Raw genomic sequence first — 113,369 nt, 5'->3', positions numbered from 1 at the left:
GATGCGGACGGCGGAGTCGGTGGTGTTGACGCCCTGGCCGCCCGGCCCCGACGAGCGGTAGACGTCGACGCGGATCTCGTCCTCGATGATGTCGATGTGGTCGGTCGTCTCGACGACCGGCACCACGTCCACCCCGGCGAAGGAGGTCTGGCGGCGGCCCTGGTTGTCGAACGGGCTGATCCGGACCAGCCGGTGCGTGCCGTGCTCGCCGCGCAGCGTGCCGTAGGCATAGGGGGACTTGACGGCGAAGGTGGCCGACTTGATGCCGGCCTCCTCGGCGTAGGAGGTCTCGTAGACCTCGGTGGGGTAGTTCTTCCGCTCGGCCCAGCGCAGGTACATGCGCAGCAGCATCTCCGCCCAGTCGGCCGCGTCGACGCCGCCGGCCTGGGAGTTGATGGTGACCAGGGCCTCGCGCGCGTCGTACTCGCCCGACAGCAGGGTGCGGACCTCAAGGGCGCCGATGTCGGACTTGAGGGAGCTCAGCTCCTTGTCGGCCTCGGCCTTGGTGTCCTCGTCCGCCTCCTCGGAGGCCAGCTGGAAGAGCACCGAGAGGTCGTCGAGGCGGCGGACCAGCCCGTCCACGCGGTTGAGCTCGCCCTGGATGTGGGAGAGCTTGCTGGTGACCTTCTGCGCCTTGTCGGTGTCGTCCCACAGATCGGGGGCGGCCACCTGCTCCTCCAGCTCCTCGATCTGCTTGCGCATCGCGTCGAGGTCGAGCACGTCCTGGATGCTGCGCAGCGTGCCCGCGAGCTCGTTGATCTCTTCTGCCGGATCGATGACTGCCACGTCTCCCTAGCGTACGCGACCCTCGCGGGCACGAATAACATGGCGAGGTGCGTGTACACGGTCGGCGGAAGGCGCTGGCGCTCGCCGTCGCCCTGCTGACGGTGGCGGCCGGGGCGGGCGCCTGTTCGAGCCCCGGCGATCCGGCGCCCACCCCGGCCGCCGCCACCCGCGGCGCGTCCGGGTCCGCCACCCCCTCCTCGACCGTCCCCGCCACCGCCGTCACGCCGGAGGAGGCGGCCGAGGTGTTCGCCACCTTCACCGCCACCGACAACGTCCTGCGCGACGGCGGCGACCTGCGGATGGCCATGGAGTACGTCCGCGACGCCGAGGCCCAGCTCACCACCGTCGCGTTCCTGTCCACCAAGGGCGAGCCGCCCCGCCGCACGTGGGGATCCCCCACCCTGTACGTGCCGCGCTTCCCGGTGAGTGAGCGGGCCCCCTGGTTCAGCGTGCTGGCCACCCGCGACGGCCACCTGACGATGCTGACCTTCGCCAAAACCGGCGACTGGCGGCTCGGCGCGGCCGCCCGCCTGCTGACCGGACAGCGGCCGCCCGCCGTCCAGCTCGACGCCGACGGCTACGCCACCGCCATCGCCCCCGCCGACAAGAGCGTCACCATCAGCCCCCAGTACATGGGCCCGCTGCACGCCACGGTCGCCGAGGCCGGCGCCGACGGCGTCGCCGCCGGCCTCATCGCCTCCGGCCCCCACACCACCGACGTCGCGGCGGAGATCACCTCCGCCCGTGAGCGGGCGAAGAAGAACGGCTTCAGCTACGACTCGATCTTCTCCGCCAACGACCATCCCGTGTACGGCCTGCGTACCGAGGACGGTGGCGCGGTGATCCAATACTCACTGTCGCGGACCACCACCACGACCACGAAGACGGCCGAGGACGACTACATCCCGGTGCCGGTGACCGCCCGCTGGGCCATCTCCGCCCCGGTGGTCCGCCGCAACCTGCGGATCACCGAGGTCCACCAGTACGTCACGGCCGTCCCGCCGTCGAAGACGCCGGCGGCGGCCGAGGTGATTGCCCACGACGGCGCCCTGACCCGCGCCTCCGGCCAGTGACCCGGACCTGCCGTCGGTTTCCGAGCAGGCCCCGCCAGGTGTCCTGACGGGGCCGCTGCGGCCCTTGGGGTCAGGCCTCCTTGTAGGGCAGGCTGGTGGCGGAGACCAGGGTGCGGATGGCTCTCAGGGCCACCGAGAGGGTGGCCAGGTCGAAGTTGTCGCTCTCCCAGATCTCCGACAGCGTCTGCTTGGAGCGGCGGACGGCGGCCGAGTTGGCCTCGGTCCACCGGGCCAGGCGTTGCTCCGGTGAGAGGCCGGGGGTGCTGTGCACCAGGACGTCGCGGGTGAGCGCGGAGTGGGCGGCGTACAGGTCGTCGCGGAGGGCGGCGCGGGCCATCGCGTTCCAGCGGTTGTCCCTGGGCAGGGCGATGACGCGCTCCCTGAGGCGGGCGAGCTGGAGGCGGTCCGCCAGGTCGAAGTAGACCTCGGCCACCTCGTTGACGGGCCGGCCCGTCACTGAGGAGACCTCCACCAGGTCGAAGGTGGAGTAGGCGGGCACCATGGCGGCGACCCGCTCGGCGAGGTCGGCGGGGACGCCGCGGGCGATGAAGGAGTCGCGGCGGTCCTCGAAGGCGGCCAGGTCGGGGCCGGTCAGGAGTTTGGGCAGGTGGGACAGCAGGCCGTTGACGCCCTTGACGAAGAAGCCGACGGCCACCGCCAGGTCCAGCGGAGGGCGGCGGTTGGTCAGGAGCCAGCGGGTGCCGCGTTCGGCGAGCTTGCGCGCCTCCAGCAGCATGGCGAGCTGGGTGGCGGTGTCGACCTGGTTGTTCAGCGAGTCGACCTGGCGGTAGAAGCTGGCGAAGTCGAAGACCTCGCGGGCGACCAGGTAGGCGCGGACGATGTCGGGGGTGGAGGCCCCGGTCTCCTCGCCGACGCGGAACATGAACGTGGTGCCCATGGAGTTGACCAGCTCGTTCACCACGCCGGTGGTGATGATCTCGCGGCGCAGCGGGTGGGCGTCCATGTACGTCCTGAAGCGGTCGCGCAGCGCCGAGGGGAAGTACGACACCAGCCAGGAGGCGAGGTAGGGCTCGTCCGGCAGGTCGGTGCCGAGCAGTTCGGCGTCGGCCACGAGCTTGGTGTAGGCGAGCAGGACGGAGAACTCCGGGGCGGTCAGGCCGAGCCTGGCCTGGCGGCGTTCGGCGAGCGTCTTGTCCGACGGCAGGAACTCCAGCTCCCGGTTGACCAGGCCGTCGCGTTCGAGGCGGCGCAGGTAGCGGGCGTGGATGTGGAGCATGTCGACGGCCTGGGCGCGGGCGGCGGCCAGCACGACGTTCTGGGCATGGTTGTCGCGCAGGACCAGCTCTGCCACCTCGTCGGTCATGGAGGTGAAGACCTGGTTGCGCTGCTTGTCGGTCAGCTCGCCGTCGCGGACGACCTGGTCCAGCAGGATCTTGATGTTGACTTCGTGGTCGGAGGTGTCGACTCCGGCGGAGTTGTCGATGAAGTCGGTGTTGACCAGCCCGCCGTTCAGCGCGAACTCGATGCGGGCGAGCTGGGTGAAGCCGAGGTTGCCGCCCTCGCCGATGACCTTGCAGCGCAGGTCGGCGGCGTTGACCCGGAGCGAGTCGTTGGCCTTGTCGCCCACGTCGGAGTGGGATTCGGCGCCGGCCTTGACGTAGGTGCCGATGCCGCCGTTCCAGAGCAGGTCGACGGGGGCGCGCAGGATGGCGCTGATGAGGTCGTTGGGCGCCAGCGAGGTGACGTCCGGGGCGAGCCCGAGCGCGTCGCGCATCTGCGGGGTGATCGGGATGGACTTGGCGGTGCGGGCGAAGACGCCGCCGCCGGCCGAGATCAGCGAGGCGTCGTAGTCGGCCCAGGAGCTGCGCGGCAGGTCGTACAGGCGCTGCCGTTCGGCGAAGGAGCGGGCGGCCTCGGGGTCGGGGTCGACGAAGATGTGGCGGTGGTCGAAGGCGGCCACGAGCCGGATGTGCTGGGACAGCAGCATGCCGTTGCCGAAGACGTCGCCGGACATGTCGCCGACGCCGGCCACGGTGAAGTCGGTGCTCTGCACGTCGACGTTCATGGTGCGGAAGTGGTACTTGACCGACTCCCAGGCGCCGCGGGCGGTGATGCCCATGCCCTTGTGGTCGTAGCCGATGGATCCGCCGGAGGCGAAGGCGTCGCCGAGCCAGAAGCCGTACTCCTTGGCGATGCCGTTGGCGATGTCGGAGAACTTGGCGGTGCCCTTGTCGGCGGCCACGACGAGGTAGGTGTCGTCGCCGTCGTGCCTGACCACGTCGGCAGGGGGCACGACCTTGCCGTCCACCAGGTTGTCGGTGACGTCGAGCAGGCCGGAGATGAACATCCGGTAGCACGCCACGCCCTCGGCGAGCAGCTCCTCCCGCGAACCAGACGCGGGCGGACGCTTCACGACAAAGCCACCCTTAGACCCAGTAGGCACGATGACGGTATTTTTCACCATCTGTGCCTTGACCAGCCCCAGGATCTCGGTCCGGAAGTCCTCCATCCGGTCCGACCACCGCAGCCCGCCCCTGGCGACCTTCCCGAAGCGCAGGTGCACGCCCTCCACCCGCGGCGAGTACACGAAGATCTCGTACTTCGGCCGCGGCAGCGGCAGCACGCTGATCGCCTGCGGGTCGAACTTCAGGGAGATGTACGACTTGCGCCGTCCATCGACGGTCTGGAAGTAGTTGGTACGCAGCGTCGCCTGGATCATCTCCAGGTACGCCCGCAGGATGCGGTCCTCGTCCAGCGAGGCGACCTCGTCCAGCGCGCCCAGGATCTCCTCGGTGACCGCGTCGGCCAGGTCGGCGCGGACGTCGTCCGGGCGCCGCGGGTCCAGCCTGGCCTCGAACAGCCGGACCAGCAGGCGGGCCAGCCGCACGTTGCCCAGCAGCACGCGCTCCATGTACCGCTGGGAGAAGGTGCTGCCGGCCTGGTGCAGATACTTGGCGTAGACGCGCAGGATCTCGACCTGTTCCCAGGTCAGCCCGGCCTTCAGGATGAGGGAGTTGAAGCTGTCGGCCTGGATCTGGCCCGTCCACAGGGCGATGAGCCCGTCCTGGAAGAGCCGCTTGAAGTCGTCCCTGTCGACCTCGTCCGACGGCGTGTAGCGCAGCCCGAAGTCGTAGATCCAGGCGTTCTTGGTGGCGGGGTCGTTGTCCCTGTCGATCTCGTACGGGCGCTCGTCCACGACCTCCACGCCGAGCCGCTGGATCAGCGGCAGCACGTGGGAGAGCGAGATGGGCGAGCCGATCTTGTAGATCTTCAGCCGCCGCTCGCCCTCGGCGGCGTCGTACGGCTCGTAGAGGTTGATCCTGATCTCGTTGTCGTCCGCGCCGACGAGCTGCTCCATGCGGCGCAGGTCCACCACGGCCATCTGGGGTGGGAAGTCGGCTTTGTACCCCTCGGGGAAGGCGGACTGGTAGCGGCGCAGGAGCTTGGGCGCCTCCTCCTCGGAGGTGGTCTCCCCCAGGGCGGCGGCCAGGTCGTCCTCCCACGAGCGGGTGATCGCGGCCAGCCGCGCCTCCAGCTCCTCCACGTCGACGCTCGGCTGCGGGAGCTGTTTGCCCCGCTCGCCGCGCACCACCACGTGCAGCCGGGCCAGCGCCGACTCGCCGATCATCGCGCTGTAGTCGAGCGTCTTACCGCCCAGCGCCTTGATCAGCACCTCCTGCATCTGCAGCCGGACCTTGGTGGTGTAGCGGTCGCGCGGCAGGTAGATCAGGCAGGAGATGTAGCGGCCGTAGTCGTCGCGGCGCAGGAACAGCTTGACCTGCTTGCGCTCGCGCAGCCGCAACACCCCGAGCGCGATCGGCAGCAGCTGGTCGAGCGAGGTCTGGAAGAGCTCGTCGCGCGGGAACGTCTCCAGGATCTCGATCAGGTCCTTGCCGTCGTGGCTCTCCGGGGTCAGCCCGGCCCTGCTGAGCACGTCGGCGAGCTTGCGCCTGAGCACCGGGATCCGGGAGATGGACTCGTTGTAGGCCACGTGCGTGAACAGGCCGAGGAAGCGGCGCTCCCCGATCACCTCGCCCTCGGCCGAGAACAGCTTGACGCCGATGTAGTCGAGGTAGGCGGCACGGTGGACGGTGGCCTTGGAGTTGGCCTTGGTGATGATCAGCAGCTGCTTCTCCCGCGCCTTGGCCCGCACCTCGGGGGGCAGCGCGGAGAAGCTGTCGGAGCCGACCTTGTCGTCGCGCAGGATGCCGAGCGCCGCGCCGGGCAGCGCTCGCAATCTGTCGCCCTCCGGGCCGCCTTCCAGCCGGTACTCGCGGTAGCCGAGGAAGGTGAAGTGCCCGTCGGCCAGCCAGCGCAGCAGGTCGAGGCTGTCCTCGACCTCCGCGGGCTCCAGGGGCGGCGGGTTCAGCGTGAGGTCCTCGGCGGTCCGCATGGCCAGGTCCCGCATCTTCGCGAAGTCCTCGACCGCGTGCCGCACGTCCGACAGCACCCGCAGGAGGTCGGCCTCCAGCTTCTTGAGCACCTCCGGGTCGGACTGCCTGTCGACCTCGATGTGCATCCACGACTCGACCAGCATCTGGCCGGTGACGTCCTCCTGGCCCCGGCCGAGCATCCGGCCGGTCAGGTCGCGGCGGATCCGCATCTGCGGGTGCACGACCAGGTGGACGCCGATGTCGTGCCGGTTGAGCTCCATCGTCACCGAGTCGACCAGGAACGGCATGTCGTCGGTGACCACCTCCACCACGGAGTGGCCGGGATCCCAGCCGTTCTCCTCCAGCGTGGGAGTGTAGGCGCGGATCGCGGCCCTGCCCTGCGGGCGGAGCTCGGCCAGCTGCCGCTGCGACATCGCGGGACCGTACACGTCGACGGGACTGCGCTGGAGCAGGTCTTCTGGGGCGACGTGCCGGTAGTAGATCCGCAGGAAGGACAGTGCTTCTTCGGGGCTCACATGGTCACTGCCCACCGCGCACCGTTGCGCGGCCCTTTGGAGCAGCTCATCCTTGGCCTCGTCGAGCGGCATTTCGCTCTCACTCCTTTGTGAGGTTCGCCATGGCCTTTCACAGCCTGGCCCTTAGTTCCCACAGCAGCGGGAAGTAGTGCATGCGGGCACGCCCGCGTAAGTAGGGGGCGCCCGTCGAGCCGCCGGTGCCCGATTTCGTGCCGATCTGCCGTTCGACCATCTGGACGTGCCGCATCCGCCACTGTGCGGTGGTCTCGTCATGCGTCAGAAGGTCCTCGGCGAGTTGCCACAGATCATCGTGCGATCGGCGGTCTCTCGCCACGGTCAGCAGCGCGGCCATGATCTCGTCATCGTCGGAGACCGGCAGGCCGCGTCGGGAGAGGGCGGTCACATAAGCATCCCACAGCGTCGGCTCGTCCAGCCGGCGCCGTAGCCTGGCCCGCTCGGTGTCATCGGCGTCCCTGAGCCGGTCGAGGTAGCGGGCGTCCTTGGCGCCCGACAGGAACTCCAGCTCGCGGAACTGCACCGACTGGAAACCGCTGGCCGGCGCGAGGTCGGCGCGGAACTCCAGGAAGTCCTGAGGCGTCATCGTCTCCAGGACCTCGACCTGCTCGATGAGCACCCGCTCCACCGCGTGCACCCGCTTGAACAGGTGCCTGGCCTGCCAGAGCTCGCCGCCGAACATGGCGGCCCTGGCCACTTCGAGCTCGTGCAGCAGCAGCTTGAACCAGAGCTCGTAGACCTGGTGGATGGTGATGAACAGCAGTTCGTCCGGGGCCTGCGACTGGGGTCGCTGCTGCGCGAGAAGCTCGGGCAGGCGAAGGTAGCCGCCGTAGGACATCCGGCCGCCCTCTTCGCCGAACCGCCGATCGTGAGGGACGGTCGCATCATCGTCGACGCTCACCGGCTCACCTCCCCCACCGCACCCGGCTCTGAACACCGGGCGCACGCCTCGCCGTACCGATACCACCCGAAAAGGGCAAATACGTCAACGTGACATCGACATCGGCGGGTCGTCTTCGGAGGCGGAGGGGTCCTGCTTGAGCTCGTCGAGCCGCTCGGGGACCTCGGCCAGCTCCACGAGCTCGGCCTGACACCGCTCACACACATCGAGGTGCCGCTCGAACGCCTCGTGCTCGTCATCGTCGAGCACACCGAGGACATAGGCGGCGACCTCGTCATGCATCAGCCGGCTACCCCCTTGTCCCGCAGCAGTTCGCGCAGCGCCCGGATGCCGTAGTAGAGCCGGGACTTCACTGTGCCGGGCGGAATCCCCAGTATCTCCGCCGCTTCACTTATCGTACGGTCCCGGAGGTAGGTCTGCTCAATGACTTCGCGGTGTTCTTCGGACAGACTGCGGAGGGCGTCGGCGACGACCATCGCCGACAGAGCGCGCTCCGAGCCGTCCGGCACCGCCATCATGTCGCCATCAGGCGGTTCGACCTCGTGAGGCCGAACGCTCTTCCGGCGACGTCCATCGATTACGATTCGGCGCGCTACCGTGAGTAGCCAAGCCCAAATAAGGCCCGGCTCCCATTGCAGCCTTGCCGAGTTACGCCAAGCACGGACGATCGTCTCCTGTACGACATCCTCGGCCCATTGCAGATCGTTACCGGTGGACTTGCGTACGTGGCGCAGTAGAGGGCCGCCGAACTCCTGGTAAAGCTCCGCGATGCGGTGCTCCGCCTCGGCTTCAGCACTCTCGAACCTGCCGTCGAGGTGACCTAGCACGGGGCACATCTTTACACCTTCGTTATGAGTCCGGTAGCCACTCCGATAACTCCAGTCATTTCTGACTATCTCCACGCATAGGTGAACCGGGCTCGTAATGCCCGCGTACCTCCGACCATGCACAGGCTTTTGCGCGGCGAAGTGGTGATGTTCAGTGGGTTCGCTCTCGCGGCTGCGATCACGATCCTGCTGATCATGCCGCAGGCGAACACCGCCGTGCTGACCGAGGTCACTCAGACCGCATCGGGCCCGCTCGGGCCGGCGGACCGTGACTTCCTGGTCAAAGTACGGCAGGCGGGCCTCTGGGAGATCCCCGTTGGACAGTGGGCCCAGGTACGGGCCGACTCCCAGCGGGTCAAGGACGTCGGCGCACATCTTGTGGAGGACCACAAGAAGCTCGACGCCTCGGTCCGCCAGATAGCGGCACGGCTCGCCGTACCGCTGCCCGACCGTCCCAGCCCGGACCAGCAACGGTGGATGGCGCAACTCGCCACCGAGACCGGCCCGGCCTTCGACAGGGACTTCGCCATGCTGCTCAGAGCCGCGCACGGCAAGGTCTTCACCCTTGTCGCGACCGTGAGGGCGGGCACCCGCAACACGGAGATCAGGAAGTTCTCCGGGACAGCCATGACGGTGGTCATGCGGCACATGACGCTGCTGGAATCCACCGGGCTGGTCAACTACGACGAACTGCCGGCGCCCCCGACACCCTCACCCGCAGCACCCGCCCCCGCGGCGGTCGACCCGAGGAGACAACCATGAGATCCAGACGCATGGCCGCGGCCATGTCCGCCTTGGCCATGGTGGCCGGCGGGCTGGTGTCCGCGGCCGTCATCGGCAGCGCCACACCAGCCCTGGCGGACCACTGCGAAGTCGCCGAACAGGCTCCTCCGCAGAACCAGCAGCAGGATCAGGACCAACCTCAGGACCAGAACCAGGACCAGCAGGACCAAGGCCAGAACAACGACCAGCAGGACCAGAACCAGCAGCCTGACCAGAACCAGCGGCAACCCGAGCAGAACCAGGACCAGGACCAGGACCAGGACCAGCAGCAGGACCAGAACGACCAGCAGAACGACAACCAGAACCAGGATCAGAACCAGAACGACGCGAACCAGAACCAGCAGGACCAGAACCAGCAGGACCAGAACGGCCAGAACCAGCAGCAGGACACCGACGGCCAGACCAGCCCGTCCGGTGGCGGTGTCGCCGCCGACCCGATCCAGCAGCCGGAGGACCAGGAGAACGACGTCCAGAGCCAGGACCGTCAGCGGGACGGCGCCCAGGACCCCGACGGGAACGACGTCCAGGACCAGAACCGCCGCGGCGACTTCCGGGACCGCGACGAGAACGGCTCCCAGGACCGTCGCGGGAACCGCCCCAGGCCCACCCAGCGGCCGACGCAGCAGCCGACGGGCACGCCCTCACCCAGCGCCTCCCCCAGCCCCTCTCCCTCCCCCACCGGGGGCGAGGAGAACGAGTGCGCCGATCTCGGCCCGTTCGTGACCGACTTCGTGAACATCAGGCAGATCCCGCCGAACCAGAACGGCGCGCGCATCGGCAGGAGCGGCTCCAGGGGCTCGTTCGTGTCCGCCTGCGGGACGAACGGCAACGGCCACAACAACCCCGACAACTTCATCGTCGCTCCCGGCGTCCGTAACGGGGCGCACCACCTGCACGACTACGTGGGCAACCTGTCGGCCGACGCCTTCTCGACCGACGAGAGCCTGGCGGCCGCGGGCACCACCTGCCGCCGGGGCGACAAGTCGACGTACTACTGGCCCGTGCTGCGCAACCGCCAGGTCGACGCCAACACCGAGGACCCGGACGGCAACGTCGGCCAGGTCCTGCGGCCCCGCTCCGTGACGCTGCAGTTCCGTGGCAACGCGACCTCCCGGGTCGTGGCGATGCCGCGGTTCATGCGGATCATCATGGGTGACGCCAAGGCCGCCACGAACGGCACGGCCAACGCCCGCGCCGGCTGGAGCTGCACCGGCTTCACCAACCGGGTGAGTCCCGACAAATATCCGCTTTGCCCGCGCGGTAGCCAGGTAGCCCGTATTCTGGACTTCCCGAGCTGCTGGGACGGCCAGAACACCGACAGCGCCAACCACCGCTCGCACATCGTCTTCCCCGATCAGAACGGCGCCTGTCCGCAAGGAACCAGGGCCGTGCCACAGCTCCACATGGTGCTGACGTACTCGGTGCCCCCGGGACCCTCGTTCGCCGTGGACGCGTTCCCCGAACAGCTCCACAATCCGGTCACCGATCACGCGGACTTCGTCAACGTGATGCCGGAGAGCCTGATGAACTTCGCGGTCAACTGCATCAACCGAGGCCGCCGCTGCTGACCTGACATCCGTCTCGCGACGGTGGCCCCATGTCAGGCCCTCCCGAGTCGCACCCTCATCCGACCATGGAGGGAATCGATGCTCCACAGACGTCAACCCCGGCACGCCCCGAGCCAGTTGGACAGCAAGAAGGTCCGGCTCGGGGCGAGCGCCTCGATCGCCGCGATCCTTCTGTCAGTGTTCGCACTGACGCTCACGGATCGCGGCATGCAGCTGCTCGGCCGCGGGGTGAGCTTCCTCGAATACTACGGAGGCGTGCTCGCCCTGGTCAGCCTGACCGCCACGGTCGCGCTCGGGCTGCTCACCACGGAGCGCGTCTTCCTGTCTCCGGCGAACCGGGTCCGGGCGCAGTTCGCGCACCGGGCCGCCGCGTTCGCCGGGATGGCCTTCCTGCTCACGCACATCACGCTCATGATCTCGCTCAACCACGTCCCGCTGGCCGCCGCCGTGATCCCCGTAGCCGGGGTCTACGTGGGGTTCGGGACGGTGGCGTTCGACATGATGGTCGTGGTCGTGGTGACGGGCATGGTCCGGGGACGGTTCGCGGTGACAGGCAGGCCGTGGCTGTGGCGGTTGATGCACGCCTCGGCCTACCTGTCCTGGCCGATCTCCATCCTGCACGGGCTGACCGCGGGCCGGTTCGCGGCGAGCTGGGTGTCCTGGTCGTACATGGCCTGCCTGGCCGCCGTCGGCTCGGCCCTGCTCGTGCGGGTGCTGGCCACGCTCCTCCGGCCGGCGGCAGTGCCTGAGTGGGTGGACGCACCCGAGGTCAGCGACATGCCTGTCGCAGTGCCAGAAGGGATCAACGCGCCGGTCAGCCTCGCTGAGGCCCGGCGGAAGTACCGGGAGGCGGGATGACCCCGCCCGAGAATCGCTAGGAGAACGCCGTGATCCCGCATTCAGTGCCACGCGTGCTGCGGATGGGACCGGCCCGGCTCACGGCCGGACTCGACCACACCAGGCGGCTGGACCTGCCCGCGCACCGCACGTTGCACGGTGACCAGGTGCCACGCACCCTCGACGACATCATCGCCCTGGTGGAGGAGGTGGACATGCGCGGGCGGGGCGGCGCGGCGTTCCCCTTCGCGCGCAAGCTGCGGGCGGTGGCCGACGCCGCCCGCGGCGGCGAGTGCGTGGTGCTGGTCAACGGCGCCGAGGGCGAGCCGGCCAGCTCCAAGGACGCCATGCTGCTGGTGCGCAACCCGCATCTGGTGCTCGACGGCGCGGTTCTCGCCGCCGAGGCGCTGAACGCCCGCGAGGTGGTCCTCGCCACCGTCGAGGGCGAGGTCGCGAAGTCCTCGATCGAGGCGGCCGTGGCCGAGAGGCGGGCCGCCAACGTGGCGGGCGCGGCCGAGAGCCGCATCAACATCAGGGTCGTCGGCCTGCAGGAGAAGTTCATCTCCGGCGAGGGCGGCGCCCTGGTGCGCGCGGTCAACGGCCTGGAGGCGGTGCCGCCGGGCAGGAAGCGGCGGGCGAGCACGAGCGGCGTCGACGGACTGCCCACGCTGCTGTCGAACACCGAGACGTTCACCCAGCTCGCCGTGCTCGCCGAGCTCGGCGCGGAGGAGTACGCGAGGGTCGGCACCAGCAGGGAGCCGGGCACCACATTGCTCAGCGTGAGCGGTGGAGCGGCGAACGCCGCCGTCGTGGAGGTCCCGACCGGCACTCCGCTGATCAACGTCCTCGAGATGTGCGAGGCGGAGATCGGCGACGGAGTGCTGATCGGCGGCTACCACGGCGCGTGGCTGGACGCTGAGACGGCCATCTCCGCCATCATCTCGCGCGAGGGCATGAAGATGGCCGGCGGCAGCCTCGGCGCCGGCATCATCGTGCCGCTCGGGGAGTCGACCTGCTCGCTCGGCGAGGCCGCCAGGGTCGCCGCGTACCTGGCGGCCCAGTCGTCCGGGCAGTGCGGCCCCTGCCGCCTCGGCCTGCCCGACGTGGCCAGGGCGCTCAGCGCGCTGGTCGACGGCTCGGGCTCGACCGACTCCATCCGGCGCTCGGTGCGCGCGGTCGAGCGCAGAGGCGCCTGCTTCCATCCCGACGGCACCGCCAAGTTCGTGCTGTCGACGCTGGACGCGTTCGAATCCGACATCGCGCTCCACCAGGAGCACGGCTCGTGCGGCCGTCCGGTGCGCGGCATCTTGCCACTGCCCGAGCGGGAGGACGAGCCGGAGTACCGCCTGGAGGTGGACTGGACCCGTTGCCAGGGCCACGGCCTGTGCGCGCACCTGCTGCCGGAGTTCGTGAGCCTGGACGACTACGGCTTCCCGTCGTTCAAGACGGTGCCCGGCTGGATGGTGAAGGAGGCCGGCCGCGCGGTGGACATGTGCCCCGCGCTGGCCCTGCGCCTGGCGCAGGCGCACTAGCAGGACTCGCGGCGGTATCTTCCCGGCGACAGGCCGTGCTCGCGCTTGAAGGCGTTGGCGAAGGCGAACTCGGAGCCGTAGCCGACGCGGGTCGCCACCTCGCTCAGCCGAGCGTCGGTGGTGCGCAGCAGCCGACCGGCCAGACCCATCCGCCACCAGGTCAGATAGGCGAGCGGGGGCTGCCCCACCAGCGTCGAGAAGCGGCGGGAGAAGGCGGCCCTCGACAGCCCCGCGCAGCCGGCGAGTGACTGCACCGTCCACGGGTGGGCGGGGTCGCGGTGGACGGCGTCCAGCGCCGCGCTGATGCCGGGGTCCGCCAGGGCGGCCGCCCAGCCGCTGACCTGGCAGCGCTCCGGCCGGGCGTCGATGTGGGCGCGCAGGATGAAGAGCAGGAGCATGTCCAGCAGGGACGCCACGACGGTGTCGGCGCCCGGTCGCGGGTTGCCGATCTCGGTGGCGAGCAGGTCGATCGCGGCGCGGAGCTCCGGGTGATGGCCCAGGCGGGCAGGCAGGTGGATCAGGTCGGGCAGGTTCCGCAGGATCGGGTGGGAGCGGCCGTCGTCGAGCCGGTAGCCGCCGCAGAGGGTGACCGTCGCCGCTCCGGGGCCCGCGATCGAGGCGGAGGCGAAGAGCGCGGTCTCCTCCCCGGGATCGCAGTCGTGCTCGGGGACGGGCGTGGACGGCGAGTCGGCCAGGACGCACCCGTGGCCGTGCGGGAAGAACACCACATCGCCGACGCTCAGCGGGATCGGCTCGCCGCCCTCGGGGATGAGCCAGCAGGAGCCCTGGAGGATCACCTGGAACCCGGCGGAGCCGGGCAGGGAAGGAAATCGCTGCGCCCAGGGGGCGTGCCAGGTGATGTGGCTGGAGCTGGGCAGCCCGACCCGCATGGCGACGATCACGTCACTGAGCACATCCACCGGGGAAGTCTAACCAGGAAGACGATCGCGTAGAAAATCTGGACATTGACGCATTGGATGTCGCGGCACGCTCTCCTACGGTTGCAGACGACGGAAGGAGAGCCTCGTGCCCACGAGTGCCACCATGAGGGCCGCGCGCATCCACGAGTACGGCGACGCGAGCGTGATCCGCTTTGACGACATCCCCAGGCCGTCGCCAGGGCCGGGCGAGGTGCTCGTCCGGGTGACCGCGACCTCGTTCAATCCCTCCGAGGTCGGACTGCGTGCCGGATACCTGCAAGGCCTGCTGGACGTGACGCTGCCGCACACCCTGGGCTGGGACCTGTCGGGCACGGTCGCCGGGCTGGGCGCGGGGGTTACCGGCCTCGCCGTGGGAGACCGCGTCATCGGCCTGGTGAGCGGCAGCGCCGCCGAGTACGTGGTCGCACCGGCGACCGAGCTGGCCCACGCGCCGGCGAGCATCCCACCGGCCCATGCCGCCGCCATCCCCGTCGCCGGGCTCACGGCCTGGCAGGCGGTCTTCGACCACGCCCGGATCGGCGCCGGGCAGCGGGTGCTGATCAACGGGGCGGGCGGCGGCATCGGCCTGTTCGCCGTACAGCTCGCCAAGCACGCGGGCGCGACGGTGATCGCCACGGCAAGCCCGCGCAGCACCGAGGCGGTCCGCCGACTCGGCGCCGACGAGATCGTCGACTACACGGCCACCGCGCTGCCCGGAGGCATGGACGTGGTGCTCAACCTCGCCGCCGTCTCCGCGCGGGAGGCGGCGGCGCTGGCCCCGCTCGGCCGGGTGGTCGTCACCGTGGCCACGCCCATCGAGGCGCCGAACGCGCACCACTTCGTCGGCACCAGCGAGCCGGCCCAGCTCACCGCGATGGCCGAGCTGATCGACAAGGGCGAGCTCATGGTCGAGATCTCCGAGACCCATCCCCTGACCCACCTGACGGAGATCCACCGCAGGGCCGAGGCCGGCCAGACCCGCGGCAAGATCATCATCGTCCCCGAGGAGACCTCGTGATCACCAGGTGCTCGGCCGGCTCAAGGTCGCGGACGTGCCCGAGTCATCTTCGACCAGCTCGTCTCCTGGGCCACGGCGCTGCGGCCGCTCAGGGTCTGAAGTGGGTCAGCACCTCGGGGTTGACCATGGCGTCGGGGTTGGCCGCCTGCTCCACCGGGGTGCCCAGCAGAATCCTGCGGATCGGCACCTCCAGCTTCTTGCCCGACAGCGTGCGGGGAATGCCGGGAACGGTGCGGATCTCGTTCGGCACGTGCCGGGGTGACAGCTCGTCGCGCAGGGCCGAGCAGATCGCCCGCTCCAGCCGGTCGTCCAGCGTGACCCCCTCGGCGAGGGTCACGAAGAGCAGCAGCCGCCCCTCCTGACCCAGCCGGCCGGTGTCGATCACCAGGCTGTCGGTGACCTCCTCGAAACGCTCGACCACCCGGTAGAACTCGCTGGTGCCCATCCGGACGCCGCCCCGATTGAGCGTCGAGTCGGAGCGGCCGTAGATGACGCAGCTGCCGTCGTCGTTCAGCTTGATCCAGTCACCGTGCCGCCAGACGCCGGGGTAGACGTCGAAGTAGCTCTCCCGGTAGCGCTCGCCGTCGGGGTCGTTCCAGAACCGCACCGGCATCGACGGCATCGGCTGGGTCAGCACCAGCTCCCCGACCTCGCCGACGACCGGCTTGCCGGTCGGGTCGAACGACTCCACCTTGGCCCCCAGCGACCGGCACGGGATGATCCCGGCCCTGATCGGGTGCAGCACGGTGGCGCCGACGAACCCGGTGCAGACGTCGGTGCCACCGGAGAACGACCCGAGCGGGATCCCGGGCAGCCGCTCGGCCGCCCACGCGAACCCCTCCGGCGGCAGCGGCGAGCCGGTCGAGCCGATCCCCCGCAGCCTGTCCAGCCCTTCCGGGACGACCCCCGCCTTCATCGACGCCATGATGTACGGCGCGCCGACGCCGAAGTAGGTGACCCCCTCCGACGCCGCGATCCGCCACAGGGCGGCGGCCGAGGGATGTGTGGCCGAGCCGTCGTACAGCACCGGCGTGGCCCCCACCAGCAGGGCGCCGATGAGGTAGTTCCACATCATCCAGCCCGTGGTGGTGTACCAGAAGAACACGTCCCCCTCCCCCAGGTCCTGGTGGAAGGAGAGCGACTTGAGGTGTTCGAGGACCACGCCGCCGTGGCCGTGCACGATGGGCTTGGGCAGCCCGGTCGTGCCGCTGGAGTAGAGGATCCACAGCGGGTGGTCGAACGGCACCCGGTCGAACTCCAGCGGCGCGCTCTCCGCGCGCAGCCCCTCCCAGCCGATCACCTCACCGTGCGGCAGCTCCCGCGTGTCGGCGGGGGTGGGCTCGGCCCGCTGCGGCGGCCGACCCTCCTCCACCGCGCTCAGGTACGGGATCCACACGGTGGCGCGCAAGGTGGGCAGCCCGGCGGCGATCTCGTTGACGGCGGCCGAGCGGTCGTAGCTCTTGCCGTTGTAGTGGTAGCCGTCGACCGCGATCAGCACCTTGGGCTCGATCTGCTTGAACCGGTCGATGATGCTCGGCACGCCGAAGTCGGGCGAGCCCGCCGACCAGATGGCGCCCAGGGAGGCGGTGGCGAGGAAGGCGATCAGCGCCTGCGGGATGTTCGGCAGGTAGCCGGCCACCCGGTCGCCGCGCTGGACGCCGAGCCGCACCAGGCCGGCCCGGACGCGGGCGACGTCGTCGCGGAGCGCGGCCCAGGTCAGCTCCTGGCGGGCGCCGTCCTCGGAGACGAAGACCGCCGCGACGCCCTCGGTGCGGCGCAGCGCGTTCTCGGCGTAGTTGACGGTGCTGCCGGCGAACCACTCGGCCCCCGGCATCGCCCCCGTGACGACGGGCCCGTCAGCCCGGTCCCCGAGCACGTCGAAGTACTCCCAGATCGTCGTCCAGAACTCCGCCGGACGGTCCACGGACCACTGCCACACCTCCTCGTAACCCGCCCCGGCGCGCCCGAGCGAGTCCATGTACCGAGTCAGCTTGGCGCGAGCGACGATCTCATCGGTGGGTTCCCAGAGAAGTGCACCTTCAGCAACCATGTGCCCCATCCTGTCGGCCTGGTAGGAGGAAGTCATACCCGTCTACCCACACAACTCGCTACCTGCGTAGGTGGTCCACCGCCATACGCGCGGCCGTGCCGATCACCGCGTCGGCGCGCGGCTGGTTGAGCGCGCTGCTGAACGAACGGGTCGAGACCGCCACGGCGTAGCGGCCCCCATCGGGATACTCCACCACTCCCGCCTCGCTGCGAAGGGTCGGCAGTGTCCCGGTCTTGCCGCTGACCCCGACGTCGTCGTACGGGAAGCCGGACGCGAGCCGGTGCGGCCAGACCTGCAGGTTGAGCACGCCGCGCATCCACGCGCAGGATTCGGCCGAGGCGGCCTCGTCGCGCCAGATCATGCCGAGCAGTCCGGCCAGCTCGCGAGGGGTGCTGCGGTTGGTGCGCGCCGGGTCGAGCACCCGCAGTCGCGCCAGGTCCTCGGAGTCGAGGAACGGCCAGCCGTGCCCGGCGTCCTCGGCCATGCTCGTGTTGGTCTCCCGGCAGCTGTGCACCACCCGGGTGCCCACCAGCCCGAAGCCGTCCAGCATGGTGTTGATCGCGTCGCGGCCGATCCTGGCGAGCAGGATGTCGGCCGAGGTGTTGTCGCTCACCGCGATCATCAGGTAGGCCAGGTCGCGCAGCGAGATCGTCACGTCGTCGAGCATCGAGGAGATCCCCGTCGGCCCGCCGACCCGCTCGGCCGCGGTCACCGTCACCCGGCTCCGCGGATCCAGCAGCCCGGCGTCGGCCTGCCTGCAGAACTCCACCAGCAGCGGCACCTTGAACATCGACGCCGTCGGCATCGGCTCGTCGGCGCCGTGCGCCAGCTCCCGGCCGGTGTCGATGTCGACGGCGAACAGCCGGCCACGCACCCCGGCCGCACGGAACACCGCCTCCAGGTCAGGAGCCTCCGGGCGCACGGCCGCCAGGCCCGGGATCTTCGGATCCAGGCCGCTCATGCCAGCATCCCCGGCCTCCGGCTCACCCGCCGCACCGGGGCGGCTCCCTCGTCCGTCATCCCGGCGCGCTCCTTCAGAGTCCGTACGGCCACCGCGGAGAAGCCGGTCACCGCCGTCGTGGCCGCCCGCCAGGCGGTGGAGACCCGGCAGACGAGCGGCGAGCCTAGCAGCGGCCGCCAGGCCAGCCCCGGCTGCTCCACCTTGGGCCCGAACGCCACCGCGACCCCCGCCAGCACCAGCCCGAGCCCGGCGCCCTGGTGCACCTGGGCGGGCACGTAGCCGTGCCGGCGGCACTCGGCCAGGACCTCCGCGTGCATGCCCGGCTCCCCCTCCCGGGGCGGCATCAGCAGCTCCCGCCCCGCCAGGTCGGCCAAGTGCACCTCGCCTCTGCCGGCCAGCGGGTCACCGGAGGCCAGCAGCACCCCCTGCGGCTGCACCAGCATCGGGCCGAAGCGCAGGCCGGGAGCGCTGACCGGATGGCGTACCACACCGACGTCGATCGCGCCCTCGGCCAGCGCGCTCACCTGGTCGGCCGTCCAGATCTCCGCCGGCGCGAGCCGTACCTCCGGGTGGCTCGCGCGGAACCCCTCGACCAGCCCGGCGATCACCACGGCGGCCAGGTCGGGCGGGACCCCGATCTTCAGGACGGCCCCCTCGCCGTGGCGGACCAGCTCGTGCAGGCGGTCCACTCTGGTCACGATCTCCCTGGCCTCACCGAGCAGGAGTCTGCCCGCCTCGGTCAGCCTGACCTGGCGGGACGAGCGGTCGAACAGCCGCACGCCGAGCTCCTCCTCCAACCGCTTGATGCGCTGGCTGAGCGGCGGCTGGGCCATGCCGAGCCGGATCGCGGCGTTGCCGAAGTGCAGTTCTTCCGCGACCACCGTGAAGTAGCGCAAATGCCGGACCAGGTCCACAACCAGCGACTATAGCCAGATTTATATGGATGTGTGCCTTATATCAGTATTGGACATCTTCGGTCCAGCTCTGCTGTCCTCTGACGCATGTCATCACAAACGGGGGCAATGTACGCACAGCTACGGCCGGAGCGGCCTCACCGGCGAAAACGGCGCCGGTGGCCCCTGGTCTGCGCCGCACTGCTGGTGCCGACGGTCGTCGCGGCCGGCGTCATCTGGCTGCTGCGGACGAACGGCTCGCCCGAGAAGGTCGCCGACGCCTACCTGCGGGCGTGGGCCGCCCAGGACTACGACGCGATGCGTGAGCTGGTGGCCGAGCCGTCCGCCGACTTCGAGCGCACCCACCGGCTCTTCCTCAAGAATCTCAAGGTCGAACGAGCCTCCTTCGAACGGCACGTGCCCAGCGGCGTCTTCGCCTCCAGCGCGGAGGACACCGTCTCCTTCAAGGCCGTGCTCAGCGGGGTGATCGACTGGACCTACGGCGGGCGGCTCAAGTTCGTCGAGCGGGACCGTACTTGGAAGATCGACTGGACCCCGGCGGCCATCCACCCCGAGCTCACCAAGGGCAGGACGATCCGGCTGGTCCAGGACAAGGCCGCGGTGACCCAGGTGCTGGCCGCCGACGGCAGCCGGATCGACACCCCGGACGCCCCCGGCTCGGTGCAGCAGCTCATCGAGGGGATCAAGCAGACCTACCCGGACCGGTTCGGCGCGTACGCCCGGTCCAGGATCGACCTGTTCGAGGGCGACGACACCGTCAAGACCCTGCTCAAGACGCCCGGCAAGGAGCCGCTGCGCACCACCATCGACCTCAAGGTGCACCAGGCCGGGGCCACCGCGATCACGGCCGCGGCCAAGCCCGCCTCGCTGGTCGCCGTCCGGCCCTCGACCGGCGAGATCCTGGCCGTGGTGAACAAGCCGGGCGGGTTCAACCGCGCCCTGCTCGGCAAGTATCCGCCCGGCTCGACGTTCAAGGTCGTCACCGCCTCCGCGCTGGTCGCCGAGGGGCTGGAGCCGGGCGAACGGGTTGCCTGCCCCGCCGAGCAGAACATCGGCGGCTTCCCCTTCCACAACGCCGGCTTCAAGGACTACGGCACGCTGCCGTTCCGGGACGCCTTCGCGCACTCGTGCAACACCACCTTCGGCGCGATGGGCGTGTCCGATCTGGGCAAGGAGCGGCTGGCGAAGGTGGCCGAGAGCTTCGGCTTCGGCGCCGTGATCGCGCCGGGGGTGCCCGCCGTACGGGCCGAGTTCCCCGCCCCCAAGGACGACACCGACCTCGCCTCGGCCGCCATCGGGCAGGGCCGGGTGCTCGCGAGCCCGCTGAACATGGCCTCGGTCGCGGCCGCCATCGCCGACGGCGCCTGGCGCCCACCCCGGATCGTCCCCGAAGAGATCGTGCCCGACCGCACGCTGCGACCGCGCCCGTTGGAGAAGGAGGTGGTGAACGCGCTGCGCGAGCTCATGCCCGCCGTCGTCACCGACGGCACCGCCCACGCCGTACGCTTCCCCGACGGCACGGCGGGCAAGACCGGCACGGCGGAGTACGGGTCCGGCAAGGAGCCGCCCGCGCACTCATGGTTCATCGGCTACCGGGACGACGTGGCGTTCGCGGTGGTCGTGGAGGGCGGCGGCGCGGGCTCCGCGGTCGCGGCCCCGATCGCCGCCCGCTTCCTCGCCGAACTCCCCTGACCGCCGCTCAATCGGCCGTGACGACAGCCCGGACGACCTGCTCGTCCTGGACGTCGCCTGTCAGGACCGGGATCGTTCACGGGTTGGCGCCGTTGTGCGCGAGTGCCGCCTCGCGTTCGAGTGAGATGTCCCGTAGCAGCGCGGTGTCCTGGTAGAAGGAACGCTTTTTGGTGATCTTGCCGTTCACCACGTCGACCAGTTCGAGAACGGTCATCCTCCACGGGTTGCGGTGGATATCCGTGCCACTGTTCGTGGCCACCACCAGCACGCGCGTGGGACCGTCGGCAATGAGCTCGTCGATGCTGATGGCTGAGATGTCCAACCCGGTCAGCTCGTGCATCCGATGCCGCGCCGGCCCGATGGCGGCTCCCCTGTGGACGCCGCTGTCGGGGTGGCCCCAGTTGAGCTCGATCTCCTGCTCGTCGGTCAGCTCTTTGATCGTTGCGAAGTCCGGGCCGCCGGGTACTCGGAGAACGGCTTCGTAGAAGCGGCGGACCACTTCCTTGTTCAGCTCGGGCTGGGTCGGGGTTTCACTCAGCATGGTGTTTCCCTTCTTCGGAATCGGGGTGGATGGGTGTCGGGGCGCCGAACCAGTGGGTCGCGGCGTGCCGGAACGCCGCGTGGTCGGGGTCATGGTCGTCGGTCCAGGCGACGATGCCGTCGGGCCGGATCAGCAGGGCGCCGAATCCGAGGTCGTTGCGCACCGGCCCGGCCCCATAGCGGATCCGGCCCTTCCAGCTCATCGCCGCGTCGTGCAGGCGCTGGCCGGTGGTGAAGTCGAGGGCGACGCCGTGTCCTTCTCGCAGCAGGTCGCCGAGGCGGGTGCCGTCGGCGAGACGGAAGTCCGGGGCGGTCCGGCCGACGAGTGGCCGGTCGCTGCCCAGGTCGTAGCGGTGGGACAGTCCTGAGGTGCTGCGGAACACGTGGGTGGTCCCGTCGCGGGTGTCGAGCAGGTCGTGGACCAGCCGTCGCAGGGCCGGGGCGTTGGGGCCGGGGTTCATGGTCGCGACCTGGGCGCGTGACCAGTCGAGGATCGCCGCGCCGACGGGGTGGCGTTCGGCGGTGTAGGTGTCGAGCAGGCCCTCTGGTGCGGTGCCGTGGACGGTGGCGGCGAGTTTCCAGCCGAGGTTCATGGCGTCGCCGATGCCGAGGTTGAGGCCCTGGCCGCCGAGCGGGGAGTGGATGTGGGCGGCGTCGCCGGCGAGCAGGATGCGGCCGTTCCGGTAGGTCGTGGTCTGCATCGCGCGGTCGGTGAAGCTGGAGGCGAGATGGACCTCGGTGAGTGTCGCGTCGGTGCCGGAGACCCGGCGCAGGACCGTCTGGAGGTGCTCGCGCGACAGCGACTGCGAGCGGTCGAAGGCGCCACCGTCGAAGTCCATCATGCCCAGGTGTCCCTCGAAGGGCGTCCGCAGGTACATGCCGGTCGGCGTCAGGTTGAAGCCCAGGTCCAGCTTCTCCGGATCGGCGAAAGTGACGCGGGCGGCGTAGCCGGTGAACAGCGGTTCGGTGCCGGCGAAGTCGAAACCCGCCAGTTCACGCACCGTGCTGCGTCCGCCGTCGCATCCCACGAGCCAGCGCGCCTGGTGGTCGCGCCCGCCGGCCCGGGTGACGACGGTGTCGCCGTCCTGGGTCACGGCCTCGGCGGGAACGCCCCGCAGGATCCGCACGCCGAGCCTGGTCGCCCGCTCGGCCAGCACCGTCCCGACCGCGTCGAGGCTGGTCATCATGCCCTCCATCGCCGGGCCGGGCAGCCGGAACGGGAGGGCGGTGGTGTCGATGCCGGCCGGGTCGAGCCGCATGCCCGCGAAGTGGCTCACGTCACGAGGAGGCGGCGGCTCGTACGCGTCGGGGTCCGCGCCGATCCGTTCCCCGTCGGCGCCCGAGGCTTTCAGCAGCTCTTCCAGCATCCCGCGGCGGTAGAACGTCTCTACGGAGCCGGCGTTCAGGCCCCGCATCCCCAGCGGGAGCGCCTTCCACGGAGAGGTCGGCTCCTGGTCCCGCTCCAGCACCAGGACCGAGCAGTCCGCCAGCGCGAGCTCACCGGCAAGGAACAGGCCCACCGGGCCGGCACCCACGATCACCACGTCGTACACGTTGATCCTCCTCCATTGTGGAGCGCTGCTCCAATGATGGAACATTACTCCATGTTGGATCGGTGCTCCAGATCATGCCAGAATGTCAGGCATGGACGTACGGACACGTCAATCGCAGCGACGCAGGCAGGTGCTCACCCGGGAGCGCATCGTCGAGACCGCTGTCGAGCTGCTGGACGCGGCGGGCGAGGGCGCCCTGACGGTCCGGGCGCTGACCGGCCGGCTGGCCACCGGGCCCGGCGCGATCTACTGGCACATCGGCAACATGGACGAGCTGCTGGAGGCCGCGGCCGACGCCGTCGTCGCCGCCGCCCTGGCCACCCAGCCCGCCGGACGCGCGGAAGCCACCGAAGCCGGTGCGTCCCAGGAGGAGATCCGCGCCGTCGCACTCGGCCTGTTCGACGCGGTCACCGAGCACCCCTGGCTCGCCACCCAGCTAGCGGTGCAGCTCACCCGCAATCCCTGGGGGCCGGTCACATTGCGGATCTTCGAAAGCATCGGCCGGCCGGTCCGCGCGCTGGGCGTGCCGCGAGGCGACTGGTTCGCCACGACCTCGACGCTGGTCCACTACATCCTCGGCGCCACCGCCCAGACGTCCCAGAGCTCCGGCGTCCCCGCCTCCGAAGCGGACCGCGCCGAGTTCCTCACCACCGCATCCAGGGCATGGCAGGACCTCGACCCTGACGACTACCCGTTCATCCGGGCCATCGCCGACCAGATGCGCGAGCACGACGACCGCGAACAATTCCGCACCGGCATCGACCTCGTCCTCACCGGCATCACCACCCTCCACCCACCCACCGCGTCACGGCCCCCCGCTCCCGAGTAGATCTTCGACGGTCATCCGGCCTCGGACTCACCGCGGATCTTCCCGCCCAGGACCGCCCGGCGGCTACGGGCGCTCGGCCAAACCCAGTGACCTGACCAGGTCGAGCATCTCGGCGCGGTGCAGTGCGGCCGGGTTGCCCGCGACGGGATGGATATGGCCGTCGATCTCCAGGGCCACCAGGCCGTGCATGCGGCCCCAGACGCGCAGCGCGAGCGCCGCCGCGGCGGGTGGCACGTCCGGGAGGTCCGCCTGGATCTTCGCGACGTAGTCCGGGTGAAGGTCGGACCAGGAGGTGTCATCAGGCTGGTGGCGCCGGGCGTGGGGCCATGCGACGGCCACCAGGCGGGTGAGGTCGCGGCACACCCGGCGTGCCGTCCGGTCCACCGGCCCGTCCTCGGGGGGCTGGTAGCCGGGGATGGGATGGCCGTAGAAGAGGCGGAAGCTCTCCGGGTGAGCCAGCGCCCATTCCCTCAGGGCTTGCCCCCAGGCCATCAGCCTGCCGCCGGGATCGGTGTCGGGCACGCCGTTGCTGGCGGTCTCCACCGCCTCCGCGAGCGAGACGGCGATCCCGCTGATGAGCGCCGTGATCAGGTCGTCCCGGGTGGGGAAATAGCTGTAGATCGCGCGTGCGGTCATCCCCATCTCGCGGGCGATGCCGCGCAGCGAGATCGCCCCCGGTCCTCCGTCGGCCAGCTGCCGCAGGGCGATGGCCTTGATCTCCCGGCTCGTCTCCGCCCGCAGGCGCTCCCGGCGGCTCATCACCGCGTCCTTGCTCACGTCGGCAGGTTACAGGAGTACATTAATCCTCGGCGTGACAAAAGTACACGCCGTGTCCAAAGGAGAGCTCATGTCCGCTTACGTCATCGTCGGAGTCGACGTGCTCGACCAGGAGGCCGCCCTGGCCTACGCCGCCGTGGCCCAGCCGTCCATCCTCAGCCACGGCGGGCGTTACCTCGTGGCAGGCCCTACGCCCGAGCCGGTCGAGGGCGCCTGGGACTTCTCCCGGCTCCTGATCATCGAGTTCCCCGACATGGACCGGATCCGGGAGTGGTACGACTCTCCCGAGTACCGGCGGGCCCGGGAGATACGAAAGGGTGCGGCCCGGGTGCGGATGCTGTTCGCCGAGGGCTCGCCGCCCGAGGGCTTCTCCCTCCCGGCCTCGCCGGCGCGGTGACCAGAAAGAATCGCCGCCTCAGCCCGCCTTGCGGTCCACGGGTGTGGTGAGGCGGGACACCGCGGCGACCACCTCGGAGGCGTTCGACAGGTCCGGCAGCACGAGGTCGGCGCCGGCCGCGTGCAGTTCGGCCGTGGTCGAGCGGCCCGAGGCCACCGCGATCATCTGGGCCCCGCCGATCCTGGCGGTCTGTACGTCGCGGGCGGAGTCACCGATCAGCACGGTGTTGGCGAGGGTGAACGGGGTCCCGAGGCGCTGTTTGGCCCGGCCCTGGGCGACCTGCAGCAGCGTCGCCTTGGGGTAGACCTCCTCGCCGTAGCCGCCGAGGTCGAAGTCGATGTAGCGGTCCAGGCCGAACGCGCGCAGCTTGTGCACGGCGTTGCTCTTGATCGTGCCGGTGAGCACCGTCTGGGTGACGCCGTCGAGCTTGGCCACGGCCTTGAGCGCCTCCTTGGCCCCGGCCATCGCCCGCCCCTGCTGCGCCAGCCGCTTACGCCTGTCGGCGAACGCCATGGCCAGCGCGGCGAGGAACCTGGGCAGGTGGTCGTCCTCGGCGACGATCCCGTTGACGGCGAGCGTCTCGAAGACGATCTCGGAGTCGGGGCGGCCCATCGGCGGGACCAGCTTGACCAGTGGGCGCCCGGTCACGACGCGGAACGCCTCGGCGTAGGCCTCCCTGGTCACGATCGCGACATCGACCAGCGTCAGGTCGATGTTCCAGAGAACTAAACGGTTGATGGCAGCCTCCTGACAGACAACTCTGCCAGAGTAGGGCCATCACCCCGCCTGGGGCTCCTGCCCTGCCGATTCAGGCATGTTCGAGCGCCTCGGCGAGCGTGTCGACCACCGGGAAGCCGGTCGACTCCAGCTCGGCCCTGGTGGACATACCGCCGGTGTAGAGGACGGCCCGCGCGCCGACGTGGCTCGCCGCCACTGCGTCGTCGACGCTGTCGCCGATCACCAGCACGTCGCGGGGCCGGACCGCGATGGACTCGATGTGCGCCGCCATGTGTACGGCCTTCTCGCCGCCGGTCACCCCGATCAGCCCGTCGATCCGGGTGAAGTGCCGGGTGATGCCGAAGGCGTCGACCTTGGGGACCAAGTGGGAGTGCGGGGCCATCGAGCAGAGCGACTGGGTGCCCGCCCACGTCGTCAGCGCGTGCTCGGCGTCGGCCGCGAGCGCGCACTCGGCGGCCAGCCGGAAGTAGGCGTCGTGGAAGCCGGTGTCGAGCAGCTCCCACTCCCCTTCGGCCAGCGGGCGGCCGAGCATCCGCTCATAGGCCACCCAGATGGGCCGGGTGTAGACGGCGCGGAAGCCGTCCGCTGTCATGGGCGCCAGCTCGTACGCCTTGAAGACCTCGTTGGTGGCTCCGACCACGGCGTCGATGTCGTGGAAGAGGGTGCCGTTCCAATCCCACACGATGTGCTTCGTCATTGGTCCGAGTTTACGGTGCCGCGCGGCACCTCAGGAGTCCAGGATGTCGGGGATCTCCTGTGTCGCGTACCACAAGAGGTCATGCGCCTCGGCGCCGTCGACGGTGAAGCTGGCGTCGTCGTCCCCCTTGTCGGCGTCGGGCAGCGCGGCGACCGCCGCCTTGACGTCGCCCGTCGCGCGGAGGTCGTCGACGTGCACCGCGGCCACCTTGGTCATCGGGATCGGCTCGGCCAGCCGTACGCGTGCCTTCTCCCGCAGGTCCGCCCCGTTGTGGGGCAGCGAGCCGTCCGCGACCTCGGCGGCGACGACCACGCGGCGCGGCGGCGCGGCGGGGTCGTCGGCCAGCATGCGCAGCGAGGCGCGGGCGGCCTCGGTCAGGGCCACGTATTCGAGCTCCTCGGTGTCACCCGAGGCGTACCACTCGACCAGCGCGGGCGTCACGGCGTAGCCGGTCAGCGGGGCCGGGCCCAGCTCCCCGGCCTCGACCGCCCTGGCCAGCTCGGGCAGGGTGCAGGGCAGGTAGACGCGCATCAGGAACCTTTCACAGCGTGCGAGGGCTCTATCATGCCCGGCGCAGCGGCAGTCGGAGGAGAGACTCGAGCTCCAGGATGGTCGTGTCCGCGTCGAGGTGATGGATCCCGGCGATGCCGAGCCCGCGCGCGGCCACGATGTTTGCCTCGATGTCGTCGATGAACACGCACGACTCGCCGGGCAGGCCGATCCGGCCGAGTGCGTGCTGGAAGATGCGCGGCTCCGGCTTGCGCATGCCGACCTCGCCGGAGATCACCACCGCGTCGAAGATCTCGTCCCAGTCGTCGCGGGGGTAGGTGTTGGACCACGAGTTCGACAGCAGGCAGGTCCTGACCCCGTTGGTCCTGACCTCGCGCAGCATGTCGTACATCGCGTCGACCCGGTCGAAGCCCGCGAACATGCGCTCCAGCAGCCCGTCGGCCTCCGGCGGCGCCCCGTCGAGGGTCAGCAGCCGCGCGGCCAGGTCCCGTTCGAACGTGGCCCCGTCGATCTCGCCGCGTTCGAGCGCGTGGATGGCGTTCTCGCCCTCGCCGCCGTAGGCGCGGTCGATGAGCTCGCGCATGATCTCCCGATAGTGGTCGCCGTCGATCCGGTCCGCCATGATCCACTTCGCGATGGAGTCCGAGAGACTGGTGGTGAGCACTCCACCCCAGTCGATCAGCACGCCTTCGACCACGCCTGCCTCCTTGTGTGTCGAGTACTCCAGAGTAGAGCGTCGCACGCCGGAATTTACCCTGTATAAACCCCCTATAAAGGAATGCCCAATCGATTGCTTAAGGTGGCCGTCCATGAGGTAACTCACCAGAAAGGACCGCCGTGCGAGCGACGATCCTGATCACCTCCCCCGACCGCTTCCAGGCCCCGGGGATGGAGCTGTTCGACTTCCCGCCGATCTTCGCCGGCGGACCGGAATGGTTCACCAAGCCCATACTGATCGCCCTGCTCAGCTCGGTCGTGGTCATCGTCCTGTGCTGGGCCGCCTTCGCCCGGCCCACGGTCATCCCCCGGCGCTGGCAGAACATCGGCGAGTACGCCTACACGTTCGTCCGCGACGAGATCGCCCGGCCCAACCTCGGCAAGGACACCGACCGGTGGATGGGGCTGCTGTTCACCGTCTTCCTGACCGTGCTGGTCTGGAATCTGATGGGCGTCGTCCCCTTCATCCAGCTCCCCCTCGCCGCCTACATCACCTTCCCCGCCGTGATAGCGATCAGCGTGTACGTGATCAAGGTCTATCTGGGCGTCAGGCACCACGGCGTGCTCGGCTATCTCAGGGGCATCGTCCACCTGCCGGGCCTGCCCGGCTGGGCCTACGGGCTCTACGCTCCCCTGGTCCTCGCCGAGGTCCTGATCAGCTCGCTGTTCACGCATTTCATCCGGCTGTGCGCGAACATGTTCGCCGGCCACATGCTCCTGGCCTTCTTCAGCTCGGTCGGCTTCTGGTTCCTGTTCGAGAAGCTCACCCCGCTGGGCGCGGGCGTGGGCGTGCTCGGCGTGCTGATGACCATCCTGCTGACCGCGTTCGAGATGTTCATCCAGTTTCTCCAGGCCTACCTGTTCGCCATGCTGGCGGCGATGTACATCTCCAGTGGCCTGCGCGGCGGGCACTAGAGAACCGCTAGGGCACGCTGGCCGCCAGCTTGCGGTGGGCGGCCGAGCCGACCACCTGGACCGCCTCCTTCGCCGAGGCGACGGGCGGCTTGTTGAGCAGGCCGCGGGCCTGCTTGAGGGTGAGCAGCCGGGTCACCGACTGGTCCAGCCGCCGCTCGGAGATCCGGCCCGACTTGGCCGCCGACAGCACCGCGTCGTAGGCCTTCCGCAGGTCGTACGGCATGAGCAGCAGGTCCGCGCCGGCCAGGACGGCGCGGACCGCCACCTCGCCGTCGCCGTACTTCTCGCGGACGCCCGCCATGTTGAGCGCGTCGGTCGAGATCACGCCGTCGAAGCCGAGCTCCTGTCGGAGCAGTCCGGTCAGGATCGGCTTGGACAGCGTCGCCGGGTCGCCCGACGGGTCCAGCTTGGGGAAGACGATGTGCGCGCTCATGATCGCGTCGACGCCGGCCCCGATGGCGGCCTTGAACGGCGGGGCGTCCAGCCGCTTCCACTGGGCCCGGGTGTGGTCGATCACCGGCAGCCCGGTGTGGCTGTCGACATGGGTGTCGCCGTGGCCGGGGAAGTGCTTGGCCGTGGCGGCCACCCCGGCGTCCTCGAAGCCCTTGACCGCGGCGGCGACCATCTTGGACACCTCGGCCGGCCGGTTGCCGAACGCGCGCTTGCCGATGACCGGGTTGCGCGGGTCGATGTTGACGTCGGCGACCGGCGCGAAGTCGAGGTTGACGCCGAGGGCGCGCAGTTCTTCGCCGGTGGCCCTGGCCACGGCCCGCGACACCTTGACGTCCTTGGTGGCGCCGATCCGATGGGCGCCGGGGAAGGGGGTCATCAGAGCGGACATCCTCGACACCGGGCCGTTCTCCTGGTCGGTGCTGATCAGGAGGGGGAGGCCGGCGGCCTTCTGCATGCCGTTGGTCAGCCGTACGACCTGGTCGACGCTCTTGACGTTCGCCGGGAAGAGGATCACGCCGCCGAGGTGGTAGCGGTCGATCACCTTGGCCGGGGTCTGGACGCCGTAGCGGGCCTGGTTCTCGCCTGACACGCTGTCGGCCGCCGTGCCGTACAGGACGGGCATGAACAGCTGGCCGACCTTCTCCTCCACACTCAGCTTCGCCAGCGCGCGCTTGACCGGATCCGCCTGCGTGGGGGCGGGCGCCGGGGTGGTGGGCGCAGGGCTGGACGCGGGCGGGACGGCGCTCACCGACCCGCCCCCGCCGCTGCCACTGCACGCGGCGAGAGCGATCACCAAGAGGCCCGCGGTTCCCATCCGTCCAAGCATGCCCCCCACGGTATCGATGCCAGGACATGCCCGAGCCGGTCGATGACCAAATCTTCACAGACCCAGCGGCGCCAGCCCGGGCAGATGGGCGCGGGCCGCCTCGCGGGCCAGCGCCGCCGTGGAAGCCTCCCGCGCGGCCTGCGCGGCGAGCCGGCACTGCTCCATGGTGTGCTGGGCGAGCGCCGCGCGGGTGGCGGGCAGCACGGCGGGGCTCATCGACAGCGTGGCCGCGCCGAGCCCGGCGAGCACGCAGGCCAGGGCCGGATCGGCGGCCGCCTCCCCGCAGACGCCGCACGGCTTGCCGGCCGCCCGCGCCGCCGAGACGCTCATGGCGACCAGGTCCAGCAGCGCGGGCTGCCACCGGTCCTGCAGCTCGCTCAGCGCGCCGAGCTCGCGGTCGGCGGCGAAGCAGTACTGGGCCAGGTCGTTGGTGCCGATCGAGACGAAGTCCACCTCGGCGAGCAGGTCCGGCGCCCGCAGCGCCGCCGCCGGCACCTCGATCATCACGCCCGCGCTCGGCAGGTCGGCGGCCCGGCAGGCCCGGGCGAACCACCTGGCCTCCTCCGCCGTGGCCACCATCGCGGCCATGACCTGGAGCCGGCCGGAGGCGCCCGAGGCGGCCGTGGCCAGCGCGTCGAGCTGCGTCTCCATCACCTCCGGGTGCCTGCGGAACAGGCGCACGCCGCGCTCGCCGAGCGCCGGGTTCGGCTCGGGCGCCGGGGGAGGCAGGAAGGCCAGCGGCTTGTCCGCCCCCGCGTCCAGCGTCCGCACCACGACCGGGCCGCCGGGGAAGGCGTCGAGCGCGGCCCGGTACGCCTCCTCCTGCTCCTCGGCGGACGGGGGCAGCCTTCTGCCGAGATAGAGGAACTCGGTGCGGTAGAGGCCGATGCCCTCGGCGCCTGCCTCCAGCGCGGCTTCGACGTCACCGGGGCCGCCGACGTTCGCCAGCAGCGGCACCGGGACGCCGTCACGGGTCCTGCCGGGGCCCCGGACCTGCGCGATGGCCTCCTGCCTGGCGGAGGCCACGTTCTCGGCCTGGGCCACGTCCGACTCCGTCGGCTGCGCCCGTACCTCTCCCGAGGTGCCGTCGACCAGCACCCGCACGCCCGCCTGGAGGGCGGTCGCGCCCGCGCAGGCCACCACGGCGGGCACGCCGAGCGCCCTGGCCATGATGGCCGTGTGGCTGGTGGGCCCGCCCTCCTCGGTGACGAAGGCCGCCACGGTCTCCCGGGACAGCAGCGCGGTGTCGGCGGGCGCGAGGTCGTGCGCGACCAGCACGTACGGCTCGGGGCCCGGGGCGGGCAGGCCGGGCATCACCTGACCGGTGAGCACGGCGATCACCCGGTCCCTGATGTCGTTCAGGTCGGCGGCCCGTTCGCCCAGATAGCCGCCGAGCCCGGCCAGCACCTCGCGGTACTTGCCGAACGACTCGTAGACGGCCCGTTCGGCGGCCAGGCCCTGCTCGACGCAGGACCTGATCTTCACGACCAGGCCGGGGTCCTCGGCCATCAGCGCCTGCGCCTTGAGGATCTCCCCGGCTTCGCCGCCCGCACGGTCTCCGCGCGACTCCAGCTCGCCGGCCACCTGCGCCAGCGCCGAGACCGCGCGTTCCTTCTCCTGATCGGATTCGCCCGTGTATGTGGCGCCCTCGGGGGGTTCGGGCACACGAGTCGTCAGGATGTAGGCGGGTCCGTGCCCGATGCCCGGGCTGACCCCTACCCCCCGCAGGTTCATGGCGTCGCGGCTATGCTCGCGAGCTGGTCGAGGACCTCTTCGGCGCCCTCGCCCTCAGCCTTGATGACGATGGTCTCGCCCTGGCGAACGTCCAGCGCCATGATCTGCAGGATGCTCTTGCCGTTGACGGGATCACCGCCGCCCATCTTGGCCACGCTGATCTCCATCGGCGCCTTCATGGCAGTCTGCACGAACGTGGCCGCGGGCCGGGCGTGCAACCCCACCTCCGCCGCCACGGTCGCCTTACGCTCGCCCATGAAATCTCCCTTCCTCGTGCCGGTCCAGACCGGTCATACCGTTTCACGCCCATTGGAAGAGCTCGTCACCGGCGTGCACCGTACCCAGCGCCACGCCGGTCACCGCCCCCGCCACGGCGTCAAGGGCGACCACCGGGCAGACGGGGGATCGCCCGCCGGTCTCGATCGCGGCCGGATCCCAGGCCACGACGGGCTGACCCGCGCCGACCCTGTCGCCCTCGGCCGCCAGCAGCTCGAAACCCTGGCCCTTGAGCTGGACCGTGTCGATCCCCAGATGCACCAGGACGCCCTTGCCGTCGTCTCCTACGATGACGTACGCGTGCGGATGTAGCTTCATGATTTTTCCAGCTATGGGGGCGACGGCCGTGAGCGGCCCCCGCACCGGGTCGATCGCCGTTCCCGGCCCCACCATGCCTGCCGAGAAGACGGGGTCCGGCACCGCCGCCAGACCCACGGCCGCCCCCTCGACCGGGGCGAGAACAGTCGTCATGGTCTCGCCCTCTAGCCGATGATGTCCTCGATGTCGCTGGCGATGGTGTCCGCCTCCGGCCCCACGACGACCTGCACCACGTTGCCCGCCGCCATCACGCCGTGCGCGCCCGCCGCCTTGAGCGCGGCCTGGTCGACCTTGGAGGCGTCCTCGACCTCCGTGCGCAGGCGGGTGATGCAGGGCTCGATATCGATGATGTTGTCCGCACCGCCGAGTCCGGCGATGATCGCATTCACGTCGGCCGCCATCGGGCCCTCCTCGTCATGGCTCTGCGACCAGGCTAAACGACGCTGCGTGATCAGTCGGTCTGGGTCACCTTGTTGAGCCCGCGCGGCGAGTCGGGGTCGATGCCGAGCCTCCTGGCGAGCGCCTCGGTGAGCAGCTGCGCGGGGACGATGAGCCCCATCGGCGCCACCCACTCGGGCAGGTCCGGGCCGTTGAGCGCCGCCGTGCCCGCCCGCGCCAGGGCGTCGCCGCCGCCGATAGTGAACGCCTGCGCGCCCGCCGCGACGACCCGCTCGGCCAGCGCGACCGTGCCCTGCAGCGTCGGGCTGTTCTCGGCCGCGACGAGCAGCGCCGGGGTGTCGGCGTCGACCACGGCGATCGGGCCGTGCAGCAGGTCGGCGTACGACAGGCCCATGGCGTGCAGGTAGCAGGCCTCCTTGAGCTTGAGCGCGGTCTCCAGCGCGCTGGAGAAGGCCAGCCCGCGGCCCGACACGACCACGCCGTGCTTGTCGGCCAGGCCCTCCACGACCGCCTCCAGGTCGCCCGGCTCGGCGACCAGCTTCTCCACCGCCTCCGGCACCCGGAGCAGGTCGTCCCGGTCCACCTCGGCGCCCAGCCCCAGCGCCAGGACCGCCAGCGCGGCCAGCTGCGTGGTGTACGTCTTGGTGGCGGGGACGGCCTCCTCCTCGCCCGCGACCGTGCACAGCGCCAGGTCCGCGACCTGCGCGAGCGGGCTGTCCGCGCCGCCGTTGGTGACGCCCACCGTCCTGGCCCCGCAGTCACGCGCCCAGGCCAGCGTCTCCACGATCTCTTCGGTACGGCCGGACTGGGAGATGGCGACGGCCAGGACGCCATCGAGGTCGAGCTTGCGCTTGTAGGTGGTCGCGATGGACGGCGCGGCGAGCGCCGACAGCCGTCCGGCGTGCGCTTCGACCAGGTAGCGGCCGTAGACTGCGGCGTTGTCGGACGTACCGCGTGCGATGAACAGCAGTTGGCGAGTCTGCCGGCCCAGCGCCCGCACCTCGTCGATCCGGGGAAGCAGGGAGTCCAGTGTGGCCCGCAGCGCCTGCGGCTGCTCGGCGATCTCGCTGCGCATCTTGGTCATCTGGTGCTCATCCCTTGCAGTTTGTCCGTACGGACTTGACCCTGTTTTGCGACATGTGGTCTAGTCCGGACTAGACCAGTACGAACCATAACCTATGGCCCAGGTCAGATCGAGGGGAGGATCCGTGGCGCACATCGATCCGGACAGCCCGGTGCCCAAGTACTTCCAGCTCCGCGAGATCCTGCTCGACCTCATCGACAGCGACGAACTCAGCATCGGCGCGGCCATCCCGTCCGAACGTGAGCTCTGCCAGCGCTTCGCCCTGTCCCGGATGACCGTCCGGCAGGCCGTCGACCACCTGGTGTCCGAAGGCCGGCTGCACCGGGTGCCGGGCAAGGGCACCTTCGTCGCCCGGCCCAAGATCGAGCTGGCGCTGCAGCTCACCTCCTTCACCGACGACATGCGCGCCCGCGGCATGGCACCCGGCTCGCGCGACCTCGACAGACGGACCGTGCGCGCCAGCGCCCACCTGGCCAAGGAGCTCGGCATCCAGCCGGGCGAGGAAGTGCACTTCATCGAGCGCCTGCGCACCGCCGACGGCGAGCCGCTGTCGATCGAGCGGGCGCACATCCCGGTCAAACTCGCCCCCGACCTGGCCGAGCACGACCTGTCCGGCAGGTCGCTGTACGAGCTGCTGGAGAGCCGTTACGGGCTCGTCATGGACGCGGGCGAGCTCACCATCGACGGCGGCATCGCCGACCCGAGCGACGCCGACCTGCTCAAACTCCCTCGCGGCGGAGCCGTGCTGCTGCTGCAGCGCAGATCCTTCTCCGGTGGCATCTGCGCCGAGCTCGGCGTGTCCACCTACCGCGCCGACCGCTACCAGCTGCGCACCATTCTGGAAATGCCCGCAAGACGGGGTTGAGGGCCCGACCCGGAGGAACGCCCGGTGAACGACACCACCGCCGCCCGGCCTTCGCCGTTCTCACGCCTGATGAACGTGCTCCAGCGGCTCGGCCGCTCACTCATGCTGCCCATCGCCGCCCTCCCCGCGGCCGCGCTGCTGCTCCGCTTCGGCCAGCCCGACATGCTCGGCTCCAACGGCGCCGAACCCGGCGGGCTCGCCGACGTGTCCGGCCTGGCCTGGATGAACCAGGTCGCCGAGGTGCTGGCCGCCGCCGGAGCCGCGCTGTTCGAGAACTTACCCCTGCTCTTCGCCGTGGGCGTGGCCATCGGCTTCGCCCGCAAGTCCGACGGCACCACCGCGCTCGCCGCCGTCGTCGGCTACCTGGTCTTCGACCGGGTGACCAAGGTGATGTTCTTCGGCTCGGCCATCAGGGACACGGTCGTCATCGAGGAGGCCCGGGACCAGGGCATCGTCGAGATCATCAACTACGGCATGCAGAACCCCACCAAGGTGCTCGGCGGCATCATGATGGGGCTCGTCGCCGCCCTGCTGTGGCAGCGCTTCCACCGGATCAAGCTGCCCTCCTGGCTGGCGTTCTTCGGCGGGCGCAGGTTCGTGCCCATCGTCACCGCCTTCGCGGCGCTCGTCCTCGGCGTGCTCGTCGGCTGGATCTGGCCCACGCTCGGCGAGTGGATCGGGCAGGCCGGCGAGGCCCTCACCACACTCGGCCCGCTCGGCACCGGCCTCTACGGGCTGATCAACCGGCTGCTCATCCCCCTCGGCCTGCACCACTTCGTCAACTCCATCGTCTGGCACGTCGTGCCGCAGTGCGAGGTCGGCGGCCGGGTCCTGGGCGGCGACTGGAACTGCTACTTCGGCGGCGCACCGGAGTCCGGCCAGTTCATGGCCGGGTTCTTCCCCATCATGATGTTCGCGCTGCCGGCCGCCGCCCTGGCCATGTGGCGGGCGGCGCCTGCTCACCGGCGCGCCGCCGTGGGCGGCATCATGCTGTCGGCGGCGCTGGCCTCGTTCGTCACCGGGATCACCGAGCCGATCGAGTTCGCGTTCATCTTCGTCGCGCCGGTGCTGCTGGTCGTGCACGCCGTGCTCACCGGGCTGGCCATGGCGCTCACCACGCTGATCGGCGGCCAGCTCGGCTTCGGCTTCTCCGCGGGCCTGCTCGACATGCTGCTCAACGCCAGCAAGTCCAACACCCAGAACCTCCCCGGCATCCTGCTCATCGGCCTGATCTACGGGGCCGTCTACTACGTGGTGTTCAGCTTCCTGATCCGTAGGATGAACATCATGACCCCCGGCCGCGAGCCCGAAGCCGACGTGGACTCCGGCGAGCCGCGCGCCCCGTAGCCCGTTCACGGACTTCCGGCGAGCCACGCGGACTCCGGCCCGTTTTCCGCCGGTCCGGCCGTGGTAGGAACCGACCGACCCCCGTGAGCTGCGGGGGGTTTCATGACCAGCACGGGCGCTTCGGCCTTCGCGGTGCTGCAGCGCGTCGGCCGCTCGCTCATGATGCCCATCGCCGTCCTGCCCGCGGCCGGGCTGCTGTTCCGCTTCGGCCAGCCCGACATGCTCGGCGCGGACGGGCTCGGCGGTCTGTGGCCGTGGCTGCTGCCGGTCGCCCAGGTGCTGGCCGCGGCGGGTGGCGCCCTCTTCGACAACCTGCCGATCCTGTTCGCCATCGGCGTCGCGATCGGCTTCGCCCGCAAGGCCGACGGCTCCACGGCCCTGGCCGCCCTGACCGGCTACCTCGTCTTCGACCGCGTCACCAAGACCCTGTTCTTCGAGGCGGGCGGCGGCGCCGTCTACGACCGGGTGGCCCTGGCCACCGAGGACGGCGCCACCCTGAACCTGGGCGCGCAGAACCCCACCGGCGTCCTCGGCGGCATCCTCATCGGAATCACCGCCGCGCTGCTCTGGGAGCGCTTCTACCGCGTCAAGCTGCCGTCCTGGCTGGCCTTCTTCGGCGGCCGCCGCTTCGTGCCGATCATCACCGCCGTCGCCGCCCTGCTGCTCGGCGTCCTGTTCGGGCTGCTGTGGCGGCCCGTCGCCGACTGGCTGGCCAGCGCAGGCGACTGGCTGTCGGTCCACGGCACCGTGGGCGCGGGCATCTACGGCGTGGCCAACCGGCTGCTCATCCCCATCGGCCTGCACCACGTGCTCAACACCATCGTCTGGTTCACCCTCCCCGAGTGCCGCGCCGGGGTGGAGGGCGCCATCAGGGACGCCTCCGGGGACCTGAACTGCTACTTCGCCGGGGAGCAGGGCGCCGGCATCTTCATGACCGGGTTCTTCCCTGTGATGATGTTCGGGCTGCTCGGGGCCGCCGTCGCCATGTGGCGGGCCGCCCCGCCGAACCGCCGCACTGCGGTCGGCGGCATCATGCTGTCGGCCGGGCTCACCTCGTTCGTCACCGGCATCACCGAGCCGCTGGAGTTCGCGTTCATCTTCGTCGCCCCGGTCCTGTTCGCCGTGCACGCGGTCCTCACGGGGGTGTCGATGGCTCTCATGGCCGAACTCGGCGCCCGCCTCGGCTTCACCTTCTCCGGCGGCGCCATCGACCTGCTCATCAACGCGGGCAAGTCCAACACGCACCGCCTGGATCTGATCATCATCACCGGGCTGGTCTACGCGGTGCTGTACTACGTCATCTTCGCCTTCCTGATCCGCCGCCTCGACCTGACCACGCCCGGCCGCGAACCCCAAGAGACCTGACCACTGTCCCCATTCTCGCCGGACCGAAAATATTTGGGGCCGTGACCTGTGCGAACGCCTTCCGCCCGGAACGGCGCACGACCACGTCCCGGCCGCTCCAACTCGTGGTGATCTTCTACGCCAGGAGCCGCAAACCAGGGCGGCTTCCGACGGAAGTTGGCGGCCGACGTATCTGGGGCCAGGACCGGAAACTCCTTGTACTGATCCCGCATCCCCCGTGACATCTGGAGGACCACCAATGTCATCGTCGCTTCCCCGCATCGGCCTCACCCCCGTCCCCGCCTCGCCGTACGACGGCAGAGCGCCTGAGGTCGACGGATCACTGGCACTGGATCCACGGCCCCTGGTGTGGGGGCCGCCCGGCGCCGTGCCCGACGAACGCAAGCTGCGCCACCTCGGGCAGGCGCTGGCCGAGGTGCTCGCCGGCAGGCGGCCACCCGAGACCGTCGCCGACCGGCTCACCGAGCGGGCCTACCGGGAGCTGGTGAAAGCGGGCCGGATGATCGACAGTCGCCGCCCGCCGTTCGCCGGCGCCCCGCACATCAAGGAGCCCCGCGACGGGGCCATCGAGATGTGCCTGCTGGTGCACTGCGACCCACGCAGCCACGTGCTGGCGATCCGCCTCGAACGACGCGGCGTCCAATGGCTCTGCACGGACTTCGAAACCGCCTGAGCACTCCGGGGAACTTCACCGCGCCGTAAAAGATCCGTCCCTGGCCGTACCGTATGAATCCTTCTTTTGTTTTTGATCATAAAAAGCTGATCAAAAACACACGACGGCCCCGCTCCGAGCGGAGCGGGGGCCGTAATGAATGCGATCAAGCGGCGTTCTTCGGGTCGCCGTGGCAGCGCTTGTACTTCTTGCCCGAGCCACAAGGACACGGCGCGTTGCGCTCGACATTGCCGTAGGCGGCGCGCTGGGCCGAGTTGCTGACCCTGGTGTGCTCGACGTCGCCCTGCTCGCCCGGCGCGGTGTACTCGAGCTCGGCCGGACGCTCGGGGCCACGCAGGCCGCGGGCAATGATGGAGCGGGTCTCCGACATCATCGGATCCTCCGCCTCTTCGACGATCGGGTTCTGCTGAACCTCGACCTCGAGGTTGAACAGGAAGCCGACCGAGTCCTCCTTGATGCCCTCGAGCATCGCGGCGAACATCTCGAAGCCCTCACGCTGGTATTCGATCTGCGGGTCCTTCTGCGCGTAGGCCCGCATGCCGATGCCCTCGCGCAGATAGTCCATCTCGTAGAGGTGCTCGCGCCACTTACGGTCGAGAACCGACAGGATGACCCGGCGCTCCAGGTCGCGGGTCGCGTCGGCGCCCCACTCCTCCTCACGCTTGGCGTAGGCCTCCAGCGCGTCCTGCTTGACCCGCTCGGTGATGATCTCGGAGCTGAGGTTCTCCCGGCCGCCGACCTCCTCGACGAGGTCCTCCAGCCGGACCGTGATCGGGTAGAGCCCGGCGAAGGCCTTCCACAGCTTCTCCAGGTCCCACTCCTCGGCGAAGCCCTCGGACGTGGCGCCCGCGACGTAGCCGACGATGACCTCACCGATGAAGCCCTGCACCTGCTCGTGCAGGTCGGCGCCCTCCAGCACCCGCAGACGCTCGGCGTAGATCACCTTGCGCTGGCGGTTCATCACCTCGTCGTACTTGAGAACTTCCTTGCGGATCTCGAAGTTCTGTACCTCGACCTGGTGCTGGGCGGAGGCGATGGCCTTGGAGACGATGCCCGACTCGATGGGCTGGTCGTCGGGGATGCTGAGCCGCGTCATGATCATCTCGACCCTGGCCGAGTTGAACAGGCGCATCAGGTCGTCGCCGAGCGAGAGGTAGAAGCGCGACTCGCCCGGGTCGCCCTGACGGCCGGAACGGCCGCGGAGCTGGTTGTCGATGCGGCGGGACTCGTGGCGCTCGGTGCCGAGGACGTAGAGGCCGCCGATCTCGGTGACCTCGTCGTGCTCGTTCTTGACCGCGGCCTTGGCCTTTTCCAGAGCCTCGGGCCAGGCCTTCTCGTACTCCTCCGGAGTCTCGAGCGGGTCCAGGCCGCGCTGGCGCAGCTCGTGGTCGGCGCGGAACTCGACGTTGCCGCCCAGCATGATGTCGGTGCCACGACCGGCCATGTTGGTGGCGACGGTGACGGCGCCCTTACGGCCCGCCTCGGCGACGATCGAAGCCTCACGCGCGTTGTTCTTGGCGTTGAGCACCTCGTGCGGGACGCCCCGGCGCTTGAGCGCCTTGGACAGCCGCTCCGACTTCTCGACCGAGGTGGTGCCGACGAGGACCGGCTGGCCGAGCTCGTGGCGCTGCTTGATGTCGTCGACCACCGCGTTGAACTTGGCGTCCTCCGTCTTGTACACGACGTCGGCCTGGTCCTTGCGGACCATCGGGCGGTTGGTCGGGATCGGCACCACACCGAGCTTGTACGTCTGCTGGAACTCGGCGGCCTCGGTGACGGCCGTACCGGTCATGCCGGACAGCTTCTCGTAGAGGCGGAAGTAGTTCTGCAGGGTGATCGTGGCGAGAGTCTGGTTCTCGTCCTTGATCTTCACGCCCTCTTTGGCCTCGATGGCCTGGTGCATGCCCTCGTTGTAGCGCCTGCCGTGCAGGATGCGGCCGGTGAACTCGTCGACGATGAGGACCTCGCCCTCGGTGACGATGTAGTCCTTGTCCTTCTTGAACAGCTCCTTGGCCTTGAGAGCGTTGTTGAGGAAGCCGACCAGGTGGGTGTGCTCCGGCTTGTAGAGGTTGTCGATGCCGAGCCAGTCCTCGACCTTCTCGACGCCGGTCTCCAGGATGCCGACGGTGCGCTTCTTCTCGTCGACGATGTAGTCGCCGGTGCTCTCCTCGCCGGGGTTCTTCGCCTCGACGCCCCTGCGGAGGCGGGGGACGATCTTGGCGAACTCTTGGTACCACTTGCCGGACTGCTCGCCGGGGCCGGAGATGATCAGCGGCGTGCGGGCCTCGTCGATGAGGATGGAGTCGACCTCGTCGACGATCGCGAAGTTGTGGCCGCGCTGCACGCACTCGTCGAGCGTCCAGGCCATGTTGTCGCGGAGGTAGTCGAAGCCGAACTCGTTGTTGGTGCCGTACGTGATGTCGGCTTCGTACTGCTTGCGCCGCTCGTCGGGCTGCTGGCCCGACAGGATCATGCCGACTTCCAGGCCGAGGAAGCGGTAGATGCGGCCCATGTTCTCGGCGCCTACCTTGACCAGGTAGTCGTTGACGGTGATGACGTGCACGCCCTTGCCGGCCAGCGCGTTGAGATAGGCGGGGAGCGTACAGGTCAGGGTCTTGCCCTCACCGGTCTTCATCTCGGAGATGTTGCCCATGTGAAGGTTGGCGCCGCCCATGATCTGCACGTCGAAGTGCCGCTGGCCGAGCACGCGGCGGGCCGCCTCGCGCACGGTCGCGAACGCCTCGGGAAGCAGATCGTCGAGCGACTCACCATCGGCGAGACGCTGCTTGAATTCGTCCGTCAGGGCGCGCAACTCCGCGTCGGACAGGCTCGTGAAGTCGTCCTCAATGGAGTTGACCTGGTCTGCGATCCGCTTGAGCTTGCGCAGGATCTTGCCCTCGCCGGCACGTAGGATCTTGTCGAGAATGGCTGCCACTTTATGTAAAGCTCCTCGCAGGTCTACCCCGGCGGCGCCGCCAGGAGGAGAGGCCGAGACAAAACTTCCCCGCATGCCATCGTAGGCGGTTCTGCAGCCAGACACAGCCACCGTGACGACAAGGGCGTGGGACGCGTCTGGGAGAATGGCTAAAGGCAGAGGTTATGCCAGTTGACAGCCGGTTCGCACCGATAAGCGGAATCTCCGGCGAAGGGAAGGATTTGCCATGGTTGAGGGGCAGAAGACGGAACAGACCGAGCATCTCGGCAGCCACGGCGGCCGCGCGTCTTCGTGGCTCGCGGTGACGGTGATGCTGGTCGGGACCGTCGTCGGCGGCTTCGGGCTCACCGCCGCCAACTGGACCGTCGTCTGGATCGGCGTCGGTCTCTTCGTGGTGGGAGGGATCCTCGCCCTGGTGTTCGACATCTTCACGGACGTCGTCATCGACGCGCCCCGCGTGGGCATGCGCGCCGAAGACCACCGCTGACCTGACAGGCGGCCCAGGTCGGGGCAGCCCCCGAGCCGCCCCGGCCACCCCGCCTCACCGGACGCGTCCCGCGCAGCGCCGCCGACCGTCCCAGCACGCGTCCTGGAGTCGAGAGACACCCTCCGGCGTGCGTCTGCTTCCTGCCAGGTCAGGGTCGAACTGCCGGGTAGCGCGGCGCTCGCCGGCACCGATGCCCTGTTCTTGTCGGTCCCGTTCTTGTCGGTCCGTTCCGGCCGGTCCCGTTCTTGTCGGTGCCCGCCGTTAGCATTCCGGCATGCTTCGCCGTACCGAGTCCCTGACCGACCTGACAGCCGACGAGGCGCGCAGGGTCATCCTGCGCGCCCAAGGGTTCGTCGGCGCGGACGCGCGCCGGGGCGGCGTGCGCGCGATGCTCCGCAGGCTGGGCGCGGTGCAGCTCGACACCATCTCGGTGCTGGCCCGCTCCCACGAACTGGTCGCCTACGCCCGCCTCGGCGCGGTGGGCAGGCCCACCATCGAGCGGGCCTATTGGGACGCCCCCGCCCAGAGCTTCGAATACTGGTGCCACGCCGCCTGCATCCTGCCGATCGAGCACTGGCCCCTCTACGCGTTCAGGCGGCGCGCCTACCGCGAGCGCCGCTTCCGCTGGCACGAGGTGCCCGACAGCGTCGACAAGCTGCTGGAGCAGGTCCGCGACGCCGGCCCGCTCACCACCTCCGACGTCGGCGGCGCCAAGAACGGCGGCCCCTGGTGGGACTGGTCGGACTCCAAGATCGGCCTGGAGTGGCTGCTCGACATCGGGGAGGTGGTCTGCTCCCGCCGCGTCGGCTGGCGCCGGACCTACGATCTGGCCGAGCGCGTGGTCCCCGCCGACCTCCTGGCACAGGACCTCTCCGACGAGGAGTGCATCGTACGGCTGGCCGCCATCGCGGGCCGTTCGCTGGGCGTGGCCACCAGGTCCGACCTGATCGACTTCCTCCGGCTCCGTGGCGGCTCCACCGCCGTCCTCGACGAGGCCCTCCTCAGCGGGGCCACCGGCCTGGTCCCGGTCCAGGTCTCGGGCTGGCCCATCCCCCGGGGCGCGACCGCCGCCAACGCGTGGGCCGACCCCGCGGCGCTGGAGTCGGAGCCGCGCGGACGCCACCGCACGACGCTGGTCTCGCCGTTCGACTCGCTGATCTGGCACCGCGGCCGCACCGAGCGCGTCTTCGGCTTCAACTACCAGCTTGAGCTGTACGTCCCCAAGCACAAGCGGGTGCACGGCTACTTCACCATGCCGGTGCTGGCCGGTGGCCGCCTGATCGGCCGCATCGACCCGGCCCGCGAAGGCACCACCCTGGTGGCCAGACAGCTCAGCCTGGAGCCAGGCTTAACGAGCGCCAAGTGGGTGGACGCGCTGCGCGAGGCCCTGTGGAGCGCCGCCGAGTGGGTCGGCTGCGACATCGTCCGAGTCGAACGCACCGACCCACCGGAGCTCGCGAAACTCCTGACCGGCCCGGCCGCCTGAGCCCACTCCGTCCCAGACGTCGGCCCCGATCGCACCAGCGGCCTGGCGATGCCGCCCCCACCGTCGGGCAACCGCTGGAGACCCAAGCCAGGAGCAACGACGGCACGCGGAAACCCACCCTTTCGCGCCACGCGCGAAGCGGGCACGGCACGCGTCAGATGAGATCGGGGATCTGGGTCAGCGCTTGCTGGCCGCGCTGGCCGTTGCGGGGGTCGGCGGTATCTCCATGGGAGGTGGCTCCAGCGGCCGAGACCGGTGCCGCCGCGCTCGTGGAGAGCGGCAGCTCCGGCATCGGCTCAGGTGATCTCCAGCATGCGTTCGCGTACGGCGTAGACGACGGCTTCCATCCGCGAGTGCAGCTGCAGCTTGTCCAGGATGTTGCGGACGTGGTTCTTGACGGTGTTCTCGGAGATGAACAGCTGCTTGGCGATCTCGCGGTTGTTCATGCCCTTGGCCACCAGACGCAGGACCTCCATCTCGCGCTCCGTCAGGCGCGGGACCGGCAATTGCGGGGGACGTTCGCTCTCTTTCCGGCTCATGTTGGCGAACTCGCTGATGAGCTTGGCCGCCATGGCCGGGTTGATTAACGACTGTCCTTCGTGCACGCCACGAACCGCCGCCGGGACGTCGTTGATCTGCACGTCCTTGAGCAGATAGCCGGTGGCGCCGGCCTTGATGGCCTCGAAGAGGTCCTCCTCCTCGTCACTCACCGTCAGCATGATGATCCTGGTGCTGGGCACCGACGCCTTGATGCCCTTGGTCGCCTCGATGCCGTCCTGCCTGGGCATCCGCACGTCCATCAGTGCCACGTCGGGCATGAGGCGGTCGGCCAGTTCGACCGCCTCCTGCCCGTCGCTCGCTTCACCGACCACTTCGATGTCGGGCTCTGCGGCCAACGCCAGCGCCAGGCTCCGCCTGATCAGCTCGTGATCGTCAACGATCATCACGCGGATCGGCTCGCCACCTGGCGGGCGCGCGTCGACGGACTCCGTCACGAAGCCTCCCTGATCCACCTCGCGACAGCTGTGTCCTCGCTTCGCTCGCTCACCTTCGCCTGACTGAGCTCGCTCACGTCTCCTCCTCGTCGGGGGGCCAGAGCCGTTGAACCGCCATGATGGCACGTATGCCACGGTCCTCGGGTGGTCGAGAAGATCTTTATGGCGGATGATTAGGGCTCTACGAGCCGCAATACGCCATAGTTATAGCCGCGCCGGTTGTAGACCACACATGGCTGGCCGCTCTCCTTGTCACGGAACAGGTAGAAGTCGTGGCCGACCAGCTCCATCTCGAGGAGGGCCTGGTCGATGGTCATGGGTTCCGCTCGGTGATACTTCTCCCGGACGATGAGCGGGCCGTCGCCCTCCATCTCGATGGGAACGATGTCGTCGTCGTAGGGCTCGGTGTCCGGCAGCTCGTCCTCTTCGGGCTCTGCCTGCGAGGGGGCGACGGTGGCCGGCTGCGGGGGCGGGGCCTCGGCCAGGTCGGGCATCGCGGTGATCTCTGCCATGGACGGCTGACCGTGGTTGCCGTGGTGGACCTTGCGCCGGTCGGCGAGCCTGCGCAGGCGCCCTTCCAGCTTGTCGAGGGCAAGGTCGAGGGCACCGAACCGGTCGTCGGCGGAGGCCTCCGCACGGATGGCGGGTCCTCGAGAGTGAATGGTGAGCTCGACGCGCTCACGCTGGTCGGCGAGGCGCGGGTTACGCTCCTTCGACACCTCCACATCGACTCGGATGAGTTTGTTGTCCAGACGCTCGATCCTGGCCAGCTTGGTCGTCACGTGGTCTCGGAACCGATCACTAACTCCGGTGTGCCGGCCCTTGACGATGATGTCCATGCAACAGCCCCCCTTCGTCTAACGACTGAGAAAGAGCGCCCGACGACGTGCCTGTCGGGCGGGGTCTTCTGTCTGCCTTCCTGTCACCGTTACCCTCTTCCGACGTGTAGTCACCGGGAACTCTGGCGGCACCCGCCCGGCCGACCTGGTCTTCGACCCCACATCCGCCTGCTGAGGATTTCGCGGCTCTGTTGCCACTACTGCCCTTCTCTCCTGACGAGGGACATCTGGACCCTCGGGGAGGCAGGACTTACCCCTAAGCCGCACCGTGATCGGTCGACAAAGAGTCGCCTTACGTGGACCGTTTCGCCTGCGACTGGCATCGGCTAGCAGAGCCGGGAGCCCCGGCTCTGCGCAACCACGGACCCGAACGGGTGCCATGTTCAGACGCTATCCGGATCGGCGGCGAATGTCAGCCGGAGGATCGCCCAAAGGATCACTTTCTGTGATTTTGTCTCACTGTTGCGGCTGTGCCGAGGCCCCGCACAGCCGGGCGGCATCACGTACACCCCTGCGACATCTGACCGCTGAGCTGCGCCCCTGCGCCGACCGGGTCACGGACCCGTACCGAGTTACGCGTACCGCAGACTTGGATCTTTCTTTACGGACCGTCACCGTAATCGTCGCCGCTATTTTCGGCGTGTCGCCGCGACGGTTACGGCCAGCGGCACCACCGCCCCCGCCGCCCGCAGCGCCCTGGCCGCTTCGGCCAGGGTGCTGCCCGTGGTGACGATGTCGTCCAGAAGCAACACAGACGCCCCTGGTGGCTCCCCGGCGCCGTCCCGCACCCCGAGTGAGGCGGCGAGGTTCGCGGCCCGCTCCGTGGATCTCAGCCCCGCCTGGTCCGCCACCTTCCGCACCTGCCGCAGCACCGGCCACACCCGCGCCTCCACCCCGCAAGCCGTCAGCCGCCGTACGGCCAGCGCCGCCAGCCCGCCCACCGGATCGTGCCCCCTCCCCCGGACGGACCGCCGAGCACTCGGCACCGGCACCACCGCGAACGGCCCCCGCACCCGCCCCGCCCGCACGGCCGAGACCGCGGTGAAGGCCAGCACATCCGCCAGCACCGCGCCCAGCGCCGCCTCCCCACGCTCCTTGTAGGCGACGATCGCCGCACGCACCACCCCCGTGTACGGCGCGGCGGACCAGCATTCGGGCAACCCCTGCGGGCAGGGCGACGGCATCCGGCGCCCCGGAGCGGCGGCGACCCGCCCCAGACACCCATCGCACAACCGCACACCGGGGCCGCCGCACCCCAGACAGGCCTGCGGCACCAGAAGACTCACCATGGCGTTCCACACGCCGCCAGCATGCCGCCCAACTCCGACAACCCACCGGCGGCCAGTCACCACCCCAGGCAGCCGGCTAACCGCCCCTGCAGTCCCCCATCCGCCCTTCCAACGACGCGCCTTCCGTCACCGACCCACCCCAACCTCGCGCCACCCAGCCGACCGCCCCAACCGCACCCACAGCGGCCATGTCACCCGAGCGGGCGGCGGGTGCCGGGCAGCGCGTTCGCAGTCGTCCCGGACAAGCGCCCTGGCACGCGGCCCCAGACAGGCGACGGCTGCCTGGGCACGCGTACGCGCGTCCGGGGCAGGTTCCGGCCGTAGGGAACACGGAGGTGCCTGTACGTCCTCAGGGGCCGCTCCGGGGAACCTGCCGGAGCTGCTCGCCACCGCCCACATCGACGTGGCGGACGTCGACCTCGTGGTGCTGACCCATGTCCACGAGGATCACATGGGCTGGTCGGTGAGCACGGACGGGGTGCCGATGTTCCCGAACGCGCACCACGTCGTTCAGGGGACGGAGGTGGCGCGGCTCTCGGAGACCAGCCCGATGCGCGACTACCTGATCGTCCCGCTGCAACGGACGGGGCAGCTCCGCGAGATATCCGGCGAGGTGCGGCTGGCCGCCGCGAGGGGTAGCCGGCTCACCGCGATCCCGACGCCGGGGCACACCGTGGGGCACCAGTCGGTCCTCGTCGACGGCCCTGGCCGGCACCTGGTGATCACCGGCGACGTGCTGGTGCACGCCGTGCAACTGGTCAGCCCGGAGGTCGGGTACGCCCTGGAGGCCGATCAGGCGGTGGCCGCCGAGACCCGCCGGCAGCTGCTCGGGGACGCCGGGCGGCGCGATGCCACGCTGGCGACCGCGCACCTGACCAGGCCGTTCGTCGACGCACGCCGTTCCTGAGAACGGCGCGTCAGCCCAGGGGGAAGAGGGGGTCGTTCACGGCGGTGGCCGGTTTGGGGGTCCAGGTCTGCTTGTCGCGGGCGAACTCGAGGATCTCCTTGCCGTCCTCCGTGGTGGCGAGGATGATCTCGCCCACGGCGGCCAGGCTCGCCAGGCGCTTGCTGGTGGTCGGGAGCTGGGTGGTCTCGCCGTCGCCGACGTTGATCTCCTTCACCACCTGGCCCGCCTTGGTCTGTACGAGCACCAGCAGGTGGTCTCCGTCGCCCCAGGCGATGTCGAGGATCTCGTCGTCCCGCTCGGCCATGGTGAGCAGGTGGAAGTTGCTCAGCATGGCGCCGGCGCCGCCGCCCGCCAGGGCGCCGACCTGGACCTGGCCGGTGCCGATCCGGACGGCGACGCGTACGCCGTCGCGGGCCATCCGCAGTGAGGTGACGTCCATGCCCTGCAGGGCGGGGGCGGCGACGTGCTCGGGGCCTCTGCTGACGACCGGGTGGGAGCGGAGCACCTGCCCGTTCTGCCGGTCGAAGGTCCACAGGGTGCCGTCGCGGTGCCAGGAGGGATCCGTCAGCTCCGTGCCGGGGATGGACTCCTGCCAGCGGGCTTCGGCGGCGTGCCTGGTGACCCAGATGCCGCCGGCGGTGGATTTGGCGGCGACGCGGTCGCGGTCCTTGGAGATGGCGAAGCCGGAGTAGACGCCGCCGGGCTGGCCGGCGGGGCCGGCGAGCGGCTCGCCCTCGCCGTCACCGCGCAGCATGTGGACGGCGCCCTCGCTGGTGTAGAAGACCTGGTTGTCCTCGCTGCCGAGCCACCTCTCGGGCAGGCTGGGCTCGATGACGAGCGGGCCGGACACGGAGAACGGCTCGCCGTCGAGCTGCACCTCAAGGGTGCGCCCGCTGGCCAGTTTGTTGTAGCTCAGGCTGGCTCTGAGCTGGGCCTTGAGGCCGTCGACGAAGGTGTCGCCGGTGAACGGGCCGGCCAGGTTGATGACGACGCGGTCCTCGCTGGACCTGATGGACCGGACCCGCGCCTTGTCGGGGAACTCGTTGCCGACGGCGCCCTGCAGAGCGCTGGTCGGGCCTTCGATGAGGCGTTCGACGACGGTCTGGGCGAAGCTCTCCGTCGGCTTGATGCGCAGCCGCACGCGGTCGGCCACCAGCCGGTCGGGGTCGCGGTCGCCGGCAGAGGTGCCGTTCAGGTAGTAGAGGTTCGTCGGCCGGTACGCGCGCCGCACGTCCGCGTCGGTCAGCAGGAGGCCCTGCGGGAGGAGGTTGACGCGGAAGGCGCCGCCGGCGTCCCTCACCAGGGTGATCGCCCTGGTGACCTTGCTGTCCTCGGCGGGGTCGACGGGGACGTACGTGTCGTCCTCGTTGATCTGGGCGATCTTGGTGCCGAGGATCGTGACGATGGTCTCCTTCTTCTCCTTGTTCTCGACGATGTCGTCGAACCGGAAGGAGTTGTCGATCACGGTCACGGCGCCGTCGGGCTTCCAGACCCGGCGGGCCTCCTCCGTCAGATACTTCGGCAGGATGCTGGGGTCGTCGCCGTAGGCGGCCATGGCGGCCTGCAGGCCCTCCACGACCTGCTGCGCGCTCCACTCCTTCTTGGGCTCGACGGCGACCATGCGCTGGAACGGCACGGTCACCGAGTCGCCGCTGCCCGCCTCGTCCACCGGGAACGGGCCGCCCACGGGGATCACCGCGCAGCCCGATCCGCCCAGGAGCGCGGCGGTCACGAAGGCGAGGGCGGCGGCGAGCCGGCTAGCCGAGGTCATGGCCGCCCCCGTCGCCGGTGGCGGGCAGCAGCACCGGCGTCATCTGGCCCCGCCAGGTGCGGCGCATCTCGATCTCGGGCGGCACCAGCGACAGCGGCGAGCCCTTCAGGTCGACGCCCGCCCGCCTGGGCAGCGTCAGCCGGAACTGCGAGCCCTCCCCCGGCTGGCCCCACGCCTGCAGCCAGCCGCCGTGCAGGGTTGCGTCCTCGCGGGAGATGGCCAGGCCGAGCCCGGTGCCGCCGATGGTCCTGGCCCGCGACGGGTCGGCGCGCCAGAACCGGTCGAACACCAGGGTCTCCTCGCCGCCCTTGAGACCGATGCCGTGGTCGCGCACGGCCACGGCTACGGCGTCCCTGTCGGCGCCGACGGTCACCACGATGTCGCGGCCCTCGCCGTGCTCGATGGCGTTGAACAGCAGGTTGCGCAGGACGCGCTCCACCCGGCGGTTGTCGATCTCGGCCATGCACGGCTCGTTGGGCAGCCTGAGCTCGAAGCGGGTGCTGTGGCGCTCGGCCAGCGCCTCGGAGTCGGCGATCGCGCGCAGCACCACGTCGCGTACGTCGACGGAGTCGAGGTCGAGGTCGGCGGCGCCGGCGTCGTAGCGGCTGATCTCCAGCAGGTCGGCGAGCATCGACTCGAAGCGTTCGAGCTGGGCCTGCATGAGCTCCGCCGAGCGTGAGGCCATCGGATCGAAGTCCTCGCGGGCGTCGTACAGCAGGTCGGCGGCCATCCGGACGGTGGTCAGCGGGGTGCGCAGCTCGTGTGAGACGTCGGAGACGAACTGCCGTTGGACCTGGGAGAGCTCTTCGAGCTGGTGGATCTTGAGCGCTAGGTTGACGGCCATCTCGTTGAACGAGGTCGCCAGGCGGGCCAGGTCGTCCTCGCCGCGCACCTTCAGCCGTTCGTCGAGCTTGCCGGCGGCCAGGCGCTCGGCGGCCTGCCTGGCCAGCCGCACCGGGCTGACGACCTGGCGGGTGACCAGGTAGGCGATGGCGGCGAGCAGGAGGACGAGCCCGAAGCCGACGACCACGATGGCCAGCCGGACGTTCGAGAGCATCTGCTCCTCGTCGCTGATCGGGAAGAAGTGGTAGACCTCGTAGCCGTCGGTGAGGTTGACCATGGCGCCGATCACGAGCGTCTGCGTGGGCTGGCTCTCGCCGGCGAAGCGGATCGGCTGGGTGGAGCGGTGTGGCCGGTCGATGAACTTCTCGGCCTGCCGCCTGAGCATCTGCTGCAACGCCGGAGGGACGTCGCGGGGCGTGACGTTGCCCGAGGCGCGGGACTGGCCGGGCTCGGCCCGGTTGAGTATCAGCACTTCGTAGCGCGTCCGGGAGCCGTCGCCGCCGGCCCCGATGATGGCATCCATCACCTCGTCGAGCGGGTTGGCCGGCACGTTCTTGGCGTCGGCGGGCTTGGCCTGGTCGTCCTGCTCGCGGTTGAGGGCGTCGGCGATCCTCAGCCGGTCGGCGGAGGCGTCGCTGGCGGCGGACTGCTGGCGGCCTTCGATGACCGAGTTGTTGATCTGATCCGACAGGAAGGCGCCCAGCACGACCACGACGATCACCGAGATCACCAGGGTGCTGGTGACGACCTGGAGCTGGAGCGAGCGCCGCCAGACGCGTCGTACCCTGCCCACCGCACGCCGGGCCCGCCGTCGGGCTCCGCCGAGTATCTGGCGGAGTGTCCGGCGGCGTGGGCGCCTGGTCCTGGTCGGGGGCATGGCAGACAGGCGCGCAGATTACGCGGGGCCGGCTTTGTAGCCGACGCCGCGGACCGTCACCACGATCTCGGGGTGCTCGGGGTCCTTCTCGATCTTCGCCCTGAGCCGCTGTACGTGCACGTTGACCAGCCGGGTGTCGGCCGCGTGGCGGTAGCCCCAGACCTGCTCCAGCAGGACCTCGCGGGTGAACACCTGGCGCGGCTTGCGGGCCAGCGCGACGAGCAGGTCGAACTCGAGCGGCGTGAGATTGATCGTCTCCTCGTCCCGCTTGACCGAGTGGCCCGCCACGTCGATGGTGATGTCACCGATCTGCAGGATCTCCGGGGTGGGTTCGTCGGTACGGCGCAGCCGCGCGCGCACCCTGGCGACCAGCTCCTTCGGCTTGAACGGCTTGACGATGTAGTCATCGGCGCCGGACTCCAGCCCCAGCACGATGTCGATCGTGTCGCTCTTGGCGGTGAGCATGACGATCGGAACGCCTGACTCAGCCCTGATCCGGCGGGCGACGTCGATGCCATCGGCTCCGGGCAGCATCAGGTCGAGCAGGACGAGATCCGGGCGCGTGTCCCGGAAAGCGTCCAGCGCTTTGTCGCCATCGCTGACAAAGGATGGTTCGAAACCTTCGCCGCGGAGCACGATGCCCAACATCTCAGCAAGAGCGGCATCGTCGTCGACGACCAGCACGCGACCTTTCATGGCCCCTCATTCGTTCTACGCATTCTGGGACATACCAGCACGATCGCTGAAGGTTACCCTCGCTCGGCCCATCTGTGGGAATCAGAGCGTCGAAAGCTGAATTTCGGGCTCTCGACGACGATCGCATTATCAGTCTGCGGTAACGGAGCGACTTTCGGCCATCCCTGTGCAAGATCCGTCGCGTCAATCACCGTGGAATGCCGCCAAGGGGGCGGGCGAATCGCCCTGACGACACCACTGACCCTCCCAGCGTGCCAGGATTGGGATATGTCAGACGGTCACGGCCCCTCACCCGAGCCGCCATCAGGCTGGGCCTCGGAGCAGCCCCCACCTTACGGCGCGCCGCAGGCATCTCCGTGGACCGCCCCGGCCGGCGGGCAGCAGCCCCCGTCCGGGCAGCAGCCGTACGCGCCCGGCCCGCAGCCCCCGCAGCCCTATGGGCAGATGCCGTACGGCGCGCCGGGCTACGGCTACACGCCGCATCCGCAGCCGCTGCGGCCGGGGATCATCCCGCTGCGCCCGCTGCGGCTCGGCGACATCTTCGACGGCACGATCAAGCTGGTCCGGTCCAACCCCAAGGCCGTCCTGGGCATGTCGGCGATCGCCGCCCTGCTCGCCGCGATCCCGCTCGCCGTCGGGCAGGCGTTCCTGTTCGGCGACGTGGGCAGCGCCCTCAGCGATCCCACCCTCGCGGAGAACGGCGATCCGGCCGTCTTCGGCAGTGTCCTCGCGCAGTACGGAGGCACCCTCGTCTCCTACGCCATCAGTTTCGTCGTGGTGACGCTGCTGACCGGCGTGCTGACCCGCATCCTCGGCCGCGCCGTCTTCGGCGGCAAGATGACCGCCGGGGAGGCCTGGCAGGCGTCCAAGGGCCGCATGCCCGCGCTGTTCGGCGTGGTGGGGCTGATGGCCCTGGTCATGCTGGCGCCCGTGGCCGTGATCGCCGCCGTCTTCGCGGTCCTCATCTCCTCCGGTCTGGGCAGCTCCCCCGACGCCGTGGGCGGGCTCGTGGTGCTCTTCCTGGTGCTGATGATCTTTTATATCGCCTATGTGCTGTTCTTCAGGGCGCGCTTCGCCTTCGCGCCCGCGGCCGTGGTGCTGGAGGGCAGGGGGCCGATCGACGCGCTGCGCCGCTCGTGGACCCTCGTGACGGGTGACTTCTGGCGGGTCCTCGGCATCCTGCTGCTCACCGCGCTGGTGGTCGGCATGGTGGCGACCGTGCTCCAGGTCCCCTTCGTCTTCGGCGGCACCATCGTCGGAGTGATCGGCGGCGGGAGCGCCTGGACCGTCGTGCTGGGCGCGATCCTGGTCGCCGTCGGCGGCACGCTCGGGGCGATGATCACCTATCCGTTCGAGGCAGGGGTCGCCGGGCTGCTCTACGCCGACCGCCGGATGCGCGCCGAGGCGTTCGACCTCGTGCTGCAGACGGCCGCCATCGAGCAGCAGCGTCAGGGCTGGGTGCACGCCTCGGCGGACGAGCTGTGGCGCCCTTCCGACTCCACCGGGCCGTGACCCCGATCGGCAGGGAGGACGGCGCCGGACGCGCGGCGCGGGAGCTCCTCGATCCTCAGTACGCCGACGAGGCGCTGCTCGACCGGCTCTACCGCTACTTCAACCAGTTCATCGGCGACCTGATGGACGGGGTGGCGGGTGGCGGCACGGCCGGCGGGATCATCGCCGCGGTGGTCATCGTGCTGATCCTGGTCTCGGTGGCGGCGCTGGTCGGCTGGCAGCTGCGCAAGACCAGCCGCCGCAACGCGATGGCCACGGGCGCCCTGTTCGGCGCGCGGGCGACGACCGCCGCCGAGCACCGCGAGACGGCCGGGCGGCTGGCGAGCGAGGGCCGCTGGTCGGAGGCCGTCCAGGAGCGGCTGCGCGCCATCGCCCGGGACCTGGAGGAGCGCGCGCTGGTCGACGGCATGCCCGGCCGCACCGCCGACGAGCTGGCCGCGGAGGCCGGCGCGGCGCTGCCCGGCTTCTCGGCGGAGCTCACGGCCGCGGCCCGCTCCTTCGACGACGTGACCTACGGCGGCGTCCCGGGCACCCGGGACGCCTACGAGACCATGACCGCCCTCGACGAGCGCCTGCGCCTGGCCAGGCCGGTGCCCATGGGAGGCCCGGCATGACCCCGGAGCCCGGCGGACACACCCCACCGCTTTTCCCACCCCCGGAGCCGGAGCCCGGCACACCCGCTCCGGCGGCCGGATCGGGTCTCATGGACCCCGGATCCGTGCTGCAAGAGACCGGCCAGGCCTCTCCGGGGAGCACGTCCGCCACGGCGCCCACCGTGCGGTCCAGGTGGCGGGGCATGCGGTGGGCCGTGCTGCTGGGCCTCATCGTCGTGCTGGTCGCCGCCGGGACCGTGCTGTTCGGGCCGGACCAGGGCGAGCGCCGTGCCCTCGACCCCGCCGACACCTCGCTCAGGGGCTCGAAGGCGCTCGCCGAGCTGCTGAGGGCCGAGGGCGTCACGGTCGACAGGGTCGACTCGGTCGAGGAGGCCGCCGCCAAGGGCCCCGGCCGGCTGCTGCTGATCACCAGCACCCTCTTCTTCAACGACTTCGACCTGGCCGAGATCCAGGGTGACCGGGTCCTCGTCAACGGCTTCGGCAGCCTCGACGCGCTCGCGCCAGGCGTCGAGATCGCGGAAAGCTCCGTACGCCAGCGCTCACGCGAGCCGGAGTGCTCGCTGCCGGCGGCCAGGGCGGCGGGCAGTGCGTTCATCGGCGGGGCGGCGTTCACCGGGCCCAGGGGCGCGGTCGGCTGCTACCCGGCGGGCGACGGCTGGACGCTGGTCAGCTACCCGAACGCGGGCGGCACCACCACGGTCCTCGGCAGCGCCGACTTCATGACCAACCAGCGCCTGTCCGAGGACGGCAACGCCGCCCTCGCCCTGAACCTGCTGTCCACCGGCAAGCCGGTCACCTGGCTGGTGCCGCCGGACGACCCGCCACCGGGCCAGCTGCCCGGCAGAGCGGGCAGATCGGTGTACGACCTCATGCCGGCCTGGATTCCGTGGGCGGTGCTCATGGCCTGCCTGACGGTGGTGCTGGTGGCGTTCTGGCGGGGCAGGCGGCTCGGGCCGGTCGTGGTCGAGAGGCTGCCGGTCGTGGTGCGGGCGGCGGAGACCGTGGAGGGCCGGGGGCAGCTCTACCGGGCCAGACGGGCCAGGGCCAGGGCCGCCGACTCGCTCAGGGCGGGCACGATCGACCGGCTGACGCCACGGCTGGGGCTCTACTCCGGCGCTGACCGGCACCAGATCGTCACAGCGCTGGCCGTACGGACCGGCGAGGATCAGCAGCAGGTCGGCGGCGCGCTCTACGGGCCGCCGCCGGCGGACGACGCCGGGCTGGTCGCCCTGGCCGGATACTTGGACTTCATTGAAAGGAAGGTCAGTGAACTTTGACGGGAGCACCCTGCCGCCGAGCGGAGCGGACGCGGCCAGGGAGGCGCTCGGCGCACTGCGCGCCGAGGTGTCCAAGGCCGTGGTCGGGCAGGACGCGGTGGTGACCGGGCTGGTCATCGCGCTGCTGTGCCGGGGGCACGTGCTGCTCGAAGGCGTGCCGGGCGTGGCCAAGACGCTCATGGTGCGCACGCTGTCGGCGGCGCTGGCGCTGGATTTCAAGCGGGTGCAGTTCACGCCCGACCTGATGCCGGGTGACGTGACGGGGTCGCTGATCTACGACACGAAGACGGCGGAGTTCGAGTTTCGGGAGGGGCCGGTCTTCACGAACCTGCTGCTCGCCGACGAGATCAACCGTACGCCGCCGAAGACGCAGGCGGCGCTGCTGGAGGCGATGGAGGAGCGGCAGGTGAGCGTGGAGGGCTCGGCCCGCATGCTGCCCGACCCGTTCACGGTGTGCGCGACGCAGAACCCGGTCGAGTACGAAGGCACCTACCAGCTTCCCGAGGCGCAGCTCGACCGGTTCCTGCTGAAGCTGACGGTGCCGCTGCCGCCGCGTGACCAGGAGATCTCGGTGCTGGAGCGGCACGCGCACGGCTTCGACCCGCGTGACCTGTCGGAGGTCAAGGCCGTGGCGACGGCCGAGGACCTGGCGGCGGGCCGCTCGGCGGTGGCCACAGTGCACGTGGCTCCCGAGGTGCTCGGCTACATCGTGGACGTGGCGCGGGCGACCAGAAACTCGCCGTCCCTGCAGCTCGGCGTCTCGCCGCGCGGCGCGACCGCGCTGCTGGCCGCCTCCCGCGCGTGGGCGTGGCTGTCGGGGCGCGCCTACGTGACGCCGGACGACGTGAAGGCGCTGGCCAGGCCCGCGCTGCGGCACCGCATCCAGCTCCGGCCCGAGGCGGAGCTGGAGGGCGCGACGGCGGACGGCCTGCTGGACGGAATCCTGGCCTCGGTCCCGGTTCCGCGCTGATGGCTCTCACGGGACGCGCCGGGCTGGTCGCGGCGCTCGGGGTCGTGGTGGTGCTGATCGCTCCCTCGCCGGGGCCCGCCGTGGCGGGGGTCTGCCTGCTGCTGGCCGCCGCGATCCTCGTGGACCTGGTGTTCGCGGGGGCGGTGCGGCCGCTGCGCTTCCACCGTTCCGGCGAGCGGCTGGTGCGGCTCGGCCAGCAGGCCACGGTCGAGCTCGTGGTGGAGAACCCGGGCCGCCGGCGGGTGCGCGGCGTGCTGCGGGACGCCTGGCCGCCCTCGGCCGGCGCCTCGCCCCGCGAACTGGAGCTGGACGTGCCGCCGGGCGAGCGGCGCAAGCTGGTGGTCACGCTGACCCCGACCCGGCGCGGCGACCGCGAGTCCGTCTCGGTGACGGTCCGCTCGCGCGGCCCGCTGGGCCTGGCCGCCAGGCAGGGCGGCCACCGCGCGCCGTGGGCGGTGCGGGTGCTGCCGCCGTTCCTGTCACGCAAGCACCTGCCTTCCCGGCTGGCCAGGCTCCGCGAGCTCGACGGGCAGCACCCGGCGCTGGTGCGCGGGCAGGGCACCGAGTTCGACTCCCTGCGCGAGTACGTGGTCGGCGACGACGTGCGGTCGATCGACTGGCGGGCCACCGCGCGCCGCCATGACGTGGTCGTGCGCACCTGGCGGCCCGAACGCGACCGGCGGGTGCTGATCGTGCTCGACACCGGCCGCACCTCGGCCGGCCGGGTCGGCGACGCGCCGATCCCGCTGGCCGGAGCCCCCGCGAACGGCTCCGGCGGACTGCTGGTCAGGCCGGACACCCGGCCCGCGCCCGGCTGGCCGCGCCTCGACTGGTCGATGGACGCGGCCCTGCTGCTGGCCGCCCTCGCCGCCAGGGCCGGTGACCAGGTGGACTTCCTCGCCTACGACCGGGCGGTGCGCGCCTGGGTGGCCGGAGCCTCCCGCACCGAGCTGCTGTCGTCGCTGGTCAACGTGATGGCGCCGATCGAGGCCGAGCTCATCGAGGCCGACTCGCAGGGTATGGTGGCCGCGATCCTGTCGCGGGCCAAGCGCCGCTGCCTGGTCGTGCTGCTCACCGACCTCAACTCGGCCTCCCTGGAGGAGGGCCTGATGCCGGTACTCCCCCAGCTCTCCTCCCGTCACCTGGTGCTGGTCGCGAGCGTCTCCGACCCGCTGGTCGCGGCCATGGCCGCGCAGCGGGCGACGGCGGAGGAGGTGTACGCCGCGGCCGCCGCCGAGCATGCCCGGCTCGAACGCCGCCGCATCACCGCCAGGCTGCGCCGGCACGGCGTCGAGGTGGTGGACGCGCTCCCCGACGACATCGCCCCGGCCCTGGCCGACACCTACCTGGCCCTCAAGGCCGCAGGACGTCTCTAGGCGCTCAGCGGGCGTGTCCGGCTCAGGCGCTCGGGGCCACGTCCGGGGCTCGTTCCAGGTCGCCGGTCTCGTTCTGGCGCGCCGCCCGGCGACCGAAGACGATCACGTACGCGAGGAAGACGGCCTCGGCGAGCACCCCGATGCCGACGCGGACGCCGGTGGGCAGCCCCGACGGGGTGACGAACGCCTCGATCAGCCCGGAGACGAACAGCACCACGATCAGCCCGAGCGCCACGGCCATCACCGCCCGGCCCTGCTCGGCCAGCACCTCGGCCCGTCTGCGGTGTCCCGGGTCGATGACGGTCCAGCCCAGCCGCATGCCGACGGCGGCCGCGAGCAGGACGGCGGTCAGCTCCAGAAGCCCGTGCGGGGTGATCAGCCCGAAGAAGATGTCGAGCTTGTCCCTGGAGGCCATGAGCCCGCCGGACACGCCGACGTTGGCGGCGTTCTGCCAGAGCACCAGCGGGATCGGCAGGCCGAGGAAGATCGCGTACACGATGACCTGGAGGGAGACCCAGGCGTTGTTGATCCACACCTGGCCGGCGAACGAGGCGGCCGGATGCTCGGAGTAGTAGTCGGCGAAGTCCTCCTCGACGAGCTGGGTGATCTCGTCGGGGGTGGCGATGGCCGCCTGCACGTCCGGGTTGGCCGCCACCCAGGCGCCGAAGATCCAGGAGACCGCGAAGAAGGCCACCGAGGTGACCAGCCACCACCATCTGGCCCGGTAGGCGACCACCGGGAAGGTGACGGAGAAGAACCGCACCAGCTCGCGCCAGGCCGGGGTGTGCGCCCCCGTGACGGCCGAGCGGGCCCTGGCGACCAGGGCCGACAGGCGTCCGGCCAGCATGGCGTCGGTGGAAGAGGAGCGCACGATGGACAGATGGGTGGACACTCGCTGGTAGAGGTCGACCAGCTCGTCGACCTCCTCCCCGGTCAGCGAGGAGCGATGCTTGACCAGATGTTCCAGCCTGTCCCACACAGGTCGGTGTGCGGTGACGAACGCGTCGATGTCCACCCGACCATTGTGGCCGGTCAACCAGTCACCCATTGCCGTTAGGCTCCACATATGTCAGAGGTTGTGACCGGTGACGCCGTCGTCCTCGAAGTGCGGGTGGCCCAGATGCCCTCGCGGTTCCTGGCGCTGCTCATCGACATGGCGGTCCAGATCACCATCCTGATCGTCGCCTTCCTGGTCCTGGAGGCGTTCTCCCTGATCACGGACCCGGCTCTCTACGCCGCCGTGTCGATCACGTTCGTGGTGCTCGTCACCGTGGGTTATCCGGTGATCTGGGAGACGACCACCAGGGGGCGCAGCCTCGGCAAGCTGGCGCTCGGGCTCCGGGTGGTCAGCGACGACGGCGGCCCCGAGCGGTTCAGGCAGGCTTTGTTCCGCGGGCTGGCGGGGGTGCTGGAGTTCTGGGCGTTCTCCGGCGCTCCCGCGCTGATCTCCTCGCTGATCTCGCCGCAGGGCAAGCGGCTGGGCGACCTGTTCGCGGGCACGATCGTCATCTCCGAGCGGGCGCCGCGCGACACCGGGCAGGCCATCGTGATGCCGCCGCCGCTGGCGGCCTGGGCGGCGACGCTGGAGCTGTCACAGCTTCCCGACGAGGTGACGACCGCCGCCCGGCAGTATCTGCTGCGCTGGCACGACCTGACGCCGCAGATCCAGCACGAGATGGGGGTCCGGATCGCCACGCAGGTGGCCGCCTTCGTCTCGCCCGCCGCACCCGCCGGGGTGCCGCCGCACGCCTACCTGAGCGCCGTCCTGGCCGAACGCCGCCGCCGCGAGCAGCTCCGCCTGGCCCGCCAGTCCGGCGCCAACGCCCGGCCCGGCCATCAGGCCTGGCCGCAGCAGCCCTCGCAGAGCGGGCCCTACCCGCAACCGGCACCGCCCCAGGGATCCCCGTACGCGCAACCGGCGCCCCCAGGCTCGTCGTACGCGCCACCGGCCCCGCAGGGGTCACCGTACGCGCAACCGGCGCCCCCGTACGGGCCGCCGGCTCCTCAGGGCTCATCGCCGTACGGGCCGTCGGCGCCCGCGCCGGAGTCGCCGGGAGCGACTCCGGGCGGGTTCGCTCCTCCTCAGTAGGCGTACTGGGTCTGCGCGTTGAGCGACTTCTGCCGCACCTTGGCGGCCGGGGCGGTGCGCTTGTCGGTGATCCGCAGCACGTCCAGGCCGCGCTGGATGTCGCTGCTGTAGATGTGGCCGTTGTAGTAGTACGCCGACCACGATCCGGCGACGTCGACCGGCTTGAACGCGCCGCGGTCGAAGTAGCCGATCTCCTTGGGCTGGTCCGAGTCGGTGAAGTCGAAGATCGAGATGCCGCCCTGGTACCAGGCCTGGACCATGATGTCCTTGCCCTTGACCGGGATCAGCGAGCCGTTGTGCGCGACGCAGTTCTCGTCCTTGGTCTGCTGGCGCGGGATCTTGAAATACGCCTTCTTGACCAGTTCGGCGCCCTCGATGTCGTAGATCGCGTCCGCGCCCAGGTGGGACTTGAACGACTTGTCGCAGGTGGCCATCATGCCGCCGCCGAGCTCGTCGGTGAAGACGACCTTGGTGCCGGTGTTGTTGAAGGTGGCCGAGTGCCAGAAGGCGAAGTTGTCGTCGGTGACCGTGTGGGTGACCTTCGGGGCTTCGCGGTCGGAGATGTCCATCAGCACGCCGTCGCCCATGCAGGCGCCGGCCGCGAGGTCCTTCTCCGGGAAGACGGTGATGTCGTGGCAGCCGCTGGTGGGCGCGAGCAGGGCTGCGCTCTCGTTGCCGCCCTCGGGGAACAGCACCGGGGTGGCGACGACCTTGGCGGCCTTGGGGCTCTTCAGCGGCACCTTGATGATCGTGATCTTGTCATGCGGCGGCTTGCAGCCCGGGAACCCCGACTCCGGCCCGTAGGAGGAGACGTACAGATAGACCGAGCTCTTGGACTCGCCGGGCACCAGCGTGTGCGTGTGGGAGCCGCAGGCGGTCCGGACCGACTTGACGTACTTGGGCCGGGCCTTGTCGCTGATGTCGAAGATCCGGATGCCCTCCCAGGATGACTTCTTGCTCGGGGAGGCGCTGCGGGCCTTGCAGGAGTCGCCGGACAGCGTCTCGTCCACCGACAGGAAGAGCAGGTCGCCCTGGACCGAGACGTCGTTCTGCGCGCCGAGGCAGGAGACGCGGCTGACGACCTTGGGCTTGGCCGGGTTCTTGATGTCGTAGACGGTGAAGCCCTGGTAGTTGCCCTGGAAGGCATAGTTCCCCTGGAAGGCCAGGTCGCTGTTGTACGCCTCGGTGCTCTTGAAGGGGGCCTGCTTGGGGACGTTGGCCACGAGCTTGACGTTGGCGCTGGCCCTGACATCGTCCACGGCATTGGCCGGGGACCCGCTCAGGGCCAGCGCCATTCCCGTCACCACCAGGGCGGGAACGACCCTGCCGAACTTGGGCGCCAAAGAGGACCTCCTGCATAGGGGTGATCTAGAAGCCACCCACTATGTCAGGAAAGGTCGATATTTGGGGTTGCTTACTCGCTTGCCGCGTAGTCCCGGCCCCAGCCCCACTCGCGGTAGGACTGCTGGGTCTGAACGTTGAGCAGATCGCTGTGCACGCGGGCCGCGCCGTTGGTCCGCCTGTCGTTGATCTTGAGGATGTCCAGGCCGTTGTCGAAGTCGGCCGCGTACACGTACCCGTTGTAGTAGTACGCGGACCAGACACCGCCACCGCTGCCGTCGGCCTTCGGACCGCGCTCGAAGTAACCGAACTCCTCCGGCCTGGCCGGGTTGCTGAAGTCCAGGAACGAGACGCCGCCCATGTACCAGGCCTGGACCATGATGTCCTTGCCCTTGACCGGGATCAGCGAGCCGTTGTGGGCCACGCAGTTCTCCGAGTCGGCCTGGTGACGCGGGATCTTGAAGTAGCTCTGGAAGATGAGCTGGCCGCGGTGGATGCGGTAGATGGCGTCCGCGCCGCGGTTCGGCCCGATGGCCTCGTTGCAGGTGGCCGCGCCGCCGCCGCCGAGCTCGTCGGTGAACAGCACGGTCCTGGCGTCGTTGGTGAATGTCGCCGAGTGCCAGAAGGCGAAGTTCGGGTCCGTGGTCCTGGCCGTGACCTTGGGGTCGAGCCGGTCACGGATGTCGAACAGCACGCCGTCGCCCATGCAGGCGCCCGCCGCCATGTCCTTCTCCGCGTAGACGGTGATGTCGTGGCAGCCGCTGGTCGGCACCAGCAGGCCGGGCTGGGTCTCGTTGCCGCCGTCGGGGAAGACGACCGGCGTCGCCGCGACCGCCGCCGCCTCGGGATCGCGCAGCGGCACCTTGATGATGGAGATCTTGTCATGCGGCGGCTGGCAGTCCGGGAGGGTCGCGCCGGGGCTGTAGGAGGAGACGTAGAGGTAGACGTTCCTGCGCTTGTCGGAGCCCTTGCCCGGCACCAGCGTCAGCGTGTGCGAGCCGCAGTTGGTCTCGACGGACTTGATGTACCTGGGGTTGGCCTTGTCGCTGATGTCGAAGATCCTGACGCCCTCCCAGGATTCCTTGATCGTCGCACTCTGGCCCGTGCTGCTGCACGAGTCGTTGTTGCGGGAGCTGTCGACGGCGCTGAAGAGCAGGTCGCCGTAGACGGACACGTCCATCTGCGCGCCGGGGCACACCACCGAGCTGACGACCTTGGCCTTCTTCGGGTTCTTGATGTCGACGATGGAGAAGCCGCCGTAGTTGCCGACGTAGGCGTAGTCGCCCTGGAAGGCGAGGTCGGTGTTGATCGTGCCGGCGAGGGCCTCAGGCTTGGGAACGTTGAGGACATGAGTCACGTTCGGGCTCGTGACCACGGTGTCAGCCGGGGGGATGTCACTGGACATGGCGGGTAACGCCGTCGCCACCAGGGCGATGGCGACCCCGGCCACGACCAGCGCGGGACGTTTGCTGAACATGGATGGTCCTCCCTGATCACATGATGGCCAGACGGGGAGATCTCCCGATTTCTCCCTATAAAGGCGGCATAAACTATGAAATCTTCACCCCGAATGGCCTGACCCGACCAGCATGCAAGATGTCAAATCTTATGCTTGTTTGTCCTCTTACGCAGATCATTTTTGCGTCGTATACTGCGCATTTCCGACCTAATCAGTCAGGGAGGTTGGGTGCGCGCCGCGCTCATCGTCGTCGTCACGGGCATCGTCGGGGGCACGGTCATCGCCCTGTCGGGCTGCACCGCCACCCCGCCACAGGCCCCACGAGCCGACTCCACGGCTCCGGTGATCGCACCGGGCCGGCCCGGCGAGGAGGCCAGGACGCTGTCACCCGGCGAGGCCGCGACGGCGGTGCCCAAGCCCACCGCGAACGCCGCGGACGTGAAGTACGTCCAGGACATGATCGTCCATCACCAGCAGGCGCTCGACATGTCCATCCTGGTGCCCAACAGGGCCGCCTCCGCCAAGATCAAGGCCCTCGCGTCACGGATCACGGACACCCAGGGCCCGGAGATCCAGTTCATGCGCACCTGGCTGCAGGAGCAGGGACAGCGGGTCCCCGACCACCACGCCGCCCACGAGGGCATGCCGGGCATGGCCACCCCGGAGCAGCTCGACAAGCTCAAGGCCGCCTCGGGCCAGGCCTTCGACGGGCAGTTCCTGGAGCTCATGACCGCCCACCACCAGGGCGCGATCAAGATGTCGGAGCTGGTGCTGACCGGCGGCTCGCACATCAGGATCGAGGAGCTGGCCAACGACATCGCGGTGACCCAGCTGGCCGAGATCCGCCGCATGCGGCAGATCCAGACCTCTGGCTAGGAACGGCCGACGAGCGGCTAGGAGCCCGCCCGCCAGGAGTGCAGGTAGGCCCGCTGGTCGACGGTGAGCACGTCGATGCCGATCCCGGTCGCCGCCAGCTTGAGCCTGGCCACCTCGTGATCGATGTCCTCGGGCACGTCGTACACGCCGGGAGCCAGCCCGGCCCGCTCGCGGGCCAGCCACGCGACGGCCAGCGCGTGCGCCGAGAACGACATGTCCATCACCGCCGCCGGATGCCCCTCCGCGGCGGTCAGGTTGACCAGCCGCCCCTCGGCCAGCAGCAGCAGCTTCCGCCCGTCGGGCAGCACGTACTCGTCGGTGTTGGGCCGCACCCCCCGGCGCACCTCGTGGGCCATCTCGTCCAGCGCCCGGACGTCGATCTCCACGTCGAAGTGCCCCGCGTTGGCGAGGATCGCCCCGTCCTTCATGGCGGCCAGGTGCTCGGCCCTGATCACGTCGCGGTTGCCCGTCACGGTGATGAACAGGTCGCCGGTCGTCGCCGCCCGCTCCATCGGGCACACCTCGTAGCCCTGGAGGGTGGCGTCCAGCGCCTTCACCGCGTCGATCTCGGTCACGATCACCCGCGCGCCGAGCCCCTTGGCCCGCTCCGCCACCCCGCGCCCGCAGAACCCGAACCCGGCGACCACCACGGTCCGCCCGGCCAGCATGATGTTGGTGGCCCGCATGATCCCGTCGAGCGTCGACTGCCCGGTGCCATAGCGGTTGTCGAACATCCGCTTCGTACGGGTGTCGTTCACGGCCACGACGGGGAAGGTCAGCGCCTTCTCGGCGGCCATCTGCCGCAGCCTGATGATCCCGGTCGTGGTCTCCTCACATCCGCCGGAGACCCCGGCCAGCAGGTCGGTCCGCTCGGTGTGCAGGATGTTGACCAGGTCGCACCCGTCGTCCAGGACCAGGTCAGGGCCCAGGTCGAGGGCCTGGTGGATGTGCCGGTAGTAGGTGGCCATGTCGACCCCCGCCTTGGCGTGCACGGCGATCCCGTAACCACGCAGCGCCTCGGCGACGTCGTCCTGGGTGGACAGCGGATTGGAGGCCGCGAGCGCGATCTCGGCGCCGGCCGCCTTCAGCGCCCCCATGAGCACGGCCGTCTCGGCGGTGACGTGCAGGCAGGCGGCGATCCTGAGCCCCTCCAGCGGCCGTTCGACGGCGAACCGCTCGCCGATCGCCGTCAACACCGGCATCGAACGGGCCGCCCAGGAGATCTGCCGCTCGCCGCTGTCGCTGAGATCCATGCCCGAGCCCTAACCGAAGAGGACGGCCACCCGCTCGCTCGTCGCGTGCGGGTGACTCGGCCTGCAGTGAAAGATGGTCTGTGCGCTGATCTGGTCTGTGCGCTGATAAGGCAAAGCTCCGGGAGGGCAGGCCCCCCGGAGCGCGCTCGCCAGAAGATCAGTAGCGGTAGTGGTCCGACTTGTACGGGCCCTCGACGTGGACGCCGATGTAGGCGGCCTGCTCCTTGGTCAGCTCGGTGAGCTTGACGCCCAGCGCGTCCAGGTGGAGGCGGGCGACCTTCTCGTCCAGGTGCTTGGGCAGGGTGTAGACGCCGATCGGGTATTCGGCCGTCTTGGTGAACAGCTCGATCTGCGCGATCACCTGGTTGGTGAACGAGTTGGACATGACGAACGACGGGTGGCCGGTGGCGCAGCCCAGGTTCATCAGGCGGCCCTCGGCCAGCAGGATGATCGAGTGACCGTCGGCGAAGACCCACTCGTCGACCTGCGGCTTGATGTTGCGCCGCTCGATGCCGGGGGTCTTGGCCAGCCCGACGATGTCGATCTCGTTGTCGAAGTGGCCGATGTTGGAGACGATCGCCTGGTGCTTCATCTTCGCCATGTGGTCGGCGGTGATGATCTTGAAGTTGCCGGTCGTGGTGACGAAGATGTCGGCGATGCCGACGACCTCGTCCAGCGTGGTGACCTGGAAGCCGTCCATGGCCGCCTGGAGGGCGCAGATGGGGTCGATCTCGGTCACGATGACCCGGGCGCCCTGGCCGCGCAGCGCGTCGGCGCAGCCCTTGCCCACGTCGCCGTAGCCGCAGACCACGGCCACCTTGCCGCCGATCAGCACGTCGGTGGCGCGGTTGAGGCCGTCGATGACGGAGTGGCGGCAGCCGTACTTGTTGTCGAACTTCGACTTGGTGACCGAGTCGTTGACGTTGATCGCCGGGAACAGCAGCTGGCCGTTCTTGTGCATCTCGTAGAGGCGGTGCACGCCGGTGGTGGTCTCCTCGGTCACGCCCTTGATGCTCTCGGCGATCCTCGTCCACCGCTTGTCGCCGGTGACCGTGCGCTTGAGCACCTCGATGACGACGTGCCACTCCTCCGGGTCGTCCTCGGTGGCGGGCGGGACGGCGCCGGCCTTCTCGTACTCGGCGCCCTTGTGGACGAGCATGGTGGCGTCGCCGCCGTCGTCGAGGATCATGTTGGGGGCGTCGCCGTCAGGCCAGGTGAGGGCCTGCTCGGTGCACCACCAGTACTCCTCCAGCGTCTCGCCCTTCCAGGCGAAGACCGGGACGCCCTGCGGGTCGTCGGCGGTGCCGTTGGGGCCGACGACGGCGGCGGCCGCCGCGTGGTCCTGGGTGGAGAAGATGTTGCAGCTCACCCAGCGGACGTCGGCGCCGAGCGCGACCAGCGTCTCGATGAGGACGGCGGTCTGGATGGTCATGTGCAGGGAGCCCATGATCTTCGCGCCGCGGAGCGGCTGGGAGGCCGCGTACTCCTTGCGGATTGCCATGAGGCCGGGCATCTCGTGCTCGGCGAGCCGGATCTCCTTGCGGCCGAAGTCGGCAAGTGAAAGGTCGGCGACCTTGAAGTCCATCGGGTATTCCCCTCGCATCACTGTGGTGTCGCCATGAGTTTAGGCGGCCGAACCGCCCCCTCGCATCACTAGAGCACTGAACCTGACGTAAGAATGTAAGAATGCGGATCACGGAAGCGGCCAAGCGGCTCGGCATGTCCCCCAGGATGCTCCGGTACCGGGAGGCGCTGGGCCTGCTCCCGCCGATCCGGGAGCAGGGCGCGCACCGCCGGTTCGGCGCCGAGGAGCTGGCCGCCGTGGCTCAGGCGGTGGAGCTGGAGAAGCGGTTCGACGTCTCCCCCGCCGAGCTGGCCTTCGCCCTGCGCGCCCTCAGCGAGCCCGCGGTGGCGGCGGCCGTGCGCGACCTCGGCGTGCGGATCGGCCGCATCCAGGTGCCGCGCCGGGCCCTGGACTTCGAGCAGGAGAAGGCGCTGCGCCTGCTACGAACCTCCGCCCCCGGCCGGACGTCCAACAGGACATGAGAGAGCTGCTGATGGCCACGGTACTCGCCCTGTCCCCGGTGCAGGCCGGCAGCGAGGTGAAGGTCTACTTCTCCCACGGGTTCGGCGTCCCCGGCAAGGTCGTCCCCGTCACCAGGAAGGCCCCCGACCGGGGAGTCGCCACGTTCGCGCTCCAGCAGCTCATCGCGGGCCCGACCGCGGCCGAGCGACGCCGGGGGCTGCACTCCGAGCTGGGCGGCCAGATCCGCGGCAGGTCCGACTGCGGCGCCGACTTCACCATCAAGATCACAAAGGGTACGGCCACACTCCGCTTCTGCCGGACCGTGTGGGGCAACGGCGTGGGCGGCGACGCGCGGATCCTGCGCACTATCGACGCGACGCTCAAGCAGTTCAGGAGCGTCAAGAAGGTCGTCACGCTCGGCAAGGACGGCCGCTGCCTGTTCGACCAGACCGACGCGGGCACCTCCTGCGTCACCGGCCACGAGTGATCGGCGCCGCGCCCCGAGGCGCGGCGCCGGATCAGGCGTTGCTCGGCGTACGGTACAGGTCCGGCTCCAGGTAGATCACCCGGGCGATCGGCACGGCCTCGCGGATGCGCCGCTCAGCCTCGTCGATCCCCTCGGCCACCTCGGCGGCCGTGTCGTTGTTCGTCACCGCGATCTTCGCCGCCACCAGCAACTCCTCGGGGCCCAGGTGCAGCGTGCGCATGTGGATGACGCGATCCACCTGCGGCGCGGTCTCCAGCGCGGTGCGGATCTGGGCCTCCATCTCCTCCGAGGCGCCCTCACCCAGGAGCAGCGACTTGGTCTCGACGGCCAGGATGACCGAGATGATGGCCAGCAGCACACCGATCATCAGCGTGCCGATGGCGTCCCACCTGCCGTCACCGGTGACGACCGCCATCGTCACGCCGAACAGCGCGAAGATCAGGCCGAAGAGCGCCCCCAGGTCCTCCAGCAGGATGACCGGCAGCTCGGGCGCCTTGGACCTGCGGATGAAGGCCATCCACGACTGCTTGCCGCGCACCGCGTTGGCTTCCTGGATCGCGGTCCGGAACGAGAAGATCTCGGCGATGATCGCGAAGATCAGCACGCCGAACGCCCAGCCCGCCGACTCCACCGGGTGCGGGTCGGAGAGCTTGTGGAAGCCCTCGTAGAGGGAGAAGAGCGCGCCGATGGCGAACAACACGACCGCGACCACGAAGGCGTAGAAATAACGCTCGCGACCATAGCCGAACGGGTGCTCCTGGGTGCTGGCCCGCTTCGCCCGCTTGCCTCCGACCAGCAGCAACGCCTGGTTGCCCGCGTCGGCGACCGAGTGGATGCCCTCCGCGAGCATCGAGGAGGATCCGGTGAAGGCCGCGGCCACGAACTTCGCCACAGCGATGGCGGTGTTCGCCGCCAATGCCGCAAGGATTGCTTTGGTTCCGCCGCTCGCGCTCACCGGGGGTCTCCCAATCTCATGATCATGTTACTCAAGGCCTAAAACGAGATCCTATTGCGAAATTCTGGCCTTTATCTCCGAGATCGCCGCCACCGGGGTCGGATCGATACCGTAGCCCAGCGCCAGATAGGTGCTCGCGTAGTCGCCGAGCCCCACCAGCGAGGCCAGCCGCTCCAGCGGATGGGCGCCGTCGGCGGCCAGCTCGGTGACCGGCACGCCACGGTCGTGCGCCAGCCGCACCGCGGCCTCGCGCGCCCTGGCCACCTGCGGATGCTCCTCCAGGTCACGCAGCATCACGAGCCTGAGCGAGCGGCCCGGGGTCTCGGCGAAGATGTCACGCTCGGCCAGCGGCCCGTCCAGCACGGCCACCTGGTTGTGGCCGGCCTCCGGCAGCTCGCCGGGGATCGCCGGATACTTGGCGCTGGCATTGAGCTGACCGGCCATGCGGCAGGCCGCGACGGCCGCCAGCCGGGACGAGCCCCAGATCATCGGCACGCTCTCGGCCAGCTCCATGGCCAGCGACTTGCCCGGATTGACGAACGACTCGCTGGACGGCCGGCACCGGTGCGCGATGTCCTCCAGCGACTTGGCCACCTGCTCGACCATCGCCTCGTCGAGGCGTACCAGGCCCAGCGAGGCGGCGGCGACGATCAGCGGGACCGTCACCAGCCAGAGGTTGGCCCGGGGCTGCCCCCGCGTCGGCAGCGGGACGTGGACGGCCGACGCCTGGGTGGCCACCGACTCCAGCGCGGAGCCCGCGGGGCCCAGCGCCAGCAGCGTGCAGCCGCGCCGCACCGCCTCGGTGGCGACGGCGAGCGTCTCCTCGGTCTCGCCCGTCCAGGAGATCGCGACCACCAGGTCGGTGGCGCCCACCCAGCCGGGCAGCTGGTAGGAGCGCAGGGTCACGATCGGCAGCGGGGCGCTGTTGCCGCAGACCGCGGCCAGGATGTCGCCCGCGACGGCGGAGCCGCCCATGCCCGCGACCACGACCGCCCTCGGCCGCCCGTCCGCCGACAGCCGCTCGACGACGCCCGCCTCGATCGCGCACCGGTGGCCGGTGCGCACCTGGGCCGCCGAGGCGGCCACGGCGAGCAGCATGCCCCCGGGGTCGCCCTCGCTCAGGTGGCGCTGGTCGTCGAGCCGCTCCGGCTCCCAGGTCACGGCTTCCTGGCCTCGTCGACGAGCAGCACCGGGATGTCGTCACGGACCGGATAGATCAGGCCGCATCCCGTGCAGGCCAGCTCCTCGGTTTCGCCCTCCACGCGCAGCGGTGACTTGCACGCCGGGCAGGCCAGGATCTCCAGCAGCCAGTCGTCGATCTTCACTGTGTCACCTCTCTGAGCAGGCCGAGAACCTCGTCCCGGACCGCCGTCATCGTGGTCTCGTCAGCCGCCTCGGCGTTGAGCCTGAGCAGCGGCTCGGTGTTGGAAGCCCGCAGGTTGAACCACCAGCCGGGGGCGCTCACGGTCAGGCCGTCGAGGTCGCCGACCTCGCCCCGCCCGGCGAACGCCGCCCGCACCCGGCGCAGCGCGTCGTCCTGGTCGGCGACGGTGCTGTTGATCTCGCCCGTGGCGTGGTAGCGGGAGTAGGCCGCCACGACCTGCGACAGCGGCCGGTCCTGCTCGCCGAGCGCGGCCAGCACGTGCATCGCCGCCAGCATGCCGGAGTCGGCGAACCAGAAGTCGCGGAAGTAGTAGTGGGCGGAGTGTTCCCCGCCGAAGACCGCCCCGGTGCGGGCCATCTCGGCCTTGATGAAGGAGTGGCCGACGCGGGTCCGCACCGGCTCGCCGCCGTGCTCGCGGACGATCTCGGGGACGCCGCGCGAGGTGATCAGGTTGTGGATGATCGTCGAACCGGGGTGCTTGGCCAGCTCACGCGCCGCCACCAGGGCGGTGATCGCCGACGGGGACACGGACTCGCCCCGCTCGTCGACGACCCAGCACCGGTCGGCGTCGCCGTCGAAGGCCAGCCCCACGTCGGCGCCCGCCTCGACCACGGCCTTCTGCAGGTCGAGCAGGTTGGCGGGCTCCAGCGGGTTGGCCTCGTGGTTGGGGAAGGCGCCGTCGAGCTCGAAGTAGAGCGGGGTCAGCTCGATCGGCAGCCCGGCGAACACGGCCGGAACCGTGTGGCCGCCCATGCCGTTGCCCGCGTCGACGACGACCTTGAGCGGCCGGTTGGCGGACAGGTCGACCAGCGTGCGCAGATGGTCGGCATAGCCCTGGAGCAGGTCCTTCTCGATCAGGGAGCCGGTGGGCGCCCCCGTGTCGCCGATCAGCTCGGCCGCCCGGTCGCGGATCTCGGTCAGGCCGGTGTCGCCGCCGATCGGCACCGCGCCCGCGCGGCACATCTTCATGCCGTTGTAGCGGGCCGGGTTGTGGCTGGCGGTGAACATCACACCGGCCAGGCCGAGGCTGCCGCTGGCGTAGTAGAGCAGGTCGGTCGAGCCGAGCCCGGCGTGCACCACGTCGGCGCCGCGAGAACGCGCGCCACGGACGAAGGCGTCGGCGAGCGGCACGGAGGAATCGCGCATGTCATGCGCCACCACGACCGACTCGGCGCCGGTCACGTCGACGAAGGCCGCCCCCACGGCCTCGGCGATGGGCTCGTCGAGCTCGTCCGGCACCACGCCGCGAACGTCGTAAGCCTTGAAGATCTTGGCGAGATCGCCCACTCCAGCTCCGCCCCTAGGTCGTCTGTACGGCCAGGACGAGCCTACCGGTCACGGTGCTGCTGGGCCGACCTGAGAACACGAAGATGCCCACGTCGGCCTACCTCGACGCCTTGGCCGACAGGCTCGCCGGCGCCGGAAGGGGTGGGCCTGGCGGCCTCCCTGACCGCGTTGGCCAGCGCTTCGAGGTCGTCGGAGCTCGGCGAGCCGCCGTCCGTCGGCAACCGGACGACCTCCCAGCCGCGGGGAGCGGTCAGCCGCTCGGCGTGTTCGGCGCACAGGTCATAACAGTGTGGCTCGGCGTACGTCGCCAAGGGGCCGAGAACTGCGGTCGAGTCGGCGTATACGTACGTGAGCGTGAAGACGGCAGGCTGACTGCAAGCGGTGCGGGAACAGCGGCGGACGGGGCTCACGGAGGGACCGTATCTGGTAAGAGTGCGGGACGCCACTATCTGGGCGCTCTTAACGAGCGTGTCGCCACAATTCGGACACCTGTCGCAGGCTTTCCACCTACATGCCCCGAAGGCGCCTCACCCTTAGACTTGCCGTGTGACTTCCAAGCGCGGTCCCCGGCGGCGTGACCGGCACGGTCGCGGCCTGCGCGGGCCGCTCGCACCCTCCTACGTGCCCATGGCCAGGGCCCGTAGCGAGCGCTTCGATGACCTGGTGCTCGACGCGGTCGACCGGCTCAGACCCAAGTGGGACAAGCAACTGTCCGCCGTGGAGTTCGCGGTGGAGGAGGTGCCGCCGCTGAGCGAGCTGGGCGACGGTCCCGGCGTCTCCTCGGGCCCCATACCGTTCGGCCGCGCCGACACGGCGAAGGGGCAGAGCCCCGCCTCGGTCGTGGTCTACCGCCGTCCGCTGGAGGCCCGCGCCCGCGATCGTGACACGCTGGGCGCGCTCGTGCACGACACCGTGGTGGAGCAGGTGGCCACGCTGCTGGGCCTGTCACCCGACACGGTCGACCCCGGTTACGACGAGCGCCGCTAGGACACGAAAAAGGGCCACACGGTGATCCGTGCGGCCCCTCCCCGCTTTTATCCCTATACGGCCTGGCGTTTGATCCGTCGGCGTTCCCGCTCGGACAGCCCACCCCAGATGCCGAAGCGCTCGTCGTGCTCGAGTGCGTACTCCAAGCACTCAGCACGCACTTCGCACGATCGGCACACCTTCTTGGCCTCTCGGGTGGAGCCGCCCTTTTCCGGGAAGAACGCCTCTGGATCCGTCTGCGCGCACAGTGCGCGCTCCTGCCAGCCGAGTTCTTCAGCGTCAAGCTGATCCTGTGCGATGACCAAATCGGTCACTGCACACCTCCCTGCCGCCCGCCCGCAATGGAGCCCCCCATGGAACGCCTTCCTTGTACCCACCCACGGGAAGGCGTAACAACATGGTTGTAATTACACGCGTGTGCCGTACGTGGCGTCAAGCGGCATGCTGGTATCCGGGGAAAGACCAGCTCTCGCCCCGGTCGTGCCTGGCATGTGATGTTCCCACCCGGTTCGGGCCAGAGTCCTGGCCCATGGACGGGTGTGTTCAACGCTGTCAGCGGTCGGAACCGTAGCAGGGCGGGATAGAGCTCCGCCCTGTGCGCCACCTCTTCTCTAGCCTTGCTTTGCCGGTCCGTTACCTGCGTGGCTCATTGGGGGTGTATATGGCCGTTGGGTCTATTGGGTCATCCCCTTGGCGGGTCTGTTCCCCCAGCGCGTCGCCGCGCAGTGCCGACTGGTCGAGCCGGATGGTCGAGTCGGCCGCCGGGGCGTCCGCGCCCCAAGCCGGCGCCTGGTGGTGCTGCGGCCGGTAACCCTGGGCGTCGTACTGGCCCTGCTGCGGCTGCTGGGGGTAGGCGGCCTGCTGCGGGTCGTACGGGGCCTGCGAGTGCTGGGGCTGGCCGGGGTAGGGCTGCTGAGCCTGCGGCGGCTGGCCGTACTGGGGCTGCCCCTGCGGCTGGCCGTGCTGAGGTTGGCCCTGCGGCTGGCCGTGCTGCGGCTGGCCCTGCGGCTGCGGGTTGCCGAACAGGTCGTCGTGCGGCCTGGCGCCCTGGGCGCCGTAGTCGGGGACTCGCAGGTCAGGCTGGGTGCCCACGCCCGACTGGTAGGTGTCGGCCTGCTGGTAGGCGTCGAGGAGCTGCTGTGAGCGCGGGTCCACGGGCGGGTCCGGCTCCTGGAAGGCGGGCTCCTGCGCCGGGGTGGAGAACTCGCTGCCGGAGTAGCCGGTGAACGGCTGCCCACCCTGCGGCCCCGCCTGCTGGCCGCCGTGCTGGCCACCCTGCTGCCCCGCCGGCTGCCCTGCCTGCTGGTCGAACGCCGACGGGCGGTCGTAGTAGGGCTGCTGGCCGCCGTACTGGGGCTCGCTCTGCGGGAACGGCACGCTGGGCGCCGTCTCGGTCGTGGGGTAGCCGGAGCCGAACGCGCCCGGCTGCTCCACCGGCGCGGCGTAGAGGTTCGGCCGGCTGTCGGAGTGCGCGCCCAGCTGGCTGTCGGGCTGGGGGGCGTACGGGTTCGGCTGGTTGTCGGCCGGAGGCGCGTACGGGTCGGCCGAGCCGTACACGTTGGGCTGGCTGTCCGCCGGAGCGTAGGCGCCCGCGTGGCTGTCCGACTGGGGGGCGTATGGGTTCGGCTGGTTGTCGGCCGGAGGCGCGTACTGGTCCGCCGAGCCGTACACGTTCGACTGGCTGTCGGAGGGGCTGTACGGGTTCGGGTGGCTGTACTGGTTGGGCTGGCTGTCCGCCGGGACGTACGGGGCGGGCTGGTACTCGGGCTGCGACGGGTACGTCGCGTCCGGCGCGGTCTCGGACGGCGCGTACGCGGCGTGGGACGGCTGGGCCTGCGAACCGTAGGGGTCCTGGCTCTGCGGGTTGTACGCGTCCGGTGCCGGCGTGCTGTAGGCGTCCGGGGAGTTGTACCCGTCCTGGGCCGGGGAGCCGACGGCGGGCGTGCTGTACGGGTCCTGGGAGGCGGCGGCCTGGCCGTAGCCCGCCTCGAACTGGCCGGCCGGCCGCTCCGACCGGCTCGGCTCACGGTCGGACGGGGCCGCGGGAAGCGCCGGGAGCGCCGCGCGGGGCTGGGGCGGCTGGTAGGCGTCCTGGGCGGGCTGCGGGGGCTGCGCGGGCTGGTCCTGCTGGGCGAACGGCTGGCCCTGCGGGTTGTAGGGCTGCTGGTACGGAGGCTGCTCGGGCTGGCCGCCGTAGCTCGGGGGCTGCTGCGTATACCCGGACTGCTGGCCGTACGGCGGCTGCTGTCCCTGGGGAGGGGGCTGCTGGCCGTACTCCTGGGCCGGCGGGAATCCCGGCTGGCCCTGGGCGTACTCCTGGGCGGGCGGGTAGCCCGGCTGCCCGGGGGGCTGCTGGCCGTACCCCTGCTGGGCCTGCGGCGGTGGCTGCTGGCCGAAGGCGGGCGGGCCCTGCGAGGGCGGCTGCTGGCCGTACCCCTGAGGGCCGTAGTTCTGCTGGTAGCCGGCGGCGCGTCGATCGGGCAGGACCTGCGGCAGCAGGTAGACCAGCGCGACGGCGGCCAGCGCGAGAATCGGCGCGCCCGTGAGCACGAACTCCACGGTCGCCCGCGCCCCGTTGCCGGCGAACAGGCCGAGCAGCAGCGACAGCGCGCCGAACACGGTGGCGACCGCGAGCGCGCCGGCGGCGACGTAGGCGATCGGCTTGGCCTTGGGCGAGGGCCGGCCGACCTTGGTGACCAGCAGCACCGCCCCCAGGACGAGCGCCACGTTGAGCGGGCTGGTCAGGCTGAAGAAGTGGCTGAAAGCCCGTTCGGTGAAGGACGGCCCGCTGCCACCGAGTGGCCCGGAGGAGCCGATCAGGATCCGGCCCAGCGTCAGCAGGATGTCCAGCCCACCGGCGGCCAACATGATCCAGGCGGCCGGCTCCTTCAACCGCTCTACGTCTAATTTGCTCACAACTACCCCCAACGGACCCTTTAGCCCGAAGGGAGTTTGCCACATCATGGACTGACCCCGTGGGAGTCCCATGCAGCCCGTAGATCACAATAAACGTTATCTTCCCCTCGAATCACGCCCATGCTGGGGATGTGGCGAGGGCGAAATCGGCTCCTGTGGGAAGTGTCACCAAACCCCGGTGGAAGACTGGGCCGCATGCACATCGTGTCCCTCGCCGGCGGCATCGGCGGCGCCCGCTTCCTGCGTGGCCTGCGCGCCATCGCGCCTGACGACCAGATCACCGTGATCGGCAACACGGGCGACGACATCACCCTGTTCGGCCTGCGGGTCTGCCCCGACCTCGACACCGTCATGTACACCCTGGGCGGCGGCATCGACGAGGAGCAAGGCTGGGGCCGGGCCGCCGAGACGCACGTCGTCAAGGAGGAGCTGGCCGCCTACGGGGTCGAACCGCAGTGGTTCGGCCTGGGCGACCGCGACTTCGCCACCCACATCGTCCGCTCCCAGATGCTGGAGGCCGGCTACCCGCTCTCCCAGATCACCCAGGCCCTGTGCGCCCGCTGGCAGCCGGGGGTGCGCCTGCTGCCGATGAGCGACGACCGGTGCGAGACGCACGTGATCATCTCTGACGAGCACGGCAAGCGGGCCGTCCACTTCCAGGAGTGGTGGGTCAGGCTGCGCGCCTCGGTGCCCGCCGAGTCCTTCGCGCTCGTCGGCGTCGACACGGCCAAGCCCGCCCCTGGGGTGCTGGACGCGATCGCGGACGCGGACGTGGTCATCCTGCCGCCGTCCAACCCGGTGGTCAGCATCGGCACCATCCTCCAGGTGCCCGGCATCCGCGACGCGCTCATGGCCAAGACCGTGGTGGGCGTCTCCCCCATCATCGGCGGCGCGCCGGTCAGGGGCATGGCCGACGCCTGCCTGACGGCGATCGGGGTGGAGACCAGCGCCCAAGCCGTCCTTGAGCTGTACGGAGCCGACCTGATCGGCGGCTGGCTGGTGGCCCCCGAGGACTCGGCGGTCGCCCTGGACGGCGTCCGCGTCGAGGCCCGGCCGCTGCTCATGCACGACGCGGACGCGACGGCGGCCATCGCCCGCGCCGCCCTCGACCTGGCACAGGAGCTCGCCCGATGACCACCCCGCAGCAGATCGAGATCCTCGGCGTGCCCGGCATCGGGGAGGTGCGCCCCGGTGACGACATCGCGGCCCTGCTCCGGGACGCCGACGTGCGCGAGGGCGACATCCTGGTCGTCACCTCCAAGATCGTGAGCAAGGCCGAGGGCCGGATCCGGGAGGCTCCCGACCGGGTCAAGGCGATCGAGGACGAGACCGACCGGGTGGTGGCCCGGCGCGGCGACACCGTGATCTCGCAGACCCGGCACGGTTTCGTCATGGCCGCCGCCGGGGTGGACGCCTCCAACACCGATCCCGGCACCGTGCTCCTGCTGCCGGAGGACCCCGACGCGTCGGCGCGCCGGATCCGGTCGGGGCTGACGCCCAAGGTCGGCGTGATCGTCTCCGACACCTTCGGGCGCCCGTGGCGGCACGGGCTGACCGACGTGGCCATCGGCGCGGCGGGCGTGACGCCGCTGGCGGACTTCCGGGGCGGCACCGACACCCACGGCAATCCGCTCAACGCCACCGTGACGGCTCTCGTGGACGAGATCGCGGCCGCCGCCGAGCTGGTCAAGGGCAAGCTCGACGGGGTTCCCGTCGCCGTCGTGCGCGGGCTGGCGCACCTGGTGACCGAGGAGGACGGGCCGGGGGTCAGGCCGCTGGTGCGTCCGGCCGACGAGGACCTGTTCCGGTTCGGGTCACGCGACGTCGTGTTCGCGCGCCGTACCATCAGGGAGTTCTCGGACCGGCCCGTCGACGCCGCCGCGGTGCGGCGGGCGGTCGCGGCGGGCATCGCCGCGCCGGCGCCGCACCACACGACGCCGTGGCGGTTCGTGCTCGTCGAGTCGGCCTCGACCAGGACGCGGCTGCTCGACGCCATGCGGGAGGCGTGGATCGCGGATCTGCGCGGCGACGGGTTCACCGAGGAGTCGATCGCGAAGCGGGTCAGGCGTGGCGACGTGCTGCGCGCCGCGCCCTATCTGGTGGTGCCGTGCCTGGTGATGGCGGGCTCGCACACCTATCGGGACGACCGGCGCAACGCCGCCGAGCGGGAGATGTTCGTGGTGGCGACCGGCGCGGGGGTCGAGAACTTCCTGGTCCAGCTCGCCGTCGAAGGGCTGGGCTCGGCGTGGGTGTCGTCCACGATGTTCTGCCGCCCGGTGGTGCGTGAGGTGCTCGACCTGCCCCAGGAGTGGGATCCGATGGGCTGCGTCGCGATCGGCCACGCGGCCGCTCCCCCTCGGGATCGAGCGCCACGCGACCCTCAGGACTTCTTTGTGACGCGCTGACCTGCGACTTTCGAGAATGTCACGGTTTGGTGTACCTGTTAGGAAAGTTTCCTTTACATTTGGGCGCACCCCCACCGTAAAGGAGCTCGCTTCATGAGAAGGTTGCTCACCTTACTGTCCGTGACGGTGCTCGCCGTCGCCTGCACGATCTTCGCCACCTCCCCGGCGTTGGCCCACGGCTACGTCAACTCGCCGCCGAGCCGCCAGGCCAACTGCGCCCAGGGCAAGGTCTCGGGCTGCGGCGACATCATCTACGAGCCGCAGAGCGTCGAAGGCCCGAAGGGCCAGCGCAACTGCCACGGCGGCATCCCGCGCTTCGCCCAGCTCAGCGACGAGAGCAAGGCGTGGCCCGTCACCTCGGTCGGCAGCACGGTCGACTTCAAGTGGACGCTGACCGTCCAGCACGCCACCAGCACGTGGGAGTACTACATCGGCGGCACCCGGGTCGCGAGCTTCAACGACCAGGGCCGCCAGCCGCCGTCGCTGCAGGTCTCGCACCGGGTGAACCTCTCCGGCTTCAGCGGCCGGCAGAAGGTCCTCGCCATCTGGAACATCGCCGACACGCCCATGGCCTTCTACGCCTGCATCGACCTGCGGATCGGCGGCGGCGCCGGCAACCCCGACCCCACCCCGACCCCGACGCCCACCCCGACCCGTACTCCGACGCCCACTCCGACGCCGACCCCGACCTCGCCCGTGGGCGGCACCTGGAAGGCCGGCACCGCCTACAAGACCGGCTCGACCGTCACCTACGGAAGCGCCACCTACCGCTGCATCCAGGCGCACACCGCCCTCGCCGGCTGGGAGCCGCCGAACGTTCCCGCCCTGTGGGGCAAGGTCTGATCGCCTGAGGGGGCGCCGCCGTCGGCGCCCCCTCACCCGCACGTCGGGTGGCACAGGCGGCGGGCCAGCGCCTCCAGGAACACGTCGATGATCTCGCCCGGCTCCTGGGCCACGTGCAGGGAGCCGTTCGTGGCGGCCGTGATGCCCGCCAGGCCGTCGCGGTCGACGCCCTTGCCGAAGGCGATGACGATGATCTGGATGGGCTTGTCCGGCTTCCACTCGGTACGCAGCCGCTCGGTCAGCTCCGCCAGCTTGAGCCCGTGGCCGTCGTCCCTGCCCGCCGTGATCACCAGGAGCGTGTTGTTCATCTCCTCCCGGTATTTGCCGCCGACCTCGCGGAAGCCGCTCAGGATCGCGTCGTAGAGCGAGCTGTCCCGGCCGGGATGGGCGGTGATCGTGGTGGTGAGCTCGTTCAGCCGGCCACGCCTGACCAGTTCGCCCGTTTCCGGGCGGTTGATCGGGCCGAGTCCCACCCGCTGCTCGTACCCCTTGACGCCGCCGAGCCGGTGGGCGAACTCCCAGAACCCCATGTGCGTGGAGTCGGGGAAGAGCTGCAGCCCGAGCCGCGCGGCGGCCAGCGCCACCCCGACCCGGGTGCCGCCGTTGAGCGGCTCGGCCATGTGCTTCGAGGTGTCGGTCAGCACGAGGATGTTGGTCGGCGGCGCGAGCCTGCTCCAGGCGCGCAACGCCTCGTCGATGTCCTCGTCCGTCACCGAGGACCGGATCTTCGGGTTCGTGACCGGGATCCGCGGCGCCGGCGAGATCGGGGCCTCCCTCCCGTCGCCCGACCGGAACCCCGCCTCCCGGACCAGCCGCTGCGCCTCGGGCCCGCGCAGCCACTCGGCGAAGGCCGCGGACCCCTCGGCCACCATGGGATCGGTGGCGGTCACCGCGTACGGGTAGTCGAGGGTGATCGTGCCCTCGCGCGGGTGCAGGGCGACGACCGGGTCCGCGGACAGGTTCAGGTTGTGCTCCCACACCGACTGCTCCGGCACGATGACGACCGGGCGCTGCCAGAACGTGCGGTCGTCCACCGCCGCCAGCATGCTGCGGTAGTCGGGCGCCGAGCCCGCCTGCGCCCACCGGACGAACGCGGTCAGCGCCTTGTCCGCCTCCGGCCCGGTGCCGACCACGTCCCGGGCCGCCGCGACGGTGGCGATCCCGGCCCCGGCCAGCGACGGATCCGGCACCCGGACCACGTCGGGCTCGTCCTCGGTGGGCGTCACCCGCCCGCGCACCGTGGGCGGGAAGACCATCCGCCAGTTCATCTCCGTGTTGCCGATGGAGAACTTCTCGGCGAGCGACGAGCGGGTCGCGAACACCAGCGGCGAGGTCGCCATCACCGTCTCACCCGCCCGCAGCGCGCTCGCGCCCTGCTCCCGCGCCAGGCGGATCCAGGCCGACGAGTCGGCGATCCAGCCGTCCGGCCGCTCGCTCAGCACGCCCGCCCGCTCCCCGATCAGCGTGCGCAGCACGGTGGCGGGAGGCCGCTCGGTCACCTGGACGAGCACGCATCGCCCGCCCGCGGTGGTCTTCGTCTCGTTGAACCGCCCGGCCGCCCGCATCACGGCCGGAGCCACGTCCAGGGCGGCCGCCACATCGACCAGAACAGGCTCTCGTGTCGAGCACAGGGCCCGCGCGCCGCCGAACACCACCACCAGCATGCCCGCGACCAGGGTGACGGCCGTGAGAACCGAGAGCACTCCGTTGCGGAGCGCTCTCTTCCTTTTCTGCTCGGGAGATAACGCGGCGCGGTGCTGGCCAAACCGCACGGTGAACCTCTCTCGATGGGGAGTGACGATTCTCCCAGCACGCTAGGCCATCGGCAGCACTCGCCGCACGCTCTGGCACACGCCGTCGCTCGCCGCCGACGCGGCCAGCCGCTCGTCGCTCGGCCGGCCGTACTCGGTGGTGCGCTGCCGCACCGGCCTGCCGGTGAGCTCGACCATCTCGCGCAGCTCGCTGATCGTCTTGTACGACCCGTTCTCCGACCCGGCCATCCGGCTGATCGTCTCCTCCATGAGCGTGCCACCGAGATCGTTCACGCCGCCCTTGAGCACGTGGTGACACAGGTCGTCGCGGAGCTTGACCCAGGAGCACTGGATGTTGGAGATCGCGCCGTGCAGCAGGATCCTGGCCAGCGCGTGCACCGCCCGGTTCTCCCTGGCGGTGGGGCCCGGCCTGGCGATCCCCGCCAGATAGATGGGCGCGCTCGTGTGCACGAACGGCAGCAGCACGAACTCGGAGAACCCGCCCGTCTCCTCCTGCAGCCGCCTGATCAGCTTGATGTGCCTGACCCAGTGCAGGTGGGTGTCGACGTGCCCGTACATCATCGTGGAGGTGGTCGGCAGGCCCACCCGGTGCGCGGTGGTGATCACGTCCACCCACTCCTGGGCGGGCAGCTTGCCCTTGGTCAGCACCCAGCGCACCTCGTCGTCCAGGATCTCGGCCGCCGTGCCCGGCAGCGAGTCCACCCCGGCCTCCTTGGCGGCGTGCAGCCAGTCCTCGATCGACAGGTTGGTGCGGCTGGCGCCGTTGATGACCTCCATCGGCGAGAAGGCGTGCACGTGCATGCCCGGCGTCCTGGCCTTGACCGCCCTGGCGATGTCGAAGTAGGCCGTCCCGGGCAGGTCGGGGTGGATGCCGCCCTGCATGCACACCTCGGTCGCGCCCGCCCGCCACGCCTCCTCGGCCCGGGCGGCCACCTGGTCCAGGCTCAGGGTGTACGCGTCGGCGTCCGTCCTGCGCTGGGCGAAGGCGCAGAACCGGCAGCCGGTGTAGCAAACGTTGGTGAAGTTGATGTTCCTGTTGACGACGTAGGTGACCTCGTCCCCGACGGCCTGCCGCCGCAGCTCGTCGGCGATCCCGGTGAGCTCCTCCAGCGCCTCCCCGTCGGCGGACAGCAACGCGACCGCCTCGGCGTCGCTGAGCCCCGCAGGGTCACTCTCAGCCCGCCGCAACGCCTCCCGCACCTCAGCGGACACCCCACCGCCCGCCGGTGAGCCACCCGGCACCGCGGAACCACCGTCGGCCGCCCCGTCCGTCTCTCCCCGCGCCGGTGCGGCGAGCACCTCGTCGGCGGAGTCCGGCGCAACGCGTACGGCGGGATCCAGCCGCTCCCGCAGCGCGTCCCAGTCCCCATAGACGTGGTCGAAGTCATCCCGCCGATCATGCGTCCGCCCGGAGGTGTCCACCTCCACATGCAGATCCACCCTCCCGGAGGCCGCGAACCCACCGTCAGGCTCCTGCCAGGGCAGCCCCGCAGGCAGCACCCCCTCCCGGGCCAGCCCCGTCTCCGGGTCGGCCAGCGCCGCCACGTGCCCGAACAGCCGGGGATCCAGCCAAGGCTCCCCCGCCCGCACGTACTCGGGGTAGATGGTCAACCGCTCCCGCAGCCGGAATCCGTGCTCGGCGGTACGCGCGGCCAGCTCGTCGATCTGCGGCCACGGCCGCTCCGGGTTCACATGGTCGGGCGTCAACGGCGACACCCCGCCCCAGTCGTCGATCCCGGCCCGGATCATCAGCTCGTACTCGGCGTCCACCAGGTTGGGCGGCGCCTGCACGCGCGCCCGCGGCCCCAGCACCAGCCGGGTCACGGCGATGGTGGCGGCCAGCTCCTTCAGGTCCGCGTCGGGCAGCCCGCGCATCGCGGTGTCCGGCTTGGCGCGGAAGTTCTGGACGATGACCTCCTGGATCGCGCCGTACTCGCGAGCCACCCGCCGGATGGCGAAGATGGACTCGGCCCGGTCTTCCACGGTCTCCCCGATGCCGATCAGGATCCCGGTGGTGAACGGCACGTTGGTCCGCCCGGCGTCCTCCAGCACGCGCAGCCGTACCGCCGGGTCCTTGTCGGGCGAGCCGTGGTGCGGCTGCCCCTTCTCCTCGAACAGCCGCCGCGAGGTGGTCTCCAGCATCATGCCCATCGACGGCGCCACGGGCTTGAGCCGCTGCAGGTCGCGCCAGCTGAGCACGCCGGGGTTGAGGTGCGGCAGCAGCCCGGTCTCCTCCAGCACCGCGATGGCCATCGCCCGCACGTAGGAGAGCGTGTCGTCGTAGCCGTGCGCGTCCAGCCACTCGCGCGCCTGGTGCCACCGGTCCTCGGGCCGGTCCCCCAGGGTGAACAGCGCTTCCTTGCAGCCCATGGCGGCGCCCTGCCTGGCGATCTCCAGCACCTCGTCCGGGCTGAGGAAGGGCGCGTCGAGCTTGTGCGGAGCGGTGGCGAACGTGCAGTAGCCGCAGCGGTCCCGGCACAGCCGGGTCAGCGGGATGAACACCTTCCTGCTGTAGGTGATGATCCCCTCGCGGCCGACGGCCTTCAGCCCGGCGTCCCGTACCCGGGAGGCGTGGTCCAGCAGCGTGTCGAGGTGCTCGCCGCGCGCGTGCAGCAGCACGGTGGCCTCGGCGACGTCCAGGGTCTTGCCATCACGGGCACGAGCGAGTGCGCGACGGAACGCGGAATCACTGACGAGACTCATACCGGCACACTACGGGCAGCTGAGTTCGTGGTGCGCACTCAGGGGCCGTGGTCAGAAGGAACGGTAGTCGCGCGCGGCCATCCTGGGCCCGCGCGCGGGCGGGCGCAGACCCGTCAGCATGATGAGGAGGGTGGCCCGATGCCGGTGTCCCCGGTACGGCTCCAGCAGCCGCATCATGCCGGGATCGTCCGTCTTCTCCCCCGTCAGCGCGTAGCCGACCATCTTGGCCAGGTGAAAGTCGCCGACGCTGACCGCGTCCGGATCCCCGAAGGCGCGCTGCCGCACCTCGGCGGACGTCCACACGCCGACCCCCGGCAGGGCGCGCAGCAGCCGGTCGAGCTCCTCGCTGGTGGCGGCGGCCTCCAGCTTGGCGGCGTGCCAGGCGGCGGTGGCGATGGTCCTGGCGCGCACCGCCTCGGCCCCGGCCTGATGCCAGTGCCAGCTCGGGATCTCCCGCCACACGGACGGCTCGGGCACGACCCACATCCCCTCGGGCGCGGGCCCCGGCGCCGGCTCGCCGTACTTCCGCAGCAGCCACCGCCACGCCCGCCACGCCTCACGCCCGACGACCTTCTGCTCCAGTACGGCCGGCACCAGCGCCTCCATGACCCGGGCCGTCCTGCCGATGCGCAGCCCCGGATGCTTCCTGGCCACGTCGTCCAGCACCGCGTGCCGCACCCTGAAGCCGGAGACGTCGTCGTCGGCGCCGAGCAGCGCGGGCAGCCGGTCCAGCATCCACGCGGCCCCCGGCCCCCAGGCGCGCCCGTGCACCTCCCGGTGGACGAGCGTCACCTTGAGCGTGGCGGGGCCGTCCGGGGTGCGCGTGGTGCGCCAGACGGCCCCGTCGAGCGTCTGGCGCCAGGCCGGGTCGCCGGAGCCGCGCTTGTGGGGAGCCATCGCCATCCCCACGTCAAGCGGCCCCTCGGGCACCCAGACGCGCTCCATCATCCGTCCAGTGTGCCCGCTACCGACCGCACGCCGCGCGCCGGCGTGGTCGCTGCCGGTCAGACGTCGCTCGAGTAGCGGACCGCGCGCTCGGGCAGCTCCACGCCCGGCCAGATGCGCACGCCGGCCTGCAGCTCGTTGCCCGGCCCGACGACCGCGCCGTCGCCGATGACCGCGTCGCGCACCACCGTGCCCGCGCAGACCCGCGCCCCCCGGCCCAGCACCGAATCGGTCACCCGCGCGCCGGACTCGACCACGCAGTCGTCGCTCAGCACCGAGCCGATGACGATGGCGCCCGCCTCGACGATGGTCCGGGCGCCCACGGCCGTGCCGCCCTGGACCTTGGCCTCCGGCGAGACGACCGAGCCGGGCAGGGCGAGGTATTCGCCCGTGGGCCCCGGCAGGGCGGGTGAGGCCAGCCGGCCGAGCACCAGGTCGCGCGAGCCCTGGACGAACGCGGCGGGCGTGCCGACGTCGAGCCAGTAGGTCCGGTCGGCGTAGCCGAGCACGAGCCGGCCCGACTCGATGAGTCCGGGGAAGGTCTCCCGCTCCACCGACACGACCTCGTCACGCGGGATCTGGTCGATGACCGACCGGGTGAACACGTAACAGCCGGCGTTGATCCGATTGGTGACCGGATTGGGGGTCTTCTCCAGGAACGCCGTCACCCGGCCGTCGTCGTCCGTGGGGACGCAGCCGAACCGGGTCGGATCCTCCACCTCCGTCAGATGGAGCGTTACAGCGGCGTCACGATCGAGGTGCCCGCGCACCTGCTCGCCGATGTCGTGACCGGACAGGATGTCGCCGTTGAGCACCAGGACCGGGTCACCGGGCCCGGCGGACAGCGCCTGCGCCGCGTTGCGGATGGCACCGCCGGTGCCCAGCGGCGTCTCCTCGGTCATGTACTCGATCGAGAGCCCGAACGCGGACCCGTCACCGAACTCCGGCTCGAACATCGACGCCTTGTACGAGGTGGCGAAGACGATCCGGCGTACGCCGAACGAATGGGCCCGTGCCAGTTGGTGGGCCAGGAAGGGCACTCCGGCGGTCGGCAGCAGCGGCTTCGGCGTGCCCAGCGTCAGTGGACGCAGGCGCGTGCCCTGCCCCCCGACCAGGAGGATCGCCTCTAGGTCTGGCAAAGAGCTCTCCATAACTTTGGGAGGGTAGCGAACTATTCGATCGCGCGTTGATAAGAACTGAGGTGCGCTTCGGCCGAAGCTTCCCAGGTGAATTCGCGTGCTCTCGCCAGCCCTGCCTCCCGCAATTGCCGTCTCCTGTCCGGTGAAGCCAGAAGCTGGGCCAGCGCGGTGGCGATGCTGTCGGCGTCCGGTTCACTGTAGGCGACCGCGTCCCCGCCCACCTCTGGCAGCGACGTGCGGTGGGTGGTCAGCACGGGCGCGCCGCAGGCCATCGCCTCCAGCACGGGCAGGCCGAACCCCTCGCCCCTGGACGGGAAGGCGACCACGAGCGCCCCGCCGAGGAAGCCGGGCAGGTCGGGCGCGTGCAGGTAACCAGGGCGCACGACCTTGACGGTGGCCTCGACCTCGCGGCAGGCGGCGTCCACGTCGTCCTCGTGCACGCCGCCGCCGAGCACCAGCGCGGGCGGGTCGGCCAGCCCTTTGACGGCGGCGGCGAAGCCGCGGATCAGGTTTGGAACGTTCTTGCGCGGGTCAAGCGCGCCCAGGAAGGCGACGTACGGCTGGCCGTGCAGGCCGCACCTGCTGACCGCCCGCTGGATCTCGGCCTCGCTCGGGGCGTGGAACTGCTCCTGGTCGACGCCGTGGTAGGCGACGTCGATGCGGGTGGGGTCGGCGGCGAGCACCCGCACCAGCTCGTCCCTGGTGGCCTTGGAGGGCACGATCACCCGGTTGGCGTGCCGTACGGCGGTGCGGGTGGCCGAGCGGAAGAACGAGGCCCTGGAGGGGCTGTGCTGCTCGGGCTCGGTGAACCAGGTGACGTCGTGCACCGTCACGACCGTCCGCACGCCCGAGCGGAGCGGGATGGAGTAGTAGGGGGCATGGATCACGTCGGCGCCGACCCGGCGGGCGAGCAGCGGCAGGCCGGTCTGCTCCCAGGCGAGCCTGGCCGCCCGGTTGGTCAGCGAGACGGGCCCGGGAATCACCCGGGCCGACGGCGCGATCGCGGTGTATCGCTCGGCGTCCGCCCGCTGGCAGACCACCGCGAGATCGGCGCCCGCCCGGTCGAGCGCCCTCACCAAACCGTCCACATACCTGATCAAGGCACCGCGGTCCGCGGGAACCGCGGCCGCATCGACGAGCACTCGAGGCATTACGGTGATCTTCTCCCCTCAAGATCAACGTGGGATCTGGTGTCCCCCCTCTATTTCCAGCTTATGACCAGCCTCCCCTAAATCGTGTGCCAAATCACACTGAGTCGCGACGTGCCGAGATTCCCGCCAATCCAGCACAGAGCAAATCGCCAAGAATGATGACAATTCTGGAACAAAGGGCCACGGCGATGGCCTGACCAGCGTCCATGACGGGCGCGAGGACGGCCACCATGGCGACCTCCCGCACCCCTGCTCCGGCCGGCACGACGAACGTCATGATGCCCAGACACCACGACAGCGCGAACGCCCCCATGGCGAACACCAGCCCCGCCTCGGGGGCGACGAAGAACAGGTGGACGCCGTAACAGCCCCAGCCGAGCAGCGCCCAGCCGAGCGCGGTCAGCATCCCGCGCCGGGTGAGCGGCCGCTCCAGCGGCTCGCGCTTGAGCTTGCGCAGCCCGAAGCCGATCAGGCCGTTGATCACCCTGGGCTCCAGCAGCACCAGGAGCACCGGGACGAAGAGCAGCAACCAGCCGAACCGGTCCCAGCCCAGCGCCCCGAGCGCGACCAGCAGGCCGCTGGCGAGCTGGATCGGCATCATCAGGAAGAACGCCGCCGCGCTGCGCGGCCGTGGCACCCCGAGGTCGCGCCCCATCTCCATCTGGGCGAGCATCGGCCACACGGCGCCGGGGATGTACTTGCCGAGCTGGCCCACGAAGAACACCTTCGCCGCGGGCCGCAACGGCAGCGGCGAGCCCAGGTCGGCCAGCAGGGTGCGCCAGGTGAGCATGGCCCCGAGCAGCGCCGCCACGACGGCGACCAGCGACCCGGCGAGCATCGGCCAGCTCAGCGCGGCGAACCCGGCGACCACCGCGTCCCACTGCGAGGCCACGGCGTACGCGCCGAACCCCAGCGCCACAAGAAGGAACCCGACCCGCACCGCCCTGCGCACCACCACCCCCTTGCGCATGGCCCTCCCCCCACGGCCACCGGCCCCGGCCTCCGGCCCAGCGACCGCCTGCGGGTCGGCGCCGGACGCCGCCGGCCCGAGGTCACTGACCGATATATCGTGACCTGGCCCGGGGTGACCTGACTCAGGGCGACCCGCCGTACTGGAGTGGTCCGCTGTCCTTTCGGGACGGCCCGCCGTACGAGAGTTGTCCGCTGTCCTTTCGGGACGGCCTGCCGTACCGGAGTCGCTCACAGGGGGCGGACCCGTTCGGGAGGCTGCGGGAGGGCGGCGCCCGCCGGGCGGCGCGGCGTCTTGGTCGCCACCCACAGGTAGGTCGGCACGAGCGGCAGGAGCAGCCGCAGCACCGCGCGCGGCGTGCGGGCCAGGACCGTCCGCGCCACCCGCCCCAGCGCGCCGGGGAACAGCTCGGACCCGGCGAAGCGGGTCGGCGTCGCCAGCACCGGGAAGGTGTAGTCCCACACGTGGAAGTCCCGCAGCATCCTGCGCAGCCCGCGCCGGGTGCGGAAGCGCTCGTAGTAGTGGTCGGCGCGGCCGGAGGCGCGCACGTAGCGGTCGGCCAGCGCGGGCGGCAGATAGGACAGGAACGGCAGCTTGTAGTGCGGCTCCATGACCCCGAGCCGGTTGCCGAGGCCCAGGTAGAGGGCGCCGTCGTCGGAGAGCACCCGGTGCATCTCGGCCACCACCGCGTCGGGGTCGACCACGTGCTCGTAGATGTGGTTGAAGACCAGCACGTCGATCGAGCCGTCCGGGAACGGCAGCGCGGTGCCGTCGCCGCAGACGAACGCCACCCGCTCGCCGAACCGGTCGGCCGCCTTGCGCAGCCCCGGCACGTCGATGTCGATGCCGAGCGTGTGCTTCGCCCCGGCCGCGGCGAGCTCGTCGGCGATGAAGCCGGCCGAGCAGCCCACGTCACCCACGGTCAGCCCGCCGAGCGGCCCCTGGAAGTGCTCCAGCACCGCGATGATCTTCGCGGCCTTGCGCCGGCGCTTCGCCTCGTCGAGCATCGCCGACTGGAACTCGGAGTAGGCCAGCTGCGCGACCCGTTGCTTTCCCACGCCGCCCAACAGTACCCGCGCTCGCCGCCGTCAGCCGTCCCTCAGCGTTGATACGGTGACCCGCCGGAGCAGGATGTGGACCTCTGGCGGCCTGGCGAAGCCGGTTCGACCTGGGAAGAGCTGGCTCGGCCCGGTGCGGCGCGCGTACCCTGGCCGGATGATCCGCCGCCTGCTGCGCGTCGTCCTCGCCCTGGTCGCGCTCGGTTTCCTGGGCTACGCCCTGGCCCGCAACTGGGACGACACGCGGGCGGCGGTGGCGCAGATCTCGCCGTGGGCGGTGCTCGGCGCGTTCGTCGCGGTGCTGCTCGGCCAGTTCTGCATGCTGCTGGCCTGGCGCGCGGTCCTCGCGGGGCTGGGGTCGCCGCTGCCGGTACGGGTGGCTGGGCGGATCATGTTCGTGGGCCAGCTGGGCAAGTACATCCCGGGCGCCGTCTGGGCCTACGCCGCCATGATGGACCTCGGCCGCGACCACGGCAGCCCGCCGCGCAGGACGTTCGCGTGCATCTCACTGGCGCTGGTGATCAACCTCGGGGTCGGCATCGCGCTCGCCGCCACGACCCTGGCGACGCAGGAGGTCGTGCGGCAGGCGTGGTATCTGCTGCTGTTCGTGCCGGTGATCGCCGTCTGCCTGCATCCCAAGGTGCTCACCTGGGGTCTCAACCTGGCGCTGCGGCTGGCGCGCAGGCCGACGCTCGACAGTGTGCTGCCGGGCCGCACGGTGCTGATCGCGGTGGCGTGGACGGCGCTCGGCTGGTTCGTGTACGGCCTGCACACCACCATGCTCGCGGGCCGGTGGGACCTGTATGTGATCGCGACCGGCGCGTACGCGTTCGCCTGGGCGACCGGGCTGCTCACCTTCGTGGTGCCCGCCGGGGTGGGGGTGCGGGAGGGCGCGCTGGTGCTCGTGCTGGCGCCGATCATCACCACCGGTCCGGCCTTCGCGGTGGCGGTGCTGTCGCGGCTGGCGTTCACGCTGGCCGACGCGGCGGCGGCCGGACTGGCGTTGCTGCTGGGGCGTCAGGCGTCCAGGAGCGTGGCCGTGTACGCCGACCAGAAGGGCGCGGGATCGACCGCCTTGACGCCCGACCGCAACCTCTCCGGCTCGCCGGACGCGTAGAACCTCTCGATCGTCCGCCTGAGCGCGTCGACGTCGTCCGGCTCCACCAGCAGGCCGTCGACGCCGTCCCTGACATGGTCGGCGAGCGCGCCGACGCGGGTGGCGATCACCGGCACGCCGTGCTCGTGGCCGAGCCACACGTTCTGGCTGGCGGTGGCGTTGCGGTAGGGCAGGACGAGCGCGTCCGCCTCGGCGAACAGCTTGGGCACGTCGTCGGCGGCCACGTAGCCGGGCCGCAGGTCCACCCGGTCGCCGATCCCCAGCTCGCCGATCAGCTCCCTGGTGGCGTCCAGCCCGCCCCAGAACTCCCCCGCCACGGTCAGGCCCACGCCGTCGGGCAGCGCCCGCAGCAGCACGTCAAGCCCCTTGTACGGCCGGACGATGCCGAAGAACAGCAGCCGGTGGTGCACCTCGTCGGAGCGTCCCGCGTGGGTGGAGGGCAGGTGCGGCGGCAGCGGCGCCACGCTCACCGGCCCGCCGGTCAGCTCCCTGGCCAGCTCCGCCTGCTGACCGGAGTGGGTCAGCACCCCGTCGACGCGCTTGAGCAGCGCCTTCATCAACGGCCTGTCGTACGGCTTGCGCTCGTGCGGCAGCACGTTGTGGCAGAGGGCGACGGTCCTCGCCTTGCGGCCTATGCCGTACAGAATCCCCAGGTACGCGGGGACCTGCACGGGGCTGAGGACGGCCAGGATCACCAGGTCGGCCGCGCGCAGCCGACGGCCGGCGGCCACCCACCCGTCGGGCCGGCGCCAGTCGAGGACGCGCTCGGTCTTCGGGTAGGGGGTGCCCTCGGGGGCGTCGATGGTCTGCTGCCCCGGATAGAGGAACGACGGATACTGCGCCTTCCACGACTCGATCACCACGTCGTGGCCGAGCGCCGCGAGCCGGTGCGCCAGCTCGGTGGTGTGCTGGGCCCCGCCCCCCTTGTACGGATAGGTGGGGCCGACGACGGCGATCCGCACGCTACTCGCCCCGCGACCGCACGATCAGGTCGGCCAGCAGCGCCACCGACCCGATGAGCATGCCCGACAGGAAGATCATCACGGTGTTGGCCGGGAAGTAGAAGGGGTGCTGGATCATGTCCCACACGCCCTTGGCGAGCCCGATCGTCACCAGCCAGAGGGCCGGCGGCATGAGCACCTTGAGCGGGTTGAAGTACATGATCATCCGCAGCACCTGCAGGATGTAACGGTAGGCGTCGGACACGAAGCTGAACTTCGACTTGCCCGCCCGCTTGGCGTAACCGATCGGCAGGTAATAGACGTCATGCTGGTTGGACAGGAACGACAGCGTGATCGTCGTGACGCAGGAGAACCCGGGCGGCAGCAGCCGCAGATAGGGCTTGGCCACCGACTTGCGGAAGGCCCGCAGCCCCGAGTTGAGGTCCGGGATCTTCTGCCCGGCGAGCTTCTCCGCCACCTTGCGGATCACCCACTTGGCCGGCACCCGCAGCAGCTTGTGCGAGCCCTCCTCGGAGGTGCGCGCGCCGACCACCTGGTCGACCGTCTGATCCTTCTCCAGGATCTGCACCAGCTCGGGGATGCGCTCGTTGGGGTAGGTCATGTCCGCGTCGGTCCACACGACGATCTCGCCCTTGGCCTCCTGCGTGCCGATCCTGCGCACGGTGCCGGAGCCGCCGTTGCGGTGGAACGCGCGGATGCGCAGATGGGGATAGTCGGCTGCGGCCTCCTGCAGCCTGGCCAGCGTCTGGTCGGTGGAGCAGTCGTCCACGGCGACCAGCTCGTAGGTGTAGCCGCTGGAGTCCATGGCCTTGGTGATGCGCTCTACCTCGGCCACGACGTGATCCTGCTCGTTGTAACACGGCAGGACGATGGTGACGTAGGGCGCCTCTTCCACGGTGGATCCACTCTGGGGGGTCTCAAGCGTGCTCACGTGCGTCGAGGGTACTCTGCCCGGACAGGGCCTGGGTGCACATCGGGTCGCGGTGGTGACACCGTGGGGTCAGGCCACCGCCATCCACACGTTGATCCGCAGCGACCAGGTGCCGTTCGGCCGCTCGGTCAGCGAGCGCTCGTCCTGACGCGTCACCAGGGCCATGACCTGCGACGCCGTGCCGTACGGCGAGACCTGGCCGCGCTCGGCGCCGAGCACGACAGGGGTCCTGCCCACCGCGCGCACCCGCTCGATCAGACGGCGTACGTCTCGTTTCGAAGCCGTGTCCCCGGTGACGCGCTCGACCATCGCGACCGGGACGCCGCACCTCCCGCGCACCACCTGGGTGAACCGGTCCCCTGTGACCCGCTCCACCATCAGCACGGAGGCGTCCGGCGGGATCCGCGCGCACAATGCCGCCACCGCCGCCTCCTCCCCCCGCTCGACCGGGGTGAACGCGGTGCCGATCGAGGTCACGATCGGCGGCGCCAGCAGGAGCAGCACGCTCACAGGGGCGATCCAGCGCTGGAACCGCCTGCCGCGCCCCCGCTCGCGTAGCCACCCGGCCCCCCAGACGGCCAGCAGGATCAGACCCGGAATCACGATCGGCACCAGGCGGCGGGCGGCCCACGGATGGTCGGGGGTGATCTCCGGCCGGAGCAACGTGGTGACCGTCGTCCAGCCGATGACCGCCAGCGGCAGCAGCCACTCGGGCGCGCCGCCCTTCAGCAGCCTGCGCACCAGCACGGCCGCCGCCAGGGTGGCGAGCACGAGCGCGGGGACGCCGATGTACCAGGCCACCCAGTGCAGCGAGTTCTCGAAGTAGAGGCGCGTGCCGTCGATCGGCAGCCCGTTGGCCTTCTGGATCTCCTCGATGAAGGTGTGGGTGCGCCAGTCCTCGTCGTTGTCAGGCTCACGGCGCACGGTCTGCAGCCACGGCCGTACGGCCAGCCCGGCCATCACCAGCACCGCCAGGACCGCGCCCGCCTCGGGCAACCGGCGCGGCAGCCGGACCCGGGCCAGCAACGGCGCGGTGACCGTACCGGCGAGAGTGAGCAGCAGCACGGCGGCGCAGATCAGCAGCAGGGGCTCCACCGAGCGGGACAGATAGTCCAGGTACGGCCGGGCCAGCAGCTGAGCGGCCAGCAACCCGACCCCCACCCCGGCGACGAGCCCGGCCAGCAACGCCCCACCCAGCCCGCCGCTCCAGGGCACCCACCGGCCTGGTGCCGCTCTGGCCAGTCTGGCGAGCGCGATCAGCAGGCCGGCGAACGCCAGCGCGGGCAGGACGTCGCGCAGCCCGTCCACCCTGACCAGCACGCACAGGCCGAACACCAGCCCGGCCAGCGCCATCTGCAGCCGCCCGGTCCACGACGCCACCCAGCGACCCGCCCTCTGGACGGACCCGCCGTCCAGCCCGCCCCCCGCCGCTCGAGCACCCCCATCACGCACACCGCCATCCGGTACGACTCCGCCACGGGAGTCGCCGGCCGGTGGGGTTCGGTGGAGGGCGTCGTGGATCAGGATCAGGCCGCCGAACAGCAGGATCATCGACGGGATCTCGCTGAACGTCGTCCGCGAGGTGTAGAGGACCGGCATGCAGACCGCGAACGCCAGCGCGGCCGGAGCCGCCCAGCCGCCCCCGGCCAGCCGGGCCACCAGCCCGGCGAACGCCAGCACGGCCAAGGCGCCCAGCACGGCGGGCGTCACGAGCAGCCCGCCGAGCCACTCGCCGACGGCGAACAGCATCGGCGCGCCGGGCATGAACTGCGGCACGACCGCCCCGTCGACCGCGTAGAACCCCACGCTGTGGAAGATCAGGCCGGGATCGGCCCCGCCGAACGCCTCCGCACCCGACGGGATCGGCAGCGAACCGTGCTCGGCGAGCCAGATGGCGTACTGCGCGTAGGTGCCGGGGTCGCGCCTGACGGCGAGCTGCTCACTGTGCATGACCGCGTTGAACACGCCGGACCCGGCCGCCACGGCGATCACCCCGGCGACCTGCCAGGCGGTGGCCTGGCCGGTGCTTCGACCGACACTTTGCGCAGCGCTCTGGGCGGCGCTTTGACCGACACGTTGCGCGGTGCCCGTGTGGCGCGCCACCGCCCAGCACAGCAGCGCGACGACGGGCAGCCCGATCAGGAACGCCGGAAGGGGCCGGTAGACGCCCAGCAGGAGCAGCGGCAGCCCAGCCAGCAGCCAGCCGGCCACGGCGGCCGCGGGCAGCACCGTGACCACGGCGAGCACCCGGTCCGCCGTCGGCCTGCGCGTCTGGTGCAGCCGGGCGAGTTCCATCGGAGAGCGAGCGTATCCAACCTCACGATGACGGTCGCCTGGTCAAAGCCCGGTAGGTTACGCCACGTGCCCATGGAGCCGGGGGACGGTCGCACGGGTGACATGCCCGTCGAGCCGGAGGACGTACAGGTGAGTGGTCGCACGGACGACATGCCCGTCGAACCGGAGGACGCACGGGCCAGCAGCCGCACAGACGACGCGCGGGTGGGTGACCAGGCCGGTCCGGACCGGGGTGACACCCGGCGGCCGTTCGCCGCCGGAGCCTTCGTGCGGCGGCATGGGTGGTTCCTGGGGGTGCTGGCCATGGGCGCGGCGCTGCGCGGGCTCGCGATGCTGGGCTACCGCCCGGCGCTGTGGTTCCCCGACACCTACACCTACATCGTCACCGTCTTCAAGCCGCGCCCCGACCTGGTGCGGCCCGCCGGTTACTCGATGTTCCTCAAGCTGCTGGAGCCGTTCCACGCCTTCGGCCTGGTCGCCGCCGTACAGCATCTGCTCGGGCTGGCCACCGCGGCCCTGATCTACTGGGCGGCGCTGCGGGGGGCCCGGCGCCGGTGGGCGACGCTCGCCGCGACGCCCGTGCTGCTGGACGCCTACCAGGTGCAGCTGGAGCACCTGCTGGTCTCCGACACGCTGTTCATGTTCCTGATCGTGCTGGCCGTGGCGCTCAGCCTGGCGGACCGGCCCAAGCTCGTCACGATCGGCCTGCTGCTGGCCGCCGTCACCCTCACCAGGACCGTCGGCCAGCCGCTGATCCTGCTCCTGGCGGCCTGGTTCGTGCTGCGCAGGCAGATCCGGCCCGCCGGGGTGCTGCTCGCGGCGGCGCTGGTGCCCGTGGTCGCCTACGGCGCCTGGTTCTACGCCACCTACGAGCGCGTCGGCATCATCGGCGCGAACGGCGTCTTCCTGTATGCCCGGACGATGTCGTTCGCGGACTGCGCCCGGATGGATCCGCCGCCCGACCTGCGGGTGCTGTGCGATCCCCGGCCGGCCGAGCAGCGGCCGCCCTCCCAGGAGTACATCTGGGCCAAGGACGCGCCGCTGGTGGCGTTGCCCGGCATCACGTTCACCCAGGAGACCGACGAGCTGGCGGCCAGGTTCGCCGCGCTGGCGATCCGCACGCAGCCGCTGGACTACGCCGGCTCGGTGCTGTCGGAGCTGGGGCGTTCGTTCGTGTGGGGCCGCCCGGTCTATCCCGACCAGGAGATCTACGACTACTACCAGTTCCCCGTGACCCCGCCGGGCCCGCCGGGGCGGTACGCGGCGCAGCTCGGCGTCGACTATTCGCAGCAGTACGAGCGCGGGGCGATCGGCACCACCATCGCCGAGCCGTACGCGGGCTGGATGCGGGCCTATCAGGACGTGGCGCGGCTGCCCGGCGCCGTGCTGCTCGCCGCCCTGCTCGTCCCGCCCGCCCTGGCGGCCGGTCGCGTCATGTACGGCAGGCGGTGGACCCCCCGGGGCAGGCGTCGCGCGGCCAAGCCGTCCGGCGTCCCTGGTCCGGCCCCGTGGCTCCTGCCGTGGACGACCGCCGTTGTGCTGTTGGTCACTCCGGCGGCGGCGGCCGAGTTCGACTACCGTTACGTGCTGCCGGCCGTCCCGCTGGCCTTTCTGGCGGCAGCCCTAGCCTGCGGAAAGCGTAAAAACTTTCTCATTGGTATCTCACGAAATGTCCGACTCTGAGTATGCTTTGGGCCACCGATATCACGCCTGGGTCACGGTCGATTGCATCGGTCACGGCGACGGGTACGCCGTACGTGACCTAGTCTCTTGGCGCAGTACGACCAAGCCAGCGCGGAGAGCGTAGCGAACGAGGCTAGGGGGCGCATGAGCGACTACAGAAGCGTGTCCACCCAGGACCGCCGGGTCGCCCCGCCACAGCCCGGCAGCCGGATGGCCCGCAGGCAGGCAGCAGCGGCCGGCCCGCCCGAAGAGCCGCCCACGCGGGGCCACCGGGTCAAGGGCGACAACGGCGGCGGCAAGATGCGGATGCTCGCCTGGGTCAGCATCGCCGCCACCTCCGTCATGGTCATCGGATCCCTGACCGGCTACACGCTCTACCGCGACGCTTTCGGCAACATCAACCAGAAGAGCGTCAAAGCCGACATCATCACGCCACGCCCCGAGGACAAGGGCGCGCTCAACGTCCTGCTCGTCGGCTCCGACACCCGCGCGGGCGAGGGGAACGCGAGATACGGCCAGGAGCTCGCCAGGACCGCCGACGCCGGCGGCAAGCGCACCGACACGATCATCGTCCTGCATCTGTCACCCAACCGCGACCGGGCACAGCTGATCAGCTTCCCGCGTGACTCGATGGTGCAGATCCCCAAGTGCAAGAACGAGTCGACCAAGCAGGAGATGCCGCCCCAGCGAGCGATGATCAACTCCGCCTACAACTCGGGCGGCATCGCGTGCACGATCTCGACGATCGAGACGCTCACCGGCATCCGGGTCAACCACTTCGTCGAGATCGACTTCAGCGGCTTCAAGAACATCGTGGACGCGCTCGGCGGCATCGAGATCTGCCTCAAGTCCGGCGTCAACGACAAGAAGGCCAAGCTGGTGCTGCCCCCCGGCAAGAGCCTGCTCGACGGCGAGATGGCGCTGGGCTACGTGCGGCTGCGCAACTACGGCGACGGCAGCGACATCCAGCGCATCAAGCGGCAGCAGAACTTCCTCAGCAAGGTGGTCGCCAAGGCCACCAGCACCGACCTGCTCACCAGCCCCGGCAAGCTCACCGGCTTCATCAAGGCCGCGGCCGGCTCGGTGACCATGGACCCGGAGCTGGCCAACGACCCCGAACAGCTCATCGAGATCGCCACCAGCGCCAAGGAGCTGACCACGGGCGACGTGAAGTTCACCACCATTCCGTGGATCCCCGATCCCGAGGACAAGAACCGCGTGGTCTGGAAGCAGCCGGACGCCAGTGAGCTGTTCAACTCGATCGTCAACGACACCGAGATCCCGAAGATCTCGCCCTCTGAGAGTGGCAAGCCCAAGGTCACCATCAAGCCGGACCAGGTGCAGGTCCAGGTGCTCAACGGCACGACCACGGCGGGCAAGGCCCGCGAGGTGGCCGACCTGCTCACCAAGCAGGGCTTCAAGGTCACCGAGCTGGGCAACTTCCAGACCGCCGACGGCCAGAGCCTGGCCGCCACCGAGGTCCGCTACCCGAAGACGGCCGCCACCGGCGCCGACTACGCGGGTGTGCTGGCCGGTCAGGTGACGCCGAAGCCGGACGCCAAGGCGGGCAAGGCCAAGGCCGCCACCAGCGAGCCCTACAGCGCGGCCACGACGGTCCCGGCCGGCACGGCGACGAAGAAGGCGCCGGTGATCCAGCTCATCGTCGGAGCCGACTTCGAGACGGTCAAGGTGACCAAGCTCCCCGACAGCGTCGAGAAGTCCACGACCACCGCGTCGGAGCAGAAGAGCGTCTGCGTGTGACCGTTCGCTGAGCGTCCGTCACGAACCAGAGCCGTCCGTGACAACCCTCCAAGTTCTCTGTGTAAGCAGGGGATTCCGCTCCGGTCGACAGACACGGTACTGAAGCCGGGATATCGTGGTGCGGGTCGGCGACGCGGCTCGCCTTGCGCCGTCAAGGGCGATGCTGGGCATGCCGCTTCGCGTTCCCCGGCCCCGAGCGAAGCTGAGCGATTCTCCTGTGTCTGAGACCAAGCACTCTCCCCCGGTCACTCCTCCGAGCGACGAGAGTGCGGGCCCAGCCAACACGGGCGCCAAGTGGCCGCTGCCGGAAGAGGCCTTCTGGAGCGAGCGCACCGACCCCCACGGCAAGCTGCCCGAGGGCGCCAAGCAGAGCGAGCCGAAGCCGGCGGCCGAGCCCGAGCGGCCCCAGCGCAAGCGCGACCCCTATCTCGACAACGTCAAGTTCATCCTGATCGCGCTCGTCCCCGTGGGTCACTCGCTGGTGCCGACGCTCAGCGCGGACTCCTCCAGATCGCTGTACATCTTCATCTACACCTTCCACATGCCGCTGTTCGTGATCATCAGCGGCTATCTGTCCAGAAACTTCTGGAACTCCAACGCGAAGACCAACAAGCTGGTCGACACCTTTCTCGTGCCGTACGTGATCGTCGAGGTGGGCTACGCCGCGCTGCGCTTCTCGCTGGGCCAGAAGTGGAGCCTGACGATCATCGATCCGGCCTGGCTCAACTGGTATCTGCTGGCTCTGCTGTTCTGGCGGCTGTCCACCCCGGTGTGGAAGCGGATGAAGTATCCCGTCCCGGTGGCCATCGCCATCTACCTGTTCGCCGGGTTCTCCCAGATCTCCGGTGACTTCAGCATGGACCGGTTCTTCGGTCTGATGCCGTTCTTCGTGATCGGGCTGGTCATGCAGCCGGAGCACTTCGAGCTGCTCAACCGCCGCTGGATCAAGATCGTGTCGGTGCTCACGGTGCTCGCCGGGGCCGCGGTGGCCATCCTCATCGCGCCGCGGGCCCCGCTGGCGCCGTTCTACTTCAAGAACAGCTACCAGGACATGGACCTGTCCTGGTACATGGGCCTGGGCCTGCGGGTCGGGCTGCTGGTCTGCTCGCTGGCCCTGTGCTTCGCGGTGCTGGCGCTGGTGCCCCGGCACGAGACCTGGTATTCGGACCTCGGCACCCGCACCCTCTACTGCTATCTGCTGCACGGCATCCCGGTGCTCATCGCCAAGGATCAGGGCTGGCTGGAGCTCCCGTGGCTGCACGGCCCGCTCGGCGTCCTGGCGATCAGCTCCAGCTGTTTCGCGCTGGCGATCATCCTGTGCCTGCCGGAGACGCGCACGGTGTTCAAGTGGGTGCTTGAGCCTCGTTTGACCTGGCTCTATCGTCGCCCATCCAGGAGTTAAGCGATAGTTTCACCTGCATTCACGCCTATGACCTGGTAAGCCCCGAGCATCGACGCATGCGGGTATGCGTTGCCACGATCGTCCACCATCCCGAGGACGCCCGGATCATGCACCGGCAGATCCGAGCGCTGCTCGACGCGGGCCACGAGGTGACCTACGTCGCGCCGTTCACCTACTTCAACGTGACTCCGGCCGCGGGCCTCACCGCCGTCGACGTGCCTCACGACGCCGCCTACGGCAGGGCACGCGCGGCGCTCAAACGTGGCATGAAGGACGCCGACCTGCTGATCGCGCACGATCATCGCCTGCTGCGCGCGCTGCCGTACAAGCGGCCACCGGTCGTCTGGGACGTGCGTGAGGAGGTGTCCGAGGGACGCCACGCGCGGGCGGTCCGGCGGCACCACGTCATCACGCGCGCCATCGTGCCGGAGGCCACCCTGGTGTCCGCCGACCCGCCTCCGCCCGGCGACACCCGGGTGGTCCATCTCGGGCGGCTGACGACGGACAAGGGCGTGAGCGAGCTGATCAGGCTGGCCGAGCGCCTCGTCCCGCACGGCGTCCGGATGGACCTGATCGGGGCCGCGGGGCCGGGCGTGCGCCCGATGCTGAGGGACGCCCAGCGCGTGGGCCTGCTGGACTGGTTCGGGCACGTCCCCCACCGCCACGCCCTGCGCATGACCGAAGGCGCCCTGGCCGGCCTGTCGCTGGCGAGCCCGCCGAGCGGGACGCCGACGAAGATCCTCGACTACATGGGCCGCGGCCTGCCGGTGGTCACCACCTCGCCGGGCTCCCCGCTGGTGGAGCAGGCCGGCTGCGGCCTGACGGTGGCCCTGGACGTGAACGCCGTCCTGGACGCCGTACTCGACCTCAAGGAGGACCCGCAGCGGCGGCTCGCCCTCGGCAGGCGGGGCCACGCGCACGCGCTGGCCCACCACCACTGGCCGGACCACGCGGCGGCGTTCGTGGCCAGGATGGAAGGGTGGGCGGGCGTCCCCGTCGCCACCCACTCCCTGGCGGTTTAGGCCCCACACCGACCGGCCGGTGCGACAGGCACGGGCTCGTCCGTCAGTTGGTGGAGCGCCAGTGCGTACGGCGAATGGAGCAGGGCGATCTGTCGGACGAGCAGGTGGAGACGCTGGGGCTGACCTTGATGCGGCTTGAGGACGCGATGAACGAGCTCTGCGAGCGGTTCGGCCTGTCGCCGTCGGACCTGAACCTCGACCTGGGGCCGCTTGGAACGCTCCTGCCCCAGGACTGAGACGCGCCCTGGGAAGGGTGGTCACACGCCATCGCTGTTTGGTCTACTGAAGTCATGGCACCGCATCTGATCGAGGGGCGGACGGTCGCCCTGCCTGTCCGGGTGCGGGACGCGTCGCTCTGCGGTGCCGCGTACGCGGTGCGGGCCGACGCCGCGCGGGCGGTGATCGCGTACTCGGGGCTGGACGTGGTGGAGATCGTCCCGGGCAAGGCCGTGTGCGTGCTGCTGTTCGCCGACTACCGTGACGGCGACCTCGACGCCTACCACGAGTTCGGCATGGCCTTCCTGATCAGGCCTCCGGGATCCACCGGCTCGACGCGGCCGAGCGACCTGCGCGACGCGGCCGTCTTCGTCCACTGGCTGCCGGTCGACCAGCGCTTCACCATGGAGGCCGGGCGCGCGCTGTGGGGTTTCCCCAAGGAGCAGGCGGACATCGACCTGCGGCTCGCCTCCCCGTACAAGCGCTGCATCCTGCGCAAGGACGGCAGGCTCGTGCTGGACATGCTGGTCAGGCCGGGGGTTCCGGTGCCCGGGCCGAGTCCGTTGATCTCCTTCGACGCCTTCACCCACCGCGAGGGCGTCACCAGGCGGGTCCCCATGAAGGCGCAGGCGCGCGGAGTCCGGGTCCGGCCCGGCGGCGCCCTCATCCGGCTGGGAAACCACCCGATCGCCAAGGAGCTCAGCGAACTGGGCCTGCCCAAGCGCCCCCTGCTGTCCTCGACGGTCGCGCACGTCGCCATGTCACTGCGAGAGGCCGAGCCCATGTCACTGCGAGAGGCCGAGCCGCTCCTGTGAGACCTGTCAGACGATAGGGGGGCGGCCCAGCTTCACCATGCGCCAGGCGGTCCGCCAGGCCATCGGACGCCGCTCGCCGGCGGGCGTACGCAGGCCCTCGAAGAACCCGGTGAACCACGCCTTCAGCGCCACCCCGGATCGGCGCTCACGGATCAACGTCAGCACCACCCAGTCGAGCAGATAGAGCGCCGCCAGCGGCCAGGGCAGATTGCGCCGGGCCAGCCACACCCGGTTGCGCGCGTTCAGCCGGTAGAACTGGGCGTGCCGGGTCGGCGGCACCTGCGGGTGGTACATGACGGTCTCGGCGTCGTACTCGATCCGGTAGCCCTCGCCGAGCAGCCGCCAGGCCAGGTCGGTCTCCTCGTGCGCGTAGAAGAACTTCTCGGGCAGCCCGCCCACCTGGAGGAAGGCCGAACGCCGGATGGCGGACGCCCCGCCCAGGAAGGTCGTGACGGGCGAGGATCGCTCGGGGTCGCCGGCGCGCAGGCGCGGGACGTGGCGGCGCTGGCCGATGCCGCCTTCGGGGTCCATCACCCGGAAGGAGATCACGGCCAGGTCGGGCTCGGTCGCGAAGCGGTCGCGGACGTGGGCCACGACCTTCTGGTTGGCATACCAGCCGTCGTCGTCGAGGAACAGCACCACGTCACCGGAGCACTCTTCGACGCCGCGGTTACGGCCCGCTGGAATGCCGGTGTTCTGGTCGAGCCGGATCGTTTTCACGATCGCCGACGAGCCTACGGGCGGCGTCGCCGACACCTCGGGCACATCGGCCCCGTTACCGACGATCACCACCTCGACGTCGCCGTCGACTTGGTTGAGCGCGGATTCGACCGCCCGGTTCAGCTCCGCGATCCGGTTGCCCATGGTGAGGATGACGCACGAGATCTTCAACGAATCATCGTCCTGACGCGTCGAGAGCACGGGCGGAGCATTCTTTCATGATCACCGAGTCTGCTGGTCTGCCTGATTCTTGATATGGGTGGAGCTAAGCGTATCGGAACCGATAGTGAACCCCCACCGAACCGTGGACGTCCGATCAATACGACGGATGCGGGGCGCGGACGGTTCCGACGTGAAGTCACACAAGCCGCCTCGATGCCAAAATGCTGACAAGGTGGAGCACCGTCTGGAGCCCGGCCGCGATCACGCAGGCCACGACGAGCACCCGGGTGGCCACCAGATCACCTGTCGCCAGGTCGATCACGGCCGTCACCAGCGCCAGCAGCGACAGCTCGATGGGCTGCATGATCCGGTGGAACTTCGTGGCTCCCACGATCCTCCTGGCCAGCCCCAGCAGCCCCGAACGGAACTGCCCGACGGACGCCTCGGTGGCGACCGGCAGGCCGCCCTTGGCCCGCGCCACGTCCACCAGGTCGGTCTCGGCCTTGATGAGGATCGCGCCGAGCGCGGCGGCGAAGCCCAGCACGGTGTACCAGTCGGGCAGCACGGCGGAGGCCCGCCAGCCCAGCCCGGCCAGCAGCGCGGCCTCGGTGAAGTAGGCGCCGACGCGGTCGAGATAGACGCCGGCCAGCGAGGTCTTGCCCGTCCAGCGGGCCAGCTCGCCGTCGGAGCAGTCGAGCAGCAGGTAGACCTGCACGAGCAGGGCTGCTCCGATGGCCGCCCAGAGGCCGGGCAGCGCCAGCACCACGCCGGCCAGGACCCCGGCCACCGTCATCACCCAGGTGAGCTGGTTGGGCGTGACGGAGGTCTTGGACATCAGCCAGGTGACGTAGATGGACAGCCTGCGCATGTAGAGCACGCCTGCCCAGTGCTCGCCGTTACGGCGCTCCAGATGACCCGCGGGCTGAGCGACCCGCCGCAGGTCAGCGACCGAAGGCCCGGACATAGTCCCCCACCCGATCGCGAATCTCGGACTCCGGCAGGCGCAGGTGCTCCAGGATCGTGTAACGGCCGGGACGGGTGGCGGGGGCCAGCACGACGGCCTCCGCGAACTGCTCGCTGGTCAGCCCGATGTCGGCGGGGACGACGGGCAACTCGTGCCGGCGCAGGCAGTCGGTGACCTGTGCCAGCCGGGGGGCGTCCTCCCTGAGGAAGAAGCAGAATGCGGCACCGATCCCGGCGAGCTCGCCGTGGTTGGAGGTGCCGGGGAAGAGCTGATCCACGGCATGAAGGATCTCATGGTCTCCACCACTCGCGGGCCGGGACGAGCCCGCGATCACCATGGACATGCCGGAAAGGATCAACGACTCGGCCAGAACGGTCAGGAAATCGTCGGATTCGATGGAGTCGGTGCGGCCGATCAGCGCCTCGGCGGCGGTGCGGGCCATCGAGCAGGCCAGCCCGTCGATGGGCTCGCCGCGCTCCAGGTTGCCGAGGTGCCAGTCGGCGATGGCCGACAGGTTGCTGACCACGTCGCCGACGCCCGACCTGACGAGCGCCTGGGGCGCGCTGTGCACGAAGTCCAGGTCCACCAGGATCGCCAGCGGCATCGGCACCCCGAACGTGCCCTTGCCGCCGTCGTACACCAGCGAGGCGGTCGGCGAGCAGATGCCGTCGTGGGACAGGTTGGTCGCGACCGCGACCATCGGGATGCCGGCCAGCGACGCGCCGTACTTGGTGGCGTCGATGGTGCGCCCGCCGCCGACGCCCACCACCACCTCGTAGGCGCCCTTGCGCAGGTCGGCGCCAAGCGAGACGGCGGCCTCGACCGACCCGTCGGCGACTCTGAAGACCTCGGCCTCGCCGAGGGTGGGCGCGATCAGGCTCTCGATGTGGTCGCCCTGGCCGGGGCCGACGGCCACCGCGACCCTGCCGGACGTGGCCACCCGGCTGTCGGCCAGCAACGCGCCGAGCTGCGCCACGGCGCCGCGCCTGACCTCGATGTGCAGCGGCGCGGGCAGCATCCTCGCTAGCAGCGGCATCCTGCCCCCTCAGTAGCGGACGGCAATGGTGCGGGCCTTCGCCAGGTCCTCGTGGTTGTCCACTTCGACCCAGTCGACCTCGCCGATGGGCGCGAGGTGGATCTGCTCCCCGCGCTCGACCATCTCCTGATAGCCGTCCTCGTAGTAGAGCTGCGGGTCCCGCTCGAACGTCGCCCGCAGCGCGTCGGCCAGGCCGGCCGCGGCGCCGGGGCGGATGAGGGTCGCGCCGATGTACTCGCCGTAGGCCTCGGCCGGGTCCATCAGCTTGGTGATGCGCCGCAGCGACCCCTCCGGGGAGCGGGTCACCTTCATCTCCTCGTCGGCGAGCTTCTTGACGTCGTCGACGGCGAGCAGGATGTCGCTCGTCTCGGGCGCCGCCAGCAGCGTCTTCTCCACCGAGACCGGGTGCACGGTGTCGCCGTTGACCAGCAGCGCCCCCTGGGCGAAGTAGTCGCGGGCGCACCACAGGGAGTAGGCGTTGTTCCACTCCTCGGCCTTGTCGTTGTGCACGAGGGTGAGCTCGACTCCGTGCCGCTCCTCCAGCTCCCGCTTGCGATCGTGTACGGCCTGCGCCGCGTACCCGATGATGACCACGACCTCGCGCAACCCCACCGCGGCGAGGTTCCGCAGCGAGATGTCCATGATCGTGGTCTCACCGTCGACCGGCACGAGCGCCTTGGGCAGCGTGTCGGTGTACGGCCGCAGGCGTCGTCCGGCTCCAGCGGCCAGCACCATTCCCAGCAACGTGCACTCCTCAGTCGAGCATGACTACGTAGGTCCCAAAGATTAGTTGGCTTTAGGCCCTGCGCGGGTAATCCGCCGTTAGTCTTGCGTTTCCGCGTGAGCCGCCTCGACCCGCGATCGCGGCGCGGCGAGCCAGCACGTCAGGCTCTCCCAGCCGAAGACACCCCACAGATACAGGGCGAGCAAGGCGAACCCGCCCCCGGTCCAGCCGACCAGCACGGCCAGGCCGACCACGATCGAGCGCCCCTCCCAGCCGAGCCCCAGACTCGACAGCCACGGCGGCGGATAGACGTTCTGGCGCAGTCGGTAGACCAGATCGTAGTGGTGGAAGGCGATCGCCCCGAGCAGGATGAAGATCAGCAGCGGCGGCACCCCATGGGCGAACCCGCAGGCCGCCACGAAGGTGTACTCGATCACCCGCAGGATGGGCGGCGACAGCCAGTCGAGCCTGCCGTCGTGCGGATGGGAGCTGCCGGGCCCGGCCAGCAGCAGGGTCACGGCGGGCGCGAACACCGCGACCCCGTCGGTCCCCGCCAGGCCGATCATCAGCAGCACCCCGGTGACGAAGGCCCCGGCGATCAGCGGCGGCAGCGGCGGGAGCTGCCCGGCCACGAGCATGCCCATGCCGCGCGAGAGCGGCCCGTCGTCGCGGTAGGCGACGACCTTGCTGCCCGGCACCGGGATCATGTGCACGGAGATCATTCAGCCGACCTCACGATCCGCCCGGCGAGCTGGTAGAGGGCGGCCACGCTCCCCCAGCAGAGCAGGGCGAGGAAGGTCACCCGGGCGTTGAACACGACGGTGGTGACGGCGATCAGCGCCATCCGCTCCCCGATCGGCAGCACGATCGCCTTTCTCAGCCAGTGGACGACGCTCTCGCGCTCCATGCGCTGGGCGAGCCGCAGCACGCCCTGCCGGGGGACGCGGCGGCGGCCGGCGTCGGACGGTTCGAGGAGCGAGCGCACCGGTTTGGCCCACAGCGCGCCGACCCGGCCGGCGTCGTAGATCGCCCCGGTGTAGGAGTAGTGGAGGGAGTGCCGTACGGACTGCAGGATCATCGCCGCGACGGCCAGGAACCAGATCCCGTGCGGGTTGCCGGTCGGGAAGGGCTGGACGGCGACGTAGCCGTAGGCCAGCCCGACGTAGACGACGTACTCCTTGAGCCGGTCGGCCATGCCGTCGGCCCACGCGCCGAGCGGCGAGAAGCCGCGCGTGTAGCGGGCGAGCTGGCCGTCGAGGCAGTCGAGCACGAACGACAGGTAGAGCAGCGCGGCCCCGGCCAGCCGCCCGCCGAGGGTGCCGGCCGAGAACCACACCGCCGACAGCACCGCCAGGCCGATCGAGATGCCGGTGACGGCGTTGGGGGTGAGCTTCAGCGCGGCGGCGGGCCGGATCAGGTGGCGCGACCAGGTCGAGACGAAGAACGTGGTGAAGAAGCCGTCGTCGGCCTTGACCGCGCTGTCGAGGCGGACCCGCTCCTCGTCGACGTCGGCGAGCCTGTGCACGGCGCTGTCGGCGGCTTCCTGGCCGGTCACCCGGGCGCAGTGCAGCTCGCCGAGGGCGGCCGCGCGGACGCGGACCCCTGATCTGACCAGCCCGACCAGCAGCAGGTCGACGGCCTCCACCGGGGTGACGGGGCCGAGCCGGCCCGCGTCGGCCAGGTCGGCCAGCTCCTCGGCGATGTCGGCCAGGGTCGCCAGGTCGGTCTCGCCGGTCTGGAGCACGCCGGCGAAGGTGGCGTTGGCCTCGGGCACGGTGTGGAAGGAGCTGCCCGCGGCCATGATCCTGCCGCCTTCGATCCGTACCGGAGGGTGCGCCGGCCCGTCCGGCACGCCGGCGGAGACGAGCGCCCGCGTGTCGTGCGCGGGGTGCTCCAGGAGCATGGCCAGCGCCTCGGTGTGGGCGACGACGTCGGCGGGCAGCACGGCGACGGCCCCCGAGGCCGCGCGGGCGATCTTGGCGATGCCGCGCAGGTCGGCGCCGAGGCCGCCGCCGGCGGTGATCACCTGCACGTCGTTGATGGGCAGCGCGGCGAGCTGCCCGGTGAGGCGGTCCAGCAGCGTGCCGTCGGCGCAGGAGAGCCTGCCGGCCGGAGTCGTGGCGAGCAGGACCACGGACGTGGTCGTGCTCACGCGGGTCAGTGAGTCGGGCAAAGCGCAAGTCCTCCCGTTCGCAGAGGGAGTGCGTGGACTCACAGTAGCGACAGGTCACCGCGATATCACGGAACCAGACCGTTACCCTCGAAACTATGAATTCTCGGCTGCGTTCCGTCGGGGTGGTCCTCGCGGGCGGCGTTGGACAGCGGGTCGGCCTCAGCACCCCCAAGCAGCTCGTCAAACTCGCCGGCAGGACGATCCTGGAGCACACGATCGCCCTGTTCGACGGCTCGGCCGAGATCGACGAGGTGGTCGTGCTGATGACCCCGGGGTTCGCCGAGCCGGTCAGGGAGCTCGTCCGGAAGGGCGGTTTCGAGAAGGTCGTCCAGATCGTCGACGGCGGCGCCACCCGCACCGAGAGCACCTGGCGGGCGCTGCGGGCGCTGGGCCCACAGGAGTGCAACGTGCTGCTGCACGACGCTGTGCGCCCCCTCCTGGAGCCCCGGATCATCACGGAGTGTGTCCGGGCGCTGGAGCGGCATGCGGCCGTGGAGGTGGCGATCGCGAGCTCCGACACCGTCTTGGTGGCCGGGCCTGGGCCCGACGGCGTGGAGGTCGTGGCCGACGTGCTGGACCGGTCGCGGCTGCGGCGCGCGCAGACGCCGCAGGGCTTCCGGCTGTCGGTGATCAGGCGGGCCTACGAGCTGGCGATGGCCGACCCCGAGTTCGCCGGCCGGCCCGCCACCGACGACTGCGGCGTGGTGCTGCGCTACCTGCCCGAGGTGCCGATCGTCCTGGTGCCGGGCAGCGAGCGGAACATGAAGGTCACCCACCCGATCGACCTGTCGATCGCCGAGCAGTTGCTGCGCCTGGCCGTGGCGAGTGAGCCCGCCGTCACGCCGGACGGCTACCGGCGGGCGCTGGAGGGCAAGACCGTGGCCGTCTTCGGCGCGGACGCCGAGCTCGCCGCGCTGGCCTCGGGCCACGGCGCCCGCGTGCTCACCTTCCCGCACGCCGGCGAGCCCGAGCCGGTAGCGAAGGCGCTGGCCGGCGCGGGCGCCATCGACCACGTGGTGCACGTGGCGAGCGTGCCGCCCGCGGCGACACTGGTCGAGTCGAGCGACGAGACGATCGCCTCCTGCTACCTCGGGGCGATCCACGTCGCCCGCGCGGCCCACCCCCACCTGCGCGAGAGCGGCGGCCATCTGCTGCTGCGGACGGCCGTCGGCGACACGAGCCTGGCCGTCTCGGCCAGGGCGGCGACGACCGCCCTGGCCAGGTCGCTGGCCGAGGAGTGGGCCGCCGACGGCGTCCGGGTGGGATGCGTCGGCCCCCGGACGTCCGCGCGAGACTGCCTGGACGTGCTGGTCTCCGGCCTGACCGGTCAGGTGATCGACGCCTGACGGTCAGCGGGGAGCGCGGACCAGCTTGCGCGGACTGGTGAGGAAGCCCCACCCCCATGACAGGTGCATGGCGGCGTAGACGAGCGGCAGCCTGAGCTTCGCGGCGGCGGGCAGCCCGCTGCCGGTCAGCGCCGACCCCGCCACGATGGCGACCGCATAGCCGCCCGGGATCACCAGCCCGAGCGGGAAGAACGGCGAGACCAGCACGCCTAACAGTATGGCCAGCACCGCCGCGGGAGGCGCGAGGTAGCGCAGGTTGATGGTGCCCTCGTGGGTGCGCGCGACCACCCGCCGCCACCTGCCGTAGTGGAAGTACTGCTTGGCCAGCGCCTTGGCGTTGGGCCTCGGCCGGTAGGTGACGCGCATCCGCGGCTGGAACCAGACCAGCCCGCCGGTCTGCCGGATGCGATGGTTCATCTCCCAGTCCTGGGCGCGCTGGAAGTGCTCGTCGTAGCCGCCGACCCGGTCGAGCGCCGAGCGGCGGAAGACGCCCAGGTAGACCGTGTCGGCGGGGCCGGCGGTGCCTCCCACGTGGAAGGCGGCGGCCCCCACGCCGATCTTGGAGGTCATGGCGCAGGCGACGGCCTGCTCGAAGGGCGTGACGCCCTCCGCCGCCATCACCCCGCCGACGTTGTCGGCGCCGGTCTCGATGAGCGTCTCGACCGCCACCTTCAGGTAGTCGGGGGGCAGCATGGCGTGCCCGTCGACCCTGGCGATGATGGCGTTACGGGAGGCCCCGATCGCGGCGTTGAGCGCATTGGGGGTGCGGCCTGTCGGGTTGGGCACGACGATCACCCGGCGGTCGGACGCGGCGATGGCGTCGGCGACCTCCTGGGTGCGGTCGTGCGATGGGCCTATGGCGAGGACGACCTCGATCTCACCCGGATAGTGCTGGGCGAGGACCTGGTCGACGGCTTCGCGTAGGTGCCGCTCCTCGTTGAGGACCGGCATGACGACGGAGATGGGCGGCCAGCCACGCGTCTCCGCTGGCGCGTGCGGCGAGTCGGGGAACTGCTTCATGGCGGGGCTCACGCTACTGTACGAGCAGAGGAGGAAGGCAACCGATGGCCCAATCCTCCGGGCATCCAGAGGGGGAGGGCCATGCGGGACCCGAGCGAGGAGGACGCCGGGGTGCACGTGGGCGGCGACGCCTACGGTGGCGTCAAGCTCGCCGGCGGACGTCCGCGCAAGCCCCGCAGGAGCGCCAGGGCGCGGCGCCGTAACGCGATCGTCGCGGGCCTGCTCTCGGTGGGGGTCCTGGTCGGCACCGGGGTGGTGTGGGCGACTCCCCGCCAGATCGGCGCCGTCGACGCGGGCGTCGCGGAGCCGCCGCCGCGCGGCGCCGAGAACATCCTGCTCGTCGGCGTGGACAAGCGCGACGACCTCACCCGCAAGAAGCAGAACGAGCTCAAACTCGGCCGCGAGGCGGGCCAGCGCACCGACACCATGATGGTCATCCACCTGTCGGAGGACCACAGCAAGGTCACGGTGGTGAGCCTGCCGCGCGACTCCTGGACGACCATCCCCGGCAAGGGCGACCACAAGATCAATTCGGCCTACCAGTTCGGCGGCCCGAAACTCGCCCTGCAGACCGTCCGGCAGGCCACCGGCCTGGAGATCCACCGCTACATCGAGGTCAACGTGCTCGGCTTCGTCGACGTGGTGGACTCGCTCGGCGGCGTCACCGTGTGCACGCCGGTGGCGATCAACGACCCCAAGACCGGCCTCAACCTCGCCGCCGGCACCCACGAGCTCAAGGGCGTCCAGGCGCTCGGCTACGCCCGCACCCGCGCGACCGCCCGCTCCGACCTCGACCGCATCGACCGGCAGCAGCAGGTCATCTCGGCGCTGCTCGACCGGGCGCTGAGCGCGGGCACGCTGGCCAACCCGGCCAAGCTCGCCTCCTTCGTCAACACCACGCTCGGCACCGTCAAGGTCGACCCCGACGACGGCCTGCTCGGGCTGGCCGCCCAGCTCAGGGACGTCAAGCTGGACAACGTGCAGTTCGTGGACGTGCCGCTGTCCGACGTCGACTACAAGACGCCCACGGGTGAGTCGGCGGTGCTCTGGGACAAGCCGGCCGCCCGCGAGATGTTCCGCCGCATCAAGGCCGACGAGAACCTGGCCGAGCCCAGCGCGACCCCGTCGGCCAAGCCCTCCGCCAAGCCGGCCGTCCCGCCGGAGCGCGTCTCGCTCAAGGTGCTCAACGGCACGCTCATCACCGGCCTCGGCGCCCGCACCAGGACGGCGCTGCTCGCCTACGGGTTCCGGGTGCCGGACACGGCGGGCAACACCGCCCGCAAGGACTTCAAGAAGACTCTCGTACGCTACGGCGCGGGTCAGGAGGAGGCGGCGCGCACGGTGGCCGCCGCCATTCCCGGCGCCGAGCTCCGCAAGGACGACGTCAAGGGCATCGAGGTGGTCACCGGCAAGGACCAGCTCCAGGTCGCCAAGCCGAAGGCCGCCCCGACCGCGACCGCCACGCCCAAGGCGGAGACCGCGACACAGACTATTTGCAAAAAGTAGGTATACCGAGTCATGTGCAGGGCACGTGAATGCCTATGGTGGTCACATATCGGCAGGAGGATCTCTGCACGGTGCTGCACATCGTGGGAGAGCTGGACGTCTCCGGCGCTCCGCGCCTGCGGGCCGAGCTGGACCACGTGCTGGCCTCGGCCGATCCCCTCAGACTGGTCATCGACCTGACCCGGGTGCCGTTCTGCGACTCGGTGGGCCTCGGCGTGCTGGTGTCCACGCTCAACCACGCGCGACGCAGCCACGGCCGGCTGATCCTGGTGCTGGGCCCCGGGATGATCAGACACCTGCTGGTGATCACCAACCTCGACAGCCACTTCGAGACGTGCTCGTCCGTCACGGAGGCGCGCACCGCGCTGAGCACGGCCGCCTAGTATCCCCCGCCGCGCATCCCCCGCCGCGTATCCCCGCCGCGTATCCCCCGCCGCTCCGGACGACCGTGAGCTGAGTACGATCAACTCGACATGCCGCTCGGCCCGACTTCGGTGTCCGACCGGCTGCTGAGCGTCTCCTGGAGGGCAGCATGAGGCTTGGTGTGATCTTCGATCGCGATCTGCCGCCGGAGCGGCTGGTGCCGTTCGCCGAAGCCCTGGACGCCCTGCCCGCGGTCCACGACCTGTGGGTGGTGGAGGACCTGGGCTGGACGGGCGGCATCTCCTCGGCGGCCACCGCCCTGGCGGTCACCTCCCGGCTGCGCGTCGGCATCGGCATCACCCCGGCGCCCCTGCGCAACCCGATGCTGCTGGCCATGGAGCTGGCCAACCTCGCCCGTCTCCACCCCGGGCGGCTCGCCGCCGGCATCGGCCACGGCGTGCCGGCCTGGATGGCCCAGGCGGGCGTGGCGGCGCCGTCACCGCTGGCGCTGCTGGAAGAGACGATCACCGCGGTCCGCGCCCTGCTGCGCGGCGAGACGGTGACCCTGCAGGGCACGTCGGTCCGCCTGGACGGCCTCTCGCTGGTCCACCCTCCGCAGGAGGTCCCGCCGGTGCTGGCGGGCGTGCTCGGCCCCCGCTCGCTGGCGCTGTCCGGCCGGGTGGCGCAGGGCACGATCCTGCCGGAGGGGTTCGGCCCGAAGCGGGTCGGCGCGGCCCTGGAGCGGATCGGCGCGATCGGCGACCACGAGCTGGTGACGTTCACCCACCTCTACGTCGGCGACGACGCCCCCGAGGTCGCCGAGGCCATCGCGCCGATCGTGGCGGACACCGCCGCGTTCCTGAGGGCCGGCCCGGACGAGGTGACGCTGGCCGCCGGCACGGCGGAGGAGGCGGCGGCACAGGTCCGGGGGCTGTGGGCGGCCGGCGCCGGCACGGTGGCGGTCCGGCCGATCGGCTCTGACCCCTTGCCGCACGTCGAGCGGCTGCTGTCGGCTCTGTGAGCAGCGTTTCTTGAGGGTACGGGGCACGTACCTCTAGCCGGTCGGCCTTCGCGGCGGCCCGGCTTCGCGGTGCCCGGTCTGAAGCATGGCCGAACGGTGGAGCGGGATCGGCCGGACGGCCGATCCTCCGGTGCCACCGTCAGGCCACGATCACAGCATGAGACGAAATATGGCGACGGCGTTAGCGGCGGCCGGGATGGTCGGAACTGTCGGACTGACCGGATGCGCGCTGGACGCCGAGCAGGTGCACTCGGCGCGTGCCTTTCCCCACAGCGGCGGCACGCTCACCATCACCTCCACCGTCGGCGGGCTGAGGATCCTGCCGGGCACCGGCGGCGAGGTACGGGTGGACCGGTGGCTGCGCGGCAAGGCCGCCGGGGACGGCAACTCATCGTGGACGCTGCAGGACGGCAAGCTACGCCTCGGCGCCGACTGCCAGATGGTCTTCGGTGACTGCGGCGGCCGCTACCACGTCCGGGTACCGCCAGGTGTGCGCCTGGTCATCGACGCCGGGGACGACGGCGTCATCCTCGACAAGATCGCCCACGACACCGACGTGTCCGCCCGAGGCCCCATCCGGCTCTACGAGACCACGGGCAAGCTGCGCCTCTCCGGCGACGACAGCATGATCGCCGGCAACCGCCTCCGGTCGGCGGACGTCAAGGCGCTCACCCGAGGGGGCTCGATCAACCTGTCGTTCGCCGCACCCCCTGCCAGGCTGGACGCGCGGTCCGACGAGGGGCGGGTGACGGTGGACGTCCCCAAGGGCGAGTACGCGGTCACCGCCAAGAGCAAGGAAGGCCGGGAGCGCTCGGACCTCAAGAACACCAAGAGCGATCGGACCATCGTCGCCAGAAGCACCTCTGGAGACGTCCGCATCACTGGCAGCTAGACACGTCACCTCACCTGACGAAGACGCCCGTTTCCCGAAGGAGCGTAACTGGACTTACGCTATTAGCGGTAAACCGAGTTACGCTAATGTCGTCGTTGGGGGATCGCGTGCGCAAGCCGAGCGGCATCGTAGGCAGAGACCGTCAGTGGCGGGTGCTGGAGCGCTTCCTCGTCGAAGGAGGACGGGACGGTCCCCTGCGCCTCGGACTGGTGTCGGGCCGCCGTCGCACGGGCAAGACGCAGCTGCTGTCCGCCGTCTGCGCCGAGCAAGGCGGCCTCTACATCACCAGCGTCCAGGACGAGGGCGATTTCGCGGCCAGGCGCAGGTTCGCGTCCGCCATCGCCAGGCACGCGGGACTCAGTGATTCGGTGCGTGGGGAGCCAGAGTCATGGGAGCGCCTGTTGAGGGCCGCCATGGAGACCGCGGCGCGAGTCGCCCCCGAGGGCCGTCCACCGTTGGTGGTCATCGACGAGTTCCCCTACCTGATGGCGAACGCCCCTCAGCTCCCGTCGCTGCTCCAGCACCTCTACGACGGTTCGCAACAGGGACACGGCCCCACCGGCCGCCTCATACTCTGCGGATCCGCGCTCAGCGTCATGCACGATCTGCTGTCCGGCACCAAGCCGTTGCGCGGGCGTGCCATGCTCGACATGCGCCTCAACGCGCTGGACTTTCGCGAGGCCGCGCAGCTGTGGGACATCCAGGATCCGGTCACCGCCTTCCGCGTTCACGCGTGCGTCGGCGGCATCCCCGGTTATCGCCCACTGATGACCACCACCCCCGCCGCAGCCGACGACTTCGACAGATGGGTGATGGACAACCTCCTGGCGGTCGACGTCAGCGTGTTCACCCGCACAGAGGTCGACTACCTGCTGCGCGAGGACCCGCGCATCACCGCCCGCTCCCTGTACTACGACGTCCTCAGCGCTGTCGCGCAGGGAGCGCACACCCCGGCCAAGATCGGGGCTGCGATCGGCCGCGACAACAACTCCGTTCGCCATCCCATCGATGTCCTACGATCGGCCGGATATCTGCACAGCGCGCACGACCTGTTGCGGCAGCGGAAACCGACGATCTCGGTGTGCGACCCGATCATCCGGTTCGACCGCCTGATCACAGCCCCCTACCTCGGCCGGCTCGAACTGGGACACACGGAACCAGTGTGGCGCGCGGCCGCCCCGACTTTCCGTTCCGACATTCTCGGGCCGCATTTCGAAGAGCTCGCCCGCGACTGGGTGCACCGTTTCGCCCCGGACGAGCTCGACCGGCAGGCGGGATTCGGCGAGGTCCGCTTCGGCAGTGTCCAGGACAACGCTGGACGGGCGAAGCACGACATCGACGTGCTCGCCGTCGACGGCAAAAGGGTCAACCTCATCGGCGAGGCCAAGGCGACGCTCGCCCGCCGCGGGCTTCCCGATCTAGAACGGCTCGACGCCATCCGTACAGTGCTCGCGCGGGAGGGCTACGACACCGCTGAGACGATCGTCGCCCTCTTCTCGACGACCGGATTCACCTCGGACCTCGTCCGGACGGCCTCCTCCCGCGGCGACACCGAGCTCGTCGATCTGGAGCGGTTGTACGGCCTGAGGTGAGCGCCCTGAGCGCAGGCGACCGCCGTACGACGGTCGCCTGCGCTCATCTCAGTTGTCGTCGTCGCCGTCCTGGTCCTGCTCGTTCTCCTGATCCTGGGTGTTGACCACGTCCGGGTCGTCGTCGCCTTCGTCGCCTCCGCCTCCGCATGCGCCGGTCACGCCCAGGACGGCCACCATGGCCGCTGCGGCCAGCATCGTCTTCCGGCCGGTTCTTCCGAACATCGCGCCTCCAGAGTCCTCGGGGTTACTCGGGGTCCTTGGGGTCGGACGCCCGATCATCCTTTATCCCGTCTCAGATCGATCTAACGCGCGATCCGCCGGCGTTGACGCACGTCCCCGTTTCCCCCGCTCATCACGGCGGAATCATCGGCGAGAAGGGGGACCCGGCCAAGCTTGTTACGCGAACGTTACGAACTGCGGGCAGCGCCGTCGCGCTCCCCCTCATGAGCCTTCTGACCTGCGATTTCACGCGCCACAACTCGCCTACCGGGGTGGCGGGGGATTTTTTCCGTGTTATTGACCATATTAAAACGACTTGGGCAGACTCTGCGCGTATACCGCTCAGCGGGAGCGGTTCGGCGGGTGCCGACGTAGGAGGACGTGACCCATGACTGGTTCCGACAACGGATCGTACGTCGACCGGCGGTCTCTGCTGGCCGGCGCCGCCGGCCTCCTGGGAGCGGCGGCGCTGCCCGCGACCGCCGCCCAGGCGACTTCGGAGGCCGCGTCGATGCGGCGGTACCCGTCCAACTGGCCTGACCCCGAGCCTTACGGCCTCGCGGACACCCGGCTGGACCTGTGGCCACGCGAGGACAACTCCTTCATCCTCCCGCTCGAACTGCGCCCTCGCGACCGGGAGCGCGGCCAGGTGTGGATGCGGGACACCTACGTCAACTGTTTCGTCGTCGACGGACGTCCGATCTATGTCGCCACGGGCACCAGCCGGGTGCCCGGGCTTGAGGCGGC

The 113,369-nt window shown here is 70.4% G+C and carries 104 protein-coding genes (2 of these 104 running past the window's edge); 44 read left to right on the top strand and 60 right to left on the bottom strand.

Going from position 1 to position 113,369, the window contains the following annotated elements; translation table 11 throughout:
* A protein-coding gene (gene prfB / locus ACTMTF_RS19910) for a peptide chain release factor 2 (RefSeq protein WP_441112015.1) crosses the window boundary here: on the bottom strand, positions 1–786 show its 5' portion. Its footprint begins 333 nt before the window's first position; the window shows 786 of its 1,119 coding nt (coding positions 1–786); its start codon is at positions 784–786; the stop codon falls past the left edge of the window.
* A gap of 47 nt (positions 787–833) precedes the next feature.
* On the opposite strand from prfB, the gene ACTMTF_RS19905 reads away from it, so the two are divergent.
* On the top strand, positions 834–1,859 hold the full coding sequence (locus ACTMTF_RS19905; RefSeq protein ID WP_441112014.1) for a hypothetical protein: 1,026 nt from the start codon (positions 834–836) through the stop codon (positions 1,857–1,859).
* A 70-nt stretch (positions 1,860–1,929) separates the two neighbouring features.
* Here the strand turns inward: ACTMTF_RS19905 and ACTMTF_RS19900 are convergent, their stop codons facing one another.
* The 4 genes from ACTMTF_RS19900 to ACTMTF_RS19885 all read right to left on the bottom strand — a co-directional run bounded on the left by ACTMTF_RS19900 (position 1,930) and on the right by ACTMTF_RS19885 (position 8,481).
* Positions 1,930–6,801, bottom strand: coding sequence for an NAD-glutamate dehydrogenase (locus tag ACTMTF_RS19900; RefSeq protein WP_441112013.1), 4,872 nt, complete (start codon positions 6,799–6,801; stop codon positions 1,930–1,932).
* A 37-nt stretch (positions 6,802–6,838) separates the two neighbouring features.
* Positions 6,839–7,645 carry a tryptophan 2,3-dioxygenase gene (locus ACTMTF_RS19895; protein WP_441112012.1) on the bottom strand — a complete coding sequence of 269 codons (807 nt, stop codon included), beginning with the start codon at positions 7,643–7,645 and terminating at the stop codon, positions 6,839–6,841.
* An 84-nt stretch (positions 7,646–7,729) separates the two neighbouring features.
* Positions 7,730–7,927 (bottom strand): zf-HC2 domain-containing protein, encoded by a 198-nt coding sequence (locus tag ACTMTF_RS19890; RefSeq protein WP_397008599.1) that lies wholly within the window; start codon positions 7,925–7,927, stop codon positions 7,730–7,732.
* Complete coding sequence (locus tag ACTMTF_RS19885; RefSeq protein WP_397008597.1) at positions 7,927–8,481, bottom strand: sigma-70 family RNA polymerase sigma factor; 555 nt, start codon at positions 8,479–8,481, stop codon at positions 7,927–7,929. The genes ACTMTF_RS19890 and ACTMTF_RS19885 overlap by 1 nt, the downstream gene beginning before the upstream one ends.
* 108 nt (positions 8,482–8,589) lie before the next feature.
* On the opposite strand from ACTMTF_RS19885, the gene ACTMTF_RS19880 reads away from it, so the two are divergent.
* From ACTMTF_RS19880 to ACTMTF_RS19865, 4 genes are all read left to right on the top strand, one after another.
* Positions 8,590–9,234 (top strand): DUF4142 domain-containing protein, encoded by a 645-nt coding sequence (locus ACTMTF_RS19880; protein WP_441112011.1) that lies wholly within the window; start codon positions 8,590–8,592, stop codon positions 9,232–9,234.
* Positions 9,231–10,823, top strand: a complete 1,593-nt coding sequence (locus ACTMTF_RS19875) for a DUF1996 domain-containing protein (RefSeq protein ID WP_441112010.1) — start codon at positions 9,231–9,233, stop codon at positions 10,821–10,823. Before ACTMTF_RS19880 ends, ACTMTF_RS19875 begins: the two co-directional genes overlap by 4 nt.
* Positions 10,824–10,901: 78 nt before the next feature.
* Entirely contained in the window at positions 10,902–11,681 is a 780-nt protein-coding gene (locus ACTMTF_RS19870; RefSeq protein ID WP_441112009.1) for a hypothetical protein, read from the top strand.
* 29 nt (positions 11,682–11,710) lie between these two features.
* A complete protein-coding gene (locus ACTMTF_RS19865) occupies positions 11,711–13,192 on the top strand; it encodes an NADH-ubiquinone oxidoreductase-F iron-sulfur binding region domain-containing protein (protein WP_441112008.1) in 1,482 nt (493 codons plus the stop codon).
* Here ACTMTF_RS19865 and ACTMTF_RS19860 read toward each other — a convergent pair.
* Positions 13,189–14,112 carry an AraC family transcriptional regulator gene (locus ACTMTF_RS19860; protein WP_441112007.1) on the bottom strand — a complete coding sequence of 308 codons (924 nt, stop codon included), beginning with the start codon at positions 14,110–14,112 and terminating at the stop codon, positions 13,189–13,191. The genes ACTMTF_RS19865 and ACTMTF_RS19860 overlap by 4 nt on opposite strands.
* Before the next feature lie 106 nt (positions 14,113–14,218).
* Here ACTMTF_RS19860 and ACTMTF_RS19855 point away from each other — a divergent pair, with 106 nt between their 5' ends.
* Positions 14,219–15,130 carry an NADP-dependent oxidoreductase gene (locus tag ACTMTF_RS19855; RefSeq protein ID WP_441112006.1) on the top strand — a complete coding sequence of 304 codons (912 nt, stop codon included), beginning with the start codon at positions 14,219–14,221 and terminating at the stop codon, positions 15,128–15,130.
* A gap of 88 nt (positions 15,131–15,218) precedes the next feature.
* Here ACTMTF_RS19855 and ACTMTF_RS19850 read toward each other — a convergent pair whose 3' ends face one another.
* Genes ACTMTF_RS19850 through ACTMTF_RS19840 form a run of 3 tightly spaced genes read right to left on the bottom strand, consistent with a single transcriptional unit; the run spans position 15,219 to position 19,055 of the window.
* Positions 15,219–17,180, bottom strand: a complete 1,962-nt coding sequence (locus tag ACTMTF_RS19850) for an acetoacetate--CoA ligase (RefSeq protein ID WP_441112005.1) — start codon at positions 17,178–17,180, stop codon at positions 15,219–15,221.
* Positions 17,181–17,238: 58 nt separating this feature from the next.
* A complete protein-coding gene (locus ACTMTF_RS19845; RefSeq protein WP_441112004.1) occupies positions 17,239–18,141 on the bottom strand; it encodes a serine hydrolase in 903 nt (300 codons plus the stop codon).
* On the bottom strand, positions 18,138–19,055 hold the full coding sequence (locus ACTMTF_RS19840) for a LysR family transcriptional regulator (RefSeq protein ID WP_441112003.1): 918 nt from the start codon (positions 19,053–19,055) through the stop codon (positions 18,138–18,140). Before ACTMTF_RS19840 ends, ACTMTF_RS19845 begins: the two co-directional genes overlap by 4 nt.
* Before the next feature lie 108 nt (positions 19,056–19,163).
* Between ACTMTF_RS19840 and ACTMTF_RS19835 the strand changes: the two genes are divergently transcribed.
* Positions 19,164–20,747 (top strand): penicillin-binding transpeptidase domain-containing protein, encoded by a 1,584-nt coding sequence (locus tag ACTMTF_RS19835; RefSeq protein ID WP_441112002.1) that lies wholly within the window; start codon positions 19,164–19,166, stop codon positions 20,745–20,747.
* Between the two features lie 76 nt (positions 20,748–20,823).
* Here ACTMTF_RS19835 and ACTMTF_RS19830 read toward each other — a convergent pair whose 3' ends face one another.
* Positions 20,824–21,288: a nuclear transport factor 2 family protein gene (locus tag ACTMTF_RS19830; protein ID WP_441112001.1), complete on the bottom strand. Its 465-nt coding sequence runs from the start codon at positions 21,286–21,288 to the stop codon at positions 20,824–20,826.
* Positions 21,278–22,840: an FAD-dependent monooxygenase gene (locus tag ACTMTF_RS19825; RefSeq protein WP_441112000.1), complete on the bottom strand. Its 1,563-nt coding sequence runs from the start codon at positions 22,838–22,840 to the stop codon at positions 21,278–21,280. The genes ACTMTF_RS19830 and ACTMTF_RS19825 overlap by 11 nt, the downstream gene beginning before the upstream one ends.
* Before the next feature lie 91 nt (positions 22,841–22,931).
* On the opposite strand from ACTMTF_RS19825, the gene ACTMTF_RS19820 reads away from it, so the two are divergent.
* A complete protein-coding gene (locus ACTMTF_RS19820) occupies positions 22,932–23,669 on the top strand; it encodes a TetR/AcrR family transcriptional regulator (protein WP_441111999.1) in 738 nt (245 codons plus the stop codon).
* A 63-nt stretch (positions 23,670–23,732) separates the two neighbouring features.
* On the opposite strand, the gene ACTMTF_RS19815 is transcribed toward ACTMTF_RS19820, so the two are convergent.
* Positions 23,733–24,446: a TetR/AcrR family transcriptional regulator gene (locus ACTMTF_RS19815; protein ID WP_441111998.1), complete on the bottom strand. Its 714-nt coding sequence runs from the start codon at positions 24,444–24,446 to the stop codon at positions 23,733–23,735.
* 70 nt (positions 24,447–24,516) lie between these two features.
* Here ACTMTF_RS19815 and ACTMTF_RS19810 point away from each other — a divergent pair, with 70 nt between their 5' ends.
* Positions 24,517–24,843: a DUF1330 domain-containing protein gene (locus tag ACTMTF_RS19810; protein ID WP_441111997.1), complete on the top strand. Its 327-nt coding sequence runs from the start codon at positions 24,517–24,519 to the stop codon at positions 24,841–24,843.
* Positions 24,844–24,861: 18 nt separating this feature from the next.
* On the opposite strand, the gene ACTMTF_RS19805 is transcribed toward ACTMTF_RS19810, so the two are convergent.
* The 4 genes from ACTMTF_RS19805 to ACTMTF_RS19790 form a co-directional block, all read right to left on the bottom strand.
* Positions 24,862–25,581 carry an HAD family hydrolase gene (locus ACTMTF_RS19805; RefSeq protein ID WP_441112143.1) on the bottom strand — a complete coding sequence of 240 codons (720 nt, stop codon included), beginning with the start codon at positions 25,579–25,581 and terminating at the stop codon, positions 24,862–24,864.
* 70 nt (positions 25,582–25,651) lie between these two features.
* A complete protein-coding gene (locus tag ACTMTF_RS19800) occupies positions 25,652–26,278 on the bottom strand; it encodes an HAD family hydrolase (protein WP_441111996.1) in 627 nt (208 codons plus the stop codon).
* Positions 26,279–26,308: 30 nt separating this feature from the next.
* On the bottom strand, positions 26,309–26,809 hold the full coding sequence (locus ACTMTF_RS19795) for a DUF6912 family protein (protein ID WP_441111995.1): 501 nt from the start codon (positions 26,807–26,809) through the stop codon (positions 26,309–26,311).
* A 31-nt stretch (positions 26,810–26,840) separates the two neighbouring features.
* Positions 26,841–27,485 (bottom strand): HAD family hydrolase, encoded by a 645-nt coding sequence (locus tag ACTMTF_RS19790; protein ID WP_441111994.1) that lies wholly within the window; start codon positions 27,483–27,485, stop codon positions 26,841–26,843.
* 140 nt (positions 27,486–27,625) lie between these two features.
* Between ACTMTF_RS19790 and ACTMTF_RS19785 the strand changes: the two genes are divergently transcribed.
* Positions 27,626–28,420 (top strand): F0F1 ATP synthase subunit A, encoded by a 795-nt coding sequence (locus tag ACTMTF_RS19785; protein ID WP_441111993.1) that lies wholly within the window; start codon positions 27,626–27,628, stop codon positions 28,418–28,420.
* Positions 28,421–28,427: 7 nt separating this feature from the next.
* On the opposite strand, the gene nagZ is transcribed toward ACTMTF_RS19785, so the two are convergent.
* The 6 genes from nagZ to ACTMTF_RS19755 all read right to left on the bottom strand — a co-directional run bounded on the left by nagZ (position 28,428) and on the right by ACTMTF_RS19755 (position 33,501).
* Entirely contained in the window at positions 28,428–29,687 is a 1,260-nt protein-coding gene (gene nagZ / locus ACTMTF_RS19780) for a beta-N-acetylhexosaminidase (RefSeq protein WP_441111992.1), read from the bottom strand.
* A 66-nt stretch (positions 29,688–29,753) separates the two neighbouring features.
* Positions 29,754–31,433, bottom strand: coding sequence for a phosphoenolpyruvate--protein phosphotransferase (gene ptsP, locus ACTMTF_RS19775; RefSeq protein WP_441111991.1), 1,680 nt, complete (start codon positions 31,431–31,433; stop codon positions 29,754–29,756).
* Entirely contained in the window at positions 31,430–31,690 is a 261-nt protein-coding gene (locus tag ACTMTF_RS19770) for an HPr family phosphocarrier protein (RefSeq protein WP_397008554.1), read from the bottom strand. The genes ptsP and ACTMTF_RS19770 overlap by 4 nt, the downstream gene beginning before the upstream one ends.
* Positions 31,691–31,733: 43 nt before the next feature.
* Positions 31,734–32,180, bottom strand: a complete 447-nt coding sequence (locus tag ACTMTF_RS19765; RefSeq protein WP_397008552.1) for a PTS glucose transporter subunit IIA — start codon at positions 32,178–32,180, stop codon at positions 31,734–31,736.
* Between the two features lie 11 nt (positions 32,181–32,191).
* A complete protein-coding gene (locus tag ACTMTF_RS19760; RefSeq protein ID WP_441111990.1) occupies positions 32,192–32,428 on the bottom strand; it encodes a glucose PTS transporter subunit EIIB in 237 nt (78 codons plus the stop codon).
* A gap of 50 nt (positions 32,429–32,478) precedes the next feature.
* Positions 32,479–33,501, bottom strand: a complete 1,023-nt coding sequence (locus tag ACTMTF_RS19755; RefSeq protein WP_397008841.1) for an SIS domain-containing protein — start codon at positions 33,499–33,501, stop codon at positions 32,479–32,481.
* Positions 33,502–33,634: 133 nt separating this feature from the next.
* Between ACTMTF_RS19755 and ACTMTF_RS19750 the strand changes: the two genes are divergently transcribed.
* The 4 genes from ACTMTF_RS19750 (at position 33,635) to ACTMTF_RS19735 (ending at position 37,760) form a co-directional block, all read left to right on the top strand.
* Entirely contained in the window at positions 33,635–34,375 is a 741-nt protein-coding gene (locus ACTMTF_RS19750; protein ID WP_397008548.1) for a GntR family transcriptional regulator, read from the top strand.
* 24 nt (positions 34,376–34,399) lie between these two features.
* Positions 34,400–35,722, top strand: coding sequence for a PTS transporter subunit EIIC (locus ACTMTF_RS19745; protein ID WP_441111989.1), 1,323 nt, complete (start codon positions 34,400–34,402; stop codon positions 35,720–35,722).
* 102 nt (positions 35,723–35,824) lie between these two features.
* Positions 35,825–37,087: a PTS transporter subunit EIIC gene (locus ACTMTF_RS19740; protein WP_441111988.1), complete on the top strand. Its 1,263-nt coding sequence runs from the start codon at positions 35,825–35,827 to the stop codon at positions 37,085–37,087.
* Between the two features lie 238 nt (positions 37,088–37,325).
* Positions 37,326–37,760, top strand: coding sequence for an Rv3235 family protein (locus tag ACTMTF_RS19735; RefSeq protein ID WP_441111987.1), 435 nt, complete (start codon positions 37,326–37,328; stop codon positions 37,758–37,760).
* Positions 37,761–37,905: 145 nt separating this feature from the next.
* Here the strand turns inward: ACTMTF_RS19735 and secA are convergent, their stop codons facing one another.
* Positions 37,906–40,695 (bottom strand): preprotein translocase subunit SecA, encoded by a 2,790-nt coding sequence (gene secA / locus ACTMTF_RS19730; protein ID WP_441111986.1) that lies wholly within the window; start codon positions 40,693–40,695, stop codon positions 37,906–37,908.
* A 226-nt stretch (positions 40,696–40,921) separates the two neighbouring features.
* Here secA and ACTMTF_RS19725 point away from each other — a divergent pair, with 226 nt between their 5' ends.
* Both ACTMTF_RS19725 and ACTMTF_RS19720 read left to right on the top strand, forming a co-directional pair.
* Entirely contained in the window at positions 40,922–41,182 is a 261-nt protein-coding gene (locus tag ACTMTF_RS19725; RefSeq protein ID WP_397008538.1) for an HGxxPAAW family protein, read from the top strand.
* A 274-nt stretch (positions 41,183–41,456) separates the two neighbouring features.
* Positions 41,457–42,668: a winged helix-turn-helix domain-containing protein gene (locus ACTMTF_RS19720; protein ID WP_441111985.1), complete on the top strand. Its 1,212-nt coding sequence runs from the start codon at positions 41,457–41,459 to the stop codon at positions 42,666–42,668.
* Positions 42,669–42,822: 154 nt separating this feature from the next.
* Here the strand turns inward: ACTMTF_RS19720 and ACTMTF_RS19715 are convergent, their stop codons facing one another.
* From ACTMTF_RS19715 to ACTMTF_RS19700, 4 genes are all read right to left on the bottom strand, one after another.
* On the bottom strand, positions 42,823–42,960 hold the full coding sequence (locus ACTMTF_RS19715; RefSeq protein ID WP_441111984.1) for a hypothetical protein: 138 nt from the start codon (positions 42,958–42,960) through the stop codon (positions 42,823–42,825).
* 4 nt (positions 42,961–42,964) lie between these two features.
* Entirely contained in the window at positions 42,965–43,612 is a 648-nt protein-coding gene (locus ACTMTF_RS19710; RefSeq protein WP_225276997.1) for a response regulator, read from the bottom strand.
* 224 nt (positions 43,613–43,836) lie between these two features.
* Positions 43,837–44,502 carry a ribosome hibernation-promoting factor, HPF/YfiA family gene (gene hpf / locus ACTMTF_RS19705; protein ID WP_397008534.1) on the bottom strand — a complete coding sequence of 222 codons (666 nt, stop codon included), beginning with the start codon at positions 44,500–44,502 and terminating at the stop codon, positions 43,837–43,839.
* A 629-nt stretch (positions 44,503–45,131) separates the two neighbouring features.
* Positions 45,132–45,803, bottom strand: coding sequence for a ComF family protein (locus tag ACTMTF_RS19700; RefSeq protein ID WP_441111983.1), 672 nt, complete (start codon positions 45,801–45,803; stop codon positions 45,132–45,134).
* Here ACTMTF_RS19700 and ACTMTF_RS19695 point away from each other — a divergent pair.
* Positions 45,790–46,698, top strand: a complete 909-nt coding sequence (locus ACTMTF_RS19695; RefSeq protein ID WP_441111982.1) for an MBL fold metallo-hydrolase — start codon at positions 45,790–45,792, stop codon at positions 46,696–46,698. The genes ACTMTF_RS19700 and ACTMTF_RS19695 overlap by 14 nt on opposite strands.
* 10 nt (positions 46,699–46,708) lie before the next feature.
* Here ACTMTF_RS19695 and ACTMTF_RS19690 read toward each other — a convergent pair whose 3' ends face one another.
* Genes ACTMTF_RS19690 through mtrA form a run of 3 tightly spaced genes read right to left on the bottom strand, consistent with a single transcriptional unit; the run spans position 46,709 to position 50,885 of the window.
* On the bottom strand, positions 46,709–48,469 hold the full coding sequence (locus tag ACTMTF_RS19690) for an LpqB family beta-propeller domain-containing protein (RefSeq protein WP_441111981.1): 1,761 nt from the start codon (positions 48,467–48,469) through the stop codon (positions 46,709–46,711).
* Complete coding sequence (mtrB, locus tag ACTMTF_RS19685) at positions 48,456–50,189, bottom strand: MtrAB system histidine kinase MtrB (protein WP_397008528.1); 1,734 nt, start codon at positions 50,187–50,189, stop codon at positions 48,456–48,458. Before mtrB ends, ACTMTF_RS19690 begins: the two co-directional genes overlap by 14 nt.
* Before the next feature lie 18 nt (positions 50,190–50,207).
* A complete protein-coding gene (gene mtrA / locus ACTMTF_RS19680; protein WP_189138803.1) occupies positions 50,208–50,885 on the bottom strand; it encodes an MtrAB system response regulator MtrA in 678 nt (225 codons plus the stop codon).
* A 267-nt stretch (positions 50,886–51,152) separates the two neighbouring features.
* Between mtrA and ACTMTF_RS19675 the strand changes: the two genes are divergently transcribed.
* The 5 genes from ACTMTF_RS19675 to ACTMTF_RS19655 all read left to right on the top strand — a co-directional run bounded on the left by ACTMTF_RS19675 (position 51,153) and on the right by ACTMTF_RS19655 (position 56,634).
* Entirely contained in the window at positions 51,153–52,397 is a 1,245-nt protein-coding gene (locus tag ACTMTF_RS19675; RefSeq protein ID WP_441111980.1) for a glycerophosphoryl diester phosphodiesterase membrane domain-containing protein, read from the top strand.
* Positions 52,367–53,011: a DUF4129 domain-containing protein gene (locus ACTMTF_RS19670; protein ID WP_441111979.1), complete on the top strand. Its 645-nt coding sequence runs from the start codon at positions 52,367–52,369 to the stop codon at positions 53,009–53,011. The genes ACTMTF_RS19675 and ACTMTF_RS19670 overlap by 31 nt, the downstream gene beginning before the upstream one ends.
* 182 nt (positions 53,012–53,193) lie before the next feature.
* Positions 53,194–54,288: a DUF4350 domain-containing protein gene (locus ACTMTF_RS19665; RefSeq protein ID WP_441111978.1), complete on the top strand. Its 1,095-nt coding sequence runs from the start codon at positions 53,194–53,196 to the stop codon at positions 54,286–54,288.
* Complete coding sequence (locus ACTMTF_RS19660; protein ID WP_397008520.1) at positions 54,278–55,258, top strand: AAA family ATPase; 981 nt, start codon at positions 54,278–54,280, stop codon at positions 55,256–55,258. Before ACTMTF_RS19665 ends, ACTMTF_RS19660 begins: the two co-directional genes overlap by 11 nt.
* On the top strand, positions 55,258–56,634 hold the full coding sequence (locus ACTMTF_RS19655; RefSeq protein WP_441111977.1) for a DUF58 domain-containing protein: 1,377 nt from the start codon (positions 55,258–55,260) through the stop codon (positions 56,632–56,634). Before ACTMTF_RS19660 ends, ACTMTF_RS19655 begins: the two co-directional genes overlap by 1 nt.
* A gap of 22 nt (positions 56,635–56,656) precedes the next feature.
* Here ACTMTF_RS19655 and ACTMTF_RS19650 read toward each other — a convergent pair whose 3' ends face one another.
* Positions 56,657–57,649, bottom strand: a complete 993-nt coding sequence (locus tag ACTMTF_RS19650) for a stage II sporulation protein M (RefSeq protein WP_441112142.1) — start codon at positions 57,647–57,649, stop codon at positions 56,657–56,659.
* Between the two features lie 51 nt (positions 57,650–57,700).
* On the opposite strand from ACTMTF_RS19650, the gene ACTMTF_RS19645 reads away from it, so the two are divergent.
* A complete protein-coding gene (locus ACTMTF_RS19645; RefSeq protein WP_441111976.1) occupies positions 57,701–58,723 on the top strand; it encodes an RDD family protein in 1,023 nt (340 codons plus the stop codon).
* Here the strand turns inward: ACTMTF_RS19645 and ACTMTF_RS19640 are convergent.
* Positions 58,717–60,018 (bottom strand): LVIVD repeat-containing protein, encoded by a 1,302-nt coding sequence (locus ACTMTF_RS19640; RefSeq protein ID WP_441112141.1) that lies wholly within the window; start codon positions 60,016–60,018, stop codon positions 58,717–58,719. The genes ACTMTF_RS19645 and ACTMTF_RS19640 overlap by 7 nt on opposite strands.
* A gap of 119 nt (positions 60,019–60,137) precedes the next feature.
* Entirely contained in the window at positions 60,138–61,541 is a 1,404-nt protein-coding gene (locus ACTMTF_RS19635; RefSeq protein WP_441111975.1) for an LVIVD repeat-containing protein, read from the bottom strand.
* A 210-nt stretch (positions 61,542–61,751) separates the two neighbouring features.
* Here ACTMTF_RS19635 and ACTMTF_RS19630 point away from each other — a divergent pair, with 210 nt between their 5' ends.
* The gene (locus tag ACTMTF_RS19630) at positions 61,752–62,399 is read left to right on the top strand and encodes a DUF305 domain-containing protein (protein ID WP_441111974.1); all 648 of its coding nucleotides are present in this window, start codon (positions 61,752–61,754) and stop codon (positions 62,397–62,399) included.
* Between the two features lie 17 nt (positions 62,400–62,416).
* On the opposite strand, the gene ACTMTF_RS19625 is transcribed toward ACTMTF_RS19630, so the two are convergent.
* Positions 62,417–63,652: an adenosylhomocysteinase gene (locus tag ACTMTF_RS19625; RefSeq protein WP_441111973.1), complete on the bottom strand. Its 1,236-nt coding sequence runs from the start codon at positions 63,650–63,652 to the stop codon at positions 62,417–62,419.
* A gap of 157 nt (positions 63,653–63,809) precedes the next feature.
* Complete coding sequence (gene ahcY / locus ACTMTF_RS19620; RefSeq protein ID WP_441111972.1) at positions 63,810–65,237, bottom strand: adenosylhomocysteinase; 1,428 nt, start codon at positions 65,235–65,237, stop codon at positions 63,810–63,812.
* 101 nt (positions 65,238–65,338) lie between these two features.
* Here ahcY and ACTMTF_RS19615 point away from each other — a divergent pair, with 101 nt between their 5' ends.
* Both ACTMTF_RS19615 and ACTMTF_RS19610 read left to right on the top strand, forming a co-directional pair.
* Positions 65,339–65,698, top strand: a complete 360-nt coding sequence (locus ACTMTF_RS19615; protein WP_397008504.1) for a MerR family transcriptional regulator — start codon at positions 65,339–65,341, stop codon at positions 65,696–65,698.
* On the top strand, positions 65,695–66,165 hold the full coding sequence (locus ACTMTF_RS19610; RefSeq protein WP_441111971.1) for a GerMN domain-containing protein: 471 nt from the start codon (positions 65,695–65,697) through the stop codon (positions 66,163–66,165). Before ACTMTF_RS19615 ends, ACTMTF_RS19610 begins: the two co-directional genes overlap by 4 nt.
* Positions 66,166–66,196: 31 nt before the next feature.
* Here the strand turns inward: ACTMTF_RS19610 and ACTMTF_RS19605 are convergent, their stop codons facing one another.
* The 5 genes from ACTMTF_RS19605 to ACTMTF_RS19585 are packed head-to-tail and all read right to left on the bottom strand — an operon-like array spanning position 66,197 to position 70,201.
* Positions 66,197–67,120, bottom strand: a complete 924-nt coding sequence (locus tag ACTMTF_RS19605; RefSeq protein WP_441111970.1) for a cation diffusion facilitator family transporter — start codon at positions 67,118–67,120, stop codon at positions 66,197–66,199.
* 51 nt (positions 67,121–67,171) lie between these two features.
* Complete coding sequence (locus ACTMTF_RS19600) at positions 67,172–68,281, bottom strand: SIS domain-containing protein (RefSeq protein ID WP_441111969.1); 1,110 nt, start codon at positions 68,279–68,281, stop codon at positions 67,172–67,174.
* Complete coding sequence (locus ACTMTF_RS19595) at positions 68,278–68,445, bottom strand: Trm112 family protein (RefSeq protein ID WP_189138818.1); 168 nt, start codon at positions 68,443–68,445, stop codon at positions 68,278–68,280. The genes ACTMTF_RS19600 and ACTMTF_RS19595 overlap by 4 nt, the downstream gene beginning before the upstream one ends.
* Positions 68,442–69,791, bottom strand: a complete 1,350-nt coding sequence (locus ACTMTF_RS19590; RefSeq protein WP_441111968.1) for a phosphomannomutase/phosphoglucomutase — start codon at positions 69,789–69,791, stop codon at positions 68,442–68,444. Before ACTMTF_RS19590 ends, ACTMTF_RS19595 begins: the two co-directional genes overlap by 4 nt.
* 41 nt (positions 69,792–69,832) lie before the next feature.
* The gene (locus ACTMTF_RS19585; RefSeq protein ID WP_397008494.1) at positions 69,833–70,201 is read right to left on the bottom strand and encodes a DUF3499 domain-containing protein; all 369 of its coding nucleotides are present in this window, start codon (positions 70,199–70,201) and stop codon (positions 69,833–69,835) included.
* 136 nt (positions 70,202–70,337) lie between these two features.
* On the opposite strand from ACTMTF_RS19585, the gene ACTMTF_RS19580 reads away from it, so the two are divergent.
* The gene (locus ACTMTF_RS19580) at positions 70,338–70,778 is read left to right on the top strand and encodes a metallopeptidase family protein (protein WP_397008492.1); all 441 of its coding nucleotides are present in this window, start codon (positions 70,338–70,340) and stop codon (positions 70,776–70,778) included.
* 53 nt (positions 70,779–70,831) lie between these two features.
* Here ACTMTF_RS19580 and ACTMTF_RS19575 read toward each other — a convergent pair whose 3' ends face one another.
* Both ACTMTF_RS19575 and ACTMTF_RS19570 read right to left on the bottom strand, forming a co-directional pair.
* Positions 70,832–71,092, bottom strand: a complete 261-nt coding sequence (locus ACTMTF_RS19575; protein ID WP_049564653.1) for a WhiB family transcriptional regulator — start codon at positions 71,090–71,092, stop codon at positions 70,832–70,834.
* 319 nt (positions 71,093–71,411) lie between these two features.
* Positions 71,412–73,694 carry a hypothetical protein gene (locus tag ACTMTF_RS19570; protein ID WP_441111967.1) on the bottom strand — a complete coding sequence of 761 codons (2,283 nt, stop codon included), beginning with the start codon at positions 73,692–73,694 and terminating at the stop codon, positions 71,412–71,414.
* Positions 73,695–73,889: 195 nt separating this feature from the next.
* Here ACTMTF_RS19570 and cofD point away from each other — a divergent pair, with 195 nt between their 5' ends.
* The 3 genes from cofD to ACTMTF_RS19555 all read left to right on the top strand — a co-directional run bounded on the left by cofD (position 73,890) and on the right by ACTMTF_RS19555 (position 76,942).
* Positions 73,890–74,828 (top strand): 2-phospho-L-lactate transferase, encoded by a 939-nt coding sequence (gene cofD / locus ACTMTF_RS19565; RefSeq protein WP_441111966.1) that lies wholly within the window; start codon positions 73,890–73,892, stop codon positions 74,826–74,828.
* The gene (locus ACTMTF_RS19560) at positions 74,825–76,099 is read left to right on the top strand and encodes a coenzyme F420-0:L-glutamate ligase (protein WP_397008486.1); all 1,275 of its coding nucleotides are present in this window, start codon (positions 74,825–74,827) and stop codon (positions 76,097–76,099) included. Before cofD ends, ACTMTF_RS19560 begins: the two co-directional genes overlap by 4 nt.
* A 93-nt stretch (positions 76,100–76,192) precedes the next feature.
* On the top strand, positions 76,193–76,942 hold the full coding sequence (locus ACTMTF_RS19555) for a lytic polysaccharide monooxygenase (RefSeq protein WP_441111965.1): 750 nt from the start codon (positions 76,193–76,195) through the stop codon (positions 76,940–76,942).
* A gap of 32 nt (positions 76,943–76,974) precedes the next feature.
* On the opposite strand, the gene ACTMTF_RS19550 is transcribed toward ACTMTF_RS19555, so the two are convergent.
* The 7 genes from ACTMTF_RS19550 to ACTMTF_RS19520 form a co-directional block, all read right to left on the bottom strand.
* On the bottom strand, positions 76,975–78,645 hold the full coding sequence (locus ACTMTF_RS19550) for a substrate-binding and VWA domain-containing protein (RefSeq protein ID WP_441111964.1): 1,671 nt from the start codon (positions 78,643–78,645) through the stop codon (positions 76,975–76,977).
* Positions 78,646–78,756: 111 nt separating this feature from the next.
* Complete coding sequence (locus ACTMTF_RS19545; RefSeq protein ID WP_441111963.1) at positions 78,757–81,417, bottom strand: bifunctional FO biosynthesis protein CofGH; 2,661 nt, start codon at positions 81,415–81,417, stop codon at positions 78,757–78,759.
* A 51-nt stretch (positions 81,418–81,468) separates the two neighbouring features.
* Positions 81,469–82,365: a DNA-3-methyladenine glycosylase family protein gene (locus tag ACTMTF_RS19540; protein ID WP_441111962.1), complete on the bottom strand. Its 897-nt coding sequence runs from the start codon at positions 82,363–82,365 to the stop codon at positions 81,469–81,471.
* A 56-nt stretch (positions 82,366–82,421) separates the two neighbouring features.
* Positions 82,422–83,501: a sugar phosphate nucleotidyltransferase gene (locus ACTMTF_RS19535; protein ID WP_441111961.1), complete on the bottom strand. Its 1,080-nt coding sequence runs from the start codon at positions 83,499–83,501 to the stop codon at positions 82,422–82,424.
* Positions 83,502–83,533: 32 nt separating this feature from the next.
* A complete protein-coding gene (locus tag ACTMTF_RS19530) occupies positions 83,534–84,589 on the bottom strand; it encodes a glycosyltransferase family 4 protein (RefSeq protein WP_441111960.1) in 1,056 nt (351 codons plus the stop codon).
* A gap of 157 nt (positions 84,590–84,746) precedes the next feature.
* Entirely contained in the window at positions 84,747–85,622 is an 876-nt protein-coding gene (locus tag ACTMTF_RS19525) for a lysylphosphatidylglycerol synthase domain-containing protein (RefSeq protein ID WP_441111959.1), read from the bottom strand.
* A gap of 230 nt (positions 85,623–85,852) precedes the next feature.
* Complete coding sequence (locus ACTMTF_RS19520) at positions 85,853–86,680, bottom strand: methyltransferase domain-containing protein (protein ID WP_441111958.1); 828 nt, start codon at positions 86,678–86,680, stop codon at positions 85,853–85,855.
* 157 nt (positions 86,681–86,837) lie between these two features.
* On the opposite strand from ACTMTF_RS19520, the gene ACTMTF_RS19515 reads away from it, so the two are divergent.
* Positions 86,838–87,797 (top strand): lysylphosphatidylglycerol synthase domain-containing protein, encoded by a 960-nt coding sequence (locus ACTMTF_RS19515; RefSeq protein ID WP_441111957.1) that lies wholly within the window; start codon positions 86,838–86,840, stop codon positions 87,795–87,797.
* Here ACTMTF_RS19515 and ACTMTF_RS19510 read toward each other — a convergent pair.
* The 3 genes from ACTMTF_RS19510 to ACTMTF_RS19500 form a co-directional block, all read right to left on the bottom strand.
* Entirely contained in the window at positions 87,698–88,759 is a 1,062-nt protein-coding gene (locus ACTMTF_RS19510) for a glycosyltransferase family 4 protein (RefSeq protein WP_441111956.1), read from the bottom strand. The genes ACTMTF_RS19515 and ACTMTF_RS19510 overlap by 100 nt on opposite strands.
* Position 88,760: 1 nt before the next feature.
* Complete coding sequence (locus ACTMTF_RS19505) at positions 88,761–89,690, bottom strand: glycosyltransferase family 2 protein (protein WP_441111955.1); 930 nt, start codon at positions 89,688–89,690, stop codon at positions 88,761–88,763.
* A 69-nt stretch (positions 89,691–89,759) separates the two neighbouring features.
* The gene (locus ACTMTF_RS19500; RefSeq protein ID WP_441111954.1) at positions 89,760–91,985 is read right to left on the bottom strand and encodes a hypothetical protein; all 2,226 of its coding nucleotides are present in this window, start codon (positions 91,983–91,985) and stop codon (positions 89,760–89,762) included.
* Positions 91,986–92,114: 129 nt separating this feature from the next.
* Here ACTMTF_RS19500 and ACTMTF_RS19495 point away from each other — a divergent pair, with 129 nt between their 5' ends.
* From ACTMTF_RS19495 to ACTMTF_RS19470, 6 genes are all read left to right on the top strand, one after another.
* Complete coding sequence (locus ACTMTF_RS19495; protein ID WP_441111953.1) at positions 92,115–93,668, top strand: hypothetical protein; 1,554 nt, start codon at positions 92,115–92,117, stop codon at positions 93,666–93,668.
* A gap of 144 nt (positions 93,669–93,812) precedes the next feature.
* Positions 93,813–95,429 (top strand): LCP family protein, encoded by a 1,617-nt coding sequence (locus ACTMTF_RS19490; protein WP_441111952.1) that lies wholly within the window; start codon positions 93,813–93,815, stop codon positions 95,427–95,429.
* Positions 95,430–95,646: 217 nt separating this feature from the next.
* Positions 95,647–96,831 (top strand): acyltransferase family protein, encoded by a 1,185-nt coding sequence (locus ACTMTF_RS19485; RefSeq protein WP_441111951.1) that lies wholly within the window; start codon positions 95,647–95,649, stop codon positions 96,829–96,831.
* Between the two features lie 56 nt (positions 96,832–96,887).
* Complete coding sequence (locus ACTMTF_RS19480; protein WP_441111950.1) at positions 96,888–97,853, top strand: glycosyltransferase; 966 nt, start codon at positions 96,888–96,890, stop codon at positions 97,851–97,853.
* The gene (locus ACTMTF_RS19475) at positions 97,811–98,089 is read left to right on the top strand and encodes a gas vesicle protein K (protein WP_441111949.1); all 279 of its coding nucleotides are present in this window, start codon (positions 97,811–97,813) and stop codon (positions 98,087–98,089) included. The genes ACTMTF_RS19480 and ACTMTF_RS19475 overlap by 43 nt, the downstream gene beginning before the upstream one ends.
* 54 nt (positions 98,090–98,143) lie before the next feature.
* Positions 98,144–98,884, top strand: a complete 741-nt coding sequence (locus ACTMTF_RS19470) for an acetoacetate decarboxylase family protein (RefSeq protein WP_441111948.1) — start codon at positions 98,144–98,146, stop codon at positions 98,882–98,884.
* Between the two features lie 6 nt (positions 98,885–98,890).
* Here the strand turns inward: ACTMTF_RS19470 and ACTMTF_RS19465 are convergent, their stop codons facing one another.
* From ACTMTF_RS19465 to ACTMTF_RS19440, 6 genes are all read right to left on the bottom strand, one after another.
* Entirely contained in the window at positions 98,891–99,775 is an 885-nt protein-coding gene (locus tag ACTMTF_RS19465) for a glycosyltransferase family 2 protein (RefSeq protein WP_397008433.1), read from the bottom strand.
* Positions 99,776–99,962: 187 nt separating this feature from the next.
* The gene (locus tag ACTMTF_RS19460) at positions 99,963–100,730 is read right to left on the bottom strand and encodes a CDP-alcohol phosphatidyltransferase family protein (RefSeq protein ID WP_397008431.1); all 768 of its coding nucleotides are present in this window, start codon (positions 100,728–100,730) and stop codon (positions 99,963–99,965) included.
* Positions 100,708–101,748 (bottom strand): iron-containing alcohol dehydrogenase family protein, encoded by a 1,041-nt coding sequence (locus ACTMTF_RS19455; RefSeq protein ID WP_397008837.1) that lies wholly within the window; start codon positions 101,746–101,748, stop codon positions 100,708–100,710. The genes ACTMTF_RS19460 and ACTMTF_RS19455 overlap by 23 nt, the downstream gene beginning before the upstream one ends.
* A gap of 27 nt (positions 101,749–101,775) precedes the next feature.
* The gene (locus ACTMTF_RS19450) at positions 101,776–102,510 is read right to left on the bottom strand and encodes a phosphocholine cytidylyltransferase family protein (RefSeq protein ID WP_397008429.1); all 735 of its coding nucleotides are present in this window, start codon (positions 102,508–102,510) and stop codon (positions 101,776–101,778) included.
* Between the two features lie 78 nt (positions 102,511–102,588).
* Complete coding sequence (locus tag ACTMTF_RS19445) at positions 102,589–103,212, bottom strand: DUF5941 domain-containing protein (protein ID WP_397008427.1); 624 nt, start codon at positions 103,210–103,212, stop codon at positions 102,589–102,591.
* Entirely contained in the window at positions 103,209–104,642 is a 1,434-nt protein-coding gene (locus tag ACTMTF_RS19440) for a CDP-alcohol phosphatidyltransferase family protein (protein ID WP_441111947.1), read from the bottom strand. The genes ACTMTF_RS19445 and ACTMTF_RS19440 overlap by 4 nt, the downstream gene beginning before the upstream one ends.
* A 116-nt stretch (positions 104,643–104,758) precedes the next feature.
* Between ACTMTF_RS19440 and ACTMTF_RS19435 the strand changes: the two genes are divergently transcribed.
* Positions 104,759–106,009, top strand: a complete 1,251-nt coding sequence (locus tag ACTMTF_RS19435) for an SDR family oxidoreductase (protein WP_441111946.1) — start codon at positions 104,759–104,761, stop codon at positions 106,007–106,009.
* 3 nt (positions 106,010–106,012) lie between these two features.
* On the opposite strand, the gene ACTMTF_RS19430 is transcribed toward ACTMTF_RS19435, so the two are convergent.
* The gene (locus ACTMTF_RS19430; protein ID WP_441111945.1) at positions 106,013–107,029 is read right to left on the bottom strand and encodes a glycosyltransferase family 2 protein; all 1,017 of its coding nucleotides are present in this window, start codon (positions 107,027–107,029) and stop codon (positions 106,013–106,015) included.
* A gap of 81 nt (positions 107,030–107,110) precedes the next feature.
* Here ACTMTF_RS19430 and ACTMTF_RS19425 point away from each other — a divergent pair, with 81 nt between their 5' ends.
* From ACTMTF_RS19425 to ACTMTF_RS19405, 5 genes are all read left to right on the top strand, one after another.
* Positions 107,111–108,535: an LCP family protein gene (locus ACTMTF_RS19425; protein ID WP_441111944.1), complete on the top strand. Its 1,425-nt coding sequence runs from the start codon at positions 107,111–107,113 to the stop codon at positions 108,533–108,535.
* 35 nt (positions 108,536–108,570) lie between these two features.
* Positions 108,571–108,918, top strand: coding sequence for an STAS domain-containing protein (locus ACTMTF_RS19420; protein WP_397008417.1), 348 nt, complete (start codon positions 108,571–108,573; stop codon positions 108,916–108,918).
* A gap of 149 nt (positions 108,919–109,067) precedes the next feature.
* Positions 109,068–109,919, top strand: a complete 852-nt coding sequence (locus tag ACTMTF_RS19415; RefSeq protein ID WP_441111943.1) for an LLM class flavin-dependent oxidoreductase — start codon at positions 109,068–109,070, stop codon at positions 109,917–109,919.
* A gap of 157 nt (positions 109,920–110,076) precedes the next feature.
* The gene (locus ACTMTF_RS19410) at positions 110,077–110,811 is read left to right on the top strand and encodes a hypothetical protein (RefSeq protein WP_441111942.1); all 735 of its coding nucleotides are present in this window, start codon (positions 110,077–110,079) and stop codon (positions 110,809–110,811) included.
* Positions 110,812–110,918: 107 nt separating this feature from the next.
* Entirely contained in the window at positions 110,919–112,403 is a 1,485-nt protein-coding gene (locus tag ACTMTF_RS19405; RefSeq protein WP_441111941.1) for an ATP-binding protein, read from the top strand.
* A gap of 48 nt (positions 112,404–112,451) precedes the next feature.
* Here the strand turns inward: ACTMTF_RS19405 and ACTMTF_RS19400 are convergent, their stop codons facing one another.
* Positions 112,452–112,625 carry a hypothetical protein gene (locus tag ACTMTF_RS19400; RefSeq protein ID WP_397008409.1) on the bottom strand — a complete coding sequence of 58 codons (174 nt, stop codon included), beginning with the start codon at positions 112,623–112,625 and terminating at the stop codon, positions 112,452–112,454.
* A gap of 385 nt (positions 112,626–113,010) precedes the next feature.
* Here ACTMTF_RS19400 and ACTMTF_RS19395 point away from each other — a divergent pair, with 385 nt between their 5' ends.
* Positions 113,011–113,369: the start of a family 43 glycosylhydrolase gene (locus ACTMTF_RS19395; RefSeq protein WP_441111940.1), read on the top strand. It continues 982 nt past the right edge of the window; only the first 359 of its 1,341 coding nucleotides appear in the window; the start codon lies at positions 113,011–113,013; the stop codon falls past the right edge of the window.

The organism is Nonomuraea sp. ZG12 (assembly GCF_052068115.1).
In the GTDB taxonomy this organism is placed as follows: domain Bacteria; phylum Actinomycetota; class Actinomycetes; order Streptosporangiales; family Streptosporangiaceae; genus Nonomuraea.
The sequence above is the reverse complement of the archived record's forward strand: the minus strand, read 5'-3'. Positions and strand labels throughout refer to the sequence as shown.

Coding starts and splice junctions, on each gene's coding strand:
- ACTMTF_RS19555 (WP_441111965.1), top strand. CDS start 76,193: ATGAGAAGGTTGCTCACCTTACTGTCCGTGACGGTGCTCGCCGTCGCC.
- ACTMTF_RS19425 (WP_441111944.1), top strand. CDS start 107,111: ATGCGGGACCCGAGCGAGGAGGACGCCGGGGTGCACGTGGGCGGCGAC.
- ACTMTF_RS19635 (WP_441111975.1), bottom strand. CDS start 61,541: ATGTTCAGCAAACGTCCCGCGCTGGTCGTGGCCGGGGTCGCCATCGCC.
- ACTMTF_RS19625 (WP_441111973.1), bottom strand. CDS start 63,652: ATGGATCTCAGCGACAGCGGCGAGCGGCAGATCTCCTGGGCGGCCCGT.
- hpf (WP_397008534.1), bottom strand. CDS start 44,502: ATGGACATCATCGTCAAGGGCCGGCACACCGGAGTTAGTGATCGGTTC.
- ACTMTF_RS19885 (WP_397008597.1), bottom strand. CDS start 8,481: ATGTGCCCCGTGCTAGGTCACCTCGACGGCAGGTTCGAGAGTGCTGAA.
- ACTMTF_RS19515 (WP_441111957.1), top strand. CDS start 86,838: ATGATCCGCCGCCTGCTGCGCGTCGTCCTCGCCCTGGTCGCGCTCGGT.
- ACTMTF_RS19870 (WP_441112009.1), top strand. CDS start 10,902: ATGCTCCACAGACGTCAACCCCGGCACGCCCCGAGCCAGTTGGACAGC.
- ACTMTF_RS19430 (WP_441111945.1), bottom strand. CDS start 107,029: ATGAAGCAGTTCCCCGACTCGCCGCACGCGCCAGCGGAGACGCGTGGC.
- ACTMTF_RS19755 (WP_397008841.1), bottom strand. CDS start 33,501: ATGCGCAGCGAGATCGCCGAGCAGCCGCAGGCGCTGCGGGCCACACTG.
- ACTMTF_RS19770 (WP_397008554.1), bottom strand. CDS start 31,690: ATGGGCGAGCGTAAGGCGACCGTGGCGGCGGAGGTGGGGTTGCACGCC.
- ACTMTF_RS19720 (WP_441111985.1), top strand. CDS start 41,457: ATGCTTCGCCGTACCGAGTCCCTGACCGACCTGACAGCCGACGAGGCG.
- ACTMTF_RS19810 (WP_441111997.1), top strand. CDS start 24,517: ATGTCCGCTTACGTCATCGTCGGAGTCGACGTGCTCGACCAGGAGGCC.
- ACTMTF_RS19400 (WP_397008409.1), bottom strand. CDS start 112,625: ATGTTCGGAAGAACCGGCCGGAAGACGATGCTGGCCGCAGCGGCCATG.
- ACTMTF_RS19795 (WP_441111995.1), bottom strand. CDS start 26,809: ATGCGCGTCTACCTGCCCTGCACCCTGCCCGAGCTGGCCAGGGCGGTC.
- cofD (WP_441111966.1), top strand. CDS start 73,890: ATGCACATCGTGTCCCTCGCCGGCGGCATCGGCGGCGCCCGCTTCCTG.
- ACTMTF_RS19645 (WP_441111976.1), top strand. CDS start 57,701: ATGTCAGAGGTTGTGACCGGTGACGCCGTCGTCCTCGAAGTGCGGGTG.
- ACTMTF_RS19500 (WP_441111954.1), bottom strand. CDS start 91,985: ATGGAACTCGCCCGGCTGCACCAGACGCGCAGGCCGACGGCGGACCGG.
- ACTMTF_RS19480 (WP_441111950.1), top strand. CDS start 96,888: ATGCGGGTATGCGTTGCCACGATCGTCCACCATCCCGAGGACGCCCGG.
- ACTMTF_RS19845 (WP_441112004.1), bottom strand. CDS start 18,141: ATGAGCGGCCTGGATCCGAAGATCCCGGGCCTGGCGGCCGTGCGCCCG.
- ACTMTF_RS19545 (WP_441111963.1), bottom strand. CDS start 81,417: ATGAGTCTCGTCAGTGATTCCGCGTTCCGTCGCGCACTCGCTCGTGCC.
- ACTMTF_RS19850 (WP_441112005.1), bottom strand. CDS start 17,180: ATGGTTGCTGAAGGTGCACTTCTCTGGGAACCCACCGATGAGATCGTC.
- ACTMTF_RS19410 (WP_441111942.1), top strand. CDS start 110,077: ATGAGACGAAATATGGCGACGGCGTTAGCGGCGGCCGGGATGGTCGGA.
- ACTMTF_RS19460 (WP_397008431.1), bottom strand. CDS start 100,730: ATGTCCGGGCCTTCGGTCGCTGACCTGCGGCGGGTCGCTCAGCCCGCG.
- ACTMTF_RS19695 (WP_441111982.1), top strand. CDS start 45,790: ATGGCGTTCCACACGCCGCCAGCATGCCGCCCAACTCCGACAACCCAC.
- ACTMTF_RS19835 (WP_441112002.1), top strand. CDS start 19,164: ATGTACGCACAGCTACGGCCGGAGCGGCCTCACCGGCGAAAACGGCGC.
- ACTMTF_RS19610 (WP_441111971.1), top strand. CDS start 65,695: ATGAGAGAGCTGCTGATGGCCACGGTACTCGCCCTGTCCCCGGTGCAG.
- ACTMTF_RS19890 (WP_397008599.1), bottom strand. CDS start 7,927: ATGCATGACGAGGTCGCCGCCTATGTCCTCGGTGTGCTCGACGATGAC.
- ACTMTF_RS19735 (WP_441111987.1), top strand. CDS start 37,326: ATGTCATCGTCGCTTCCCCGCATCGGCCTCACCCCCGTCCCCGCCTCG.
- nagZ (WP_441111992.1), bottom strand. CDS start 29,687: ATGGGAACCGCGGGCCTCTTGGTGATCGCTCTCGCCGCGTGCAGTGGC.
- ACTMTF_RS19675 (WP_441111980.1), top strand. CDS start 51,153: ATGTCAGACGGTCACGGCCCCTCACCCGAGCCGCCATCAGGCTGGGCC.
- mtrA (WP_189138803.1), bottom strand. CDS start 50,885: ATGAAAGGTCGCGTGCTGGTCGTCGACGACGATGCCGCTCTTGCTGAG.
- ACTMTF_RS19455 (WP_397008837.1), bottom strand. CDS start 101,748: ATGCTGCCCGCGCCGCTGCACATCGAGGTCAGGCGCGGCGCCGTGGCG.
- ACTMTF_RS19820 (WP_441111999.1), top strand. CDS start 22,932: ATGGACGTACGGACACGTCAATCGCAGCGACGCAGGCAGGTGCTCACC.
- ahcY (WP_441111972.1), bottom strand. CDS start 65,237: ATGGACTTCAAGGTCGCCGACCTTTCACTTGCCGACTTCGGCCGCAAG.
- ACTMTF_RS19765 (WP_397008552.1), bottom strand. CDS start 32,180: ATGACGACTGTTCTCGCCCCGGTCGAGGGGGCGGCCGTGGGTCTGGCG.
- ACTMTF_RS19655 (WP_441111977.1), top strand. CDS start 55,258: ATGGCTCTCACGGGACGCGCCGGGCTGGTCGCGGCGCTCGGGGTCGTG.
- ACTMTF_RS19830 (WP_441112001.1), bottom strand. CDS start 21,288: ATGCTGAGTGAAACCCCGACCCAGCCCGAGCTGAACAAGGAAGTGGTC.
- ACTMTF_RS19665 (WP_441111978.1), top strand. CDS start 53,194: ATGCGGTGGGCCGTGCTGCTGGGCCTCATCGTCGTGCTGGTCGCCGCC.
- ACTMTF_RS19540 (WP_441111962.1), bottom strand. CDS start 82,365: ATGATGGAGCGCGTCTGGGTGCCCGAGGGGCCGCTTGACGTGGGGATG.
- ACTMTF_RS19900 (WP_441112013.1), bottom strand. CDS start 6,801: ATGCCGCTCGACGAGGCCAAGGATGAGCTGCTCCAAAGGGCCGCGCAA.
- ACTMTF_RS19725 (WP_397008538.1), top strand. CDS start 40,922: ATGGTTGAGGGGCAGAAGACGGAACAGACCGAGCATCTCGGCAGCCAC.
- ACTMTF_RS19415 (WP_441111943.1), top strand. CDS start 109,068: ATGAGGCTTGGTGTGATCTTCGATCGCGATCTGCCGCCGGAGCGGCTG.
- ACTMTF_RS19740 (WP_441111988.1), top strand. CDS start 35,825: ATGACCAGCACGGGCGCTTCGGCCTTCGCGGTGCTGCAGCGCGTCGGC.
- ACTMTF_RS19760 (WP_441111990.1), bottom strand. CDS start 32,428: ATGGCGGCCGACGTGAATGCGATCATCGCCGGACTCGGCGGTGCGGAC.
- ACTMTF_RS19640 (WP_441112141.1), bottom strand. CDS start 60,018: ATGGCGCTGGCCCTGAGCGGGTCCCCGGCCAATGCCGTGGACGATGTC.
- ACTMTF_RS19445 (WP_397008427.1), bottom strand. CDS start 103,212: ATGATCTCCGTGCACATGATCCCGGTGCCGGGCAGCAAGGTCGTCGCC.
- ACTMTF_RS19875 (WP_441112010.1), top strand. CDS start 9,231: ATGAGATCCAGACGCATGGCCGCGGCCATGTCCGCCTTGGCCATGGTG.
- ACTMTF_RS19490 (WP_441111952.1), top strand. CDS start 93,813: ATGAGCGACTACAGAAGCGTGTCCACCCAGGACCGCCGGGTCGCCCCG.
- ACTMTF_RS19715 (WP_441111984.1), bottom strand. CDS start 42,960: ATGCCGGAGCTGCCGCTCTCCACGAGCGCGGCGGCACCGGTCTCGGCC.
- ptsP (WP_441111991.1), bottom strand. CDS start 31,433: ATGAACCTGCGGGGGGTAGGGGTCAGCCCGGGCATCGGGCACGGACCC.
- ACTMTF_RS19880 (WP_441112011.1), top strand. CDS start 8,590: ATGCACAGGCTTTTGCGCGGCGAAGTGGTGATGTTCAGTGGGTTCGCT.
- ACTMTF_RS19800 (WP_441111996.1), bottom strand. CDS start 26,278: ATGACGAAGCACATCGTGTGGGATTGGAACGGCACCCTCTTCCACGAC.
- ACTMTF_RS19435 (WP_441111946.1), top strand. CDS start 104,759: ATGAATTCTCGGCTGCGTTCCGTCGGGGTGGTCCTCGCGGGCGGCGTT.
- ACTMTF_RS19690 (WP_441111981.1), bottom strand. CDS start 48,469: ATGACCTCGGCTAGCCGGCTCGCCGCCGCCCTCGCCTTCGTGACCGCC.
- ACTMTF_RS19710 (WP_225276997.1), bottom strand. CDS start 43,612: ATGATCGTTGACGATCACGAGCTGATCAGGCGGAGCCTGGCGCTGGCG.
- ACTMTF_RS19420 (WP_397008417.1), top strand. CDS start 108,571: ATGGTGGTCACATATCGGCAGGAGGATCTCTGCACGGTGCTGCACATC.
- ACTMTF_RS19525 (WP_441111959.1), bottom strand. CDS start 85,622: ATGCGCAAGGGGGTGGTGGTGCGCAGGGCGGTGCGGGTCGGGTTCCTT.
- ACTMTF_RS19470 (WP_441111948.1), top strand. CDS start 98,144: ATGGCACCGCATCTGATCGAGGGGCGGACGGTCGCCCTGCCTGTCCGG.
- mtrB (WP_397008528.1), bottom strand. CDS start 50,189: ATGCCCCCGACCAGGACCAGGCGCCCACGCCGCCGGACACTCCGCCAG.
- ACTMTF_RS19615 (WP_397008504.1), top strand. CDS start 65,339: ATGCGGATCACGGAAGCGGCCAAGCGGCTCGGCATGTCCCCCAGGATG.
- ACTMTF_RS19560 (WP_397008486.1), top strand. CDS start 74,825: ATGACCACCCCGCAGCAGATCGAGATCCTCGGCGTGCCCGGCATCGGG.